The organism is Arthrobacter sp. P4_F11, assembly GCF_056401395.1.
In genome coordinates this window covers 56094-171436 of record NZ_JBFUJK010000014.1, presented here as the reverse complement: position 1 = coordinate 171436, position 115343 = coordinate 56094, and the positions used below count along the sequence as shown (strand labels likewise).

Sequence of the window (115343 nt, the reverse complement as noted above, 5' to 3'; positions counted from 1 at the left end):
GCCAAAAACCCGACGCTCCCTCACGTCTCGCCGCCAAAAACCCGACGCTCCCTCACGTCTCGCCGCCAAAATAAGGGAAGTGAGGGAGCGTGGGAAGGAAACCTGCCAAACGTGAGGGAGCGTGGGAAGGAAACCTGCCAAACGTGAGGGAGCGTGGCGGCAGGAGGCTAGCCGTCGGTGCGGAACACCTGGACCACGGACGGACGCGGGGCGCGCACCTGGCCGGGCTTCGGTGTGGCGCCGGCCGCGACGTAGTCCGGGAAGTACGAGTGCTGATCGGCGAAGGTGCCTTCCTCGCCCGGGTGCTGAACGGCAACGAAGACGGTGCGCTCCTCGTCGTGGATGACCGGGCCGCAGGTCTCGGCGTCGCGCGGGACGGCGAGGAACTGCTCCACCCTGCCGCGTTCGGCACCGTCCAGTGTCACCTTGAAGAGCCCGTCGGCGTAGCCGATGCTGGAGGGCGCGCCGTCGGTGGAGATCCAGAGGTTGCCCACGGAATCGAAGGCCACGTTGTCCGGGCAGGAGATCGGTGAGACCTGGCTGGCGGGGAACCCGGCGAAGTAGGTGGCGGAGTTCTTGGCCGGATCGCCGCAGACCATCAGCAGGTTCCAGCCAAACGTCGTGGAGCCCTGGTCCCCGGTCTCGGTGATTTCGACGATGTGGCCGTCGCGGTTGAGGGTACGGGGGTTGACTTCGGTGGCCCCTTCCTTGCCGGGCTTGCCGCGGTCCGCGTTGTTGGTGCAGACAACGTAGACCCTGCCGGTGTGCGGGCTGGGCTGGACGTCCTCGCAGCGGTCCATCTTGGTGGGGCCCACCTTGTCGGCTGCGAGGCGGGTGTACACCAGCACCTCTTCCACGGACATTCCGGCCACCTTGGACTGTCCGCCCACCACGAGGGGCAGCCAAACACCGGCGCCGTCGAAGGCGCCGTCGGCCGGAAGCTTGCCCGCGCCGTCGAACCCGTCGGCCGGGGAATTGCCGGTGAACTTCGCGACGTACAGGTCGCCTTCCGAGAGCAGCGTGAGGTTGTTCCTGCGGTCCTCCGCCGTTTTTCCTGGCCGGTAGGTGCCGGCCGAGACGAACTTGTACAGGTAATCGAAGCGCTCGTCGTCGCCCATGTAGGCCACCACGTGGCCGGACTTGGCGACGATCACGTTGGCGCCCTCGTGCTTGAAGCGGCCCATCGCGGAGTGCTTGCGGGGCGTGGAGGAGGGATCGAAGGGATCCACTTCCACGATCCAGCCGAAGCGGTTGGCCTCGTTCTGGTATCCGGGGTTGCGGGTGTCGAAGCGCGGGTCATCGAGTTCCCACTGGCGGGCGGTGGGCTTGCTGGTCAGGCCGTAGCGCTTGTCGGCGTCGGAGGTTCCGGGCGCGGCGAAGTAGCCGTTGAAGTTTTCCTCGCCGGAGAGGATCGTGCCCCACGGGGTGGTGCCGCCGGAGCAGTTGCCCAGGGTGCCCTGGACGGCCCGGCCGGAGGGATCGGCGGCGGTCTTCAGCAGCGGGGAGCCGGCGGCGGGGCCGTCGAGCTCGTAGGTGGTGTCGGTCAGGAAGCGGCGGTTCAGCCCGGCGCCCCGGACGTAGCTCCAGGGCTTGTTCTTGTTCGCACGCTCCAACTCGACCACCGTGAGGCCGTGGGCTACACGGCCGATCGCACGCGCCTCGGCGGGGTCGAACCCGGCCGGCACCATGATGGACTCGTTGGTGTATTCATGGTTGGTGAAAAGCACGGCCCTGCGGTCCTTGGATCCTTCAATCGGGAGGATGTCGGTGTAGTCGTTGTTATAGCCGAACTGGCGGGCCTGCGCCGCCGCGCTCTGGTGGTCCAGGTCGAAGGCCGGCGAGTCGTTGAAGAGCGGGTCGCCCCAGCGGATGACCGGCTGCCAGGTGAACCCGGCCGGGACGGTCAGCCTGTCCACGCTGGCGTCCACCGGAGCGATGGCGGTGAACTGCAGCTTGGACTTTCCAAACCCGTCCTTGGCCGCGGCGGCGAGGCCCGGGCCGCCGTCGGCCACTGCCGTATCGGCGGACGTCACGGCGTTGCCGAGGACGACGGCGAGCGCGCCGGCGGCGCCGAAGCCCAGGGCGGCGCGGCGGGACATGGTAGCGGAGGCGATGTCCCGGAAGTAGCTGTTGGTGCTGGTGTTGCAGACCTCGCCCGAGCAGGCGTTGTCGCATTTCAGCGCGCAGGTGACGGGGCTTCGCTTGCCTTTGGTGTGGCCGAGCATGGGGAGCAGGGAAAATTTGCGTCCGGAGGTGACAGACATGGAGAGACCTTCCATGGGGGTGAGTTGCGGTCGCGCCCACCCTTCCAGCCGCCGGCTACGGGGAACCGACCCTCACATGAAGTCCCGGTGAACTCCCGCTACAAACCCGAGGAAGCGTCACCGGCGAACTCTTGGGGACAGAAGCTAGCTGTCGGTCTCTTCCGGGGCGCTGGCGGCAGCCATCAACCGCTGGCCAATGCCCTCGAGAAATTCGGCGATGTTCACAATGCTGCCTTCGGAGGATTCCTGGAGAAGGGCCTCGGCCGCCGCGGCGAAGTGGTTGTTGGCCCACTGCATCGCGTCGGTTCCTTCCGGGCTCAGGTGCAACAGCACACTGCGCCGGTCCGTGGGGTTGGGCTTCCGCGCCATAAAGCCCTTGGATTCCAGGCGGTCCACCATGGCCGTTACCGAGCCGGTGGTGATGTTCAGCGCCTTACCGAGATCCTTGGGAGTGAGGCCGTCCACCTCGCCCACAAAGGCCATCGCGTTGATGTCGATCGTCCCGATCCCCAGATTCTCGGCCAGCCGGATGCGGAGGGCATAGGTCCCCGTGTCGACCCGTCGCAGGCCTTGCACGATCCGGAGCAGCCCGTCCTTCTGGGCCACCATCTGGCCCTCCGCGCGCTTTGCCGTAGCCAGCGCGTCATCTTGCCGGGGTACCGAGGTGGTCATCACGAATCTTCCGCTCCAAAGCTATCTTCGGCGGCTAGTTCGCCGCGTCCGCATCCACTTTACTCTCAAACCACTTGCGTCACTGGCTGGCAGCCAGCACCGCGTGGACCCGGCGCAGGCGGTCGAGCCACCAGTCGCGGCGCTCGGGCGCGGCCGCATATTCCGCCAGCAGCTCCGGATCGGCGGCAACCTCGCGGACCCGGATGGCGCCGTCGTCGGGAACCAGCGGGTCCCGGGTGACATCGGCGGCGAGCAGGGACACGGTACCCAGCCCGCAGGCATACGGCAGTTCCGGCAGCGCCGCGGCGAGCGCCAGTCCGGCGCGGATTCCCACGGAGGTGTCCAGCGCCGAGCTGACGACGGCGGGGAGCCCGGCCTGCGCCACGATGTCCAGGGCCCGGCGCACTCCCCCGAGCGGCGCCACCTTCACGACGATCAGGTCTGCCGCACCGGCGCGGGCCACCTTGAGCGGATCGTCCTCCTTGCGGACGCTTTCGTCCGCGGCGATCAGCACCGGGATACCGGCGGCCCGCAGCCTACGGCGGACCTCGGCGAGCCCGGCGATGTCCGCCACGGGCTGTTCGGCGTATTCCAGCCCGACGCCGGAAAGCCGGGTCAGCGCCTCGACGGCGGCCGGGACGTCCCAGCCGCCGTTCGCGTCCACCCGGATCGCTGCGTCCGGGAGTGCCTCGCGGACCGCGGCAACCCGTGCGGCGTCGTCATCCAGGCTCTGCCCGGGCTCGGCCACCTTAATTTTGACGGCGTCCACCCGGCCGAATCGGGCCAGGATCTCCTGGACCCGGTCCGCGGTGACGGCGGGGACCGTGGCGTTGACGGGGATGCTGGTGCGCAGCGGCTCGGGAAAGCCCTGCCAGCCGGCCTCGATCGCGGCGGCGAGCCAGCGGGACGCTTCCGGGTCGCCGTACTCGGGGAAGGGGCAGAATTCGCCCCAGCCGAGCGGGCCGTTCAGCAGCAGGGCTTCGCGCTGGAGGATTCCGCGGAACTTTACCCGCATCGGCAGGCTCACCACGTGGGCGACGTTGAGGAGTTCCTCCAGCGCGGGGAGCTGATCGCGGAGTTCCTCCGGGCGGCTTCCGGGACGGCCCGGCCGCTGTGGAAACGGGTTCGTGTTCAAGGTTGTGCCGCGCTCAGTTTTGCCCGACGGTGGCGTCGGTCAGATGCGTCACGTCAGCCATCCAAGGAAACACAAATTGGTCCAGGACAACCAGGGCTCCCGCAAGGATCACCAAGGACAGGAGTATTTTTAGCCAAAGAGGCCCGGGAAGTTGCCGAAAAAGCCAAAGGTACACGGCCTAGCCCTTCCCCTGCAGCGCGGCGAGCTGTTTAGCGATGGGCGCCGGAGGCCCCGCGCTGAGCGGCCGCCATGAATCGAAAACGGAGTACGCGATGATGCGCTCTTGGGCGCCGAAGCGCGGATTGCAGCTTGTCATGGTCAAAATCCGTTGCTGCGGCTCTGCGCCGGGATGGGTCGGCACCGGCGCCAGCACATCCGTCCGGTCCGGCAGGACGATCTCCTGGTTCCGGAAAACGTAGGTGTAGAACCCGTCGGCGGTCTGGACATAGATTTTGTCCCCGGGCACCAGTGTGTGGATGTTGTCGAGCACCGCGCCGTGTGTCTGGCGGTGGCCGGCGACCGCAAAGTTCCCCAGGGCCCCTGGCATGGCCGTGCCCGGATAGCGGCCCAGGCCGAGCGTGTCCAGGACGTCCTGACTGGTGCCCTCGATGATCGGCCTGCTGTAGTCGGCGCCGAAGCGGGGTATGTAGATGACCCCGATCGGCTGTCCGTGACCCGGCGCTTTGCCGACCGGCACGGCGGCGGCCCCCGTGGTGACCCCGGGTGCCGTGGCAACAGGGTCATTCGTTGCCGGCGCCTGGTGGTCCTGCACAAACTGCTTCACGGCAGCCCCCTGAGCCGCATCGGCTTCAACGTTGGTCCACCACAATTGCCAAGCGACGAAGAGCACGGCAATCACGCCGAGGGTGATCAGCAGTTCGCCCATCACCTGGACGGCCAGCAGGGAACGACGCCGGCGGGTGCGTTTCGTTTCTTGCGCAACCGTGGCGCGGCGCTTCAGTACGTTCGACATGCCCCTCCTGTTGCCTACCGCTGGACGCTGCCGACGAAGCATCGCCCGCTCGGAAGAACGGGCAATACTGACGATTCCACGGTTCCGGACCGGATCTGCGCCATCACACATTCGGTTCCGCTCAACACGCCAACTTCCACGGCGTCGGCGGCCAGCCCGGTGGGTGTGCGGGAGGCAGAAACCTCCACCGCGGCCGGGGCAAACCCTGCCGAGGAAAGGCTCGCGCGGATTTGCTCTCTGCTCGGCTGCGACGACGACGCAAGCAGGGTCTGCAGGGCCGCTTCCACAGCGCGTGGAACGCCGGAGGCAGCAGCAGTTGCGGAACCGGTCGGCGCTGTCCCGGCCGTTTCCCGGGATGGGGCAGACGATGCTTGCCCAGCCGGTGCCGCTGCCTCGCTCGCTGAGCCGGAGGACAGGGTCGGTGAAGGGGCAGCACACGCAGACATACCCATCACCAATGGCAAGACCGCGACAGCCATCCCCACGCACCAGCCGCTGCGTGGGCGGCGGCACTGGGCGGGGTCGCGGGAAGTCACCGGAACATCCTCCCACACCGGGTCCGGCTCCATGCGACGGACCCGGATGCGGACGCAAGCTGGACGCCGGCAAGGAGTTGTTCATCGAGTCCAGGCGGGGATGCGTCTGCACGTCTCTGGCCCTTGATGGGCCGGCGTCGACTGGGGGTGAGTCCCTGGTCCAGGAAACTCGTCTTCGCCGGCCCCGCTCAAGGAGCGTCGTGCCGGGGACAAGCCACGCCGGCACTGTCGACTCTATGAATCCCTTTCCTGCCCGGCACGAGTAGCGGGTACTCGGCTTTTTGTCCGGGCACTACTCGCCCCGCCGCGCGCCGGGGCGATCAGGTGGCGCGCAGGGTTCTGTGGGAGCCTTAATGGCATGACTTTTCGGCAGGAACGCACCCCATGGGACCCGTCTGCCCGGGTCCCTGAGGCGCAGAGCCCGGAAACGCAGGTCTTAAAGACTCAGGCCCCAGCCACCCGGGCGCCAAAGACGCAGGCCGACAGAACTCGGGATCCGCAGGCGGAGTCGTCCCCTGGCAAGGGCACGACCGCCTTGTTCGTGCTGGCCACGGTTGCGTGCGTCGCCGCACTGGCCGCCACCTATTTCTTCTTTGTCCGCACCACCACGGGACAATTCATTGACGAATCCGCCCTCGTGGAAGCGGTGGAGCTCAGCGGGACCGCGGGCAAGGCGGCCACCAAGCTGTTGGACTGGCTGCCAGCGCTCTCTGTGGTGATCGCATCGATCGTGGTCGTATTCGTCACCATCGTGCGGCGGCGCTGGGCGGCGGCGGGGATTGCGATTGCGGCCTGTGTGGGCGCCAACGTGGCCACCCAGATCCTCAAGGACCTGGTGCCGGTCCGGCCGTACCGCGGGATCGAAACGCTGGAGCTGAACTCGCTGCCGTCCGGCCACACCACGATTGCCGCCTCGGCCGCGGCGGCCGTGTTCCTTATGGTTTCGCCGCGCTGGCGGCCGCTGGCCGGCTTCCTGGGCGGCAGCTTCGCCGTCGCCACCGGGGTGTCCACGCTGATCAACCAGTGGCACCGTCCGGCCGACGTCGTCGCGGCGTTCCTCGTGGTGGGGGCCTTTATGCTCCCGGCCGGCTGGCTGATCATCCGCACCGGCCGGAGCTGGAACGTCTGGGACGGCTACAACGGACACTGGGCATCAGCCAGGTTGTGGGTGGTGCTTCCCGTCCTCACCAGTCTTGCCGCGGCCGGCGTGGCGGCCTATGCCTTACTGAGCATCGGCCCGGGCGGCCAGGAGATCAGCACCACCAGCTACTTCTGGGCCGGGACTTCACTGATCGTCATCACGGGCTACCTCGCCACCGTGGCCGGCGTCTGGCTGTTCGGTCATGCGGTACGACGACGCCCTGGGCGGACAGCGGTCAGTAGTTCCGGCGGTGTTTGAGCCGGGGAATGGTGACGGCGAAGACCGCGGCGGCCGCGAAGCCAATCACGCCGGTGGCGGCCACCCCGGCCCCGAGCGAGGCCACGGCGGTAATGCCGGAGAGGAGCACTGGCCCTCCGGTGGCGCCGGCGTCGGCCATGAACCGCCAGATGCCCAGGAACTGGCCGCGGCCGTTGTCCGGTGAGAAATCGGCCCCCAGCGTCATGTTCAGGCCCGAACTGATGCCGTTGCCGAACCCGATCAGAAGCGCCGCGAGGAGCAGGCCTGCGAAGCCGGTGCTGAGCGGGATCAGCAGCATCGCGGTGCCCATGATGAGGGTCGACGGAATGGCCACCCATTGCCGGCCCTTGCGGTCCATCAGCTTGCCGGCCGGATAAAAGACCAGCATGTCGATGGCCCCGGACAGGCCGTAGATCAGGGATGCCTGGGTGGCGTCCATCCCGAGGTGCTCGGCCCAGAGCGGGATCACCACCTGCCGGGATGCGCGCAGCGCACTGAGCAGCAGCACCCCCATGCCGACGGTCAGGAATACCCCGGCGTGGGACACTGCGACGCTGCGCAGCGTCGCCTGCCGGACGGGGACGCCGTCGTCCGCCGCAGGCGCGGCCACGAGGTCCGGGATGGTGACCGACAAGACGGCGGCCGCGGCCATGGCGACGACGCCCACCCAGTAGGCGCCGGTGATTCCGGCGAACTGCATCACGGCTGCACCGATGAAGGGGCCGATGAAGATCCCGATCCGGTTGACGCCGCCGAGCGTGGACAGGGCCCGTGCCCGAAGGATCACCGGCACCGCCTCGGTCAGGTATTTCTGCCGGGCCAGGCTGAAGACGCTCGCGGCCATGCCGACCACCACCATGGCCGCCGCGAGCAGCCACAGCCCTTCGGGCACTAGCGGTGCCAGTGCCGCGGCGGCGAGGGCGACGGCGCTGGCCGCCGCGGCTCCGACGATGGCCCAGCGTTCGCCGAACTTCAGCGTGATGAGCGAGGCGGGGAGGTTGAAGAACCAGGAGCCCAGGCCGATCAGGGTGACCACCAGGGCGGCGACGGCCACCGAGGCGCCGAGGTCGCGGGCGGACAGTGCCACCACGGGCAGGATGGCGCCCTCGCCGATGCAAAAAAGCAGGGCCGGACCGAAGGCGGGGACGGCGATGCTGCGGAGGCTGAAGGGTGCGGTCTGTGTGGTGGTCATCCCCTTCATCCTAGGGCGGGCGGCGCGCCGGGGAGCTCAGGCGTCGAAGTGCGTGCGGACTTCCCCAGTGGGGAGATTCCGCAGGACGTCTGCCGCGACGTCGCGGAGCTTCTGGTTCCGGTTGCTGGACACCCGGGTGAGAATGCCCATCGCCTCGTCCTGGGAGCAGCGGTTCTGGGCCATAATAACGCCGCAGGCCAGGTCGATGGACGTGCGGTGCTCCATGGCGGCCTGCAGGTCCTCCGCCCGGGACTGCGCGGTGCCGATCCGGACGGCCAAGCGAAGGGCCCGGCCGGCGAGGTCGGCAAAACCGGAGGCCTCGGTAACAATTGCCTCGGTGAAAATCCCCGTGTCAGAGCCGAAGAAGTTCAGCGCGGCGGCCGCGTCCTCGCCGATTTCCAGCGGCACGCCGAGGGTGCTGCGGCAGCCATGGGCCGCGAGCTGCAGCTGGTACTCCGGCCAGCGCGGATCGGTATCGACGTCAGCCAGCACCACCACGGACTTGGTCCGCAGCGCCGCGATGCACGGTCCGTCGCCGAGGGTTTGCTCGATGCGGTCCAGGATGACGGCCCGGGGGCTGCTCCCGGCCACCGTCATGGTCCTCTTCTTGCGCTGCAGCGTCACGCCGCATTCGATCTCCGCGCCGGCGGCCTGGCTGAGTGTGGCGGCCGAGAATTCAGCGAGGCGGCCCAGGAAGTCCTCGACGCTCTCGGTTCCCATCAGGAGGTCCTGCAGTTGCAGGGCGGCTTCGTCCCCGGCGTTGTTGGTCATGCCTAAATCTAAGTCGGTCACCGGCGCGAAACAACTTGGCTGCCGCGCGGTAGCATGAAGCCTTGCGAAGGCCCCGCGTGATGCTTCATGGCCTCTCTAGTGTCGGCGGAGGTCTCATGACGGAACAGGTGTGGCGCGTCAGTGAAGACGCCGCTTTCGTTCACAGCGCCGACGGCGAACGCGTCGCCGTCCTGCACCTTGAGCAACAGGTCCCGGTCATCCTGGTTGGGACGGCTGCCTCTGTGTGGAACGCGCTGGACGGGGTCCGAACCGAGACGGAACTCATCGAGTGCCTTGCCCGCGAATACGCCATAGAGGCCGGCGCGATCGCGGATGACGTAGTCGGGTTGATCCGCAGCTTGAGCAACGCCGGCATGATCAAGCCGACCTCTCGCGGCGAAAGTGCCAGCTAATGGACATCCCGGAACCCCTGCACCAAGAAGAAGCCGTCCTCCTGGCCACGGCCCTCGTGGACCACGTGGCAGCGTCAGCCGGCCTGCAGGTGCTGTTCATCAAGGGTCCCGCGGCCACCATGATGGGACTCCGCGCGCACCATGTGTCTGCGGACGTGGACGTCCTGGTCCGTCCGGAAGACCTGGACAGAATGGTGGACCTCCTCGGCGGACGCGGCTGGCTCGAAAGGCCATCCGGCGTGACAGTCGTTCGCCGGTACTCGCACTCCCGCACTCTCTACCATCCGCAGTGGAACTGCGATATCGACGTCCATGACAGGTTTCCCGGGATGGAGGCCTCCCCCGGCAATGCCTTCGATGCGCTCTGGCGCGACAGGCAATACCTGGTCATGGCGGCCAGGAGTGTGCCCGTTCCTTCCATTCCTGCGGCGGTGATCTTTCAGGCACTGCACAGCCTGCGCGCCATGGATGAACCCCGCCATCAGCGCGAGTACTCGGAGCTGCTCCAGCGGGTTGACGTCGCCATGCACCCGGACGTCGTGGATCTCAGCTCGGAGCTCCAGGCGACGGCGGCGCTGAAACCGCTCTTCGCCGACCTGAAAATAACGGATCTGACGCTCCGGCAGGGATCCGTCAGCGAGGAGTGGCACCACCGTACTGCTGTACACGGCACGGGCACGGCCTATCTGGTCTCGCTCATCGAAAGCCCCTGGCGGGTTAAGCCGCTGGTGCTGGCCCGCGCGGTCTTTCCGTCACGGCAAACATTGCGGGAGCGCGACCTATATCTTAACGACTCCATCTTCGGGCTTTTCAGGGCCCACGTTTCACGCTGGCGCCGGGGACTGGCTGGCCTTCCGGCCGCAGCCCGGAAGGTCAGGGCTACACGCCACGGTTAGCGATCGGCCCCTAGACGTACCCGTCCACAATGGCGGCCGCGATCTCGCGGTACGCGCGCCTCGTTTCCGGGCGCAACACATCCAAGGTGACCAGGTCGCCGTCGGCCACTCCGCGGTCGTGCGGGACTGCGATCAGCTGGCGGCAGATGCCGGACAGGTGTTCCTCGATGGCGTCCTTGTCCACCCGGGTGGAGACCTCGTCCTTGTCCGTGATGACCACGATCGCGTTGCGGGCCAGGTCCTCGTAGCCGTGGCTGGCCAGCCAGTGCAGGGTGCTGCGGGCCCGTTTCGCGCCGCTGACGGCGTAGCCGGCCGCGATGATCAGGTTGTCCGCCGATTGCAGGATGCCGCTCATGGCGTTGTGTGTCACGCCCGTGCCGCAGTCGATCAGTGCCACGGAGTAGTAAGCGGAGATGAGCTTGCGGATCCGCAGGTATTCCGCGGCCGTCAGGGAATCCGACACCTCAGGGTCCTGTTCGCCGGCAATGAGGTGGAGCCGGCCGGCGTGGTGCATGTAGCGGGCAAGTGCGGTTAGGGAATCGACGGACTCGATGTTCTTGAGCAGGTCCGTGATGGTGCGCGGGCTCTGCTGCTGGTAGATGCCCTCGCCGAGGGCGCGCTCCACGAGGTCGCCGGAATCGGGGTTGGCGTCGATCGCGCAGGGGGGATCGCCGCGGAACTCGGCCAGGGTCAGTCCGACGCCCACCGTGGTGGAGGTCTTGCCGATGCCGCCCTTCAGGCTCAGGACGGCCGTGTTGTAGCTTCCCTGGAGCTGGCGCGAGATGCGCTGGGCGAGCTCGTTCTCTTCGCGCTGCCGGGCGTTCGGGCCCAGGTTCAGCCCGCCGCCGGTCAGCTTGTAGAGGGCGCCGCGGAACCCGCCGACGGGCCGGGGCTTCTGCTCGCGGACGAAGAGGCCGGGGGAACTGATGAAGTCGGGCACCGGGCCGTCGGCCAGGGCCGCGGACCGGCTGGCCGACCGCGTGGAGCGGGCCGGCTGCGCGGGCACGGCCGGAGGTGTTCCGGGGGTCTCGGGCAACGCCGCCGGTGTTGCGCCGGAGGGCGCGTGTGTGGGTGCAGCGGGCGCATCCGCTGCGGCGGCCGCTTCTGCCCATGAACTGCTAGGGGCGGTGCGTGCAGATTGGACGTCGGCTTCGTTGGGCGTGATGATCGGCATGGTTCCCGTCCAGGCATCGGAGCCGTCGGCGCGGCGGTCACGCCGGCGCCGGAGATCCGGCTGCTCGGCGTCCATCGTGTCGTTGGCAGTTTTGGTGTCCACCGGTTCGGACATGTCTATTCCCCCCAGGGATCACAGCGCAGGCCGCTGCGTTGCTTGTTTGAATTGGTCCAAACAGCAAGTCTAGGCGCAGGCACGGTGGTCAGCTGACGAGTACCCGCAGACGCGGCCAGAAAGTGCACTTAGTCAGCGACGCAGAGCGAGCACCACAACGGCGATCGTTGCTGCCGTCAAGAGCACCAGGCCCACATAGGCCCACCATTTCGGCCGGTTGCGGTGGGGGTTGATGTCGACGTACGGCACTGTCATGACTCCTGGCGCTGAGGAACGGAGACGGGCGCGTGTCTGCGCCGCCTGAGGCGAAGCAACACGTAGAACACGGCGGAGAGAAACACGAGACTCCCCAGCAAAATGCACAGCGCAAGGACATAGCCGGGCAATGTCACAGGTGAGACCTCCTGAGAGCAGCGACATCATTGACGCGAGCCCCGGGGATCCCCATCCTTGGGCAAGCTGGCCGCTGGCGAGAGCGGGTCCACGGAAAGGGACCCGGAGATGAGGTTACTCACAGGCTACCGGCGTTGTCCATCCGGCGAGCCCCGCGCCCGCCATCCTCAGCGGTGGGCCCGCGTGTCCTGCAGGCGTTTGATGAACCAGCGCGACTGTTCGGGGCCGTACGGCAGAATCGGGATGGCCTTGGTTGCGTCGTCCGGGGTTTCCCGGGTGGCCTGGATCGCCTGCCGGACCGCGGTGGTCATGGTGTTGGCCATGGTCTTGACGAACTGGTCCGAACACGGCTCGCCGTGGCCGGGGACCAGGAATTCGTACCGGTGCCGCAACGCGGACAGGTGCCGGAGAGCGTCGGCCCAGTCTTCCGGGAAGGAGTCCTCGAAGGACGGGTGGGAACCCTGTTCGACGAGGTCGCCGGCGAAGACGGTGCTCGCGGTGCCGACCAGGAGGTCGCCGTCGGTATGGCCGCGGCCCAGATAGAACAAGGTGGCGCTCTGTCCGCCAAGATCCACCAGGACCGGCTGGTCCCTCACGATGGCGTTCGGAACTACCAACTCAGCGTCGGAGCCCTGACCGGCCGCCATTTCAGGTTCCGCCAAGGCCACAAGCCGGCGCTGCTCGTCGCCGTTCTCCTCAATTTCCGCGGCGCAGTTCTCGTGCGCCCAAAATTCCGTGACGCCGTCGTCGGCGAAGACGGCATTGCCGAAGAAGTGGTCGTAGTGGGCGTGCGTGTTGACAACCACCAGTGGCAGCCCGGTCTTTTCCCGCACGGCCGCCAGGATCTCACGGCCCTGGCGGGGCCCGCCGCCGGTGTCGATCACCATGGCGCGCTCGGTGCCGACCACCAGACCCGTGTTGAGCAGGGAACCTTGAGTTGTCAGTACGTAGTTGTCCGGACCGACCTCGAGCCATCGTGACATTGAATCTCCGTATTTCCGACGCTTTTCCGGCGTTGCTTGTGCGGTCTTGTTGGTGCGGTGTTGGTGCGATGCACAGGCCTCGATTCTACCCGTGTCGGCTGGCAATTCCCTTCAGGGCATGCCCGTCCCGCCCTGTGGCGGCCCTGCCCGTAGGCCCTCGTCTTGGCCCTCGCCGCGGAGTAGCCTGTGGCCTACTTCCGTCGATTAGCCAGGTGCTCCACCGAAACGATTGGGGGTGGCTCCCGTTGAATGCCGGTACCTCCCTGGAGCGGATGGTGTTCTTCAGCGATGCCGTCTTCGCCATCGCCCTGACCCTCTTGGCCCTGGACCTGAAACTGCCCGAGGGCATCCCCGCCGAGCAGCTGGACAGCGCCCTGATCGCGGCCTGGCCGCAGTTGCTGGCGTACGCCCTGTCCTTTGCCATCATCGCCAAGACGTGGATGTCCCACCATTCCGATTTTGCCCTCATCCGCCGCTTCAATGCGAATCTGGCCTGGCTGAATCTGGCCCTCTTGTTCTTTATTGCCATGCTGCCCGCCCCGACGTCGATCCTCAGCGATTATGGGGACGACCCCACTCCGTGGCCCAGCGTTTTGTACGCCGCCAACATTGCCGCCGTCTATCTGATGCTGGCGGCCATTTGGGGCTACGCCAAGCACGCCGGGCTGATGGACCGCGAGATGGCCGCCCACGTGCACCGCCGCATCTTTTACGCGCGCCTGGCCGTGGCCTTGGTCTTCATCTTCTCGATTCCGGCGGCGTTCGCCCTCAACGCCTACACGCCGTTTTTGTGGCTATTGCTCCTGCCGGCGTCGTGGCTGGCGCGGCGACTTTCCGCACAGGCGGAGAAGAGCGCGGGAACCGCTCAGCACTGACCGCACAAAGGTGACCGTGCGGTCCCCGCCCCAGCCCCTGGGATCCCCGGACGAGCCTATGTGAGCGTCAGTTCGATAATCTTGCGAACCGCGAGCACCCCGTTGCCGGGTGCACTGAATGCCACACGAAGCCCTTCACGCAGCCGACCATCACGCGGAACGCCCAACGGCGCCGCAACCCTCGTCCCCCAGATTGTGGTGAGCTTGCAGCTACAGGGGGCATCCTCGAGGCCCCCCGACTCAACCCCGGCAAAGCCCGTGTCACCAGTCTGGCAGCACCAACCAGCAACTCGTTCGCAACCGACACCACTGGAGCAACAACCGTGACGGCACACGTGATACCCACCTCTACATAGACAGCGTCCACGTCACTCCCGAAGTTGGGTCCGCGCTGGCTATCCGGCAAGCTAACCTCATCCGGGCCACACTCGCCGCGTTCGGTCTAGGGCCGGCCGGAAAAGTAAACGGCTCTGCGACTCGAACGCTGGCCCCGCTGACCGGGAAGACGTTTATCGCCAACGGCACGAATTGGCGGGCATTCAAGGCCTGGCAAATGATCTCAGCGACGCTGTGAGCCCCACGGCTGTGGGGTAGGTGCAAGGTTGAGACCCGGAGCAATGCTTCGGGCCTCAACCTTGGCATTGAATTTGGTGCGGATGAACAGGTATGCGAGCACCACGACCGTCATGAACGCCACGGACTGCAACAGGGAGCCGCGTAGCACGATGAGCATGTAGAAAGGCAAGATGCAGGCCAGAACCGTAGGCCGGCCTGTTGTAGCTAGCGCCGCCTCGCTGGACCGGTCGAGCTTGGCGACCGCAGCACCCAAGATCAGCATGCCGACAACCAGAATGAGCCACCCGCCATTGATGAACAGCTCGGCCCACAGCGGGGCTGACAGGTTCTTGAACATGTACAGCTTCCATTCCCCCAGCATTGTCCCCGTGTCCACAGCCTTGTCGGGCCACACACTGCGGGGCAACCAGAAAAACAGGACTCCAAGAAGCTGATTTCCCCAGGTAATCCCCTCCGTCGCCACATATTCGGCCGTGTTTGTAATCTGGGCGAAACTGTCGAAGTCGCCGCTCAACATTGACTCAAGCGGGTTCTGTGACTTCGCGGCCGGGTCCAGTGATCGGCGGAACATGTCAGCAATGGGGAACAGGTACACGAGGCCGAATACTGCGCCCAGCGAGACAAGGCGAAACCTGTTCGCCGTGGCATACGCACCACATGCCCCCAGTAGTGCCAACAGGACCGTCCCGAATATGTAGCGCGGACTGCTGATCGGATTGACACAGAGGAGTAGCGAAACAAGGCTCGCCAGCGGGAGCATGAAAGGTCGGCTTCGCCCCTCACCCTTTCGTTGCTGACGCAAATATATCTGTCCAACAGTAGCGACCAGCAACCCCATCGACGTTGCGCCGACGATCAGAACATTGGTAGTCTTGTCGGCCCACACTTCGCTTCGCAGCAGGTCAAACGCCGACCTGCTGATGAACAGGTTACTGAGCCCGAGGCGGCTGACGTAATAAGCAAATAGCCCTAGGCACGCAATGGTCAGTACATTCACACGGGCGGGGCTGACCAGGGAGCCGACCGCGGGAACCTCTGAAGCCGGAGCCCCCTGCTTGGGTTCTTTTCCCAGGAAGGCTCCGAAAAGGAATGCGACACATCCGGCAATAACAATCGCCGTCGCCTGCCCGTCGAAGGAGTGGCTGATGTTCGGCGTCGTATCCGTGTCAATACCGAGGCGCAACTGGATGGTTGGCGCTATACCCAGGAAGACGTATACAAACAACCAGAAGACCATCTCGAACAAGCGCCGCCGCCTAGAACCAACAATTGCTGCGAACCGCAACCCTGCACCGCAGGCAATGACTAGGGGGCCAAGATAGCTATTCTCGCCACCCTGAGTGGCGGTCGCATCCAGGAGGATGATCGGAGCTATTACCGACAGGAGGAGAGCTACCACCGTCCCCAGAAGCGGCGCAGACATCGCTCTTCCATTGGCGTGGGCCTGTTTTAGATCATGCGCCAAGGCGATTCCCCCAAAAGATTCAGATGTGATTGACCTAATGATAATGGGCGGAGAGCCCTGCTGCTGCCTCTTGGTAATCACTTGTGGAGGATGCAATCCGGTCGACGATCTTGCGGGCTGGCGCCCCGGCCCACACCTCGAAGTCACCGGTTGACTGAGTTAGGACCGCATTCGCCCCAATGATGGAACCCTTGCCGACTCGCAGAGTACCGCGCCCGCCCAGTATCTTGGCCCCCGCGCAAAGCGTAGCCCCGTCGTCTATGACTACTCCTTCGAATCCTTGCTCAGAGTCGCTAGTGCCTACCCCACTGCGACCGATAGTCACCTGCTGATATATGACAACATCGTTGCCAATTGTGGTTCTGGGACTGACGATAATGCCTTGACCGCGGTGGTGGACGACTAGCCCGGTTCCAATCTTTACCTGCGGCGGAAACTCAACACCGTAGATTGACAGTATTTCGGTAGCCAGCTTGCCGATGAGGGGTCGCTGCTGCAGATGGATGAGTTTTTCGGTAGTCCCCATGCTGAGAAGTATATGGGCTCCAAAAGGCTGGCACGGCCGCTGGTGCGGTTCCCGCCGCCTATTTAGCCGTGTGCCTAAGCGTCCGCGTGGTACTCCATGCACTCTGGTAAGCAGTAGCCAAAAGTTCCTCGACGCGGCACACCCCACGCAGGCAGGGTACCAGGCGTTCGGTATCGCCGTGGCAACACAGGTAGCGCAGTACGGCCTGATCTAGGGGCTTAGCGGCGCTGCGAGTACGCGCTCCGCTAAGGCGGCGTGGCCTGCATTGTTGACGTAGGCTTTATCCGGCAGGACGTTGGCGGGGTCGATGAAGTCCGGGCCGATGAGGCTGACATAGGTTGCGCTAACGGCCAGCGCCGCATTCTGCACGGCCTTATCGAGGTCAGTGATCGGCGCAACAACCCCCCACGGTGTGGACGGGCCGACCACGACTATCCGCGCTTTAGGAAGCCGCTCACGCAGGGCCCGGTAAGTCGTGTCGATGGCGGCTGTAACCATGGCGGGGGCCCTGACGAACTGCGAGCGATCGTTCTGCCCACCAGTCACAACAACAACGTAAGGCTTGTGAGACACCGCAGAGTCCGTCATCTCTCGGCAGTTTGGGCAGACGACGAGTCCGCAACCGTTCACGTCCGATACTGCTACGTAGGCGGTGCCACCGCGGCCCATGTTGTCTTCGGCCCAACCCATCTCGGCGGACACCAGGCTCGACCATCGCTTATTCGGCGTGTTGGAGCCCGACCCCTGGGTGTAGGAATCGCCAAGGAATACGGCCGTAGGCTTTGGGGCTACCGTCGCCGTTGGCGTCAAGGAGGGCAGTGCAACCGAGAGCGGGACTTTGGCCGGCAGGAGCGCGTGCCCGACCACACCAAAGGCTGCGAGGCCCAGCAGCGCTAAGCCAACCCCCTCGCGTCTCACATGTCCGCGAGCGCCGAGCCCGGGTTCTCGATCGCGTCGGCGACATAGCGCAGGAAGCCGCCGGCCGCTCCGCCGTCGCACGCGCGGTGGTCGAACGTGAGGGTCAGCTCGGTGACCTTGCGGACCGCGAGCGCGCCGTTGACCACCCAGGGCTTGTCGATGATCCGCCCGACGCCGAGGATCCCCACTTCGGGGTGGTTGATGATCGCGGCGGAACCGTCAACCCCGAACACGCCGTAGTTGTTCAGAGTGAACGTGCCGCTGCCCAGCTCTGCCGGGGTCGCTTTGCCCTCGCGCACGACGGCGGTGAGGCGGCGGATCTCGGCGTCCAGTTCGCGGGCGCTGAGCTTGTCCGCGTTCCGCACCGACGGCACCATCAGCCCGCGGTCGGTCTGCGCCGCGAACCCGAGGTTGACGCCGTCGAAGGCCACAATCTCCTGCATCGCCCCGCCCGCGGCATCCTCGGTGGTCACGATCCTGGTGTTCAGCTCCGGGAACTTCTTCAGCCCGGCAGTAACAAACCGTGCGATGAATGCCAGCAGGCCCGGGGTGTTGTGCGGGTCCGCCTTTTTCAGCGCGGCACGCATCTCCACCAGCGCGGTGGCGTCCACGTCCACCCACACCGTGGCTTCCGGGATTTCGGAGCGGCTGCGCGTCATGTTTGCCGCGACGGCCTTCCGTACGCCCCGGACCGCCGTGCGCCCGGAAATGCCCAGACCGGTGCGCGCGTCGGTGCCGGAACCCGCGATAGGTGCGGCCGGCACGGCGGGCGCCGCCGCCGGGCGCTCAACCACCGGCGCCGGCTTGATGACGGCCTCGACATCGCGCCGCATGATGAGCCCGCTGGCTCCCGACCCTTGGAGTTCCCCCAAATCAACCCCATGATCGCGCGCCATCCGGCGAACCAGCGGAGAGATAACGGCGCCCAGCTTCCCGGGAATCCGGGTGCGCATCAGCACCAGGTCATCGGCAGCCTTCTCCGCAGCAGATACCCCGCTGACAGCCTCAGCCATCCCGGCCCGCTTAGGAGCCCGCGTCCGCCGGGCAACCCCATGCCCGCCCGGCGTCCCGTACCCAATCAGGACATTCCCGGACCCGGCCTTCTCCTCCTCGCGGTAAGCCTCAGCCGCAACAGCAGCCGGCGGAGAAACAGGAGCGGCGGCGGGTGAGCCAGCAGCGAAACCAGCCGGCGCGGATGATGCCGCCCCGGGAGTGGCATCGGGCCTTCCGGAGCCGGCGGCATCGTCCGCAGGACGAATGCTGTCCGGCGAAGGGGCGGGGGCGGCATCATTCGTGCCGGCCCCACCGGCCCCAACGACGGAAGCGCCGGAAACGGAAGCACCAACCGGCATCACCGAGATCAGCGGCTTGCCGACGTCGAGCGTCTGGCCTGGCTCGCCGTGCAGCACGGCCACGGTGCCGGCGTACGGCGAGGGCACCTCCACCATGGACTTGGCGGTCTCGACCTCGGCGATCGGCTGGTCCACGCGGATCTCGTCGCCCACGGCCACGAGCCAGTTCACGAGCTCGGCTTCGGTGAGGCCTTCGCCCAGGTCCGGCAGGAGGAATACTTTCGGTTCGCTCATGGTCAGTCTTCCCACTGGAGGTCGTCAACGGCGTCGAGGATGCGGTCCACGCCGGGCAGGTAGTAGTGCTCGAGCTTCGGCGCCGGGTAGGGCACGTCGAAGCCGGTGACGCGGCGGATCGGTGCGGCCAGGTGGTGGAAGCAGCGTTCCTGGACCCGGGCGACGATTTCCGAGGCCACGGACGCGAAGCCGTGGGCCTCGGCGATGACCACGGCGCGGCCGGTCTTGCGGACCGAGGCACAGACGGTCTCGTCGTCGAACGGGACGATCGAGCGGACGTCGATCACTTCCAGCGAGCGGCCTTCTTCGGCGGCGGCGGCCGCGGCGGCGAGCGCCGTCGGGACGGACGGCCCGTAGGCGATCAGCGTGGCGTCGGTGCCGGGGCGGGCGACGGCGGCCCGACCCTCGGAGGACGTGCCGCGCTCGGTGTTCGTGGCGTGCTCGGCACGCAGCGCGTCCAGGTCCACCTGGTCCTTGGACCAGTACAGCTTCTTGGGCTCCATGAACATCACTGGATCGTCGGAGTCGATGGCCTCGCGGAGCATCCGGTAGCCGTCGGCCACGGTGGCGGGGGTGAAGACCTTCAGGCCGGCGGTGTGCGCGTAGTAGGCCTCGGAAGAGTCGCAGTGGTGCTCCACTCCCCCGATCCCGCCGGCGTACGGGACCCGGATGACCATGGGCAGCTTCACGGCGCCCTTGGTGCGGTTGTGCATCTTGGCGACGTGGCTGACGATCTGTTCGAAGGCCGGGTACGCGAACGCGTCGAACTGCATCTCGATGACCGGGCGCATGCCGTTCATCGCCATCCCCACGGCCATGCCCACGATCCCGGATTCGGCCAGCGGGGTGTCGAAGCAGCGGCTCGTGCCGAAGGTCTTGGTGAGACCGTCCGTGATGCGGAAGACGCCGCCAAGCATGCCGACATCCTCGCCGAAGACCAGGACCGACGCATCCGCGTGCATGGCGTCAGCCATCGCGGTGTTGAGCGCCTTGGCCAGCGTGACGGCCTGCGGGCCGGTCAGCTCTGCGGTGGCTGCAGCCTTGGCGGCCGCGCGGGCGGTCGCGGCGCTGACATTGCCGTTCGCCTCGGAGGACGTGGTGATGCTGGGGCTCATTTGCCGGCCTCCCTTGAGTTGGATGCGGCTGCGGTGGATGCGGCGTCGCGGGCCAGTTCGTCGGCGAGCATGGCTGACTGTTCCTTCAGCTGTGGGGTGGGGGTGGAGAAGACGTACTTGAAGAGGTCCTGCGGTTCCACCGGGACTTCTTCGCTGAGGCCTTCGCGCAGCTGCGTGGCGACCGCTTCCGCCTTGTCGGTGATCCTGGCGGCGCGGTCATCGTCCAGCAGGCCGCGGTCCGTCAGATAAGTCTGCATCCGGCTCAGCGGGTCCTTGGCGACCCATTCGGCGACTTCGCTGTCCTGCCGGTAGCGGGTGGCGTCGTCGGCGTTGGTGTGCGCCTGCATCCGGTAGGTGTGCGCCTCCACGAGCAGCGGGCCGGAACCTTCCCGGGCGAGCTTGACGGCCCGGCCGAGGACGGCGAGCAGGGCCACGACGTCGTTGCCGTCCACGCGTTCGCCGGCCATGCCGTAGCCCACGGCCTTGTGGGCCAGCGAGGGCGCAACGGACTGGTGCGCGAGCGGCACGGAGATCGCGTACTGGTTGTTTTGGACGAAGAAGACCACGGGCAGGTGGAAGACGGCGGCGAAGTTCAGGGCCTCGTGGAAGTCGCCTTCGCTGGTGGCGCCGTCGCCGCACATGGCCAGGACCACGGTGTCCTCGCCGCGCAGCTTGGCGGCGTGGGCAACGCCGACGCCGTGCAGCAGCTGGGTGGTCAGCGGGGTGCACTGGATGCCGACCTTGTTCTTGGCGGGGTCGTACCCGCTGTGCCAGTCGCCGCGGAACAGCGTCATGGTCTGCACCGGGTCCACGCCGCGGACCATCACGGCCACGGAGTCGCGGTAGGTAGGGAACAGCCAGTCACCCTCGGCAAGGCACAGGGCGGCGGCAACCTGGCACGCCTCCTGGCCGTGGCTGGAGGGGTAGACGGCCATGCGGCCCTGCCGGACCAGCGCGGAGTTCTGGTCATTGACGCGGCGGCCGACGACGAGCTGCTCGTAGGCGGCCATCAGTTCGGCTTCGCTGGGCAGGCTGTACTCGTGCCCCGGCTGGGTGCCCTGCTCCGTGTGCGGATTCAGGGTGCCGTCGGGCCCGACCATCTGGATCTGGTGGCGGGCCGGGAGCATGTAGTCCTCAACAGTGATGCCGAACTTACTCACGGCATCACTGGCTGAATTTTGCTGCGCGGCCTGCTGCGCGTGTTGCTGCGCAGTGTGGTCTGCGGAGATCGTCATTGGTCCGTCTTTCTGTAGCCACTAATCTGTCCCAGTATGCCGCCAGCTGATGTTTCGTATCCACCTCCACCGAAAATCGTGGAGATGTCCACAAATATGCCCTAATCTTGAAGACAAATCGTAAGTGTGAGCTGGATTACCGGCGGGGGTCGTAGACGAATGGCAGAGCTCGAATCAGAGCAGATGGCGGTGCCGCTGGACGATGTGGACCGGAACATCATCGCGGAGCTGACCCGGGACGGCCGGATGTCGGTGACACAGGTGGCCGAGAACGTCCACATTTCCCGCGCCCACGCCTACACCCGCATCGCCCGGCTCACCGGCGAAGGCGTCCTGACCAAGTTCACCGCCCTGGTGGATCCCATCAAAGCCGGCCTGAAGTCTTCTGCCTACGTCACGCTGAAAGTGCGCCAGCACTCCTGGCGCGAGCTGCGCGAACTCCTGCGCGCGATCCCCGAGGTCCATCACATCGCGCTGGTGGGCGGGGACTTCGATGTCATCCTGCTGGTGCGCGCCGTGGACAACATTGACCTTCGCCGGGTGATTTTCGATCAGCTGCAGTCCATGCCCGGAGTCCTGGACACCCAGACGTTCCTGGTGTTCGAGGATTTGGATACGCGGTAAGACTTGAGGACTGCTCGTGGTCGCGAAGGATTTCCCGCAATACTTGAAAAGGCTAAAGAACCGTGCTCGATGTTTTCCGGAACCGTTGAAAGCGCCGTTCCTTCCGCCGCGAAGGCACCATCAACCAAGTGGACTAGCCCGCTGGCTGGCCGGTTTCAGCAGTCACCTGACGGCGCCCGCCGGTCAGCACGCTGACGGAAATAACGCCGTAGTGCCCAAGTTGCCGAGCTTGTGGCTTCAGCTTCTTTTCCCAACCTTTTCCCAAGATGCGGAATGACATACCACAAGCGATGAAGAGCCGTTTCTGGACGGCGCCAGCGACCGGGATGTCACGGATACTCTGGAATCACTGTTCTGTCCGCCGCGTAGTCAAGACACCACAAAACCACAGGTCGGGAAGCCTGTTGGCTGGTGGGTTCGACAATGACCCGGCGCCGGTCGAGTAGCGGGCCCGACAGAGATGACGCGTTAGTTGGGCAGGTTAAAGAGGAAGCGTACGTCGCCACCCGGTACGTTCAATCGAGACTCGTGGTCCATCCTTGAATCGGATCAATTCCACCTGACCGACAACGGCGAAAGCCTTTAGCCTGGCGGCCCAGAGGCTTGAAGCCGAGCCCGCTCCCCGGCGCCCCCACGCAACCCTAGGCTCTCAGCATTCCGCCTCATAATAGACGTTTCCTTCCTTATTGCGTGTCTATAAGAAAAGGACCAGCCAATAAGGCCAGCTACGGAAGCGAACAAAGTAACAGTGCCGATAGGGTCGCCCCATGGCAACCATGCGCCTGAACTTCCAAGAAAGGACACCAAGAGCGAAAAGATGACAATAACTAGCCTTAACAAAGCCCCGTGACGTTGATATCCAAGCGCCAAAGCAGCAGCCGAAAGAGGGGCAGCAGCAGAACCGATGAGACCAACCACCCCTACTATCACGGCTATCCGCAATAGATCCGTGGATCTCAACCCTGACAATGCGATAATTAGCGTCTCCGCCAGCGCAATATACAAAAGTGCAAATATCGAACTGGATATTACGGCGATTGATACCTGCTTACGCAAAACCCTAAGCTGACTTCGAGACGTGAGCTGCCAAGCATTCAGGCCGAACATCGTGATCAACGACGTACACAATATGTTGATGGGTCCAAGCGAACTCTGCAATACGCGATAAGTCCCGGCATCCGCCGATCCGAGGACGAGGGCCGTCATGAGCATCGGAGAAAGCGTAGCGGCTGCACTCAGTATGGCGTCGAGTCCTGACCACTTTCCTAGGCGCCAGGTCGTCTTGACTAAGGCATTGGGCACTTCGCTCCCGCGTCCCCCTCTGAGCAGAGGTAGTAGAGCAAGAGCCACTGCAAGAGCACCGCTGAGTCCCCAATAGATGGTCAGGTCCAATGCAAGGTGGAAGTTACCAGGAAAGAACAACGTAACGAATATCAGCAATAGCCAACATCCGTCGCTAAATACAGCTCGCGCCGTTAAGCCCCGAGACATAAGACAGTAGCGAAGTGTATCCTGCGCCAAGGCGGCAACGCCGGCCACGAGGCCGGCCAGAAACCACTCAGCGTAGCGGTTGCCGTCGGCACCGAAAGCAACCGAAATCAACCCCGCAATGGCGACAGCCAAAGGAACAGACACTAAAGCTACCCACGAGAGAGGAATAACAGTCTTGCCATTGGCGCGTTGAGTCGAAAGGGCTGGAGCAAGAAACGCGGATCGCTGGAGCATTACCGAGGTCATTATGATGAGCTGCACAAGCGAGAAATCAGAAAGCTGCTGTTGYCCCATGGATCGCGCAGCACCGAGCAACAGCACGACGCTGGATGCGGCTGCGATTGCGGTATTAACGACAACCAACACATTTCGGTGCTTAAGTTTTGCTAATAGTCCCGACCTTAACACTTCCCCATCCTCGCTATAATAAGGCTGCCTTCGAATTGGCACATCAACTTATGGGGCCATTGGATGTTGCACCGATTCTGATAACACTTCGCGAACGGCTCCATTCACCAAGGCAGCCAATTGAATCCGGAGGAGAGCAACAATTCTATTCAGTCTGCTTGACGGGAAACGTTGATGGGGGCCTCAAATTACCACCACTGTTTATGTCATGCAATTCGCTCGGCTCGAGATCCTCCACTAGTACTTGAGTGGCTGGAGGCGACTGTTCCCTCTCGGCCTTCTGCTTGCGTTCCTTTTTTTGCTTCGAAAGGTTAGCGCCATAGTACCCATAAGCGTAAGAGTCCTGACCCTTCGCCGGGAGGAAGTTCAGAACGATACCCAAAATCTCGGATCCCACTAAGGAAAGCGCATTCATTGACTTCTCAAGGTCATTACTTCGCAACTTCTGCGTTCCCACGACCAATACCACGCCGCCCACATGTTGCGAAAGGACTGCTGCATCCGTAACTGGCAGCAGCGGTGGCGCATCGATTATTATCCAGTCAAAAACCTTTTCAAGCCTGACAATAAGCGCTTTCATTTCCAGTGATCCCAACAACTCACTCGGGTTCGGAGGAATTTGTCCAGAAGTTAGTACGAAAAGATTATCGTCACCCCAGGGCTGGAGCAGATCGTCGATGTCCGCGGCTCCAACGAGGGCAGTAGTCAGGCCAGCTCCCTCACCAAGCCCCAAATACTCACTAATCATAGGGCGCCTAAGATCTGCATCTACAAGACATACCGAATGACCGGCTTGAGCTAGCGCGATGGCCAAATTTGTAGCCGTAGTGCTTTTTCCTTCCCCCGGAAGGGAGGAAGTTACTAGTACTGTCTTCGCATGTCCGGTTACGTTCGCGAACTGAAGATTTGTGCGCAGCTGACGGTAGGCTTCCGCCCTAGGGCTGTGCTGTCCTGTCTGAGAAAGGAGGGGACTACGGGCGGCGTCCTGATTGAAGGCAATAGCACCCAATAGCGGTGCATCCGTAACCCGCCTAAGATCGCTCTCCCCGCGTACCCTGTTGTCGAACGAGGACTTCAGAACGGCCACACTCGCTCCCGCCGCCAGTCCCAAGATCAGCCCGACGAGGAGGTCAAGACGGGTATTGGGGGCCGACGGGGCGACTGGCGCCTTGGCAGGCTTGATGATTGAAAGGCTTACGGGAGACGTGCCATTCCCGGTCTTCGGCCTTTCGAGAGTGTCGACTGTCTTCACGAGACTGCTCACAACGGCTTGAGCGATAGCCGCGGCTTGCACTGAGGAACTGTCCGACACCGAGATCGAAATCAACACGGTATTAGCTTCAGTCGTAGCGCTTACGCGGGTTGCCAACTCCTCCGCCGTTGAGTCAAGACCCAGAGAATCGATGGCTGGCTGAAGGACCACCGGGCTATCGATAGTTCTCACGTATGACTGCACGCGGGCTTGACTAAAGCTATTTCCTTGCTGCAGCTCCTGCACGGATCCGGAATTCTGGATAGCTACAAATAGCTCAGTCTCGGCAGTGTACGTAGGCTTGGTAAGTAACGCAACGGCTCCCCCGGCAATCAGCCCAATCAACGTGAAGGCGACGACAACAAGCCAGTTTCGTCGCATAACACGCATGTAGTCGCGCAGATCCAAATTAGGGTCCCCCTATGTCGACCACTATCGGCGGCCTGTAGATGTGTCGCAGACAGCAACCGGATGTGACAGCCAATTTATTCGGCAATGGCAATCCTACCCGAACATGGCTGGCGGACTTTCCTCGACTGAGGGCGTTCTTTTCAAGGCGCGCCGCGCAACTATCCTAAGGATGGTGCACGCTTTCGGCGGCCTGACCGACGACCGGTTTCCTCGGGATCGAATCATAGTGTGCTAGAACCGGATGAAGTTCATGAAGGAAACAGCCCAGGAAGCTGTCCTCCTTCAGCTTCGCCGCGAACCAGGCCTGGCGGCCATCGCAGCTCTGGACTCCAACAACATCGTAATTTCTCCAGCTCACAGTCATATGAGGCAGCGATCACACGAAGGGTGGGTCATCAAGAGCTGGCGAACCGGCCCTTCGCAACCGCCTGAAAAATCGCCACCCGCACCAGCCAAGGTTCCGTCGCCGACAGTGAGGGCTGCCACAGACCTGGAGTTCGACGCTGCCCTATCTGTAGCGTCTGAGGAAGTGTTTCACACCGTCCGGACAACGAGTTCCCAGCCGCTTCGGCTGAGCCGCCCCCCGCTGCCGGCGCATAAAGCTTTGGGGCAGTGATCGGCGATGACCAGTCGAAAGCAGGCGCCGCCTCAGTTCAGAAGTCTCGCACAAGTGCCGCGCAACCGAACTAAGCAATGTATCATCAGGCGAGCTATTGCACCGTCAGACCGTGACATGATCGTGACATGCTTGGCAAAGCTGATCTCGGACAGCATCCGACCTGCTATGCAAATAGGGACGATGGCCTGCCGCCCATTGTTTTTGACATCATGATGCCGCCGAGGAAAATATATTGACTAAAATTGGGGATGATGCAAAGACTCTCCCGCACCGACGTATGCGCGTTCTGTGGCTAACTAACATAGCCGCGCCATACCGGTTGCCTGTCTGGCTGCGCCTGGGGCATGACCACGACTTAAGGATAGGGCTTCTTGAGTCTAATAAGGCACTGATTTCTGATTCGACAGCCAACAGAGGCGAAGACTGGCTGCATCGAGGATCGGATTATATTAGGTATCAAGAGATTCCTACAATAAAGGTAAAGCGCGGTGAATCGCGCTACTACATTTTGCGTAGCCTTTCTTCGATTTTTCAAGTCAAAAATAGAGACGTCATACTATTTGGCGGCTGGGAGTCACCGGCATACTGGGCATTCCTCTTGGCGGCAGTTGTTTTCCGCGTTGGTCGAGTGGGATTCTACGAAAGCCCTATCAGCACGATGCGTCACACCAGAGGCCCGGTCGCATGGGTGCGCACAAAGTTTTTCAAATCGATGCATGTAGTTGTGGCTCCGGGTGCGGCAGCGCGAGAGGCCCTCTCATCCATCGGGGTCAATCCAGAGAACATTGTTGTCGGATTCAACGCAGTTGATGTGGAATCATTTCACCGGGCATCTTCGATGCGGTCGACCGAGATTCCCGCAAACGAGGATTCTGGGCACGTATTTCTATATGTAGGGCAGCTCATTGAACGAAAACGTGTCGCGTCTATCATTCAAGCCTATAATGAAATTGCGAATCCAAACGACCGATTGTGCATTATTGGGTCCGGCGACCAAGAGCCCGTCCTTAGGCGGCTGGCCAGACATTCAGATAGTGGCATCAGCTTTATCCCATATGTCAGCAACAGCTCGTTGCCTGAAATTATGTCTGGCTGCATGACACTGGTTCTGGCTTCATCTCGTGAAGTCTGGGGACTCGTGGTGAACGAGGCCCTAGCCGCAGGTATGCACGCGGTAGTTACATCCAATTGCGGAGTTGCGCCCTCGGTCAAAGCTATGATGGGCGTCTTCGTGGCACAGCCAAGTTTGAGCGACCTTGCCGCCCAGATGCAAGCCTCCCGCGAAGCTTGGAACGGTCCGATCCAAGTTCCGGAGATCCTCACACATACACCGGAAAGATTCGCTGAAGTCTTCGACACTGCTCTTCACCGAGCTGCCGGGTACCGTCCTCGATATACTGATTCTTCCGCGCCCTCGAAGGCCAGTCCTTCACTGCCTGAACGCGGGTAGCGTGCACGTGGTGGATTCTAATTCAGGTACTTCGGGCGCCCGGTGCCCGTCCCATTGAAATCGGTAAATGCATTGAAGATCCTGGAAGTGAGATTTATTACATGGGAACACTGAGGAAGCTAGCTTCATTCTCGGGCGCGGGGTACATCAAAGGAAAACCTATAATTGTCCAAGCACTCTGGCTCGTGACTTCCGCTGCTCTAGTTGAACGCATATGGTGCCCAGCTCCCGCTCGCGTAGCGATTTTGAGGCTTTTTGGCGCAAAAATCGGCACGGGCGTGCTTATTCGGCATGGTGTGCGTGTCCACTGGCCCTGGAAGCTCGAAATCGGTGACAACGTGTGGATCGGAGTCGACGCGTGGTTGCTGAATCTCGAGTTCATCCGTATTGGGTCCGACGTATGCATTTCTCAAGGGGTGATGCTTTGTACCGGAAGTCACGACGCAAGATCCCCAAGTTTTGAATTCGACAATGGTCCCATCCATGTTCAAAATGGAGCCTGGATTGCTGCTAGGGCCACGGTACTCCGAGGCGTAACAATCGGCGAAAACGCAATTGTTGGTGCAACGGGCCTGGTCACGCAGGACGTGCCCGAAGGGGCTCGGACGCTAGCGCCCCGCGCCAGCGTCGTGGGAGAGGGACTGCTCCGATGAGAATAATTCAGGTCGCGACCCTTATTACACCGGACGGGGCATACGGTGGTCCAGTTCGCGTCGCCGTCAATCAGACGCGGGCGTTGCTCAATGCTGGTCACGAAGTCGTCATGGCGGCAGCTGCGCGCGGCTTCAAGGGAGTGCTGCCGAATACCTTTGACGGAGTGCCAGCGAAACTATTCCCGGCAAGAAACATACCGAAACTGGGATTCGCAGGAACATTCTCTCCATCCCTTCTGGAATGGCTACGGCGGGCTGCACAGACCGCAGATGTTTTGCACATCCATATGGGCAGGGATTTCGTCACACTTCCTGCCGCCGCAATAGCGGCCCGGAGAGGTACCCCGTACGTTACTCAGACTCACGGAATGATTGCGCCATCCTCGCACATATTTTCGGGCCCGGTTGACGCATTCTGGACCAAACGAGCGCTGAACGGGGCAAATCGGGTCCTATATCTAACGAACACGGAACGAAGTGGCCTGTTGGATCTGGGGACGAACGAACAGAAACTCCAAGAATTACCCAACGGCGTGCCTGCGCTAACTGCCCCAAGCCCCCTATCGCGCGATGTTGAAGTGCTCTTCCTTGCAAGGCTCCACACTCGCAAACGGCCCCTCATGTTCATTGAGATGGCAAAACGGCTCCAAGCCCGTTTTCCGGCCGCTCGCTTTGTCCTAGTGGGCCCCGATGAAGGTGAGGGGTCTTCAGTGCGTTCGGCAATCGCCGCATCGGGAATGGGAGATCGGCTTAGCTGGGAAGGTCCGGTAGAGCCCCACGACGCTGCGGCGCGGATTGGCAAGAGCTCGATATACGTGTTGCCGTCTATTGACGAACCATTTCCAATGGCGGTTCTGGAGGCCATGTCATTGGGCAAGCCTGTGGTCATCACGGACACCTGCGGGCTTGCTGACGCGGTAACGACGGCGGGGGCCGGTGTCGTTACAGGTCCCGATATTGAATCCCTAACTACGGCCGTCGCCGATCTGCTAGCAAGCCACCCGAAACGCCAGGAAACCGCTACCAATGCACAACGACTGGCACGAGAGAGGTTCGGTATGGACGCCATCGTCCGGAAGCTTTCCGAAATATATAGCGAAGCTGCGAGGGATCGTGGCTTGTAGGTACTTGGAATGAACAAGAAAAGGACTTTAATAATTGTTCAGCCATACGTTCCGGAGTATCGAGTTGGTTTCTTTTCTAATTTGATTGACACCCTGGCTGACCACAATGTTCAATGCTGGATCGCTGCGGCATCCCCCCCGGCCCAGCAGTCAGCGCGTGGAGACGCTGCTGTCGCAGATTGGATCATTCCTTTCCGTTCTCGGAGTCTACGAATCGCAGGAAGAACCCTTGGGCTGGGAGGCGCTCGACCGCTCTGGCATCGTGCAGACGGGGTGATAGTAGGGCACTTGGGTTCCTCGCTAGACACATATTTGGCCATTGGTGATGGTAAGTGCGGCCGAATGAAAGTCGGAGTGTGGGGACATATCAAGTCCTATGTAAATGATGGTCATCCTCTCGATCTTGCCTTGGAAAAATGGCAACTTCGAAATGTTGACCACGTGTTTGCCTATTCGCCCGGAGGTCGGGATTACGGCATCGCTGCTGGAGTCGATAGCACTCAAATTACGACGGTCATGAATTCGACTGATACAACCACTTTGAGCCAGGCTAAGAACTCCCTTGATGTTATTCAGCTCAGAGAGTTCATGAATGCTCATGGTTTGACTCCCGGGAGGACTCTAGGTTTCATTGGAGGACTGGATTATAGCAAAAGAATAGATTTTCTTTCGCAGACTTTGGACCGTCTATGGCTTTCTGATCCTGACGTGAAGATCCTCATTGGAGGCCGTGGCGAACTGGCAGGAATGTTAAAAACATCCGTAGATCGCGGGCAAGCGATAATGCTGGGCTATGCGGACTCAGTTGGCCAAGCCCTCATTGCAAGAGCCTCGTCCGCTCTGCTAATGCCGGGTCGAATCGGCCTCGTAGCGGTAGACGCACTCGTACTCGGCATCCCAATCATAACTACGGACTGGAAATACCATGCCCCCGAAGCGGAGTTTCTTGTGGAGGGTGAGTCTTGCTTCACGGCAATAGACGACGTTGACTCTTACGTCTCGCTTGTACGAACATTCCTGCAGGAACGTTCGTGGGTAGAAGATGGGAACCACCCGTCCTGGCGTTATCCCACTATTGACGGCATGGTTAGAAATTTCAGTTCAGGCGTCCTGAAAATGCTCGACGCCCCTGGCCCGGCCTGAGCTCATCGAAACGGGTTTGAGTAAATCCAACCACTAACAATCTGGAATGAAGTTTCATTGAAGATTACAATTCTTGGCATCAACTACGCTCCTGAACCCACCGGCAATGCTCCATACACAACGAGCCTGGCCGAAGGTCTTCAAGCAGCCGGCCACACCGTTCATGTCGTCACGGGCTATCCTCACTATCCCGAGTGGCAGATGAAGGATGGCTACGGCGGCTGGGTCAGCGACGAGGTCGTCAACGGGGTGGCCACCAAGCGTCTCAGGCACTTCATCCCCCGGATGCCCAACACAATTCATCGCATGCACATGGAAGTGAGCTTTGGTCTGCGTCTGCTGTTCGCCCGATGGGGTCACCCGGATGTTGTCTTGGTCATTAGTCCTGCGTTGTTCTCATCCGCACTCGCGATACTTCGCGTCCGGCTTTCCCCTAGGCGCCCCGCAGTTGGAATTTGGGTGCAGGACATATACAGCCGCGGCGTTGTAGAGACTGGCACGGGTGGCAAAGGATTGGGGCGGGTGATGGGCAAGGTTGAGTCGCTTATTCTGCGCTCCGCCGATGGTGTTGTCGTAATTCATGACCGATTCCGACAATACATCGTCAACTCTCTTAAAGTTCCCAAAGAAGCAACTCGCGTAATACGCAACTGGACGCATCTTCCTACTGCTCCGATTTGTGACCGTGCTCAAACACGCGTGCAGCTGGGATGGGCGTCAGGTGATGTAATTGTCCTTCACGCTGGAAATATGGGTAAGAAGCAGGGTCTAGAAAACGTAGTCGCCGCGGCTCGTTTGGCAGAGGAGCGCAATAGTCCCGTGAAATTTGTTCTAATGGGCGACGGAAACCAGCGCAAGGCTCTCGAAGCAGATGCAACAGGCTTGAGCAGTATCCAGTTCATCGATCCATTGCCCGGAGATGATTTCCAGGGAGCCCTAGCCGCGGCCGACGTTCTCCTCGTAAACGAACTCCCTGGCGTGAAGGATATGGCGGTGCCGAGCAAACTTACCTCGTATTTCAGCACGGGCCGGCCCGTCATCGCGGCAACCGATAATGGGAGCGTCACTTCATCGGAGATGCTCGCGTCCGGCGGTGGCGTTCGCGTCGATGCGGCCGACCCCATCGGATTATTGGAGATCGCCGAGGAGCTTGGGCGAGACTCAGCCATGGCGTCCAGTCTTGGGGCTCAGGGTCTTCGATTCAGGTTTGACACTTTGTCCGAAGCCGCCGCTATTGGCCACTATGATGATTTCATCACCAGTCTGGCATCGTCACGCGGCCGATAGGACGCGTGACTTTCTGTACGCACCATGGGGGCACTATGACAAAACGCGCACTTATCACCGGGATAACCGGACAGGACGGCTCCTACCTCGCCGAGCTCCTGCTATCAAAGGGATACGAGGTTCACGGCCTTATCCGCCGGGCCTCCACGTTCAACACGGCCCGAGTGGATCACCTTTATGTGGACCCGCACGATCCTAGCGCCAAGCTGTTTCTCCACTACGGCGACCTCAGTGACGGCGCCCGCCTCGTCACCTTATTGGCGGAGATCAAGCCGGACGAGGTCTACAACCTGGCAGCCCAGTCCCACGTGCGCGTCTCGTTTGACGAACCGGAACACACGGCCGACACCACAGGAGTAGGGACCATCCGCCTCCTCGAAGCTGTCCGCATGTCGGGCATCGAGACCAAGTTCTACCAGGCCTCCTCCTCCGAAATGTTTGGCGCTACGCCTCCCCCGCAAAACGAGGACACTCCGTTTTATCCCCGATCCCCCTACGGCGCTGCGAAGGTGTACAGCTACTGGATCACCAAGAACTACCGCGAAGCTTACGGAATGTACGCAGTGAACGGCATCCTGTTCAACCACGAATCGCCTCGCCGCGGCGAAACGTTTGTTACACGCAAGATCACTCGCGCGGTGGCCGCTATCAAAGCCGGCAAGCAGGACTTGCTCTACATGGGAAACTTGGACGCCGTCCGCGACTGGGGGTATGCCGCCGAATACGTCGAAGGGATGTGGCGAATGCTGCAGGCCGACGAGCCGGACGATTTTGTTCTAGCCACAGGCGGCAATTACACCGTTCGCGACTTCCTCCAAATCTCCTTCGAACACGCTGGGCTCAATTGGGAAAACCACGTGCGCTTCGATGAACGCTATCTTCGCCCGACAGAAGTTGATGCCTTGGTGGGAGATGCATCAAAGGCTGAGGAGAAGCTCGGCTGGAAGGCTTCGGTTCACACCCCGGAGTTGGCCCGTATCATGGTCGAGGCTGACATCGAGGCACTGAAGCACGCAGGCAATCATTGGATCGACAGCGTCGATCTTGACAGCTGGAAGAACTGATGTCCGCGAACATCGATTTCGTTCCAGGGCAGCTGGACCGGGCTTCAGCTTTCTACATCGCCGGACACCGCGGCCTTGTCGGCTCAGCAATCTGGCGGAAACTTGAATCGGACGGTTTCACGAATCTCATCGGCCGCAATTCGACGGAACTCGATTTAAAGGACAGGGACGCAGTATTCCAGTTCTTTGCCGAGACTAAGCCTCGCTATGTGGTTCTCGCGGCAGCCAAGGTTGGAGGAATTCTGGCCAACAACACGTACCCGGTCGACTTCCTCAGCGACAACCTCCGTATCCAGGTAAATGTCCTGGATGCCGCCGTGAAATACGGGGTGGAACGCCTCCTGTTCCTGGGGTCCTCATGTATCTACCCAAAATTCGCGGACCAGCCCATTCGGGAAGACTCACTCCTTACTGGTCACCTGGAACCGACGAACGACGCGTACGCAGTTGCTAAAATCGCCGGAATCATGCAGATTCAGGCGGTCCGGCGGCAGTATGGCTTGCCGTGGATCTCGGCAATGCCTACGAACCTTTACGGGCCCGGGGACAACTTCTCTCCCGAAGGTTCCCATGTCCTTCCTGCCCTTATCCGCCGCTACGACGAAGCGGCCCGGTCTGGAGCCCAAAGCGTCAGTAACTGGGGAACCGGAACGCCTCGACGCGAGTTCCTGCATGTGAACGATATGGCTGCTGCTTGCCTTCACCTCCTAGAGAATTACGACGGCGCTTCCCAGGTGAATGTAGGGACGGGGACAGATGTCACCATCAAAGAATTGGCGTCCCTCGTTGCTGATGCGGTCGGCTACAAGGGCGTCATTCAGTGGGACAGCTCCAAGCCTGACGGAACCCCACGCAAGTTGCTGGATGTTTCCAAACTGACAGGGGCCGGCTGGTCAGCTTCAATCGGGCTCCAAGAGGGTGTTCGAGAGACTGTAGATTGGTATCGCGCGAACATTGCGTCGATCCGCAGCTAGTTAACGCTGTCAGCGCATAGCTGAATGCGTAATCCAGAACTTCAAAAAATTGGGGGAATCTGATGCCTGCGGGCAGAGATTGGCGTGCTCGATCTTCCCGGCGTTTACGGGTGGTCGATGCCTTCGTCGTTGTTTGGGCTGTGGCCGGAGCCTTTATTATCCGATTTGGAATTGAACCAGACTTCGTTGTTGCCGGGCAGGAATTCAACTATGCGTGGCTCTCAGTTGCACTGGCTGTCGTGTGGTGGTTCATGCTGGGCGCTTGGAACAGCAGGAAGCCGAGGGTTCTGGGGGCCGGGCCCGACGAATACAAGCGCGTCGCAGCGGCTTCACTTTGGCTATTTGGCCTCATCGCCATCGTCTCCTACGTCCTCCGCGTCGATACTGCACGAGGGTATGTTGGAGTTGCGCTTCCGGTTGGGCTAATTGGGTTACTCCTTGGCCGCTGGCTTATCAGACAGCATCTCAATATCAACCGTCTCCGCGGCCAGAGCATGTCGCTATTACTCATCTTGGGTGGTCCCAGCGCTGTCGCGCATCTAGCGGCGTCCCTTGAAGGCGCGAAGTCTTCTGGCTATCTGCCCATTGCGGCTTACACGCCAGGAGCCCACGCGGAATCCGGCATTGAACCGGAGTCCGGGCTGCCAATATTGGGACACAAGCCTGACGCGCGCTCGATCATCGAGGCAATCGATGTCTGCGGCGCAGACGCTGTCGCCGTATCTGCTGGAGTCCAGCTCCATCCACAAATACTCCGGCACCTCGGCTGGGAGCTTGCGTCCAGAAATATCGGGCTGATCATGGCCCCCGCGCTGACCGACGTTGCGGGACCGCGAATTCACACCCAACAAGTGGCAGGGTTACCCCTGATTCACGTGACAACACCTACTCTGGATGGCGGACAAGGTGTGGCTAAGCGACTGTTTGACATCTTTGTTTCATCAGTGCTGATCATCGTCTCCTCACCCGTCATGGTTGTCGTGGGGATACTCGTGAAAATTGAAAGCCAGGGTCCCGCACTCTTCAAGCAAGTGCGGGTTGGGATCGCGGGCGAACACTTCGACATGTTGAAGTTCCGCTCGATGGTTGTTGATGCAGAGCAGCGTCTGACCGAACTTGCACACCACAGTGACGGGAATGGGCTCCTCTTCAAGATGAAGAATGACCCACGGGTAACCCGAGTTGGGAAGTTCATCAGAAAATTCAGCCTGGACGAGCTACCCCAGCTGTTCAACATTTTCATGGGTTCCATGAGTTTGGTCGGACCGCGTCCCCCATTGCCCTCTGAGGTAGCAGCATATGAGCACGATGTTCGTCGCCGGCTCTTGGTTAAACCAGGCCTCACCGGCCTATGGCAGGTCAGCGGGCGTTCAAACCTCTCGTGGCAGGACTCAGTCAGGCTTGACCTCTACTACGTGGAAAACTGGTCACTCGCCGGGGATCTCATGATCCTGCTGAAGACTTTTCGCGCCGTCTTTCGTGGCGCAGGCGCTTACTAACACCTGCTGACGAACGCCCTTTCATAGTCAAGGAACAACAATGCAAATATCTGTAATCGGCTGTGGCTACCTGGGTGCCGTGCATGCAGCCTGTATGGCCAAGCTAGGACACAACGTTGTCGGCATCGACGTAGATGAACACAAAATCGCTGCCCTGGCCTCTGCGCAGGCGCCCTTTTACGAGCCCGGGCTGGACGAACTCCTTAATGACGTGCAGTCGATCGGCAGACTCACGTTCACAACGGACATCACCGCAGCAGCCGGAAGCGACGTCCACTTCATTTGCGTCGGTACGCCGCAAAAGAAGGGTGAGAATGGCGCAGACATGCGGTATGTTGACGCGGCCACCGCTGCGCTTCTCCCCTATCTGCAACCCGGCAATGTGGTCGTCGGTAAGTCCACTGTGCCTGTCGGCACCGCCGCACGGCTGGCAGAGATGGTCCGGGAGGTCCAGCCGACTGCGCAGCTGATGTGGAATCCGGAATTCCTGCGCGAAGGACACGCCGTCTCAGACACCCTCCAACCGGACCGCTTTGTATACGGCGTCGAGGGCGGCTCCGAGGACCATCCCGCCGTCGCAATACTGGACGAGATCTACTCCGTTCCTCTGAACGCGGGCACTCCTCGATTGGTGTCCGACCTGGCAACAGCAGAACTAGTCAAAGCAGCGGCCAATTCTTTCCTCGCGACCAAAATTTCCTTTATCAACGCCATGGCGGAAGTTTGTGAATCAGCCGGGGCCGACGTGAGTCAGTTGGCCGATGCAATCGGCCTCGACGACAGAATCGGCCGGAAATTCCTCAATGCCGGGATCGGCTTCGGCGGAGGATGTCTGCCGAAGGACATCAGGGCCTTCATGGCCCGCGCGGGAGAGTTAGGTGCTGACCAGGCGCTGACGTTCCTACGCGAGGTTGACGCGATCAACATGCGTCGCAGGACCCGAGTGGTGGAGCTAACCCGCGAACTGTGCGGCGGCACGCTGCTAGGAAAACGAATCACCGTTCTCGGCGCCGCTTTCAAGCCGGAGAGCGACGATGTGCGGGACTCTCCGGCTCTAAGTATTGCCGCCCAGCTTCAGCTCCAGGGCGCAGTGGTGACGGTTACGGATCCGAAGGCTCTAGCCAACGCCGCCGGACGTTTTCCTGAGCTGCATTACGAAGCAGACACCGAGAAGGCTGTCCAGCGGGCCGATGCCTTGCTATTGCTCACTGAGTGGCGGCAATACAGGGACCTCGACCCGTACGCCTTGGCCGCGTCGGTAAGCACTCCCCGCATGCTGGACGGTCGCAACGTTTTGGACGCCGCCAAATGGCGCGCGGCCGGTTGGATCTACCGCGGACTTGGGCGTCCGTAGACGATGAGTGGGACGCCCGAATCCTCGGATGCCGGCCTGGCCGGCCTCGCATCGCAGGGCATCGACCGCGCGACACCTCGACCGCTCCGCCGCCGTCGGTTGGTGATCGCTTCATTATGGTTGGCCGTCATTGCGGTCACAGCCATTGCCGCAGCGGCCTGGCTGAGCTCCAGGGCCACCATTATCAATAACGAACTTGAGGCATCCGTCCAGCTCTTCCCCGTTCTAAAAGACAACGTTGCTGCCGACAAGCCACAAGAGGCCAAAACGACTTCGGACAAGCTTCTATCTCACACTGCCGCCGCCCGCGATGCTGCAGAAGATCCGCTCTGGACCTTGGCAAGGTCGATTCCTTGGGTCGGTGCAAATTTCAGCGCCGTCGCAGAAGTGGCTCGATCAGCTGACGACGTTGCCACTTTGGGGGTTGCCCCTCTTGTGAAGGTGTTCGATTCCCTCGACTGGAACAGCCTGATGCCCAGCCCGGCGGGAACGAACCTGGAACCCCTGCGGGCGGCCTCCCCTAGCGTTTCGTCCGCCGCCCACGCTGTGCGGGCCTCGGCCGAGCGGCTGGACGGAATCGACGCCAGCGGTCTGTGGCCCCAAGTGGCAGAGCCTTTGGCGCGGGCCCGAGAGCAACTCCAAACAGTGACGGGTGCGCTGGATGCATCCGCGAATGCGGCCCAAATCGTCCCGGGAATGTTGGGGGCCGATGGGGAGCGGAACTACTTACTCATGATCCAGAACAACTCCGAAGCTCGTGCCTCAGGCGGTATTCCCGGGGCGTTGGCAGTACTCAATCTGAAAAATGGCACGCTGTCGCTTGGTGCACAGAGCAGCGGCAGCGCCGTTGGCGAAATGTCACCTGTTATCCCCTCGGACACGGAACAGCAACAGATCTACTCGACCCGACTCGGCCAATACATGCAGGACGTCAACCTCACTCCTGACTTCCCCACAGCTGCAGCCACTGCGCAGGCTATGTGGGAAAGGAAAACCGGGCAGCATGTGGACGGGATTCTCTCCTTGGACCCCGTGGCACTGGGCTATATCCTCGACGCGACCGGACCAGTCAAGATCAACAGCCCGGAGCTGTTGGCCCTCGCAAAGGACAAATTGCCTGCGGAGCTGAACGGTAAGAACGTGGTCCCAACCCTGCTGTCAGATGTCTATGCCAAAATTGCGTCGCCAACAGATCAGGACGCCTATTTTGCAGGTGTCGCCAAAGAAATCTTCGGAGCCCTCTCAAGCGGAAAGGGTGACGCCAAGGGCTTGATCAAAGGCATCACTCGTGGAACGGCGGAAGGCCGGGTCATCGTGTGGTCCGGCAAAGCTGCGGAACAGACGATCATCGCAAACTATCCGCTCAGCGGATCAATCTCCGGCAAGAGCGTTGCCGCCACTCAGTTCGGCGTCTATTTCAACGATGGAACCGGCGCCAAAATGGACTACTACGTCAAGCGGACGGTTCAACTCGTGAAGGAATGCAGGGGAGACGACTACGGGCAGATCAAGGTCCGCATCACCAGCACCAACGCGGCCCCTGCGGACGCAGCAGCGTCGCTGCCTGCCTATGTCACTGGCGGCGGCACCTATGGCGTGCCAGCCGGAACGGTCCAGACAAATGTGATTGCCTACGGCCCGGTCCAAGCCAACGTGGAAACAGCCTCGGTTGACGGCAAGAAGACGGGCTTCGCCGCCCACCGCCACGCGGATAGGCCCGTGGGAACTGTCACCGTCGCTCTGGCGCCAGGCCAAAGCAGCACGGTTGAGCTGACCTTCGGAAAAATCGTCCAGCACACGGAACCGACCCTGGTTGTCACGCCGACCGTCCAGCCCGTCACGGATGTCATTCTGGCCACCGAGAATTCAGCGTGCGGGGCGGCCAAGTAAAGGCCAAGTTAACGATATGTAAAGCGACTTGATTCACTTTGGTCACACGCGTTTAAGGTGCTATCGTCTGCAGAGGCTTATCAAATGAGATTTCAATCCGCGGCCACTCGGGGGACTGGAAATCTCCACATCGCGTGACACACGAATTTACGGTCTCAGGGGGACACATGAAAAAAACACTTGCAACAATCACACTCGCGGGCTCCATCGCCCTCATCGGAGCGTTTCCCGCAGTAGCAGCGGATCACTACCCGGCACCGCCCGCAAATTCCGCCGTTTCTGACGGCGTTGTTGGCCCGGGCGCGCAGTTCGTCTTCCGCGGCAAGGGCTTTAAGGCCGGCGAGGGCCTCGTCATTAAGGTCACGCCCGGGACCAAGCCCGCATCGACGGGCGCCAGCGTCAACGGCCGCGGCATGAGCGTTCCCGGCAAGATCACGCTGCCGCTGGCACCGCAGCAGTACTCCTCCCGCGCCGATGCCAGTGGCGCCTTCGCCCTCCCGCTCAGCATCGGCGAGGTGGGCGTCTACACGCTCACCGCTACCGGTTTGGAGTCTGGCGTTACCGCCAGCTCGAGCGTCACGGTAGCAGGCGCCGCGGTAGCGGCTGTCTCTACTTCCACCTCCACATCTGCCTCGACGAGCGGACTGGCCAACACCGGCGCTGACTCCAACGGGTTCATCGGGATACCGATGAACCCCACCACCATTCGTGTTAACACGTCATGGGGCCCGTCATGGCCAGTTGTGGTATTTACTAGAGCTATGGGGAGACCGGAATTTGCGGGGAGACATTGGCGCATAAAAAGAAGATGGCAGCCGGACTTTGCCATTCCATTTCCCACCAGACAGGCGCTCCCTTACATCCTCTTGGCGCTCCTGGCCACCGTCGCCTTGGGAATGGCGGCGTTGGCCGTCCTGAAGACCTCCTAGGGCCGCTGTGAGGGCGCTGGGACGGCCCCGGCTCTGGCAAGGGGTCCTTGGCGGCGCCTTTATCCTGCTGGCGATTATCGGCTTCTGGCCCAGTCCCGTGGACCGGCCCGTCCAAGGCGAACTTAGCGCCTTTCTATTTTTGCTCCATGCGCTTGGCTTTCCCGGCTGGTTTAATTACGCGTTCGTGGAGGCCTCCGCCAACGTGGTGCTTTTTATCCCGGTGGGAATCGCGGCCACCTTGGCCTTTCCCGGCCGGAAATGGTGGCAGAACGCGGCCTTGGGGCTCTTGGTTTCCACGTGCATGGAACTCGGACAGTTGTTGTTCCTCAGCAGCCGCTTCGCAAGCCCGTTGGATATTATTACCAACACTGCAGGCTGCGCGGCAGGCACCTTGATGGCAGCTGCCACGCTCAAAGCCGTAAAAGACCAACAGGCCCGGCGCCTTTCTGCGCCGGGCCTGGCAGAGTCTCGCGTTTAGCGTGCCGCCTAATTAACGAATTCCTTCAACCAGGTCTTCAGCTCTTCACCGAATTCAACGCGCTCTGAGGCGATGGAAATGACCGCCTTCAGGTAGCTCAGCTTGTCTCCGGTGTCGTACCGGCGGCCCTTGAAGACCACACCGTAAACGCCGCCGCCCTCGCAGTCGGACACGGCCAGGGTCTGGAGGGCATCCGTCAGCTGGATCTCCCCTCCGCGGCCCGGCTCCGTTTCCTCCAGGACATCGAAGACCTCCGGATGGAGCACGTACCTCCCGATCACGGCAAGGTTGGACGGAGCGTCTTCCACTGCAGGCTTTTCCACGAGGCGGTTCACCCGGACGTAGTCCTCGCCTTCGACGGCGCAGATGTCCGCGCAGCCGTAGGAGCTGATCTGGGACGGATCCACTTCGATCAGGGCGATCACCGAGCCGCCGGTCCTGGCCTGGACGTCGATCATGGTGCTGAGCAGTTCGTCGCGCTCGTCGATCAGGTCATCGCCCAGCAGTACGGCAAACGGCTCGTCTCCCACGTGCTGGCGGGCACACAGGACAGCGTGGCCCAAGCCCTTGGGGTCGCCCTGGCGGACGTAGTGCAGGGGACCCAGGTTGGAGGCGTGCTGGATCGCCTCCAAGCGGTCCAGATCGCCCTTGAGCTCCAGGGTCCGTTCCAGGACCGGGGCGCGGTCAAAGTGGTCCTCCAGCGCCCGCTTCTGGCGGCCGGTGATCATCAGCAGGTCGGTCAGTCCCGCCCTGACGGCCTCCTCCACCACATACTGGATGGCCGGCTGGTCTACCACCGGCAGCATCTCCTTCGGCATTGCCTTGGTGGCAGGCAGGAAGCGTGTGCCCAATCCGGCGGCTGGAATGACGGCTTTTCTGATTGATTTCCCCAAAGTCATAGCTGCACCTTACAAATCAAAGGAGCAAAGTGGTAGTCGGGACCCGCAAGGGAGCCTAAAGTCCCTTGAAAACCGGGCTGCGTTTCTCCTGGAAGGCGCGGAAACCCTCGGCGTAGTCCTCGCTCTTGCACAGCCGTGCCTGCTCTGCGTTTTCCTCTTCCATGGCCTCCCACAGCCCCAGCCGCTGGTCCCGGATGTGGGCGACGAGCTCCTTGCTGGCCCGGAACGCGCCCGTGGCCCCGGTGGCAACGCCCGCCACGATGGAGCGGGTATTCTCCAGCAGTTCCGCTGCGGGCATGGCCCGGCTGAACAGGCCCTGCGCCACGGCGTCGGCGCCGCTCATGAGTTCGGCGGTGTAGATCAGGTCCAGGGTCCGGTGCATGCCAAGGCGTTCGGTGAAATACCAGTGCCCGCCCGAATCGAGGGTGGCGCCGAGCTTGGCGAACGGTGAGCCGACCTTGGCATTCTCTGCCACGTAGACCACATCCGTGGCCAGCAGCAGCCCCAGCCCCACGCCAAGGCAGGCGCCCTGGGCGGCGGCGAACGTGGGCGCGGGGAAGGCGCTCATTTTCTTCAGCAGCGGCTGGACGAGCCCGCCGAGGTAGGCCTGCGCGTCATCGCTCTCCGGTGTAACGCCGGCGATGTCACGGCCGGCGCAAAAGGCCCGGCCCTCGCCGCGGAGCAGCAGCGCCCTGACGTCGCCGCGCGCGGCGGCGTCAGCGGCGCGATCGTACGCCTCGGACAAATCCGCGAGTGCCTGCTCGTCGAGGGAGTTGAGCTTATGCGGGGCGTCGAGTACGACCTCGGCGACGCCGTCGGCGATGGAGAGGGAAATCATGGGGCTCCTTGGATTCGAAAAGGCCTGGACGTCGAAAACCTTAGACGTCGAAGTCGACCGTGACTTCCGGTGTGGTGGGGTGGGACTGGCAGGTCAGGACGTAGCCCTTGTCGAGTTCATCCTGCTCCAGGGCGTAGTTCTCGTCCATGGTGACGTTGCCGCTGACCACCTTGGCCCGGCAGGTGCCGCAGACGCCGCCGGCGCAGGCGAACGGCACATCGGGACGGACCCGGAGGGCGGCGTTGAGGATGGACTCGCGGGCATGGGTGGGGCTGGCCACTTCGCCCTGCAGCCCGTCCAGCTTGAACGTGATCTTGTAGGTTTCCTTGGATTCGTCCGTGACCACGGGCCGGCCAATGTTGCCCTCGGGGCGCTCCGGCTTGCCCGAAGTGAACAGTTCGAAGCGGACATGCTCCGGGGCGACGCCGCGAGCGGCGAGGGTGTCCCGGCAAAGCTGGACGAGTTCGAACGGGCCGCAGAGGAACCATTCGTCGACGTCCTCGGCGTGGATCGCGGTGCCCAGCAGCGCCTGCAGCTTCTCGGCGTCGATCCTGCCGCTGAGCAGCGGCGCGATCCGCTGTTCACGCGAGAGCACGTGGTGCAGCGCCAGCCGGGCCGGGTATCTGTCCTTCAGGTCCGCGAGTTCTTCAAGGAACATCACGTCCATCGCAGCCTTGTTGGCGTAGACGAGGTCGAAGCGGGTCTCCGGGTGGGCCGCCAGCAGGGTGCGGGCAATGGCGATCACGGGAGTGATGCCGGAGCCCGCGGCAATCGCCACGAAGGAGCCGGGCTCGCCCGCCAACTCTTCCGGATGGTTCATGGAGTTCATGACGTTCTGTTCCACGGACTTGCCGTCCCGGCCGTGCTTGGAGACAAAGGCTCCCATGGGGCTCATGACGTCCAGGACGTCGCCGGCCTTGAGCTCGGCATTGGCCCACGTGGAGAACAGGCCTCCGAGGTCTTTCTTGATGGCCACGCGGATTTCGCTGCTGCCGTCCGCGAAACTGCGCGGTTCGGCGCAGATCGAGTAGCTGCGGCGGATCTCGCGCGGCTGGCCGTCGGCGTCGGGCAGGGCGGTGCGCAGGGCGACGTACTGGCCCGGCAGGTAGTCGAACTGTCCGGCGAGCTCGGCCGGGACCCCGAACGTCACCTCGATGGCGTCGTCGGTGAGCCGGCGGACCTCGTCCACCGTCAGGGTGTGGAAGGACGCACGACGGCGGCCGGTAGCTGCGGCCGACTCCGCGGCGGTCTGGCGGACAACCTTCATGGAGGCACCTGTTCCTTACAAAACTTTGAAGTAGTCGAACGGTTCCTTGCAGTCCTGGCAGACGTAGAGGGCCTTGCAGGAGGTGGAACCGAAGCGGGTGAGTTCTTTGGTGTTCAGCGATGAGCACTGGGGACATTTGACGGCGAGCGAGAGCCGGACCGGGCCGGCGTGCCGGGTGGCCGCCGAGTGGCCGGACGGCGGGGCTATCCCGTACTGCTCCAGCTTGGCCTTGCCTTCCTCGGTCATCCAGTCGGTGGTCCAGGCCGGCGAGAGGACAAGTTCGACCCGGACGCTCGGGTACCCCGCGCGGTGGAAAGCCGCGGTGAGGTCATCCCGGATTGCGTCCATGGCGGGGCAGCCGGAGTACGTCGGGGTGATGGTGACCTGGACGGCGGGAACCATCCCGCCGTCGTCAGCGCTTGGTTCCGTCGAGACCTGGACATCGCGCAGGATGCCGAGGTCCGCGATGGTGAGGACCGGGATTTCGGGGTCGCACACGGTGGCAGCGACCGCCCAGGCCTTCTCCCGGGCAGTATTGCCCTTGGCGGCGTTGCGGCGCTCAGCGGTTTCCGGATCGGAGACAAACATTTCCATGGTTTCTACCAGCTGGCTCCGGGGTACTCGCGGGCGAGCACCTGCATCTCGGCGAGGAGGTAGCCGAGGTGTTCGGAGTGCAGGCCACGGCGGCCGCCGCCGGGTGATGGCTGGACCTTCGGGACCTCAAGCTCGGCTTCGGCCAGGATCTCGCCGGTAAGCCGGTCGAAGTCGTCGCGCAGGCTCGATGGCTGGGGCGCGGCGCCGGCTTCGCTGAGGCGTCCGGTGAGTTCGTCGTCGCGGAAGAGCTCATCGACGTAGGGCCAGATGACCTTGAAGCCGTGGATCATCTTCTCGCGGGACTCGTCCGTGCCCTGGGCCAGGCGGAGGACCCACTGGGCGCTGTGGTCGCGGTGGTAGTCCACTTCCTTGACGGCCTTGGCGGCGATGCTGGCGATCGTTTCGTCGGTGGACTGCGTCAGCCGGCTGTACAGCTCGAACTGGTAGTAGCTGACGACGAACTGGCGGGCGATAGTGACGGCAAAGTCGCCATTCGGGAGTTCGAAGATCTCGACGGAACGGAACTCGGGCTCGCGGCGGAAGTAGGCAAGGTCGTCCTCGCTCCGCCCGTCGAGTCCGCCGGCGTAGCTGAGGAAGGAGCGGGCGTGGCCCAGCTGGTCCAAGGCGATATTGCCGAGGGCAATGTCCTCCTCAAGCTCCGGGGCGCGGGAGATCCAGTGGCCCAGGCGCTGGGCGAGGACCAGCGCGTCGTCACCCAGGCGCAGGGCGAACTCGGCAGCGTCCTCGCTCGGCTTCGCGGTGCCGCGGCTCACGGCCAGGGCGATGTCCTCCGGGCGGAGGGCGTTGCCGGGGGTGATGCGGGTGGCGCTGGCCGTAGCCTCACCGCTCCCGCTGGAGCCCTTGACGCCGACGGAGATGTCGCCGTGGCCGACGGTTTCTGTTTCTGCGGGAGCCGCAGCGGCCGCAGTTTCGGGTGAGGTGCTCACAGGTGCTTCACACCCTCGCTCTTGGTGTAGTACGTGGCGTGCCGGTAGTCCTTACCCTGGGGCGACTCGAAGAACGAGCCCTTGGCGTCCGGATCGCTCGAAGCGATGGCCTCGGCCGGGACCACCCAGATGGACACCCCTTCATTGCGGCGGGTGTAGAGGTCCCGGGCGTTGCGCAGGGCCATGGCCGCGTCGGGTGCGTGCAGGGATCCTGCGTGGACGTGGGACAGGCCGCGGCTGGAGCGGACAAACACTTCCCAGATAGGCCAGACGTTTCCTGCTTGGGGTTCGGTGGTCATGCTGCGGATTCCTTCTCTGCTTGCTTACGGCTCTGTTTTTCCGCGTAGGCGGCGGCGGCTTCGCGGACCCAGGCGCCGTTCTGGTGTGCCTCGCGGCGCCGTTCCAGGCGCTGGGCGTTGCAGGGGCCGCGGCCGGCCAGGACTTCATGGAATTCAGCCCAGTCCAGCGGCCCGTGCTCCCACTTCTTGGTTTCCTCGTTGAACCGGATGTGCTTGTCCGGAAGCGTCAGGCCGAGGACCTTGACCTGCTCCATCATCATGCCGACAAACCGGTTGCGGAGCTCGTCATTGCTGAACCGCTTGATGTTCCAGGCCATGGACTGCTTGGAGTTGGGCGAATCGTCATCCGGCGGGCCGAACATCATCAGGGCGGGGGCGTACCAGCGGTTCACCGCGTCCTGGGCCATCTGCTTCTGCTCGGGGGTGCCGTGGGAGAGTTCCAGCAGGATCTCGAAGCCCTGGCGCTGGTGGAAGGATTCTTCCTTGCAGACGCGGACCATGGCCCGGCCGTAGGGGCCGAAGGAGGCGCGGCAGAGCGGCACCTGGTTGGCGATCGCGGCGCCGTCGACCATCCAGCCGATGGCACCCATGTCGGCCCAGGTGCGGGCGGGGTAGTTGAAGATGGAGGAGTACTTAGCCTTGCCGTCCATCAGGTCCTGCATCATCTGATCGCGCGGCTGGCCGAGGGTTTCGGCGGCGGAATACAGATAGAGACCGTGGCCGGCCTCGTCCTGGACCTTGGCCATGAGGATGGCCTTGCGCTTCAGGCTCGGGGCGCGGGAGATCCAGTTGGCCTCGGGCTGCATGCCAATGATCTCCGAGTGCGCGTGCTGCGAGATCTGGCGCAGGAGCGTTTTGCGGTAGGCCGGCGGCATCCAGTCACGCGGCTCGATCCGGGAATCTTCCGCCATGACCTTGTCGAAATAGGCCTGGCCCTCGGCGTCGCGCCGGGCCGCGTCCTCGGGGCTCAGTTCATGCCGTGCCGGCGATGGCTCGGCGGGCACTGACTGCAGGGTCTGCGATGCCATGGTTGCTCCTAATGAATTTCCGATAAATAATTACCGACCGTTCGTTCAGGATATGCGGAAGGCGCGAGATGCGTCAAGGACAGGGTTTGCGGTTAAACCGCCGCGCCTGGACCTCTATACCTAGAGCTGCTAGGTTTGATAGCTTTCAGTTCTACGTATCAGTCCTAGGTATTAGGAGGCGCAGTGCGCATTGATAAAGACCTGGTCGCCGCTTCAGCCACTCCTCTTGTGCTGGGCATCCTGGCCGAGGGCGACCTGTACGGCTACGCCATCCTCAAGCGGGTAAGTGAGCTCTCGGACGGCGGCATGCAGTGGACCGAAGGGATGCTCTACCCGCTGCTGCACCGACTTGAGCGGCTGGGTTACGTGTCCTCGCTGTGGGTTACCTCCGATGCCGGGCGCCGGCGCAAGCACTACACCATCACGCCGGCGGGCCGGGACGCCCTGGCCGACCGCCAGGAGCAGTGGACCGTCGTCGCAGACGCGTTGCGTCAGGTGTGGCAGACCGCTCAAGGGCCGGCGGCCGCGGCTGAGGGGTGGGCATGATGACGCCACACGCTGAGCTCGAGGCGCAGATCGACCGCTGGCGCGGATACGTTCAGCGGAACCGGGCGATCTCCCCCGCCGACGTGGATGAGCTGGAGGACCACCTGCGCGAGCAAATCGCCGACCGGCAGGCCACCGGCCTCGATGACGAGGAGGCCTTCTTGGTCGCCATCAAGCGCCTGGGCAACCTCGACGCCGTTTCACGCGAATTTGCCCGCGAGCACTCCGACCGGCTGTGGAAGCAGCTCGTCCTGGTGCCGGTGGGCTCCGACGATGCCAACGCGTCACCATGGCGCGAGCTGATGGTCGTCCTGGCACTTGCCGTGGGGGCGGGCGTGGCGGTCAAGGCCGGCGCTGCCTGGATCGAGGACGGCGCCGCCCTGATGCGCAATCTAGGCCTGCTCGTCTTCCCCTTCGTGGCCGGATACTTCGCGTGGAAGCGGCGCTTCACCGGGAAGGTGGCGGTGGCGCTGATCGTCCCGTTTGCCGCCCTGGCGGCAGTGCTCAACCTCTATCCCTTCGCTCCAGGCGGCGCCACCGGGATGCTCGCCGCCCTGCACGCCCCGGTCATCCTGTGGCTGCTGACCGGGGTGGCCTACGTCGGCGGTCGATGGCGGTCCGACAAGGGACGCATGGACTTCGTCCGGTTTACCGGCGAGCTCGCGGTCTACTACACGCTGCTGGCGCTGGGCGGCGCAGTCCTGATCGCCCTCACACTCGCGAGCCTCCGGGCTATTGATGTCGATTTCCAGCCGGTCCTGGAAGACTGGGTCCTGCCGTTCGCCGTGCCCGGCGCCCTCGTGGTCGCAGCGTGGCTCGTCGAGGCCAAGCAGCAGGTTGTGGAAAATATCGCCCCCGTCCTCACCCGCGTTTTCACACCGCTGACCGTTGCCATGCTGCTGGCCCTTCTGGCCGTCCTTGCTACCGCGGGCGGCTTCGTCGAAATCGACCGAAACCTGCTCATCCTCATGGACGCCATCCTGGTGCTCGTCCTCTGCCTGCTGCTCTATTCGATTTCCGCCCGCGACCCGCTCGCCCCTCCCGGACTGTTCGATGCACTGCAGTTGGCCCTCGTCATCGCGGCCCTTGCGGTCGATGCCGTGATGCTGACTGCGATGCTGGCCCGAATCGCCGAGTTCGGCTACAGCCCCAACAAGATCGCCGCGCTCGGGCTGAACCTGCTGCTGCTGGTGCACTTGTTGCGCGCGGCCTGGCTCGCCGTCGGATTCCTGCGCGGCCGGCTCCCGTTTGCCGCCGTCGAGCGCTGGCAAACCCGCTACCTGCCAATCTACGGCGCCTGGGCAACAGTCGTGGTGGTGGCCTTCCCGCCCGTCTTCGGCTTCATCTAGGCAGCAGGGCCTCCGCACAACAGAGAATGTCAGCCCTCGCCCATATCGTGCAAGGCTAGTGGCATGGATCTGGAGGTGTCACCCGCGCTCACCATTCCCGCGTCGGAACTCGGCTGGCGGTTCTCGCGTTCGTCCGGGCCCGGCGGTCAACACGTCAACACCTCGGACAGCCGCGTCGAACTCTCGTGGAACGTCGCCGGCTCGGCGGCGCTTTCGGATGGCCAACGGCAGATGCTCCTCACGCGACTCGGACAACGCCTCATCGCCGGGGTGATCACCGTGACCGCCTCCGAGCGGCGCTCCCAGCTGCGCAACCGCGAGATTGCTTTGGCCAAGCTCTCAGCCCTCGTGGCAGAGGGGCTTGCTCCCGAGGCTGCCCGCCGCCGGCCGACCAAACCCACCCGGGGCTCGAACCGGCGGCGCCTCGCCGCAAAGGAACAGCGGGCGGCGACGAAACGGCAACGCCAGCGGCCGTCCGCCGAGTAGCTCCGTCCAGTCACTTATCAGTCGCGGGCAGCCGGAGCGCACAGATGGAAACCTGTTCGATCGGCTAACCCGACGCGGCTGGATTCTAGGCTGCTGCCAGCCTCCGGAGCCGCGGGGCCGGCGCATATTCCGTCGGCGCAACGATGCTGAGCTGGCATTCTGACTGGAGCGGATCAATGGCGGCCGGGAGGTGGTGGGAGGCTGAGCACTCCCGCAACTGCTCGAGGGCCGCCGGTTCCACCACGGCGTGGCTGACATCCAACACAAGGTGGAGTCCTTCTTTCAGGTGGTTTGCCCGCTTGACCACCACGTACAGGGCCTGGAGGCTCCTCGCCGTCACATGTCCCTGCGCTGCTACTTCTGCCTGACCGCAGTCGAGGTCGAGCCTGACAAGAACCCGGAGTTTGTGGTTCAAAACGATTCCCCTGTTCGTGCATTCACCGCTTGGCCGCGACGCTGCGACCGGTTTGGCCGCGACGCTGCGACCGCAACCCAGCCTAGGCAGGGAGTGTGACGTAGGCAACAGTGCGCTTCATATCCGGGAAATCTCGCGTTATGTGCCTTTTCGTTGGCCACAAAGCGTTGATCGGAGGCCCGGGCGTACTGTATTGGGGGCGGCCACGGTGCCCCCTGCCGCCGCGGCGAGGAACTACCTCACCGGATGCAGTACGACCCAGCGCCGGCGCCTTGAGTCCGGACCGCCGGTGATAGCTTGAACTCGTGAACATCGGCGCAGGCAAGAAGCTCCCCCTCTGGGCCTCCGTGGCCCTGAACATGCTGATTGCCCTGGTGGCCGTCGCCCTGGTCCAGGGGTTCCTGGTGAAGGCCTACCGGATACCGTCAGGATCGATGGAGCCGACGCTGCAGGGGTCTGCGGGCGACGGCGACAGAATCCTCGTGAACCGTCTTGCCTACGCTGGCTCAGAAGCACGCACCGGTGACATCGTGGTGTTCACCCGCCCGGACAGCTGGCAGACGGAATCGGCGGTGGCACGCAGCGGCGGGATCGCCGGGTTTGCCCGTTCGTTCGGCGATGTGACAGGGATCGGGCCCTCCAACGAGCAATTCCTGGTGAAGCGGGTGGTTGCGACCGGTGGCCAAACCATCAGCTGCTGCGGAGAGGATGGCAAGCTGCGCATCGATGGCCAGCCCCTCGACGAGCCCTACATTTTCGAGGATTTGCCGTTTGAGGCTGGCAGCAACGACTGCAAGACCAGCCCCGGTTCGCTCAGGTGTTTTCCTGCGTTTACAGTCCCCGAGGGAGAGCTCGTGGTGCTCGGGGACCACCGTTCGGTCTCCGTTGATTCGGCCATCGCCTGCCGGAGCCTGACTGTTGTGGCAGGCGACTGCATGAGGACAATTAAGTCCTCGGCCGTCGTCGGTCAGGTGGCGGCGAGATTTTGGCCCCTTGACCGCGCTGGCGGAGTGGGCTGACTTTTCGGGGTAACGAAAATCCCCTCGGAGCGGTCGCTCCAAGGGGATATCTTCAGTGCTAACGCGCCTCAGTGCTACCGAGCGGCCACCGGCTCGACGGATTGATACGAGGTGTAGTACCTGTACGAGCCCGCGCCTGTGGTGGGCACGCGGTTGAGAATCGTGCCCAAGACGTTGCCGTTCACCCGGCCCAGGTTGCCGAGGGATTTGCCAAGCTCTTCATCGGTGGTCTTTCCGGACCTGACAACAACGATTGCTCCGTCGGCAATGCGCGTAAGGACGGCGGCGTCTGTCACGGGGAGCAACGGCGGGGCGTCAACCAGCACAATAGCGTCCTGTGCGAGGGTCTTGAGCAACGTCTTCATGGCCTGGGAGCCCAACAGCTCACTGGGGTTCGGCGGGATCCGGCCGGACCCGAGCACACGCAGGTTAGGCATCGCGCTCCATTCCTGCAGCACGTCTTCCAGCTCGGCATGGCCGCTCAAGACGTCGGTCACGCCGACTCCGGGGATCAGGTCGAAAACATCCACCAGGGTGGGGCGGCGCAGGTCGCCGTCGACGACTACAACGTTCTCACCGGCGGCGGCCATGGTGACCGCAAGATTGGCTGTCACCGTCGATTTGCCCTCGGCCGGCACGGAACTGGTCACCACGATGATGCGCGGGGGATTGTCGACGTCGACGTATTGAAGATTGGTCCGGAGCTCCCGCAGGGCCTCGGTGATGGCATGCGCACCTTCGCCCGACGCGACCGGGCTGAATCCGTCATCCAGTACCTTGCTTTTCCCGTCCAGACGGTGGTCGACCGGAATCGTGCCAAGGACTGGGACCCCGAACCGGCGTTCGATAGCAGTGGCACTGCGGAGCCTGCGGTCCAGCCGGTGGCGAATGACGGCGTAGAGAAGTCCAAGAGCCAGGCCCACAAGAGCTCCGATTCCCAGAGCCAACTTCACGTTGGGGGATGTCGGGGAGGTGGGCAGGGCGGCTTCGCCCAGTGGAACCACTCGTATAACCGGAACCGGGACAACGTTCGAGCCTTCCACTGCTTGGATGCTTTCCAACTCCTTGACTTGCTCGGCAAGGCCCTTAACCCAGGCATCAGCGACCCGTTGGGCCATGGCAGGATCAGTGGACGTGGCAGTGACGGCGAGCTGGGCGCTTTCCTTCGGCACGGACACGGAGACGGACCCCAGCAGGGCGTCCGGCGAGGTGGTGAGGCCCAGAGACTTGACGACACGCTCGGCCACAAGCCTGGACTTGGCCACAGACTCGTACTTGGCGGCTTTCGTCTGGGCCAAGTTTTCGCTCATCAGCGAAAGGCTGAGGTTATCCGAGCCGCCTGCCACGACGATCCCGGTGGACTGCGCCGCGTAAAGCTTCGGCTGCAGGAGGGTCCAGCAGAAAGCAAGCACGGTCAGAGCCAGGGTGAACGCCAGGATGCCCTTCCACCGCGCGCGGGCGATGCGCATGTAGTCTTCCAGCGCAAGCCCCGCCGGTGTCTGCCCGTTGTTCTCGGCCGTATCAAAACCAGTCACGCCTAGATCCTCTCCCCCGTGCCTGGCCCCAACGACCCACACGAAAATTTACTGTACGGTACGGCGACCGCGTTGGTGTGCTTATTAACCGCGCAGCAGTAGTCCCTTTAACCGCGCAGGAGCAGTCCCTGGCCGACGAGGCCCTCCACGGCCGCATCGAGCAACACTTCATAGCCCTCGGGCAGCCCGTGTATGGCCTCAATTCGGGCCGCCAAAGTCCGCAGCGAGACGGGACGCTGGGCTGTCTGCCAGATGATCGGTCCGATGCCACTGAGCCTGATGACTTCAGTTTCCGTCAGAACCAGAAGGTCTCCGCCGATTTCTACTGCGTCAACGGCGTCGGTCCGTTGCAGCCAGCCTCCGGGGATCGGTTCTTCCTTCTTTTCACGTGACTTTTCACGTGCCTGGCGATCTGCCTGCTCCGCTTCCGGCTCCAGCAGGGCCGGAGTCCATGCGGTGATGACTTCCGGCCGGTCATCGGGCTCCGCCAAAAACAGCGGCGCCAGGCTGTCCGTTAGGTCCGCCGCTTCGGAATAGCTGACGCGGAGCACTCCGCCCACGCTGTCAATCAGCCGGCAGAGCGACTGAAGCGGCTGGAACACGGCAGCCTGGGAGGACGTGTCCGGGATCAGCGCAAGCACTGCATCCACCAGAGGGACCGGCTCGATGACGGGGAGCTGATAGTCGCCGCCGGTAACCCTGTCGAGCAGTGCAATGGCCGTGATGCGGGGATTGTCCGGCGCAATATTCAGGCCCAACTGGTCTGGGCCAACCTGCAGCTTGGCGGAACCGGGCTCGGCCTGTTTCACGGACAGCGGCTTCGGGTAGGGCAGAACCGTCCCATCAGCCCGGATTGCGACGGTCTCGTCGGTGATATAACCGAACGTTCGGGCAAGCTGCGAGGAGGCCGTTGTCTTGCCCGTGCCGGATTTCGCCACCAATGCGATGACAGCGCCTTCGGAATCCGCAACCCCGCACGCGTGGAGCATGGTCAACTCGCCGGCGCGTTCCAGGATGGCGGCGACGGTGACTTCCGACGTCACGGCCTCGGCCAAGCCCTCAAAAGTGTCCGATCCAAGGCTCATCACGCCGCCGTTGGGTACCTTCGAATCAAAATAAAGGGATGCCGTGAAGGGGATGGCTGAGGTGTGGGGCGCTATTCCTGGCGTGACGGAGGATTCCCGCAGATTCGGGTCAAGATCAATAAGACACCGACTCCAGGCCTTAGCCATTTCCTGGCGCTGCGAACGAGTGACGGCTGGACCCCAAATAACGGTGAAGCTTGTGGCCAGCACGTCAAGGTACAAATTACGGGGGGCTTTCAATCAGTCTCACCAATCCGGCCACGCCTTAAAAGTTTGCTGCCCTCGGCCAGTTGACGCCTCCACGGCCCGAACAGTTCCGACATGGCACCCCCACAAGATCCCGGCAGATTGCTTCTGGCCATTAGATCACTAATGGAAGGTCCGGCGAACTGCGGCTCGGAATGCGTTGCCCTGCTACCCCACTTTGGTGTCAACGATCGTCGAGAAGCCCGTCAAGGCGGGTGACAATGACGTAAGGCTTATCGCGACACTGTAGCTGCCGAACTGCGTCTCGTTTACGCTTCGCGCGTAGGAATAGGTCAGGTCGAAGACTTTGCTAAGTGCCACATTTCCCGGCACTGCGACCGTACCGGTGAACGCGTTTTTATTATCGAATGATCCGTTCACCGTTACCCCCGAGACCTTATTGACGCCGATTCTCGCCATCTTATTCGCCATGCCGCCCGCAGCAGGCGTCGGCGTGACTGTGATCGAGAACAACTGCGGACCCACGATCGCAGCCCCGGAATTCTCGATGGTGAAGTTGGCGGGAGCTTTGACATCGCGAGGATTCAGCTCGGCACGGCGAGTCGGCCCGGCAATCGTCAGCGACCGGACTACCACCGACGCCGCAGCGGCCGGCGCTGCAATGGCTGCCGCAATAACGGGGACGCTCCACGCTGCGCCCTTCACAACTGAACGGCGGTCGAAACTCGCCTTCGGTGCGGCCAAGCTCTTGATCTCCGACATCTATTTACCCCAAGTTCTAGTGCGGCGGAGAACCCCAGTCGGGCCAACTCCTGCCGAGCGTTTCGGCATCTTTGGACGACTGTACGCAGAAAAGCATGAATCTTCAATATCAAGATGCTTTATTTTCAAGAACGACAGAATTCGCCACTATCTCCTTGAAGCGATCTGGTCGCGCCCTGCGCGGCTAGACTCGGAAACCACGTCGCTGGCAAGAGTCTCGCTAATGGAAGTTGGATAAACCTTGGATACGCCTCGCCCCGTTCGGATCCTCACGGTCTGCACCGGCAACATCTGCCGCTCGCCGGTGGCCGAGCGCCTGCTGCAGGCGGGCCTGGACCAGGTGCGGCCCGGTGCTTTCGTGGTGCGGAGCGCCGGCACGCGGGCTATGGTGGGCGATCCGATCCAGCCGAGCTCTGCGGACATCATCAGGACGTATGGCGGCACCCCGGACGGCTTTGCGGCCCGCCAACTGACGCCAAGGATCCTCAAGGAGTCCGATCTGGTGTTGGCGATGACCGCTAAACACCGCGGCGAGGTGATGCAGATGGATGCCTCCTTGCTGAAGCGGACCTTTACTCTCCGCGAGTTTGCCCGGATGCTGAAGGTCCTTGAGCATCGCGGCGCGGACACCCCCGCACCCTCTCCCGCCAGCGACACTCCATCCTTTTGGCGGGAACTCCCCGGCCGGGCGGCGTCAGTTCGGCACCTGGCGCTGGCGCCGGACGCCGCCGACAACGACGTTGTGGATCCCTACCGGCGCGGGCAGGAGTTCTACGACCAGATGGAGGATGAGCTCGCCCCGGCCATCCTCGCCATTCTGCGGTTCGCCCGCCTCCACAGCTGACTTCGCCTCCTTCAGCCGCGGTTCACCGGCGCCGAAACCGGTCTTGGACAGTACTCTTGACGGTGACGGCCTGGGAGGACGGCAAATGAATGTGGATCTGACAACAGCCGACGAGAACGAGCGTGTCAGGCTGGTGTCCCTGCACGGCTTATCCCTGTTGGATACGCGGGCGGAGGAACGCTTTGACCGGATCACCCGTGCCGCCCGCGAACTGTTCAATGTCCCCGTAGCCGCAGTGAATCTGTTGGACAGCGACCGGGCGTTCGTGAAGTCACCGCAAGGAACGGGTTTGAGGGAGATCGACCGGAAGGACACCTTCTGTGACGCCGCGATTGCCCAACCGGAAATCCTGATGGTCCCGGACGCGATGGCGGACCGGCGGTTCTTGGACCTGCCTGACGTCGTCGGCGGGCGCGGGGTCCGGTTTTATGCCGGCCGGCCGCTGAGCGTGGATGCGGGCAGCAGGGTCGGCACTCTCTGCCTGTTTGACACCCAGCCGCGTGAGCTTTCCGAGGTTCAGCTCCGGCAGTTGGATGAACTCGGAAGCTGGGCCGAACGTGAGCTCCAAGACTCCGCGGACCGGGACCGTGCCCGAGCCGTGCAGCAGGCCTTACTGCCATCCTCCACGCCGGGCGCACCGCACTATCAGATTTCCGGGATCTGCCTGCCGAAAGGGGACGTGGGCGGGGACTTTTACTCGTGGAGTGAATCGGAAGACGGCGTGGATCTGATGCTTGCCGATGTGATGGGCAAGGGGACGGCTGCGGCGCTCATGGCCGCCACCGTCCGCAGCGCCGTACGCAGTGCCGGAGGCAACGCGCCCGGTGCGGTTCTGGACCGGGCCAGCAGGCTCCTCGCAGTGGATCTGGAGAACACGGCCACCTTTGCGACGGTCTTCCTGGCCAGGCTTGAGCCGGCCAGCGGGCGTCTGGAGTACGCCGACGCCGGTCACGGCCTGAGCATCATCGTCGCCCGTGACGGCTCCTACCGCCGCCTGCCCTGTCGCGGGCTGCCGCTGGGACTCGGTGAACCAGGCTCGTGGGGCACGGCATATGCTGTCCTCGCCCCGGGAGAGACCCTCGCGAGTTTCACCGACGGGCTCCTGGACCTCTACGACGGTACCTTGGCCGCGCTCGATGACCTCGCAGCCCTCGTCCGCGACAATACCCCCGCACAGCTCACCGCCCTCCTGCAGGACCTCCACCGGGAGACCCAGCCGGATGACGACGTCACAGCTATCTTCCTCACCCGCCTTCAGGTGGCCGCATAGCACACCCTCTGGGGAGGCTGGTGGCGGTTCTGGTCGCCGCGGCGCCCGTCAGGTGGGGATGACGCGAAACAGAAAGCGTGTCCGGACCATCACCCAAAGAACGGCCAGCACCACCAGGTACGCGGCCGTGTTCACGAGGACTCGGCCATCCTGCAGGGCGGGGATATTGGATATGACAGCGATCAGCACTACATGCATGATGAAAACGTAGAGTGTGGCCCGTCCGAGGGGAATCAAGAACCACCCCAAAATACGCTCCACGGGCTTCCAATAGGCCGTTAGGAACGCGTAGACCGCTACTACCAACAGCACGACGTTCAGCAACCTTCCCGGCTCCAGATAGGTGCGGCCGAAAAAGGCATCGTACATGGCACGGTAGGTGGCGTCCGGCATGACGGCCAGCCGGGTATCAAACCCGTTGGCAAGATACGGATTACAGAAGGACAGGAAAGCCAGTGCGGCCGCGGCCGCCGTGCAAGCGACCACCACCCAGGTCCGACGGCCCAGCCAGGCGATGATGGCCGCCCGATGGTACCCGGCCACCAGACCGAGCACGAAGAGGACCTGCCATACCATCAGCGGAAAGGAGTCCTCGAACTGCGAGGGCAGCAGCCGGATCCTGAACACAGCACCCGCCGCGTAGAGAGCTGCGGACGACGCCAGCACCCACAGCACCTTTCCCCGGGACAACGCCGCCAATACCAGGGGGCTGACGATGAGCAGCACCACATAGAGGCCCATGACGTTGAACTGCCAGGGCCCGAACTTCAACAGCAGGATCCCGGGGATCACTTCGGGGGGCACCGGGAACTGCAGTAGGGACCTCATTCCCGCGTAGAGGTCATAGGCGCGGCCCGATCCCCCGCGCCCCGCGGCGCCCGTTCCCTGGTCAACGAATGACGTCAGGGCATCCGCATTGACAGCCGGCACAAGCGAAAAGATGAAGACGCCGAGCAGAACCACCAAGGCCGTGCCGTACAGCTTTCCCGCGCGCCTCCCGGCATGGTCCACCACGTCACCGAGATGGTCCGTGACCCGCGGACCGAACACCATGCCCAGGACCAACCCGGAAAACAGGACAAAGAGTTCCGCCCCGGACACGAAGCCCACGGCCTCCTGAGTGAATAACTGAAAAAGCGAAGTCATGCCCAAGTGATTGACCACAACAAACACAATGGCGAGCCCACGCAGGAGGTCCACCCTTGAATCCCGGGAAGAGGGGTCCGTGTACGACCAGCCCGAAACGCGGCGCAAACGCCGGGGAGCGGCCCACAACAGGAACAACACCAACACCACAGCGGCACCAACGCCCCAGACTGCCCCGCCGGAAAGGACCTGACCGGCGTCCGGCACGGAAGCACTCGGGTCTTTGGTGGCGGTGACGGGTCCTGTTACCAGGGTGGAGCTTTCCAAACGGTTTCCGGCTGCTGCGGCGATGTCCGGCCGTCCGGTCAGCCGCCAGTCGATAGCGGCCACACCGTTGTCCCTGGTGCTCATTTTCTCATCCCAGACCACGGCCTCGACACCGCTGAACCGCTCTGATGAGGACTCAGCAAGCACTTGCCCCCACCAGGAAAGCTTGATGGCGGACTCCTCTGCGCCGCCCACTGTGGGGCTGTAGAACGCTGCAGTCTGGAGCATCAGTGGCTTAGCACGTCCTTGGACGTAGGCGCCGTAGAAATTGCCGAAGGAACCACCGGCCTCGTGACCGGTCAGCATGTCTGCCAGCTCCCCGGAGGCCGGCACCGAGTTCACGGCGGCTCCGCCACGGGTGTCGTCATGGTAGGCGCTCAGCCCGACCCACTCAACGACGTCGTCCCCGGGATAGTACGGCGAGTAGCCGTCATCAGCACCATCCCAGACACCGTCCCCGTTGGAGTCCAGGATCCGATACCCGTCAGAGCCGGGCCTGGGCGCGTTGCGGTTCCGCTCAAAGGGGTAATCCTTGGCCAGGAAGGGCTCCCAGACCATGACAGTGCCGGCGTCGTCAATGGAGCCAAACGCGGCTGCCACCGCCCGAAAGGCGGCCACATAGGCAGCTGGCTGCTGGCCCCAGCTCACCCAGCTGGAGTTCATGTCCGGGGCAAACCGGATGAACACTTTCCCGGGAATCCCCTCCGTGAGCCGTCCGATCTCCTGCGCAAAAGCAAGAGCCCTAACAGCATCGATCTGCTCCAACGGAACAGCGGGCTTTACCGTCAGCTGGGCATGGGCGCCCAGGGAGCCTGCCTGCTCGACGAACTTGCGGACATCCGCCTTCTCGGATTCCCGGACCGGCAGGGTGACATCGTGGCTGAAAATGCCCGGCGAGGAACCCAGTCGTTCAGAGAACCCCGCCGCGCTATCCTCGCCCCATTGCAATGCTGCACCGAGGAGAGGACCGTGACCCTTCGCCGGACCCGTTGAACCGGACGAGGCACGTGCCGGTTCGGCCGCCGGACCAGCAACGGAACCACCCATCGGGTCGGCGTCCGCAACCATGGCCGGGCCCACAATAAGCAGGAACAGGAAAGCCGGCAGGAACGCTGCATAAAGGAGTCCGCGGCCCGGCACTCGGGCATCTCCAACCGTGGCCGAACGCCGCGCGCCGGGATGCTTCATCTGCCCCTCCCACGGGGATATCCGGACCCCCCTGTGAGGCCACCGCCCGATACTATCGGGCCGAGGCAGTCCAGATGACCAGGCCACGCACCGCCGGAAGTGTTGATAGAGGGGCCCGGTGTACTGTATTGAGGGCCTCCACGGCGCCCGTGCGGCACCTGGCATTGGTCAAAATGGAATCCGGGCACTGGGCCCGGCCGACTTTGAGGAACACATGACACACCCCTTCGACAGCTCTGACGACGCAGCCAGGGAAGAATTCAGCGAGCGGCGGCGACCCGCGAGGAAACGCCGGGGCCGCAAGTTGCTGATCGCCGTCGCCGTGGTGGTGGCTCTCGTCGCGGTGGTGGCTGGCGGCTATCTCTTCAACCTCGCCCACACCTTCGACTCCGGTAGCAGAAAGATCGACCAGGCGTTCCCGGACGAGTCCACGCGCCCGAAGAAAACGGACACCTCGATGAACATCCTGGTGATGGGCAGTGACAGCCGCGGCGCTGCCGAGCCCGACACCGCCAGCACGCCCACTGACCAGCGCGCGGACACGCTGATGCTCGTGCACATTCCGGCGGACCGCAAGAACATCTACACGATGTCCGTCATGCGCGACCTCTGGGTGGACATCCCCGGGCACGGCGAGGCGAAAATCAACTCGGCGCTGGCCCTGGGCGGAACGCCGCTGATGGTGCAGACCATTGAGTCGATCTTCCAGCAGCGCATCGATCACGTGGCGATGATCGACTTCGAGGGCTTCAAAGGGCTCACCGACGCGCTGGGCGGGGTGACCGTTAACACCAAGCTGCCGTTTACGTCGAACGATCTGAAGGGCCAGTCCTTCGCCCCGGGCCAACACACCTTCAATGGAACCGAAGCCCTGGCCTTCGTGCGCGAACGCCACGCCTACGCCGACGGCGACTACCAGCGGGTGCGCAACCAGCAGGAGTTCCTGCGGGCCATCATCAAGAAGTCCACCGCCGGCCAGACGCTGAGCAACCCAATCACTATCAACAACATGGTGGGCGCCGTCTCGCCGTTCGTCACCGTGGACAAGTCCTTTGATTCTGGAGCCGTGGCGGGGCTGGGGCTCGAGCTCAGGGACATCCGGGCGCAGAACACTGTCATGTTCACGCTGCCGACCAACGGCGTGGGAACGTCTGCGGACGGCCAGTCGATCGTGCTGGCCGACCCGGACGCCATCCAAAAAATCTCCGCGGCGATGGCCTCTGGCACCCTGGGCGAATACGTCGCGGCGAACAAGTTCGAGAACGGCAACTGAGCCCGGCCGGGTGAGGCGCCCAGAGAGGCCCTTGGACCCTTAGTCCGCGGCCGGGCGCAGTGGTAGCGTCCGCTTATGGGGAACGCTCCGGAGCCAACAGCGGCGGCTTCCGCGGCGTCCCCGCCCCCTCCCCCGCATGCCGCGGCAGGCGCTCGCCGCCGGACGCTGCTGTTGCTGGGAGCCCTGCTCGCGGTCGCCGCCGCGGTGGCCGTCGCGGTCGCGGCCTACATACTCCCCGGGCCCCGTCCCGGTGGCACCGGCCCGGCCGGAGCTACGGCACCGGCGGCCGCCCCGGCGGCCGCGACCGCGACGGCGGCCAGCCCCACGCCGTCGCCCACCCCCACGCGCACCCCGGAACCACCCGCCGTCGCCCTCAACATCCTGCTGATCGGGAGCGACAGCCGGGTGAATGAGCGGGCGGCGGCGGCCCGCGGCACCACCTCCGATCAGCGCGGCGACGCCCTCGTGCTGATCCACCTCCCGGCGGACCGGAAGAGCGTCTACGGCATCTCGATCATGCGCGATCTTTGGGTGGACATCCCCGGCCACGGAACCGCGAAGGTGAATGCCGCGCTGGAACTGGGCGGACTGCCGCTGATGACGCGGACGGTGGAGGCGCTGCTGGGTGCGCACATCGACCACACGGTGATGCTGGATTTTCAAGGGTTCGCGGCCATGACGGACGCGCTCGGCGGTGTCGACGTCAACATCAAACAGTCATTCACCGCCACCGCAGATGACAAGGTGCACTTTCCGGCGGGCGTGAACCACCTCAACGGGCTGCAGGCCCTGGCCTTTGTCCGCGAGCGCCATGCCTTTGCCGATGGCGATTACCAGCGGGTCCGGAACCAGCAGACGTTCTTGAAAGCCATGATGGCCAAGTTGGCTTCCGAAGGCGGCCTGGCGGACCGCGGCACCGTCCGCAAACTCATCACCACGGTGCTGCCGCACGTGTCCCTGGACGCAAGCTTCACCCTGGAGTCGCTGGAAAACCTCGCCTTCGGCCTGCGGAGCACGCCGCCGGGACGTGGGGTGTTCTTCACCCTGCCGACCGCCGGCACCGGGTTCAGCCGGGACGGCCAGTCGATTGTCCTGAAGGACCCTGCCGCGACCGCAGCGCTCTCCGCCGCACTGCGCTCGGGAACGCTCGCCGGCTACGTGGCGGCCAACAATTTGCAGAACGGCAATTGAGGCGCCGCTCTTCGGTAGATTGGGTCCATGACCCAGACTCCCGCCCAGCCGTCCCCGCAGCCTCCCGTCGCCCGGAAAGTTCCCGCGGTGCGCACCCATCACGGCGACGCGTTCGAGGACAACTACGAGTGGCTCCGGGACAAGGAGTCCGCAGAGGTCGTGGACCTGCTCAAGGCGGAAAACTCCTACCAGGAGTCCGTGACCGCGCACCAGGAGCCGCTGCGCGAGGCAATCTTCCAGGAAATCAAGGGCCGCACCCAGGAAACTGACCTTTCCGTCCCGAACCGCAAGGACGGCTGGTGGTATTTCACCCGCTCGGTCGAGGGCAAGGAGTACGGCATCCACTGCCGCGTGCGCGGCCAGGACACCGGGGACCGCGTCGCGGACTGGACTCCCCCGGCCGTGGAGGCCGGCGTCGTCATCCCCGGCGAGGAAGTCCTCCTCGATGGCAACCTCGAGGCCGAGGGCAAGCCGTTCTTCGCCGTAGGCGGGGCCGCCACGACCATCGACGGAACCCTCTACGCCTACGCCGTGGACAACGCAGGAGACGAGCGCTTCACCCTGCGCATCAAGGACCTCCGCACCGGCGACTTGCTGCCGGATGTGATCGAGAACGTTTTCTACGGCATCTCCTTCTCCCCCGACGGCAGCCGGATCTTCTATACCGTGGTGGACGATTCGTGGCGGCCGTACCAGGTCAAGTCCCACGTGCTCGGCACACCCGTCGGCGAGGACACGGTCATCTACCAGGAGGACGACGTCGCCATGTGGCTCGGCTTCGAACTCTCTGCCGACCGGCGGCACCTGGTGCTCAGCATCGGCTGCTCCGAGTTCAGCGAGACCCGCCTGCTGCGCTTCGATGACCCCGACGCCGGCCTGCGCACCGTGATCTCCCGCGACGAGCGCATCCTCTACGAGGCCGAGCCGTTCCTGCTGGCGGACGCCTCGGGGCTGGGCCGGGAGCGGATCCTGCTCACGCACAACAAGGACGCCATCAATTCCATGGTCTCGCTGGTGGACCCGGCCGAGCTCGCAAAGCCGCTCGCCGAGCAGCACTGGGATACCGTCGTCGCCCATTCCGACCAGGTCCGGGTCAACGGCGCCGGCGTCACGTCGACCCACGCGGTGGTCTCCGTGCGCAAGGACACCATTGAACGGGTCCAGGTCCTGCCTCTGGCAGGACTGGGCACCCCGGAGCAGGGCGCCGCCGTGGAGCCGGCGTTCACCGAAGAGCTGTATACCGCCGGCGTCGCGGGCTCCGACTACGAGGCGCCCGTGATCCGGATGGGCTACACCTCCTACTTCACCCCGTCGCGGGTCTACGACTTTGTACTGCCCACCCCGGAGCAACCGGGCGGTGAACTCCTGCTGCGCAAGGAGAGCCCGGTGCTGGGCGGCTACACGCCCTCGGACTACGTCGCCACCCGGGAATGGGCGGTGGCGTCCGACGGGACCCGGATTCCGCTCTCGGTCCTCCGCCACGCCTCCGTCCGGCAGGATTCGACGGCGGCCGGCCTGGTGTACGGCTACGGCTCCTACGAAATGAGCATGGATCCGGGCTTCGGGATCCCCCGGTTGTCCCTGCTGGACCGGGGCGTCGTGTTCGTGATCGCCCACATCCGAGGCGGCGGCGAGCTGGGCCGGCACTGGTACGACGACGGCAAGAAGCTGCACAAGAAAAACACATTCACCGACTTCATTGCGGCCACGGACTGGCTCGCCGGTTCCGGCTGGGTGGACCCGGCACGGATCGCGGCGATGGGCGGCTCCGCCGGCGGCCTGCTCATGGGCGCGGTCGCCAACCTGGCGCCGGAAAAGTACGCGGCGATCGTTGCCGCCGTCCCGTTCGTGGACGCATTGACCACCATTCTGGACCCCGACCTGCCGCTCTCGGCGCTGGAGTGGGAGGAATGGGGCAACCCGATCACCGACCCGGACGTGTACGCGTACATGAAGTCGTACACGCCCTATGAGAACGTCCGTGCCGTGGCGTACCCGAAGATCGCCGCGGTCACCAGCTTCAACGACACCCGCGTGCTCTACGTGGAGCCGGCCAAGTGGGTGCAGCGGCTGCGCGAGGTGAACACCGGCAGCGAACCCGTCGTTCTGAAAATCGAGATGGAAGGCGGCCACGGCGGCGCCTCGGGCCGGTACGTGCAGTGGCGCGAACGGGCCTGGGACTACGCGTTCGTCGCCGATTCCCTCGGCGCCACCGAACTGCTGCCCGGAGCCGGACTGAAGTAAGAACCCCATCGGGTGCTCCGTAGCCGCCCTTTTGGACCTCCATGAGGGCAGTTACGGAGCAATCGATGCGTTTTCCGGCCGATCAGCAGGCTTTCCGGTGTTAATCCGGGAGCCCGCTACCGATATGTGGTCATCATGCTTACTATTTACTGGCATGATGGGCACTTCGACGTGGAACCCGTCCGCTGGGGGCGGGGCGTCGTAGGGCTTTGACCGGGCACTGGGTGCCGGAGATGGAGTTTGTTATGAGCGTTGAGCAGGGAATGACCCCGTTGACTGATGATGAGCTGATGGCGGAGGGCGGCACCGCTCTCCCGGACAAGGAAGTCGCCTCCGTCCTGGACCTGAATGCCGACCTGAACCTGGGGATCAGTGCCGCGGCGCCGATCGACCTCGGCGTCGCGGCCAACGCCAACGTGGCCGCCCCGATTGACGCAGGCGCTTCGGCTAACGTCCTCTCCGCCGGATCCGAGTCCCAGGCCCTCGCCGACCAGGGCACCATTATCAACCAGGGCGTCACGGGCGATGCCACGGCAGACTCCACCCAGGACAGTGTCATCGACCAGGGCACCGGTGCGGATGCCGGGACCACAGCAGATTCTGCCGCAGCGCCCGCTGCCACGGATCCGGTCACGCCTGCTGCCACGGCCGATCTCGGCGGCGCTGTACCGGCCGGCACGGTACACGCCGATGCCACCGGCGTATTGCCGGATGGCACGGCCCCGGACCTGGGCGGTGCGCTGCCGACGGATGTCGGGGCCGCCGCCGGCGCTGCGGGTGCCCTCAGCGGCAACCTGCTCAACGTCGACGTAAACCTGGACGCCAACGCCGGCATCGCGGCACCGATCAATGGTGCGGTGGCCGCCAACGCCAACGTGGCCGCGCCGATCGACGCTGCCGTCGGCGCCAACATCGGCTCCATCGACAGCAACGCGTTCGCCGTCGCCCAGCAGGATGCCATCATCAACCAGGACATCCATGGTGACGCTACGGCGTCGGCTGACCAGCAGTCCGACCTGAAGCAGTAGCACCTAGATGAGCACTGAGCACGGAGGGCCGTCCGGTCAGGACGGCCCTCCGGCCCTGCCTGCCACCGGCGGCGCCACACCCGCCGCCACATCGCCCGACTCCGGAGCCGGTGCACGCGGCGACGCTGCCGGGCCGGCGTCGTCCGCGGCGGTCGGCCTGCAGCCGGTTCCGGTGCGGGCCGCCGGCGTCCAGCTGATCGGCGAGGCGAAGGGGTCCGGTTACAAGGAAGCCCCGTCCCTCGTGCGCCGTTCCGACGGCCAGACCATCCAGCTCACCCGACTGCTGTACCTGGTGCTCGAGGCGATCGACGGCGAGCGGGGCCTGGAAGAAATCGCCGGGCACGCCAGTGACAGTTTCGGACGGCTCGTCAGTGCCGAGAACGTCCGCACCCTGATCACTTCCCAGCTGCTCCCCCTCGGCCTCCTGCAATTGGCGGACGGTTCCGAGCCGGCGGTAAAGAAATCGAACCCGCTGCTGGGTATGCGCTTCCGGTACTCGGTGACCGATCCGGACCGCACCCGGAAGATCACCGCGCCGTTCGCCACGCTGTTCAACCCCTTGATCGTGGTGGCCGTGACCGCGGCCTTCCTGGCCACGTGCTGGTGGGTGCTGATGGTCAAGGGTCTGGCATCGGCCACGCATGAGGCCTTTGCCAACCCCGGCCTGGTGCTTCTGATCCTGGTGGTCACGGTGCTCTCGGCCGGTTTTCATGAGTTCGGCCACGCCGCCGCCGCCCGCCGCGGCGGGGCCACCCCCGGCGCCATGGGGACCGGCCTGTATCTGATGTGGCCGGCCTTCTATACCGACGTCACGGATTCCTACCGACTGGGGCGCGGCGGCCGGCTGCGCACGGACCTGGGCGGACTGTACTTCAACGCCATCGTGGCCGTCGCGATCATGGGAATCTGGTGGGCCACCGGATTCGATGCGCTGCTGCTGGTGGTGGTCACCCAGATCCTGCAGATGGTCCGGCAGCTGATGCCGCTGGTCCGCTTCGACGGCTACCATATCCTGGCCGACGCTACCGGTGTCCCGGACCTGTTCCAGCGCATCAAGCCCACGCTGCTGGCCCTGGTGCCGTGTCGAAAGACCGATCCCGAAGCCGGGCTCCTGAAGCCCTGGGCGCGGGCCGTGGTCACCATCTGGGTGCTGGTCACGGTCCCCCTGCTGCTCTTCAGCATGGCCACCATGGTGCTCACTTTGCCGCGCGTCCTGGGCACTGCCTGGGACAACGGCCTGAAGCAGCAGGCGATGCTTTCCCACAGCGTCGCCACCGGGGACCTCGCCGACGCCGCCGTCCGGGTGATCGCGATAGCCTGCCTGGCGCTGCCGGTGCTGGGCATCTTCTACATCCTGTTGCGCCTGGTCCGCCAGCTGGCCACCGGCCTGTGGCGCAAGACCCGCGGAAAGGCCCTCCAGCGTGCCGCCGCCGTCGTTGCGATCGCGGCGGTGGCGGCGGGCCTCGCCTGGGCCTGGTGGCCGGGAGCTGACACCTACCGCCCGGTCCAGCCCTACGAGCGTGGCACCCTGGCCGACGCCACCACCGCCGTCTTCCCGGCCTCCGCCGCGTCCCGGATGGCCGAGGGCCAGCCGGGAACGACCGTTGCCCTGTGGCCGGAGGGCGCCCGGCGGCCCACACGCGAGGACCCGCAGCTGAGCATGGTCCTGGTGCCCCGGCAGTCCGGCACGGCCAGCACGGCCGGCCCCGCGGCGGCGCCGGCTGCCCCTTCCTGGGTCTTCCCCTTCGACAAGCCGGCTGCTCCGGAGGACGACGGCAACCAGTCGCTCGCGGTCAACACCACTGACGGTTCCGTGGTCTACGACGTCGCCTTCGCCCTGGTCTGGGCCGAGGACGGTGACACCGTGGACACACGGAATGAGGCGTACGCCTTTGCCAGCTGCGCGGACTGCGCCGCCGTGGCGGTGGGGTTCCAGGTGGTCCTGATTGTGGGACAGACCGATGTGATCGTTCCGGAAAATCTCTCGGCGTCGGCGAACTATAACTGCGTCCGGTGCCTGACGTACGCCCTGGCCAGCCAACTTGTCCTGACCCTGGATGGGCCCCTGAGCAGCGACGGCACGGCCAGGCTCAACGCGCTGTGGCAGGAGATCGCCGCCTACGGCAAGGACCTGCGAAACCAGCCACTCTCGGAGATCCAGGGCCGGCTCAGCGCCTACAAGGAACAGATCATGGCGGTCATCAAGGCCGATCCGAGCGCCACCCCGGCCGGGTCTGCCGGCGCAGCGCCGACGCCGGGCGCCACTCCCGGCGCCACCTCCGGCGCCACGCCTGGTACGACGTCGGGAGCCACTGCCGAAACCACACCCGGCAGCACGCGGGCCCCGGCCCCGGGACCCACGGGAGCCACGGCGCCGAGTGACGGTACGACGTCGTCCGGTCCCGCCCCGGGATCCGGTGCCACGGAGCCGGCAGGGCAGCAACCGACGCAGCCCGCGGCACCGGCGCCTGCCGGTTCCACGGCGCCCGCAGCGGGGGCGGTCACGCCCGTGCCCGCAGGAACCGCCCCGCCGGCTCCGTAGGCGCGCACCCGTGGAACACGTTCGGCCGGAAGGATCTCTCCTTCCGGCCGAACGTGTCAGACCGTCTGGGTCCCCAGGACCAGGTCAGCGGGCCTTCCCTTCATCCGTGAGGAGGGTGTACACCATTTCCGTGGCCCATTCGCCGACGGAGAGGCAACACCATGAGACTAACGCTGACAGAGTTCCTCACATTGGACGGCGTGGCGCAGGGTCCTGGATCGCCCGATGAGGATACCAGCGACGGCTTCTCACAAGGAGGTTGGTTCGTCCCCTACCTTGACGAAGAATTCATCCAGCAGGCGGCGGACTGGCTGGGTGAGGCGGATGCGTTGCTGTTCGGCCTCCGAACCTACGTCTGGCGAAGGGGCTGATCGACGAACTGAGGCTGGTGATCGCCCCTGTGGTGGTGGGTAACGGCAGGCAACTGTTTCCGGCCGGAGGCGCCCCGGCGGGCCTGCGTCTGGTACGCAATGAGGCGACGCCGGGCGGACTCGCGATTCTTGTCTATGAGTCGGCAGGGCTTCCGACGTACGGGACCTATGAGCCTGGTTCGTCCGGCACCTGAGGCCCGTGGTTGAGCTTGAGGCCGATGGTTGAGCCGGCAGCTGCGCTGCACCAGGCGGAGTTGCGCGAGTTCAAGTGCCGGGCCCGGTCAGCGGGCCTTCCACTCGTCCGCGAGGATGGCGTATACCACCTCCGTGGCCCATTCGCCCTTGTAGTGCCATTTGTCCACCTGCCGTGATTCCAGGCGCATGCCGAGCCGTTCACAGAGCGCCGCCGAGGCCGTATTCAGGGCATCGAGCTTGGCGTCGATGCGGTGGAAGCCCAGGTCCTCAAAGCCGAGCTTGAGCAGTGCCCGGGCGGCCTCGCTGGCGATGCCCCGTCCCCGCGCCTCTGGGGCCAGGCTCCAGCCGATCTCGGCCTGCCCGCACCCCTCCAGCCACTTCAGCACCACCTCGCCGAGGAGTCCGGGCGAATCCTGGGCCTCAATGGCCAGGGCCACCCAGTCGCCCTCCTTCTCGAACTCGAAGTTGGCGTACCGTCCCACCGTTTCCATCGACTGGGTGTAGCTCTTGGCCTCTCGGGGCAGGAACCGGGCGGTTTCCGGGAGCGAGTGGTAGGCATGGAAGGCATCGAGGTCGGCGGCTGCAAAACGCCGCAGCACCAGCCGCTCGGTGCGGATGGGCAGCGGAGGCAGTGGCTTGGGTTCATTCATGTCCCCAACGCTACCCATCCGTTGCTCCGGAAGCGCCGTTTTGCGCGGCCAAAAGGGCGGTTACGGAGCAACGGATGCCTGCGCGACGACGGCGGCTGTTGCCTCCGCGATCGCCCGTTCCTCGTCGGTGGGGACCACAAGGACCGGCAGGGCCGACGTCGGGGTGGAAATGACGCGGGGTTCCCTGGACCGCTCCCGGTTCAGCCCGGCGTCGAGTTCGACGCCGAGGGCACCGAGCCGCTGCGCCACCAGGTTCCGGAACTGGTGCGAGTTCTCGCCGATTCCGGCCGTGAACACAAGGGCCTTCGCGCCGCCCACGGCCACGTGGTAGCCGCCGATGTACTTCGCGAGCCGGTAGGAGGCGACCGCCAGGGCCATGGCCGCCTTGGCATCGCCGGCTTCCGCGGCCTCCACCACGGAGCGCATGTCGTTGTTGCCGGCCAGGCCTTTGAGCCCGGACTGCCGGTTCAGCATCGAATCAAGGTCCTCGGGTGACCAACCGTTCCGGCCGAGGAAGACCAGGATGGACGGGTCGAGGTCGCCGGAGCGGGTGCCCATGACGAGGCCCTCGAGGGGCGTGAATCCCATGGACGTGTCGATTGACTGACCGCCCCGGATCGCGGTGACCGAGGCGCCGTTCCCCAGGTGGGCGATCACGGCGTCGAACTCCTCGACCGGAACGTCCAGCAGCGCCGCGGCCCGGTGCGCGACGTATTCGTGCGAGGTGCCGTGGAAGCCGTAGCGGCGGATCCCGTGGTTCGTGTAGAGCTCGTCCGGTACCGCATAGCGCCAGGCGTGCTCGGGCAGGGTGCGGTGGAAGGCGGTGTCGAACACGGCCACCTGCGGCAGTTCGGGCCACTTCTTCGAGATCGCGCGGATGCCAAGGACGTTCGCGGGGTTGTGCAGCGGGGCGAGCGGGTTCAGCCGCTCAATGGCCCGGGTGATCTCGTTGTTGACCAGCACCGGCTCGGCGAAGCGCTCCCCGCCGTGCACCACGCGGTGGCCGACGGCATCCAATACGCGGTCCCCCAGGGCGTCGTGGATGGCGGCGTCCACCTGCTCCAGCGCCTCGGCGTGGTCGCGCGGGCCCTCGATCTGGCCGTCGCCCTCACCGCCGGCACCCATGCCGATCTTCTCGACCAGGCCTTCGGTGAGCACGCTGCCGGCCTCGACGTCGCGCACCTGGTACTTGAGCGAGGACGAGCCGGAGTTGATGACGAGCACGAGCATGGGGCCTCCTAAGCCTTGGCTTCGACGCTACCCGAGGGTGCGCCGGGACTGGCATCACGCCGGAGCCTGGCCGAGCGCTCCGTGGGATCCACTATAAATTGCCGGACCAAATTGCCGGAACGCCAGTGGCGCCCATCCGTTGCGAAAGCCAGTCCGTTGCGAAAGCCGGGCCGGGCGCCTAGAGTCGGCGGACCAACTGGACAACTCACGAAGGGGATTTCCATGACTGACGACGCGACCCAGCCGGAAGGCACCGAACCAGCGGGCACCGAACCCGCCAGCGGTTCAGGTAAACCTGATCCCACCGGCGTCGTCGGCGCGAACCCGGCCCTGGACGACACAGGAAACCCCAAGGCCGCCGAGGTCGGCGAAGCGCCCGAGGCCCCCGAGCATCTGGAGAACCTGGATCTCACGCCGGCGGGCCTGGCCGATGAGCCCGCCAAGGAGGAAGACCCCGAAAGTCCGGCGAAGCCGGAAAACAGCTGAGCCGGAACAGCTGCGCAGAAGACACCTGACTATGCGCGGGCGGCCGCAGGTTCCGGCTCGGTAACGGGCTCCACGGACTGGGCCTGCACGGCGGTGATGGCCACCGTGTTCACGATGTCCTCCACCGTGCAGCCGCGCGAGAGGTCGTTAACCGGCTTCCGGAGGCCCTGCAGGACCGGCCCGACGGCGACCGCACCGGAGGACTGCTGCACTGCCTTGTAGGTGTTGTTGCCGGTGTTCAGGTCCGGGAAGATGAACACTGTCGCCTGCCCTGCCACGGACGAGCCCGGCATCTTGGACGCGGCGATGGCGGCGTCGACGGCGGCGTCGTACTGGATGGGGCCTTCAACGGCGAGATCCGGGCGGCGGTCCTTCACGACTTCGGTGGCCTGCCGGACTTTGTCCACTGCTTCCCCGGTCCCCGATCCGCCGGTGGAGTAGGACAGCATGGCCACCCGCGGCTCCACGCCGAACTGGGCTGCGGTCTCGGCTGAGGCCAGCGCGATATCCGCCAGCTGCTCCGCGTTCGGGTCAGGGTTGACCGCGCAGTCGCCGTAGACCAGCACCCGGTCCGGCATCAGCATCAGGAACACCGAGGAGACGATCTTGACGCCGTCCCGGGTCTTGACGAACTCCAGCGCGGGACGGATGGTGTGGGCCGTGGTGTGCGCGGCGCCGGACACCATGCCGTCCACCACGCCGAGCTGCACCATCATGGTGCCGAAGTAGCTGCCGTCGAGCATGACTTCCAGCGCCCGGGCCAGGTCCACGCCCTTGTGCGCCCGCAGCTCCGCGTACTTCTGGGCAAACTGCTGGCGCAGCTCTGACGTCGCGGGGTCCACGATGCTCATGCCGGAGAGGTCGATGCCCTGGGTGGACGCCAGCTCCCGGACCGCCGACTCATTGCCCAGGATCGTGAGGTCGCAGACGTCCCGCCGGTGCAGAATTTCGGCGGCCCGCAGGATCCGCACGTCGTTCCCCTCGGGCAGGACGATGTGCCGGCGCTGCAGCCGGGCCCGCTCAATGAGGTCGTGCAGGAACCGCAGCGGCGTCATCCGCTCCAGCCGCGGCAGGTGCAGCCGCTCCACCAGCTCGGCCTCGTCCACGCGCTTAGCCCACAGCCCCACGGCCGAGGCCACCTTGCGGCGGTGCCCCGACCAGATCTCGCTGCGGACCTCGGACACCCGTTTGGCGGTGGTGTAGGTATCGTCCGGGGCCGCGAACACGGGGAATGGCGCCTGCGCCAGCAGCGAGTAGATGTTGGGGTCCGGGGCCAGGCCGCCGGTGAGGATGAGCGCCGACGGCACCGGAAACTCCGGCGAGAACGACGACGCGAGGCACGCGACCATCACGTCCGCACGGTCACCCGGGACGATCACGAGGGCGCCGTCGTCGAGCACGTGCAGGAAGTTGGCCACGTTCATCGCCGCCACCTTGATGGAATGGACGTCGCGTTCCATGTCCTGCCGGCCGGCCACCTGGCGGATCCCAAGGGCCGAGGCCACCTCCCCGGTGGTGGGCCGTGCGATGTCGTCCAGCTCGGGGAAGACGTAGACGGGGCGGCCGGACGCGCCGGGCTTCACGGCGGCGACGATCCCGTCCACGTCCTCCGGGTCGGCGCGGTTCACCATGATGGCCAGGAGGCTGCAGCGTTCCGCCGCCAGTTCCTTGCGGGCAACCTCGACGGCGTCGGCAGCCTCCGCGACGGTCCGCCCCTTCGCGCCCACCACGGCGACGATCGAGGCGGCCAGGTTGTTCGCGAGGCGAGCGTTGAGGTCGAATTCGACGGCGGCATCCTGGCCGGTGAGGTCCGTCCCCTCCACAATCACCACGTCGCAGTGGCGGGACATTTCGGCGAAGATCTCCACGCAGCGGGCGTCGATCTCGGCCCTGTTTCCCTCGGCCAGCAGCCCGCGGACCTCGGCAAACGTCAGGCCGCCGCGGCAGCGCTGGTCATCAAGATCGAACCGGGCCTTCATTAGCGCCACCATCGGGTCCGCCGCGGCGTCGTTGCCGTGAACCACAGGCTTGAAGAAGCCGATCCGGTCCGCGTGCCGGTGGAGGGTGTCCGCCAGCCCCAGCGCTATGAGGGACTTGCCGGAGCCCGGGGTGGTCGCGCTGACGTAAATTCCTTTGGCCATGTGTCCCAGCATACTTACACCCCTTGACAGCGGGCACCCACATGGGATTACCTAATGAACATTCGGTAAATAAAGCTGGAGGCAACGACGCATGGCTGAACTGACGGTTTCCGGGGCCACCCACCCCATCCTGAAAGACGACTACGCCTCGGAATGGATGGGCATCGAAGTCCTGGCGCTGGACGACGGGCATGCCACGATCCGCATGACGCTCCGGCAGGAAATGCTCAACGGCTTCGGCATGGCCCACGGCGGAATGATCTTCGCCTTCGGCGACACCGCCTTCGCCCTCGCCTGCAACCCGGCCAACCCGCTCCCGGGCGAGGACTCCAACATCACGGTTGCTGCCGGCGTCGACATCAACTTCCTGAAGCCCGCCTTCCGCGGACAGGTGCTGACCGCCGTCGCGAACCGCCGCGCCAGCACCGGACGCAGCGGGCTGTACGACATCCAGATCTACGCCGCCGACCCTGGCGCGGGCTCCCCGGCGGCGGCACCGGCCGGCGCGGCCCCCGCAGCAACCCTTCCGGGCCAGCTCCCCTCCGATACCGCTACCGACGCCCCTACGTGGGAACTCATCGCCGAGTTCCGCGGCCGCAGCCGCACCATCTCCAAGAAATAGAAACAGGGAACCACTGATGACCCAAGAAACTGCCGCCGCCACAACCGACGCTGTCCTCGACCGCGAGGAGACCATCTCCCGCGACGAGCTCGAGGCCCTCCAGCTCAGCCGCCTGCAGCACACGGTGGCCTACGCCTATGACCGCGTCCCCCTGTACAAGCGCAAGTTCGATGAGGCCGGCGTCCACCCGACGGACCTGCGTGAACTCTCCGACCTCGGCAAGTTCCCCTTTACCACCAAGGAGGACCTCCGCCTCGAGTACCCCTTCGGCATGTTCGCCGTGCCGCAGCACGAGGTCGCCCGAATCCACGCCAGCTCCGGGACCACGGGCCGCGCCACCGTGGTGGGCTACACGAAGAAGGACCTCGCCGACTGGGCCAAGCTTGTGGCCCGCTCGCTGCGCGCCTCCGGCGTCCGGCCCGGCATGAAGGTGCACAACGCTTACGGCTATGGCCTGTTCACCGGCGGCATGGGCGCCCACGCCGGCGCCGAGGCCCTCGGCTGCACCGTCATCCCGATCTCCGGCGGCCAGACCGAGCGCCAGATCACGCTCATCCAGGACTTCAAGCCCGACGCCATCCTGGCCACCCCCACCTACCTGCTGACCATTGCCGACGCCATGATCAAGCAGGGCATCGACCCGGCCTCCACGTCGCTGAAGTACGCGGTCCTGGGCGCCGAGCCGTGGACCGAAGAAATGCGGCACGAGCTTGAGACCACCATGAACCTCAAGGCCTGCGACATCTACGGCCTCTCCGAGGTCATGGGCCCGGGCGTCGCCGGCGAATGCGTGGAAACGCAGGACGGCAGCCACATCTGGGAGGACCACTTCCGGCCCGAGATCATCGACGCCTTCGACCCCACCGTGGTGCTGGGCGACGGCGAACCGGGCGAGCTGGTGTTCACCTCGCTCACGAAGGAAGCCCTGCCGATCATCCGGTACCGCACCAAGGACCTCACCCGGCTGCTGCCGGGCACCGCACGCCCGGCACACCGCCGCATGGGCCGCATCACCGGCCGCAGCGACGACATGATCATCCTTCGGGGCGTGAATCTGTTCCCGTCGCAGATCGAGGAGATCGCCCTGCGCATCCCGGAGCTCAGCCCGCACTTCCAACTGGAGCTCACCCGGCCCGAGGGCCACCGGATGGACCAGATGACCGTCAAGATTGAGCGCCGCGACGCCGTCACGGTCGAGGGCGGCATGGCCGCGGCCAAAGTCCTGCAGCAGCAGATCAAGATCCACGTCGGCTCCTCCTGCACGGTCGACGTCGTCGAGCCCGGCTCATTGGAGCGGTCCAACGGCAAGCTGCGCCGGATCTACGACATGCGCCCCAAGGGCTGAGTGAGCACCAGATCGTGAGAAACTAGCCACTATGCCCAGCACAGCAACCACCACCAAGCGCGGCCGCCCCGGCTATGACCAGCAGTCGGTGCTGGTCATCGCCGTCGACGTCTTCAACCGCCACGGCTACGATGCCACCTCGATGGGTATCCTTGCTGAGAACCTGGGCATCTCCAAGTCCGCGATCTACCACCACGTCCCGTCCAAGGGCGACCTGCTGAAGCTCGCCCTGGACCACGCCCTGGGCGGGCTCGAGGCGATCCTGGACCAGCCCGGGGCAACCTCCGGTTCGGCCGATGCGCGGCTGGAGTTCGTGGTCCGCCAGACCATCTCGGTGCTGGTGGAGCGGCTGCCCTTCGTGACGCTGCTGCTGCGCCTGCGCGGGAACACGGAGATCGAGCGGGATGCGTTGGAACGGCGCCGCACCTTCGACCACAAGGTCGCCGCACTGATTTCCGAGGCACGGGATGAGGGCTCGCTCCGCCAGGACATTGACCCCCGCACCGTCACCCGGCTGCTGTTCGGCACCATCAACTCGATCGTCGAGTGGTACAAGCCGGGCGGCTCGCTGTCCCCGGAGAAGCTGGCCGACGACGTCATCACCATGGCGTTCCACGGCCTACACGTCCCCCGCTGACCGCCTGCCGGCCGACGGGTGGCCGGGTAAGTCGTTGACGGCAGGATAACGGACGCCCACCCTGTAGTCATGGCCACGAAGATATCTGACGTCCTCTTCAGCACGTTCCCCGATTTGCGTTACCAGCCCACCGCGAAGAGGGTCCGTGCCATGGTGGGCGGGCGTGCCGTCGTCGACACTTTGAGTGCGCTCTTGGTGTGGGAGCCCAAACGCATCACCCCCATCTACGCAGTTTCCGAAGGCGCCCTCCGGGCCGAACTGGCGCCGCCGGGGCAGCAGGCGGGCGATGTCCCGGAACACGGCTTCAGAGTGAGCCGGGAGGGGCCGCGGGCACTGGATCCGCGCACGGGGTTCGGCAGGCACACGGCGGCCGGTGAGGAGCTCGACGTCGTCACTCCCCATGCGAGGCTGCCCCGCGCTGCCTTCCGGCCGGCGGACCCCGACCTCGCCGGCTACGTGGTGCTGGATTTCAACGCCTTCGACTGGCTCGAGGACGACGAGGAGATCATCGGCCACCCACGTGATCCGTTCCACCGTGTGGACATCCGGGCGTCCTCGCTCACCGTTGAGGTAGGGCTCGACGGCGTCACTCTCGCCACGACGAACGGCGCGCAGCTGCTCTACGAAACCATGCTGCCGGTGCGCTACTACATTCCGCCGTCGGATGTGCGGCTGGATCTGATGGAAGAGAGCCCCAAACGGACCATCTGCCCGTACAAGGGCCAGGCGAGCTACTGGAGCTACCCTGCTTCCGGGCAGGGCAGGAACGTCGCGTGGAGCTATGACCGGCGGCTCCTCGACGCCGCCCAGATCCACGGACTTGTCAGTTTCTTCAATGAGAGAGTGGACATCACGGTGGACGGCGTCCGGCAGGAGCGCCCGGTCACGCCGTGGTCACGCCCGGACGGAGCGGGGGCACCCGGGGCACCTGGGGTGTGAACCGCAGCGCTTTGGTTCTCTTTCACCCGCATTGGGTGACGACCGCCCCCCACTGGAAGGGTTAGCTTGGAGAACATCTGAAGGACCACCTCTATCGCTTGTGAGACCTCGCTAAAGGCTCCCGCCGTCTGGCGGAAGGAGGAGGGATGATGTTCTGCTCGTTGATCATCGGTGACCCGCGGTGTTGCCGGACGGGCACGCCGCCCCGAGCTGCAAAAAGGACATTCGGTGTCACCCGAATCGTCACAGTCGCGCCGGGTTGCCGGGAATGAGCGAGCCTGCCGCATCGCCGCCCAGTTTCGATCCGGCCGTCGTCATTCGTTCCAGGGCGTACATCTCTGCGCTCGTGCTGGCTGCGGTCTTGGGCGTTCCCATCTCGGTCATTGCGTACGGCTTTCTCGCTTTGGTCGCGATGGTCCAGCAGTACGTCTTCGTCGGCCTGCCGGAACAAGTCCTCGGGGGTCCCGTTCCTGCCTGGTGGCCGGTTCCGTGGTTGGTGCTGTGTGGGCTGTTGACGGCGTCGACCATCCGGTATCTGCCGGGAACCGCGGGCCACTCACCCGCTTTCGGCTTCAAGACGGGCGGCGGTCCGCCCAGCGGCCGGGAGCTCGTGGGCGTTGTTCTCGCGGCACTGACCACGCTCAGCCTCGGTGCGGTGCTCGGGCCGGAGGGTCCGCTGATCGCGATCGGTGGCGGCCTCGGGGCGTTGGCCGTGCACCTGGCGAAGAAGGACGCTCCGCCGATGGCCCTGACGATCATGGCGTCGGCCGGCAGCTTCGCAGCGATCAGTACCCTGCTCGGATCCCCCGTGCTCGGTGCATTCCTGATCATGGAGGCCGCCGGGATCGGGGGAATGACGCTGAGCCTGATGGCCCTGCCCGGACTGCTCGCTTCCGGCGTCGGGGCGCTGGTGTTCGTCGGCCTGGACGGCTGGACCGGGCTGGGCAGCTTCTCGCTGGCGCTGCCCGTCGTGCCGCCTGCGGTGCCGCCGACCCTGGCGACGCTGGGCTGGGCGGTGATTATGGGCGCCGTCGGCGCGCTGTTGGGATGGTTGATCCGCTGGGTCGGGCTCTCGCTTCGTCCGGTCGTGCACCTGAACCGGATATTGGTGACCTCTGGGCTCGGCCTGCTGATCGGTCTTGCCGCGATGGCCTACCAGCTGATCTCTGGGAACAGCTTCACGCAGGTCTTGTTCTCGGGGCAGGACGCCCTTCCGGATCTGGTCGAACACGCCACGGACTACTCGCTTTCGGCGCTCCTCCTGCTGATCTCTTGTAAGGCCTTTGCCTACGGGCTCTCGCTGAGCGCATTTCGTGGTGGGCCCGTGTTCCCTTCGATGTTCATCGGTGCGGCGCTCGGTATTGTCGCGAGCGGGTTGCCCGGAATGAATCTCGCGGCAGGACTTGGCATGGGCATGGGCGCCATGTGCGCAGCCATGCTGCGGCTGCCGTTGACGTCGACCCTGCTGGCCACGCTGCTGCTGGGAGTGGACGGTGTGGCGGTAACACCGCAGGTGGTGGTGGCTGTGGCGGTGGCCTTCGTGATCTCCAACGTGCTCCCGGTTCCGGGCCCGAAAGGGCCCGTGGCGCCTGACGCTGGCGGGAAGGTCCACCATCGGGCTGCCTCGAAGTCCGGACATGCAAGTGAGATGTCGAGCGCGGGAGGTTCGACCGGACGGGACCGGTGGATCGCGTGGTTGTTCATCATTGGCTCGAGTCTGTTCGCCTTGGGGGCGGTTCCGTCATACGCCGAGGCCGTGGGATTGCGCTTGTGCGCGATCACCTTCTTCGTCGGTTCGCTGTTCTTCACCAGTGCGTCGTTCCTGCAGTACCGCGAAGCCGTTGACGCCCTCCCGTTCCTGGGGGCCAAGCGCCGCCACTCGTTTTGGGTGTGGGCGCCACGGAATCTCGGCTGGCTCGCCTGCGCGGTTCAACTTGCCGGCACGCTGTGGTTCAACTGGAGTACGGGAAACGCATTGCGGGTCAATCTCAGTGTGGCCCTGACCGAGCAGCGGGTGTGGCGACCCGATGCGCTGGGTTCAGTCGCCTTCCTCGTTGCCAGCGGTGTGGCGTTGCGGGATGCCGGTCGCGCCATTGCCGGCAGGCCCAGGCCCCGGGTGTGGAAGATCGGCGTGATCAACCTGGCCGGCTCTGTTGCGTTCGGTGTCTCGGCTCTGGCGGCCTTTGTCATACCGTCGAGCGGCGATGTCTGGAACGCCGACCTGGCCACTCTCGGCACCCTCGTGGGAGCCCTGTGCTTCCTCACCGGCGCGATTCTGATGCTGAGTCCAGAATCCGCCGCCGTCTCGGTTCCCGCGGACCGGGGAGCTCATCCGTAACCCCCTTTCAACAGTCTCTTGAGGAGAAGTGATGTCAATAAATTCCCAGCCGGCGGACGCCGACGTGGCAATGTTCGGCAACCGATTTGTCACCCAGGAGGTTCCGAGCCGCGAGTTCCCGGAGACCGGCATTCCTGCTGAGGACGCTTTGCGGCTGGTGTCGGAGGACCTGGCGCTGGAGGGTGATCCGGCCCGGAACCTGGCCACCTTCGTAACGACATGGATGGAGCCGCAGGCCCAGCAGATCATCGCAGCGAACCTGCACCGCAATTTCATCGACCACGCCGAATATCCCCGCACGGCCGAAATCGAGCAGCGCTGCATTCGGATGCTCGCTGACCTTTTCCACGCGCCCGGCGAGACGACGGGCGCCCGGACCCAGGGATCGTCCGAGGCGATCATGCTCGGCGGCCTGTCCCTGAAGTGGAACTGGCGCAAACGCCGCGAGGCCGCCGGCGCATCGACGTCGAGCCCTAACCTGGTGTTCGGCGGCGACGTGCATGTTGTGTGGGAGAAGTTCTGCCGCTACTTCGACGTCGAGCCGCGGATCGTGCCCCTGCAGCCGGGGAAGTACACGATCGGCCCGGAGGACGTGGAGGCCCATATCGATGAGAACACCATCGGCGTCGCAGCCGTGCTGGGCACGACGTTCACTGGGCACAAAGACGACATCGTCGGCATCAACGACCTGCTGGTCCGGATCAAGGGTGAGCGGGGCCTTGATGTGCCGCTGCACGTGGACGGGGCCAGTGGGGGGTTTGTCTGGCCCTTCCTGTACCCGGACTCCGAGTGGGACTTCCGGCTCGAGCAGGTCCGCTCGATCAATGTCTCCGGGCACAAGTTTGGACTGGTCTATCCCGGCATCGGCTGGCTGATCTTCCGGGAGAAGGCCGATCTGGCCAAGGACCTTGTTTTTGAGGAGAACTACCTCGGCAAGACCGACTCGACGTTCACCCTGAACTTCTCCACCGGCTCGTCGATGGTTCTCGCCCAGTACTACAACTTCGTGCGCTACGGCCGCGCCGGTTACACCTACATCATGCAGAACATGCAGACCAACGCCCGCGCCCTCGCCGAGAAGTTGGAGGCCATGGGCCGGTTCGAGATCATCGGCCCTGACGAGGAGCAGCTTCCCCTGGTTGCGTTCCGGCTCGCCGCCGACCCCGGGTACGACGAGTTCGACATTGCCTGGCAGCTCTCGGCCGAACGCGGCTGGATGGTGCCGGCCTACACCCTGCCGCCGAACGCCCAGAACGTGACGATCATGCGTGCGCTGGTCAAGGAAACGATGAGCCGCGAGCACGTCGACACGCTCGCCCGGGATATCGATGAGGCGTGCTCAACGCTGGCGAAGAAGGGCGGCGCGCACGAATCCGAACGAAAGAAGATTGTCACCGGACCCGGGCATTGACTGGGTGGCGCCAACAATGAGCGCGGTGGAGGAACGGTCGGTCATTTCTTCTCCCTGACTGCGGCCGCTGCCGTTTCGCGCTGGGTGGCGGCCCAGCTGGCGAGGACTTTCAGGGCGTCCTCGGAGGGTGTCCCGGGATCTGCCGTGTAGACGTTGATGCGCAGCCCCGGGTCCGCGGGCAGTTCCAGTGCCTCGAAGCTCAGGTCCAGGTCCCCCACGATCGGGTGGTGGAGCCGTTTGCGGCCGGTGCGGTGGTACTTCACGTCGTGCCTCGCCCACCGGGTGCGGAACTCCTCGCTGCGGGTCGAAAGCTCTCCGACCAGGTCCGTGAGGTCCTTGTCGTAGGGGTTTTTCCCGGCGGTGGACCTCAGGACCGCGACGATGTCGTCCGCGCTGCGTTCCCAATCGGCGAAGAACTCCCGCGCTTTCGGGTTCAGGAAGGTGAACCGTGCACTGTTCGGCGGAGTCACGTGCTCAGCCATCATGTCCAGGTAGAGGGCACGGCCGAGTTCGTTGGCGGCAAGGACATCTCCGCGGTCGTTGCGGACCCAGGCCGGCGCCGTCGTGATCGCATCAATGACGCGTTGCACGCTCGGCCGCACCGTCTGCGGGCTGCGCTTTCGCCGCACCCGGGGAGCGGCCGTGGCCGCGCGGGCCAGGTCAAAAAGGTGGGCCGTCTCGGCGTCGTCAAGCTTCAGTGCACGGCAGAGGGCTTCAAGGACGCTGTCCGAGGCGCCGGAGAGGTTTCCGCGCTCAAGGCGTATGTAGTAATCGATGCTCATCCCGGCGAGCATCGCGACTTCCTCGCGGCGCAGCCCGGTAACGCGGCGGTTTCCGCCGTAGACCGGGAGGCCGGCCTCCTCTGGCGTGATCCTGGCACGGCGGGAGGTCAGGAACTTCCGCACGTCGTCGCTGTGTGTCATGGCCTCCACGCTACCCGCGGCCAATGCGACGAGGGAGGCACTGGCATTACCCGGAACGACCGTGACTCCCCGCCGTTGAGAAATCACGGTTCCATGGAAAACATGAATCCTGCACCCGCAACTACTGCCCACCCGGCGGCGATCCTGGCGATCATCCTCGCCAGCTACTTCATGATCCTGCTGGACAACTCGGTCATCTTCACGGCCCTGCCGAGCCTGCAGGCCGATCTCCAGCTGGGCACCGGGGAGCTTTCCTGGTCCAGGACGCGTACACGCTGGTCTTCGGCGGCCTGCTGCTTCTCGGCGCCCGGGCCGGCGATCGTCGCGCCCGCCGCTTCGACCTGTTCGGCGCGCTCAGCGCGACCCTGGGTGTCGGCGCCCTCGTGTTCGGCATCATCAACACCGCCGACGCGGGCTGGGCCTCCCCCGCCACGGGCACGGCCGTCACCGCCGGCATCGTGCTCCTCGTCGTGTTTGTGCTGATCGAACGCAGGGCCGCCCAGCCGATCATGCCGCTGCGGCTGTTCGCCAGCCGCCGCCGCGCCGGCGCCTATGTTGCACGGTTCCTGTATCTGGGCGCAATGATTGCATTTTTCTTCTTCACCACCCAGTTGCTGCAGGAGGTCCTCGGCTTCGACCCCCTGCAGGCCGGCATGGGATTCCTGCCCATGACTGCCGTCAACTTCGCCGTCGCAATGGGTATCCCGCGGCTCGTAAACCGGATGCCGGGTTCGATTCCCCTCGTGGCCGGCATCCTGATCACCCTTGCCGGGATGTTTTGGCTCAGCCGGGTCGGCGTCGACTCCTCTTACCTGACGGCCGTCGCTTTCCCGATGGTCCTTATCGGAGCCGGACAGGGCTTGGCTTTTGCGCCCCTTACGTCGTTTGGCATCGTTGATGCGCCCGCGGCCGACGCCGGCGCGGCGTCGGGCCTGGTGAACACCTTCCACCAGGTCGGCACCTGCCTCGGGCTGGGCATCGCGGTCGCGGCCGCAGCCACCGTCCCGGCCGCCGGCTCTGCCGCAGCGCACCTGGCCGCGCAGGTCAGCGCTGCCCTCACCACGGGCAGTGTCCTCCTGCTCCTGGCCCTGGCTGTCACCGCGGCCCTCATCCTGCCCGCTGATCTGGCCGCCCGCCGGGTCCTGACACCGCTCGGGGCCGCACCCGCACCCCTGGCCGAGGCCGCCCGCTGACCTGTCTACATCCGAAAAGGGGGTACTCACGTGCCCTCCCACAATCCCGCACACCTGAATACGGTGAAAGGCATGCACATGGAACTTACTCTCAATAACGGCGTCAGGATGCCCGCCCTCGGACTGGGCGTCTTCCAAAGCGCGCCGGAGCAAACGATGGCGGCCGTCGAAGCGGCGCTGGCGGCCGGCTACCGGCACATCGACACTGCCGCGGCGTACGGCAACGAGCGGGAGGTCGGTGAGGGCATCCGCAACTCGGGCCTGGACCGTACCGACGTGTTCATCGAGACCAAAGTCTGGGTCAGCGACTACGGGTACGACCAGACGCTGCACGCCTGGGAGAAGGCTGTTGGCAAGTTGGGCGTCGACTACCTGGACCTGTTCATCCTGCATCAGCCCGCCCCCGACCGCTTCGAGAGAACTGTCGGCGCGTACAAGGCCCTGGAGACCCTGATTGCTGACGGTCGCGTCCGGGCGATCGGTGTCAGCAACTTCATGCCGCACCACCTGGCGCAGTTGCTGGCGGCCACAGACGTCGTCCCGGCGGTGAACCAGATTGAGCTGCACCCGTACTTCGCCCAGCCGGCCGTCCAGGCAACGGACACCGAACACGGCATCCTTACCCAGGCGTGGTCACCGATTGGCGGCATCACTTTTTACCCCGGATGGGGCGAGAAGCGCAGGAACGTGATGGAAGACCCGACTATCACCGGCATCGGACAAACACACGGAAAGAGCCCCGCCCAGGTCATGATCCGCTGGCACCTGCAGCAGGGCCGCTCAGCCATCCCGAAGTCGACCAACCCCGCACGCATCGCGGAGAACTTCGACGTCTTCGACTTCGAACTCGGCGCCGACGAACTCGCCGCCATCGATGCACTCGACACCGGCGTGCGCAACGGACCGGATCCCGACGAGGCCCGCGAAGAACGCTTCGCCATGGTCATCCCCGAAGCCTGAGACAGAGAGAAGCCACCACCATGAAATACCGTCCCCTTGGCCGCACAGGCGTCCAGGTCAGTCCCTTGTGCCTCGGCGCGATGATGTTCGGCCCCTGGGGCAACAATGACACCGCGGCCTCCATTCGAATCATCCACCGCGCCCTCGACGCGGGCATCAACTTCATCGACACCGCCGATGTCTACTCCGGCGGGGCATCCGAGGAAATCGTCGGACAGGCGCTGGAAGGCCGGCGTGAGGACGTATTCCTCGCCACGAAGTTCTTCATGCCCATGAGCGAGGACGATCCCAACCAGCGGGGTGGATCCCGCCGCTGGATCATGCGGGCGGTGGAAGACTCCCTTCGCCGCTTGAAGACGGATTACATCGACCTCTACCAGGTGCACCGGCCCAGCCCGGATACCGACGTCGAGGAGACTCTCGGCGCCCTCAGCGACCTGGTCCGCCAAGGGAGGGTGCGGTACGTCGGCTCCTCGTCGTATTCCGGGTCGCAGATCGTGGAAGCCCAGTGGGCATCCCGGGAACGCAACCTCGAGCGGTTTGTCACCGAGCAGCCGCCGTACTCGATCCTGGTCCGCGGTATCGAGGAGGACATCCTTCCCACGGTGCAGCGCCACGGCATGGGCACCCTGACCTACAGCCCGCTCAGCGGCGGCTGGCTCTCCGGGCGCTGGCGCAAAAACGCAGCCTCCGCGCCCACTTCAACCGCGCGTCCGAACGCCCGGTTCGACATGACGAGCCCGGCCAACCAGCGCAAGCTCGACATCGTCGAAGACCTCGCCCGCCTCGCTGAACAAGCCGGGCTGACGCTCATCGAACTGGCCATCGCCTTCGTGATCAACCACCCCGGCGTCACGGCCGCCATCGTGGGACCGCGCACCATGGAACAGCTCGAGTCTTACCTGCCCGCCGCGGACATCACCTTGGCCAGCGACGTGCTGAACCGCATCGACCAGCTCGTCGCACCCGGCGTTACCGTCAACCCGGACGACAACAGCTACGGCGCCACCGAACTCACGCCCCTGGCACGGCGACGGAAACAACTGTGACCAACGAGGCGGTTGAAGCCCTGCAGCAATTCGAACTTCCACTGAAAGAAGGAAAATCATGACTGACCAACCCCAACAGGTCGGCGGAGGCCGGAACATGTTCGGAGACTTCGCCCCAAAGCTCGCCGAGCTCACCGACGACGTACTGTTCGCGGACGTCTGGAACCGCCCGGAGCTTCCGGCCCGTGACCGCAGCCTAATCACCGTCGCCGTACTCACCGCCGGCGGCAACACCGAGCAGCTCGGCTTCCACCTTGGCCGCGCCATGGAGAACGGCGTCACCCGGGAAGAACTCATCGAAGCCATCACCCATGTCACGCTCTACGCAGGCTGGCCCAAGGGCATGGCCGCCATGGGCGTCGCCAAGCGACTCTTCACCGAAAGCGAGTAAGGATCACCATGAACATCGAACCCACTGTCCCCACTGCGAAGAACCCGCCGGCCCGGTTCGCCGGCGACGTCTGGCTCGATCCGATCGCGCTCCCGCACGAGCCGGATCAGACGATGGTGGTCGCGACCGTCCGTTTCGCGCCCGGAGCCCGCACCGCCTGGCACTCCCACGAACACGGCCAGTACCTCCGCGTCACCCAGGGAGTCGGCCGGTTCGGAACCCGGGACGGCAAGATCGTCGAAGTCCACCCCGGCCAGACGATCTACACGCCGCCCGGCGAGGAGCACTGGCACGCGGCCGCCCCTGGCTGCTTCATGGAACATATCGCCATGCTCCAGAACGGCGAGGACCCAGCGACGACCACCACGTGGGGCGAGCACATCACCGACGACGAGTACAACGGAAGCTGACCAGCCCGCGAAACACTGGCAGGCGGCGAGGCGCCCTGGATGACCGCGGGCAACAGAAAAGGGCGCCCCGCTGAGCCGGAGCGCCCGAAAATCCGCCGTTGCCCGCCGTTTAGAGCTGGTAATCAGCTGCCGTGGTGATGTTCTCGTGCACGCACAGAACATTGTGCTCGGAGTCCATGAACCAGGCGCACTTCTCTGAATCCGTTGTACAAATATGGTTCTCGGTCTTGAGGTCCGGGCGATCGTAGTCCTGGAACATGACGCCCTTGGCTTCCATTTCCTGGACCGTGCGCTCGATCTCGCTGACTTCGAAGCTCAGGGTGGTGTGCTCTGAATGCTTTCCATCCTTGACTGGCATCAGCTGCAGCATTGGGCCGCCTTCTGAGCCGAACATTTCGCTTCCGTCATCTGCCACGCCACGGTGCGGGAGCCCCAAAGTGTCCGCGTAGAAATGCCGGGCACGCGCTGCATCATCAACTGGCAGGACTGTTGTGGCTTTATTGAGTACTAGGGTCATTTCGCCACCTCCTACGAGCAAGATTTTACGCCGGAGCGGGGTCGAAAGCCCCTACAAATTGCGCCTCCGAACAAGCGACGCTCCCCCATTCGCGGCAGAACAACACGGACGCTCCCGCACTAGTGAGGGAGCGTCCGCGCTGGACCCGCAGGACGTGAGGGAGCGTCGGGTGAGGTTACTTCTCGACGAGAGTCAGGACGTCGTAGGTCGCGACGATTTCGTCGTTCTGGTTGGTCAGGACGGCGTCCCAGGCCACCTCGCCGTACTCGTCGGTCTCGCGCGGGGTGATCTTCTTGGCCGTCAGGGTCACGCGGATGGAATCGCCCGCGGCCACGGGGGTGATGAACCGCAGGTTCTCCAGGCCGTAGTTGGCCAGGACCGGACCCGGCGCGGGCTCCACGAACAGGCCGGCGGCCCAGCTGAGCAGGAGGTAGCCGTGCGCCACGATGCCCGGGAAGAAGGGGTTGGCCGCGGCGGCTTCCTGATTGGTGTGGGCGTAGAAGGTGTCGCCGGTGGAGTTCGCGAACTTGGTGATTTCCTCCAGCGAGACCTCCCGCAGCTCCGAGCGGATGGCGTCGCCGATGTGCAGGGTGGCGAGGGATTTCCGGAACGGGTGCTGGCCCTCGGTCTCGAGCGTGAAGTTACGGTCCGCTCCGGTGTGCCAGACGCCGGTGACGGCGGTGAGCATGTTCGGCGAGCCCTGGATGGCGGTGCGCTGCATGTGGTGCATCACCGAGCGGATGCCGCCGAGCTCCTCGCCGCCGCCGGCACGGCCGGGACCGCCGTGGACCAGGTGCGGGACCGGGGAGCCGTGGCCGGTGGAGCTGCGGGCGTCCTCGCGGTTGAGCATGAGCACGCGGCCGTGGTGGGCCGCGATGCCGGTGACCAGCTGCTGGGCCACGGCGGGATCGTTCGTGCAGACCGAGGCGACCAGCGAGCCACCGCCGCGGGCGGCGAGGCGGACGGCGTCGGCCAGGTCCGTGTAGCCGATCACCGAGGACACCGGGCCGAATGCCTCGAGCGAGTGGACCTCCTCGGCCTCCGGGTTGGCCCAGCTCAGCAGGACCGGGGACATGAAGGCGCCGCCGTCGACGACGCCGATGCTGCCGTCCGCGCTGGTGACCTTGGGCGCGTCGAGCGTGCCGTAGGCGAGCTCCCCGCCGGCGTCAAGCATGGACTGTACGGCGGCGCGCACGTCGGCGAGCTGCTCGCGGGAGGCCAGGGCGCCCATGGTGACGCCCTCGGCGCGGGGATCACCGAGCACGACGCGTTCGCGGATGCGGTCCCCCACGGCCGCGGTGACGTCGGCGACGAGTTCCTGCGGCACGATCGCACGGCGGATCGAGGTGCATTTCTGGCCGGCCTTGGCGGTCATCTCGGTGACGAGGGACTTGATGAAGGCGTCGAATTCCGGTGTGCCCTTGACCGCATCCGGGCCCAGGATCGCGGCATTCAGGGAGTCGGTCTCGGAGGTGAAGCGGACCCCGCCCTTGACCACATTGGGGTGCGACTTGAGCGTGTTGGCGGTCGACGCGGAGCCGGTGAAGGCCACGAGGTCGCGGTAGTCCAGGTGGTCCAGCAGCGTGCGGACCGAGCCGGAAATCAGCTGCAGCGAGCCGGTGGGCAGGATGCCGGATTCGTCGATCGCCTTGACCACGGCGGCGGCCACGTACCCGGTGGGGGTGGCGGGCTTGACGATGGTGGGGACGCCGGCGAGGAAGGCCGGGGCAAGCTTCTCCAGCATGCCCCAGACCGGGAAGTTGAAGGCGTTGATCTGCACGGCGACGCCGGGGATGCGGGTGTATATGTGCTCACCGGCGAACGAGCCGTCGCGGGACAGCACCTCCATGGGGCCATCCACCACCACCTGGGAGTTGGGCAGCTCCCGGCGGCCCTTGGACCCAAAGGTGAACAGGACGCCGATGCCGCCGTCGATGTCGATCATAGAGTCGATCTTGGTGGCGCCGGTCTGCGCCGAGAGCGCGTAGAACTCCTCGCGGCGGCCATTGAGGTACTGCGCCAGTTCCTTGAGCTTGAGCGCGCGCTGGTGGAAGGTCAGCGTGCCAAGTTCCGTCTGGCCGGTGGTGCGGCCGTAATCCACGACGGCGGCGAGGTCGAGCCCCTCGGTGCTCACCTTCGCCAGGAGTTCGCCGGTGCTGGCGTCCAGTACCGGCGCCGCGCCGGCGGCGGCGGCGTCGTCGGGAGTCCACCAGGAACCCCGGATGAAACTGGGAACGATCTCGACAGTGTCTACTGCGGGTGCGGCTGTGGTGGTCATCGTTGACGGGTCCTTCCAACGGGGGAGCAAGATCAACACGGCCGGAACATTACTGACCGTCCGTTCGGTAATATGATCTACAGTACATGAAGGAGGCCTGCCGCACACTAGCCGCGGCGGCACCGACCGTCCGGGACCCGGCCGGCCGGCAACAAAGGAGACGCTATGACGCCCGAGACCGGCAGCACCGAGTTGTGGAAAATCACCCTGGGGGAACTCGACGAGAAGATGGGCGTGAAGATCGTCGAGGAGTCCGTGGACCGCGTGGTCGCGACCATGCCGGTGGAGGGCAACCGGCAGTCGTTCGGGCTCCTGCACGGCGGCGCCTCACTGGCCGTGGGCGAGGCCGTGGGGTCCTGGGCCGCCGTCATCCACGCCAGCACCCTGGGCAAGACGGCGGTGGGCGTCGACGTCTCGGCCACGCACCACAAGTCGGCCCGCGAGGGACTGATCACGATCACGGCCACCCCTATCCATCTGGGCGGCACCCTGACCACCCACGAGGTGCTGATCACGAACGAGACCGGCCAGCGAATCTGCACGCTGCGGATCACCAACCTGCTGCTGGACCGCAAGGCCTGAGCACCCCCGCCCGTCGAGGTCGCCGGAACGCTGCGGGTTCGCCGTATCTTTCCGGCGACCCTGCCACTTTCCGGCGAGCCGGGGCCTGAGCGGGTGAGCACCCGGGCCTGAGCACGCGCCTACACCGGCCCCCGCCCCCGATGTAGGGCCGATCGGCCCGGAAGGCACGGTGCCGCGGCTGTTAGCTTTGAAGTGCTGAGTCGCCCGGCACCGCCGGGTATCACCGGTCTCACCGGAAGGGATCCACCATGCTCTCAGACACCTCACTTCCCGTCATTCAGGCAACGCTGCCCGTAGTCGGCGAGCATATCGAGGAGATCGCCAAGCGCTTCTACAAACATATGTTCGAGGCGCAGCCGGATCTCCTGGACGGCCTCTTCAACCGGGGAAACCAGGCGGATGGCCGCCAGCAGCAGGCGCTCGCCGGATCCATCGCGGCATTCGCCGGCATGCTCGTGGAGAAACCGGACCAGGTGCCGGACCATCTGCTCTCCCGGGTGGCCCACAAACACGTCTCGCTGGGACTAAGCCCGGACCAGTACCAGATTGTCCACGACCACCTCATGTGGGCGATCGTGGATGTTCTGGGCGATGCCGTCACTCCCGAGGTCGCCGCCGCCTGGGATGAGGTCTACTGGCTGATGGCGAACCTGCTTATCAACAAGGAGCGCGGGCTGTACAACGCAGTGCACCTCTCCCCCGAGACCATTTGGCGGACGTGGCGGGTGGTGCAGCGGATCCAGGAGACCGCCGACGTCATCTCGTTCGTCGTCGAGCGGACCGACGAGCGGGACGTCAAGCCGTCCCTGCCCGGGCAGTACGTGACCCTCAAGATGACCATGCCCGACGGCGTACAGCAGCCCCGGCAATACAGCCTGACCAAGGCCGACGACGGGCAGCACCGGCAGTTCGCCGTCAAGAGGGTCCACGGGCTTCCGACTCCCGACGGCGAGATGTCCAGTCTGCTCCACAATGACGTGCAGGTAGGCGACGAGGTGGTGCTCTCAGCTCCGTTCGGCGACGTTGTGCTGGAGTACACGGACAGGCCCCTGGTCATGGCCAGCGCGGGAATCGGCATCACGCCCATGGCCGGGATGCTCTCGCACCTGGTGCAGTCCGGTTCACGACGCCAGGTGATGCTGCTGCATGCAGATGACAGCGAGGCATCCTTCCCGCTCCGTGCGCAGGTCAGGGAAGATCTCGCGAAACTCGCGGACGGGACCCTGAAGACGTGGTTCCTGACTCCCGCGGAGACAGCGGGGACCGGCGAGGCGGGCGGGACCGGCGAGGCGGGCGGTTCCGTGTTCTCCGGTTTCATGGACGTCAGCGACGTCGAACTCCCGGACGACGCCGAGTACTACCTCTGCGGTCCCCTGCCGTTCCTGAAGTCGGTTCGGAGCGCCTTGATTGCCGGTGGCGTCCCCGCAAAGGACATTCAGTACGAGGTTTTCGGCCCGGATCTCTGGCTGGCTGACTTCCAGTAACCCGCGGCTCGCTGATTTGTCCCGAATTTGTCCCGAACGCCCGGATTCGCCCAAAACTTGCGGGGTCGCCGTAGCCGTACGGCGACCCCGCGGCCTTCCGGCGAGCCCGGGCTTGGAGCCCCGGCTAACGCACCGCCCGGCGCCGGCCGAACGCCACGAAGGCCGCGCCGAGCAGCAGGGCTCCGGCGCCTATACCGGCCACGGGCAGGAGCCCGCCGGCGCCCGTGTTCGCCAACTGGCCTGAGGTGCCCGGCATGTTGCCTGGTGCCGTGTTGCCGACAACGACGGAGTTGTCCGACGGCGGGGCGGGAGCCTGCGAGGGTTTGAGTGGTCCGGCGGGGTTGACCGGCTGTTGGGCGGCCGGTCGATGCGGTGTCGGCTTCCCGTCCACGGCACCCGCGGAGACGGGCGCGGCGTCGACCGTGAATGCCACGGTGGCAGGAAGCGAAGCGACCCCGTCAACGGTTTGCGTCACTGTCAGCGTGTGGGCTCCGGTGGCCAGTCCCGCAGGGAACGGGACGCTCCACCGGGGGCCTCCGGCCAGGTTCTGCGGAATCCCTGGCCGAAGGGCCGCCCGCGCCCCGGAACTGCCGGAAGCTCCCGCACTGCCAGAACCGGCAAGTACTGAGCCGATGGCCGCTCCGTCCATCGTTACTCGCACGTCGGCCCCATCAATGGCGGTGCCGGAAATGTCGATGGGAAGGCGGTCCATACGGAGATGTTTGCCCTCACGGATGCTCGAGACCGCCGGCACCGGCGGAACGACGGTGTACGTGCTGGTCGCGAAGGGGCTGTCCGCCTCTCCGGGAGCCGTGAGCACTGCCTTGACCGAGACTTTCCCGAAGAGCGGCTGATCTGCCACCTTGATGCTCCAGCGACCGTCCAGACCGATGGTCCCCGAACCGGCGACATCGCCCGACAATATAACGGTGGCGCCGGGCATACCGGTGCCGGCGATGCTGTCCAGTGCAGGAAGCGGGGTACCTGTCGGGGTCGTCACTACGGGCGCCGGAAGTGGGGCTGGTGCGATGCTGGCCGTAAAGGATGCCGGTCCAGAACGGCTGAAGCCGTTCACGGTCTCCGCTAAGAAAGCCATCCGCCCACTCGGTAGCGGAGCTCGGAAAGCCCAGTTCCCGGCAGCATCCACCGGCACTTCGAGCCTTTGCGCCCCAACGGTGATGCGGACCTTGGACTTCGGAGCCACGACGGAGGCCGGACCGGGTCCAACGTGTCCCGTAATCAGCTCACCGGCTGTGACGGTTCCGTTTGGGGCCGCGAGCGTTGGCTTGGTCAGGAACAGCTGCAGCTGCACGCCGCCGGGCACCTTGCCTGCTGCGTCCTCGAGCGTAGTCGCGATGGCCCGCGTCTGTACGCCACCCTCGTTTTCCGCCCCAGTGTGCATGCCGACGGCGAAGTTCCCGCTGATCCAAGGGCCGCCGGAGTCTCCGGGGCGGGACTTGACGGTACTGGAGTCGAAACCGTTCAGCGCCCGGAGATCGTTGTCATAGTTCGGCGGCAGGGAGTTCGGTCCGGCGATGACCCACGTGCCCACCGAATCCACGGTCCCGCACGACCAGCCCAGGCTCCGGCCGGAGCGGCACACGGGCTGACCCTGGAACGGGGCCACGGTTCCCACGATCTTCACCGACGTCGGCCCCGGAGCGGCGGGGTTGTCCCACCGCGTGACGGCGGGCTGGAGGGCCAAGCTGCTCCGGATGCCCCGGAGCACGGCGATGTCCGTGCCGACGTTCGTGCCATCCGGCGCCACTGTGGAATTGCCCGGCCCGCCGAACTGGCTGAACCCGAATGTCCCCAGTGTTCCGGCGAACGCTCCTGAACCGGCCCCGCCTGCCGCCGGCGCCGCCGCGGGATCTTCAATCTGGGTCTCCTTCGCGGTACCGTCAGCGGCGCAGTGCCCGGCGGTCAGGACCAGTGGCTCACCCGCCGGGCTGAAGGCACTGAATCCTGCCGAACACACGGTGCGGCCGTCAATGATGTACCCTTGGCCGCCAAAGAGGTCCTCTTCCGTAGCGATCCGCGATCCTTGTTCAAGCGCCACATTGGAGTAGCGGGCCACGAAATCCGCAGCGGACATCTTGGGCTTCGTGCCGGGCGCTGTCGCCGCCTGCTCGTTCAAATCGGAGGCGGGAACGGCGTCGGACGCCGGAACGGCCTGCGCCGTGTTCTGGCCGCCGGTGCGGATGACAAAGTGGCCGTCTGTGTAGGTGACGGCCTGCAGCCCGGCGGCCCCGACCTCGCGGACATAGGCCTCGAACAGTTGCTGGGTGCTGGAGGCCAGCAGCTCCGCGGCTGACGGGACAGCGGCGGCGGCCGCGGGGGCCGCAAGCAGGAAGTCGGCCGGCCCGGACCCGTTCAGTTCGGCCACGCGGGCCCGGAGCTCGGCGCCGCTGCCTTCAACCGCGATCTTGCCGCCTGAGAGGCTGATCCCCACATAACCCGGGAGGGCCCGAAGGGAGGGTGCGGCGTCGGCGGCCCGGCGGGCAAGCGCACCGGCGGCGTCGAATTCGGCGAGGGTCATGCCAAGGTCCCGCCGCACGGCCTCGGCGAGGCCGGCATCACTGATCGGCGTCGCGGACGGCACCGGAGAAGAACCGGCCAAAGGCGCGTCAGCCGGCGGCACTGGGACCGCCGTCGAAACCGGCGTCGCCATCGCCGACGCAGCCGGCGCCGGGTCGGCAGGGACTGGGGCGGGGGCGTTGGCTTCGGCCATCGCCGGGACCGCGGTCAGCGCAAAGGCAGGCACGGTACCGGCAAGCGCAATCGCGAGGGCCGCGGCGGCCCGCACCATCGGCTGGAACTTCGGAGTCTTCACTGGCCTACCCTAACTGCGCCCACCCTATCTGCCGAGCTTTCCGAGGATGGCCGCGAGTTCCGGGGTGGTCACGCCGTGGCGGAAGAGGTAGTCCGCAGTGTTCAGGGACCGGACAAATTGCAACAGGCTCTGGCCCCGGGATTCCAGCAGGGGCACCAACACGTTCTCGGGGAGGAAGCGCTCGTGGGGATGCGGGACGGCGGCGTGCCGGAGGTGCCCGTTGATGCCCCGCATGGAGCGCTGGTAGCCGTTCACAATGGCTTCGTCGCTGTCACCGGCGAGGTCCTGGAGCATGGCGGCGATCATGCCGCTCCGGTCCCGCCCCGCGGAGCAATGGATGACCACACCGCCCTCCGCGGCGGCCACCGCCTTGAAGACCCGGGCCAGCAGGTGCGGGAACAGCCTGGCGTTGTCCGCATAACAGGCGGGGTCGTTGAGGTACGGCACGCAGAGCTCGCGGAATTCGCGGTTGTCCGGGTCTTCGGTGGGGGCCAGCACGACGTCGAAACCGGCCAGGGCCTCAGCCCGCACCGGCGGATCGGTCTCCCGACGCCGGATTTCGGCTTCGTTGCGGAGGTCGATGACGGTCCGGATGCCCCGGCGGTGCACCTGCCGCCAGCCGGCCTCGGTGAGCCACTCCCGCCGTCCCATGCGGAACACGTCCCCGGCCACGTGCCACGCGTTGACGGCCCCATCCCACTCCACGGTTCCGGGCACCGCCTGCCCCTTGGCTTGGCCCAGGGGCGCTGCAGGAATCATCATCCAGAAAGCTAAGCACACGCACCGACGCCATCCGCGGCAGGATTCACAAACGTTATACACAATGGGACCATTGGCATGGTGCGGGGTTAACGCTTCGCAGCACGTTTTTCACGGCACGGGCGCTGAACCCGGGGTGCCACTGAGGAGAACACCATGGGACCTCTGAAACTTCGACGCCGGCGGACGGCGCTGGCGGCCGGTCTCGCCGCCCTGGCCATGGCGGCCGGTGTGGCGGCGGTACCGGCGGAGGCGGCGAACAGGACACGGTACGTCGCGCTCGGAGACTCCTATGCCGCCGGGCTGGGGGCGGGGCCGTACCTGGATGATTGCTACCGCAGCGAGAACAGCTATTCCGAACTCGCCGCCCACACGAAGACCATCAAACTCGTCGCCAACGCGGCCTGCAGCGGCAAGACGACCCAGGACGTCGTCAACACCCAGCTCAGGCGGTTGACCAGGAGCACCGGGCTCGTCACCATCACCGCCGGCGGCAACAACCTCCGGTTTGCGGAAATCCTCGCCTCCTGCGGCGCCGCCATGGTCAATCCCGCTGCGGGTCCGCTGTGCGATGCCGCCAGTGCCTACGCCGAGGGCCAGATCTCCAGCCATCGACTGTCCGGCGACGTGACAGCGATGATCCAGCGCGTGAAGGTTGCCGCCCCCAACGCCAAGGTTGTAGTGACGGGCTACCCCTACCTCTACGATCCGGTCGCGCCCGGCCAGGCTGATCCGATGTCCCGGTTCATCTACAAGGCCACGGTTCTGGCGGACGGCCTGAACGGCTCCATCGCCGCCGCCGCCCGGGCTACCGGAGCGGAGTACGTCGACGTCCGGGCCGCTTTCGCCGGTCACGGCGTGAACTCTGCGGCCCCGTGGATCAATTTCAGCCGTACGGCCCTCGCCAGTCCCGAAAACTTCCACCCGAACGCCCGGGGCTACGAGGCGTACTTCGCATCGCTTAACGGGGCCAAGGCCTACTCGGCACGCTAGCGCCGCTTGGCCAGCCGGGATTCGAGGGAGTTCCGGACCATCGGCCACTCATGTTCCAGGATGGAATACACAACGGTGTCCCGCAGCGCCCCGTCGGCGCTGCGCGTGTGGCTGCGGAGCACGCCGTCCTGTTTGGCCCCCAGCCGCGTGATCGCCTCGCGGGACTGGTGGTTGAGCCAGTGCGTCCGGAACTCGACGGCGGGGCAGCCCAGCGTCTCGAAGGCGTGCCGCAGCAGCAGCAACTTGGAGTCCGGGTTGCTGCCGCTGCCATGCGCGGACGCCGCGTTCCAGGTGGAGCCGATCTCCACCCGCGGCGTGGCGGCGTCGATGTTCATGTAGGTGGTCATGCCGATCACCCGGCCCGGTCCGCCCGTGGCGGGGTCGAGCAGCCGCGTGGTGAAGGGCAGCATGGCGCCGCTGTCCTGCAGGGCCAGGCGACGCTCAATCTCGGCGGCCATGTGCTGCGGGGCGGGCACGCTGGTGTACCAGAGGTGCCACAGCTCGCCGTCGCGTGCCGCCTCGACAAGGCCGTCATGGTGGTCCGGGCTCAGCGGCTCAAGGACGACGTACTTGCCGGTCAGGGTGATGGGCGCGATCGCGGGGCGGTCCAGGGAAGTCACCGCACCATCCTAGGGGCAGGCACGAATGCCCGTCACTTGGTCCAGTCGAAGAAGCCCTTGCCGGACTTGCGGCCCAGTTCGCCGCGGGCGACCTTGTCGCGGAGGATCTGCGGCGGAGCGAAACGGTCACCCAGCGTGGACTGCAGGTACTCCGCGATGCCAAGGCGCACGTCCAGGCCCACTATGTCGGTGGTCCGCAGCGGTCCCGTGGGGTGCTTGTAACCCAGCACCATGGCGTTGTCGATGTCTTCGGCGGTGGCCACGCCCTCTTCCACCATGCGCATCGCTTCGAGGGCGATCGCGACGCCCAGCCTGGAGGAGGCGAAGCCGGGCGCGTCGTTGACCACGACGGCGGTCTTGCCGAGCGCTTCGACCCACCCGCGGGCGGCCCGGGCCAGGGCGTCGGAAGTCTGCTCGCCGAGGACCACCTCGATGAGCGTCGACGCCGGCACCGGGTTGAAGAAGTGCAGGCCCAGGAAGTTCTGCGGCCGCTTCAGTTCGCGGGCCAGACCGTTGACGGAGAGCGAGGACGTGTTGGAGGCGAGGTAGGCGCCGTCGGCGAGCCGTTCCTCGATGCCGCGCAGTGCGGTGATCTTCAGGTCCCAGTCCTCCGGAACGGCCTCGACCACCAGCTGCCGGCCGGCGAAGTCGTCGTAGTCCACGGTGACCGCGAGCCGGGAAACGATCTCGTCCAGGTTGCCGTCTACGGCGCCGCGCTCAATGCTCTTGGCGGCGGCGGACTCGACCCGCTCCCGGGCGGCCTCGGCCGACGCCTCGTCGCGCTCGACGACCACGACGTTGGCTCCGTTGATCAGGAAGGCGTGGGCGATGCCTGCGCCCATGCGGCCGCCGCCGAGAACTCCCACGGAGTGGGGAAGGTTGCTGTTGGGAAGGTTGGCGGGGAGTACGGAGTTGCCCATGTCTATTTCTGCTTCCCTGGTTCTTTGGCTGACTTCTTTTCTGATTTCTTCGCTGATTTCCTATCCAGGAATGTCTGCATACGGTCGAACTTGGCCTGGGATTCGAAGAGGATCCCCTGTGCCAGCTGGTCAATGAGGGGATGCGCCTCGGCCGGGGCATGGAACACGGATTTGGTGATCCGGACGGCGAGCGGATCCTGCGTGGCAATCCGGTCGGCGACGCTGTGGGCCGCGGCCATCAGATCGGACGGTTCATGGATTTCGGTGATGAGATTGACCGCGAGGGCACGTTCTGCGCGCAGCACGGAACCGGCGAGCAGCATTTCCTTGGCGACGGGCTCCCCCACGAGTTCCTTGAGGCGCCAGCTGGCGCCGGCGGCGGCCAGGATGCCGAGTCCGGTTTCGGGATTGCCGATCCGGACGGACGGGGTGCCGATCCGGAAGTCGGCGGCGTACGCCAGTTCGGCGCCGCCGCCCAGGCAGAAGCCGTCCAGTGCCGCGATGACGGGCATCGGCAGCTTGGTGATCCGGACGAAAATGGTGGAATTGATGCCCTGCAGGGCATCGTCGCGGCGGCGTTCGCGCAGCTGGCCGATGTCGGCGCCTGAGGCGAACACCCCGTCAGTGCCGGCGATGATGAGGACTTTGGGATGCCGCTCGAGATGGGCGCAGACAGTGTGGAGTTCATCGACCATCTGCTGGTCGATCGCGTTGCGGACCTCGGGGCGGTTGAGCACCACCACCACGCGGTCCTCGCGTTCTTCGACCAGGAGCGTGCCGAAGCCCGCCGGGTCGAGGGCCGGGGCCGCCACTAGACCCGCTCCAGCAGCATGGCCGTGCCCTGGCCGACGCCGATGCACATGGTGGCGAGGCCGATCTTGGCGTTTTCGCGTTCCATCCGGCCCAGCAGTGTGATGGCGATCCGGGAACCGGAGGACCCCAGCGGGTGGCCCAGGGAGATCGCGCCGCCGTCGCGGTTCACGATCTCCGGGTCGAGGCCGAGCCGGCGCATGCTGGCCAGGGACTGGGTCGCGAACGCCTCGTTGAGCTCGACGGCGCCGAGGTCATCGACGCTGAGCCCGGAACGGGCGAGCACCTTCTGGGTGGCCGGAACCGGACCGATGCCCATGATTTCGGGCTCGCAGCCGGCTGAGGCGCCGTCGATGATGCGGGCGCGGGCCGTGAGGCCAAGCTTCTGGATCGCGGCCTCCGAGGCAACGATGATGGCGGAGGCGCCGTCGTTGAGGGTGGAGGAGTTGCCGGCGGTGACGATCGAGCCGCCCTTGACTACCGGCCGGAGCCCGGCGAGGACGTCCATGGTGGTGCCGGCGCGGGGGCCCTCATCGGTGTCCACCACGGTCTCGCCCTTGCGGGTCTTGACGGTCACGGGGACGATTTCCTCGGCGAAGCGGCCGGCGGCGATGGCGGCCAGGGCGCGTTCGTGGGAGCGGACGGCGAAGGCGTCGGCGTCCTCCCGCGAGATGCCGTCAACCCGCCCCACTTCTTCTGCCGTCTCCGGCATGGAGTAAGTCATTTTGCCGTCCCGGGACAGCTCCCCCTTGGTGAACTGGGGGTTGACGAAACGCCAGCCGATGGAGGTGTCGAAGATTTCGCCCGGTTTGGCGAAGGCGGTCCGGGGTTTTTCCTGGACCCATGGGGCGCGGCTCATGGATTCGACGCCGCCGGCGATCACGATGTCCGCGGCGCCGGACTTGATCATGTGACTGGCCATGATGATGGCGCTGAGCCCGGAGGCGCAGAGCCGGTTCACGGTGATGCCGGAGATGTGGAGGGGCAGCCCGGCAAGGAGGGTGGCCATGCGGGCCACGTTGCGGTTCTCTTCGCCGGCGCCGTTGGCGTTGCCGAGGATGACCTCGTCGATGGTGTCCGGATCGATGCCGGCGCGGGCCACAGCCTCGCGGACTACCAGTGCGGCCAGGTCATCGGGGCGGACTGCGGAGAGGGCGCCGCCGTAGCGGCCCACGGGAGTGCGGGCGCCGCCAACAAGAAAAGCCTCGACCATGAGAACATCCTTCACCAAGAAAGCGGGGCCGGCACCAGAGTAATTTACCGACCGTTCGTTCTATAAAGATTACACGGCGGGGCAAGGGGGTCAACCGGATGCCGCCGGATTACGCGACGACGACGCCCAGATGAGCCGCAAGCAATGGCGCGAGCAGGGTGAGCTGGTGATCGTCGACGACGAGGCCGGACAGACTGCCCAGACCGCTGATGGTGCGGAAGTCGGTGCCCCGGAGGTCGAAGTCCTTGAGCCGGGCTCCGGTGAAATCGAGGGTGCCGATCGTGCAGTTCTTCAAGGCGACCCGCGTGGCGGTGCAGGAGCCCAGATCCAGCTCGTTAATGATGCAGTCGCTGATCTGCACGTCCGTGAGCTTGGATCCGCGCAGGTTCACGTAGTCGAGTTTGCCGCCGTCGATCCGCACGGACTGCCAGCCGCTTTCATAGAGCTCCGCCGATCCCCAGCGGGGGTTGCCGATCTCGACATCCCGCAGGCTGGTCCGGGCCGCCATCAGCACCGGGGCGTACGTCTCGGCCAGGATGCAGTCACGGAAAGTCGCGCCCCGCAGCTGCGTCTCATTGAAGGACACCCCGGTGAATTCGCACTCGGCAAAGTCCGTACCGCCCAGGTCCAGACCGTCTGCCGACGCGCGGCTGTAGCGGACGCCGTCGTACCGAACACCCCTCCGGAACTCCGGGGCAGGGTCGTCCTGCAGATCCCCGGGCCGGACCGGCGCGAGCCGGGGGGCGGTGACCTTGGGAGTTTTCTCCGCCGCGGTGCGCCGGACCATCACTGGCACTCGGCCTTGGCCGCGATGTCCGCCAGGTCTTTTGCAAGCGCCTTGCGGGTGATGCGCATCCCGAGCGGACCGAACACGGTGAGCATGATCCTGCTGAACCGGGTCGGCTTGATGACTTCGGCGCCAAAGGTCAGCGTGAGGTCGGTTCCGCCGCCGCGCTCCGCGAGCGCGAACCTGGTGGTGTAGTCGGCGCCGCCCTGGAGGGCCTTCACGGTGGTGCTGCCGCCCCGGCCGTTCGACGGCGCCTCGGACTGGGAAACCCACATCTCCACCGTTTCCGCGCGCCCCATCATGGTTCGGGTTTCCTTCCAGCGGGTGCCCACGGCATAGGGTCCGTCGGTGAGCATCTGGATCGATTCGACGCCGGACAGGGTCGCGGCAGATCCGGGAATGTCCGACACCACCGCCCAGACCGCGTCCGCCGGAGCCTTGATGTGCTGCGTGAGAGTGGTCTTGTGGTCCATGACCTCGAGCCTAGCCCGCGGGCCGGGGGGATTTCATCCTTTCGCGAACCGCCCCGCCGCTGCCGCGGACGACGCTCCGGACAATTACCCCGCGAGACCCCTTGAATTAGTAAGCATGCTTTGTGTTAGGCTGATCGGACAGTATTTTCAACCGGAACGAAAGGTGGCCTACACCATGGGTGTCGGAGACAAGATTCAGAACGAAGCAGAGCACCTCGGCGGCAAGGCCAAGGAAACTGCCGGAAACGCCACTGGCAACGACCAGCTGCGCGCCGAGGGCCAGAAGGACCAGGTTGTAGCCGACGCGAAGAAGGTCGGCGAAAACGTCAAGGACGCCTTCAAGAAGGACTAGTCCTTAGAACGTTGGCGGCGCCGGATCTTCCTTTGGGGGATTTCCGGCGCCGCTTTTTTGTGCCCGTGCAAGAATGGCCCCACAGCCGACGGAGGGGTCAGCATGGTACGGACACACGCAGGACGCGGCAAGCCCGCCACCCGCGATCTCAGCAATACTGACCTCGGCAGGTCCGGCGTCGCCGCCGGCGGTTCGCCGGCGCTGCGCGGCTACCTGGCGACGCCGCAGGGCGAAGGGCCGTTCCCCGCGGTCCTGATGGTCCATGAGGCGTTTGGCCTGGACGACATCACCGTCCGCCACGCCGACCGGATGGCGGCGGCCGGCTACCTGACACTGGCCGTAGACCTGTACAGCGACGGCGGGGCGCGCCGCTGCCTCGTCGCCACCATGCGCGCGCTGTCCGCGGGCGAGGGCCGGGCCTTCACCGATCTGGCCGCCGCCCGGGACTGGCTGCGAGAAACCGGCCGGACCACCGGCAAGATCGGTGTCATCGGCTTCTGCATGGGCGGCGGCTTCGCCCTGCTGCTGGCCAATGACGGCTTCGACGCCGCCGCCGTCAACTACGGACGGCGCCCGAAAGACCCCGGGGAGGCCCTCGCCGGCGCCTGCCCGATCGTGGCCAACTTCGGCGGCCGGGACCGCACCCTGCCCGGCGAAGCGGCAAAACTCGCGGCCGTGCTCGACGGGCTGGGCGTGGAGAACGACGTGAAGGAGTTCCCGCACGCCGGGCACGCCTTCCTCAACGACGTGGAGACCGGGCCGAAGGTGCTGCGGCCGCTCATGCGGGTCATGGGCATCGGCCCGGATCCGGAATCGGCCCCGGAAGCCTGGCAGCGGATCGAGGACCACTTCGCCAAGTATCTGAACCCCAGCTGAGTCGCAGCAGGGGCCGTTTTTGGTCCTCAAACGGCCCTGCCGCGACTTACTTGGGTGAGCGGGCGCCTGGCGTGAAACCATACGGAGCATGGCCCAGAAGATTGCGTACCAGGGTGAACCGGGCGCCAACTCCAATATTGCGTGCATGCAGATGTTCCCCGACCTCGAGAGCGTTCCCTGCGCGAGTTTCGAAGACGCCTTTGAACTGGTGGCCGTCGGCACCGCCGACCTGGCCATGATCCCGATCGAAAACTCCATTGCCGGCAGGGTGGCCGATATCCATGTGCTGCTGCCCCAGTCCGGGCTGCAGATCGTCGGCGAGTATTTTCTGCCCATCCACTTCGACCTGCTGGGCATCCCGGGCAGCACCATCGAGGCAGCCACCGAGGTCCACAGCCACCTCCACGCGTTAGGGCAGTGCCGGCGGCTGATCCGCTCCGCCAGCCTGCGCCCCGTGATCGCCGGCGATACCGCCGGGTCCGCCCGCGAAGTGCGCGACTGGAACGATCCCACAAAACTGTCGCTCGCTCCTCCACTCGCGGCCCAGCTCTATGGCCTGGAAGTGCTCGCCTCCGCCGTCGAGGATGACCCTTCCAACACCACGCGGTTCGTGGTTCTGGCACGGGAAAAACCGCTGCCGGCCCGGGACATCCTGTCCGGACCGGCGGTCACCAGCTTTGTATTCCGTGTCCGGAATGTCCCCTCAGCCCTCTACAAGGCGCTGGGAGGATTCGCCACGAACGGGGTAAACATGACGCGGCTGGAAAGCTACATGGTGGGCAACGAATTTGCGGCCACAATGTTCATGGCCGACGTCGAGGGGCACCCCGAAGATTTGCCGCTCAGCCTGGCGCTGGAGGAACTGGAGTTCTTCACCACGGAGGTTCGCATCCTTGGCGTCTACCCCGCCGCGGAATACAGGTCCAGGCAGGCAGCCGGCCTCTGACCGCCAGCCTGGACAAACCTTGCGAACAAGGCCACCCCACGCGGTCACACCGCCGCGGCGCGCCCTGCCCGCAGCAGGGGTGCGAAGAACGCGGCAAACTCCGCCGTCGCAGTCAGCGGCAGGACGTTGGCCACGTACTGGTCCGGGCGCACCACCACGACGACGCCGCCGCGGTCGATGCCGCGCAACTCAAAGATGTCCGCCGCCGGGTCGGTGCCGTAGACCTTTTCGAGGTAGGGGAGCTGGAACGGCCCCACCTCCGGTTTGAACACCGCGGGGACGTTGCCGATGTCGATGCCCGTGTGATCCTGCTGGTAGATGACCTTCACGTCGAACCAGGCGTCACGGTCGGCCCCCGCGGGGGTGGCGGCGAGCGGCGAGTCCGGCGCGGTGGCCAGCCACGCGGCGAGGTCCGCGGCGGGCGACGGGGCCCCCGCCTGTTGTCCTGGCGCCGCCTGGTCCGCGAAGACGTAGATGCGCCAGCGGCCGTCCGCCGTGGCCTGGTGGCCGAGCTGGACCGGGTTGGTGTCGCAGACCCGCACAACCGGCGCGGACTTGAAGCGCTTGCCGACGGGAAAGCCGGTGGCCAGCTGCTGGTGCGTCGCCTCGGCGACGACCATCGACGGCGAGTACTCGGTCATGAAGCCGGCAGGGAACTCGGCGGTGCGCACGTAGAAGTCCTCGAGCTCGGAGGGGTTTTCAAATTCCTCGGGCTTCTTCGCCATGAGCGTCGACCACACCTTGTCGAAGTCGATCAGATTCTTCGCGACCACCTGCCGCTCGGCCGAGTACGTGGACAGCAGGCTCTCCGGGCTGCGTCCCTCCAGCACGTGGCCGAGCTTCCAGCCGATGTTGAAGCCGTCCTGCATGGAGACGTTCATGCCCTGGCCGGCCTTGGCGCTGTGCGTGTGGCATGCGTCGCCGGTGATGAACACCCGCGGCGTGCGGGTGCCCAGCTCCTCCGGGAGGACGTCGTCGAACCTGTCGGTAAGGCGGTGGCCCACCTCGTACACGCTGTGCCAGGCCACGTTGCGCACGTCGAGCGTGTAGGGGTGGATGATCGCGTTGGCCTTGGCGATGATCTGCTCGATGGTGGTCTTGCGGACCGCACCGCGGTCGTCCGCGGCGACCTCGCCGAGATCGACATACATGCGGAAGAGATGCCCGCCCTCGCGCGGGATCAGCAGGATGCTGCCGCCGTCGTGGGACTGGATGGCGCATTTGAGCCGGATGTCGGGGAAGTCCGTGGCGGCGAGCACGTCCATGACGCCCCACGCGTGGTTGGCCTGGTCGCCCGCCATGGTGCAGCCGATCGAGTCGCGCACCTTGCTGCGGGCGCCGTCCGCGCCCACCACGTACTTGGCCCGCACGATACGCTCCCGGCCCTCGTCAGGACCGGCGGTGTGCGCCAGCGTCACGGCGACCGGGTACTCGCCCTCGCCGGTGACCTCCAGGCCGCGGAACTCCAGCCCGTAGTCCGGGCTCATGCGGCTCGGGGACATGGCCATGAACTCGGCGAAGTAGTCGAGCACGCGGGCCTGGTTGACGATGAGATGCGGGAACTCGCTGATCCCGCCCGGGTCATCGAGGGTGCGGGCGCTGCGGACGATGTTCGAGGGGTCCGCGGGATCCGGCTTCCAGAACGCCATCTCCGTGATGCGGTACGCCTCGGCGATGATCCGCTCGGCGAAACCGAAGGCCTGGAAGGTCTCGACGCTGCGGGCCTGGATGCCGTCGGCCTGGCCGATCGCGAGCCGGCCCGGCCGGCGTTCCACGATCCGGGTGGTGATGCCCGGGAACTGGGACAGCTGGGCCGCGGCGAGCATGCCGGCGGGGCCGGAGCCCACGATCAGCACATCAACCTCGTCGGGAAGCTGCGTGGGCCGGTCGATGCCGGCGCCGGCGGCCGGCTGGACCCGCGGGTCACCGGATACGTAGCCGTGGTGGTGGAAATGCACGGGCTTTCCTCACTTCGTTGTGCGGCGGCCTGTCGCCGACCTAGCGTGTTCGATATTAGAACGTGACGTTCGATAATAGAATTTCGGTCCCTGATTCAAAACTGTACGTCAGATATGACGCAGGTTACAAGTGCGCCAGACGGTCCGGGCAAATGCCCCGCAAACATCCCCGCGCAAGGGGTTGACGCTCCCCGATTCCCGGGTCATAGTGTTTCGTATACGATTTCGTACTCGATGAGGAGTAACACTTGGAACAGGTCACCGACCACATCCTGGCCGCGGCCCGCAAGGTCATCGCGGTGCATATCAACTACCCCAGCCGGGCAGCCCAGCGCGGCCGCACACCCGAGCAGCCCTCCTACTTCCTGAAGCCGTCGTCGTCGCTGGCCCTCGGTTCGGCAGCAGCGCCTTCAACCGTGGAGCGCCCGGCCGGCTGCGAACTCCTCGGCTACGAAGGCGAGATCGCCCTGATCATCGGCAAGACCGCCCGCCGCGTGGGCCTCGAGGATGCGTGGAGCCATGTCGAGTGGGTCACCGCCAGCAACGACCTCGGCGTCTACGACCTCCGCTACGCGGACAAGGGCTCCAACCTCCGCTCCAAGGGCGGCGACGGCTTCACGCCCGTGGGCCCGGGCCTGATCGCGGCAGACGCCGTCGATCCCGCCAAACTGCGGATCCGCACGTGGCACAACGGTGAACTGGTCCAGGACGACACCACCGGGGACCTGCTGTTCCCGTTCGCCCGGCTCGTGGCCGACCTGTCCCAGCTGCTCACCCTCGAAGAGGGCGACATCATCCTCACCGGCACCCCCGCCGGGGCGTCGGTGGCCACGCCGGGCGACGTCGTCGAGGTGGAAGTAGACAATGCCGGCGGCGGGCTCACCGGTGCTGCATTGACCACGGGCCGGCTGGTCACCCGGGTGGCGGAAGGCACGACGCCGTTCGCGGACTTCGGCGCCCGGCCCAAGACCGACGATCTCCAGCGGGAGGAAGCGTACGGTTCCCGTGAAGCGGCCGGCCTCGCCGCCGCCCAGCCGTCAGGGCCGCCGGGCCTGTCCCCGGAGCTGAAGGCCAAACTGGAGTCCGTCTGCACCGCCACCCTGTCCTCCCAGCTGCGCAAACGCGGCCTGAACAACGTCAGCATCGACGGCCTGACCTCCACCCGCCCGGACAAGCGGATCGTGGGCCTGGCCCGGACCCTGCGCTACGTGCCCAACCGCGAGGACCTGTTCAAGACCCACGGTGGCGGCTTCAACGCCCAGAAGAAGGCCATCGATTCCGTCAACGAGGGCGAGATCCTGGTGATGGAGGCCCGCGGCGAAAAGGGCACCGGCACGATCGGGGACATCCTGGCCCTGCGCGCCCAGGTCCGCGGCGCCGCCGCCATCATCACCGACGGCGGCGTCCGCGACTTCACCGCCGTGGCCGCCATGGACATGCCGACCTACTATGCCAACCCGCACCCGGCCGTCCTGGGCCGCCGGCATATCCCCTGGGACACGGACATCACCATCGCCTGCGGCGGCACCACGGTGCAGCCCGGGGACATCATCGTCGCGGACGCCGACGGGATCCTGGTGATCCCACCGGCCCTCGCCGACGAGCTCGCGGACGACTCCATCGCGCAGGAACGCGAGGAAACCTTCATCGCCGAGATGGTGCAGCAGGGCCACAGCGTGGACGGCCTCTACCCGCTCAATGCGGCCTGGCGGACCCGGTACCAGGAATGGGAAGCAGGCAAGGCCAATGACTGAGACAGCCAGGGCCGCAGCCACGCCAGCCGCGACCTCCGGCAGCAAATCCGAGCAGGCCTATGCGGCCGTCAAGTCCCGGATCGTGGACGGGACCTACTCCCCCGGTTACCGGCTGGTGCTGGCCAAGATCGCCGAGGACCTGGGCGTCAGCGTGGTCCCGGTCCGCGAAGCGATCCGCCGGCTCGAGGCCGAGGGCCTGGTCAAGTTCGAGCGGAATGTCGGCGCCACCGTGTCCGGGATCGACCCCACCGAATACCTCTACACGATGCAGACCCTCAGCATCGTCGAGGGCGCCGCAACGGCACTCTCGGCCCCGCTGATCGGTGCGGCGGACGTGGCCCGCGCCCGGGCCGTCAACGCCGAGATGCGCGAGTGCCTGCAGCACTTCGACCCCGTCCGGTTCACCCGGCTGAACCAGGACTTCCACTCCGTCCTATTCGAGCACTGCCCCAACCCGCACATCCTGGACCTCGTCCACCGGGGCTGGAACCGGCTCGCGTCGCTGCGCTCCTCCACCTTCCGCTTCGTCCCGGGCCGAGCCCACGAGTCGGTGGACGAGCACGAGGCCCTGCTGCAGCTCATCGAGACCGGCGCCAGCCCGGATGACATCGAAAAGGCCGCCCGCCGCCACCGCAGCGCCACCCTGGACGCGTACCTCGCCCAAACCAACGCGGGGTCACTTAGCGCCCATTGAGGCGCCCGGCAAGGGCCGCAAGTGACCCCGCGTTGCACTATCAGTAAGGAAAAACAATGACGTTTACTGCCGCAGAAACCACCACCCACTACGTTCCGCAGGACCTTCCCAGCCACATCCAGCACTACATCAACGGTGAATTCGTTGATTCGGTGGGCGGGGCAACCTTCGATGTCCTGGACCCGGTGTCCAACACCAACTACGCCACCGCCGCCGCCGGCCAGAAGGAAGACATCGACCTCGCCGTCGCCGCGGCCCGCGAGGCCTTCACCAACGGCCCGTGGCCGAAGATGAAGCCGCGCGAGCGGGCCCGCGTCCTGAACAGGATCGCCGACGCCGTCGAGGCCCAGGAGGCCCGGCTGGCCGAGCTCGAAACCTTCGACACTGGCCTGCCCATCACCCAGGCCAAGGGCCAGGCGCTGCGCGCGGCCGAGAACTTCCGCTTCTTCGCAGACCTGATCGTGGCCCAGTTCGACGACGCCATGAAGGTCCCCGGCGCCCAGATCAACTACGTCAACCGCAAGCCGATCGGCGTCGCCGGGCTCATCACGCCGTGGAACACCCCGTTCATGCTCGAGTCCTGGAAGCTCGCCCCGGCGCTGGCCACCGGTAACACCGTGGTGCTCAAGCCGGCCGAGTTCACCCCGCTCTCGGCCTCGCTCTGGGCGACGATCTTCAAGGACGCCGGCCTTCCCGACGGCGTGTTCAACCTCGTCAACGGCCTCGGCGAGGAAGCCGGCGACGCCCTCGTGAAGCACCCGGACGTGCCGCTGATCTCCTTCACCGGCGAAACCACCACCGGCCAGACGATCTTCCGCAACGCCGCGGCCAACCTCAAGGGCCTCTCCATGGAGCTCGGCGGCAAGTCACCGTGCGTCGTGTTCGCCGACGCCGACCTCGACGCCGCGATCGACTCCGCCCTGTTCGGCGTCTTCTCCCTCAACGGCGAACGCTGCACCGCCGGCTCCCGGATCCTGGTGGAGCGCGCCGTGTACGAGGAATTCTGCGACAAGTACGCCGCCCGGGCAAAAAACATCGTGGTCGGGGACCCGCACGACCCCAAGACCGAGGTCGGCGCCCTGGTCCACCCTGAGCACTACGCCAAGGTGGCCTCCTACGTGGAAATCGGCAAGACCGAAGGCCGGCTCCTGGCCGGCGGCGGCCGCCCCGACCACCTGCCCGAAGGCAACTACATCGCCCCCACCGTGTTCGCCGACGTCGCCCCGGACGCGCGGATCTTCCAGGAGGAAATCTTCGGCCCCGTCGTCGCCATCACACCGTTTGATACCGACGACGAAGCCCTCGCCCTGGCGAACAACACCAGGTACGGGCTCGCGGCGTACATCTGGACCCAGAACCTGACCCGCGCGCACAACTTCTCCCAAAACGTCGAGGCCGGCATGGTCTGGCTCAACAGCCACAACGTCCGCGACCTCCGCACCCCGTTCGGCGGCGTCAAGGCCTCCGGCCTGGGCCACGAGGGCGGCTACCGCTCGATCGACTTCTACACCGACCAGCAGGCCGTCCACATCACCCTCGGCACCGTTCACACGCCCAAATTCGGCGCCTAAGTTTCCCGCCGGCGCCACCCAGACCCCTTTCAAAGAAGAGAGAGCACCATGACCAACTTCGTCCCCACCCCTACTGTCCCGGCCCCGGACATCGTCCGCTGCGCCTACCTGGAACTCGTGGTCACGGACCTCGCCAAGTCCCGCCAGTTCTATGTGGACCTGCTGGGCCTGCACGTCACCGAGGAAGACGAAAATGCCATCTACCTGCGGTCCCTGGAAGAGTTCATCCACCACAACCTGGTGCTGCGCAAGGGGCCCGTGGCCGCCGCGGCCGCCTTCGCCTACCGGGTGAAGTCGCCGGCAGAGGTGGACGCGGCCGAGGCCTATTACAAGGAACTGGGCTGCCGCACCGAGCGCCGCAAGGAAGGCTTCACCAAGGGCGTTGGCGACGCCGTCCGCGTCGAGGATCCGCTGGGCTTCCCCTACGAATTCTTCTACGAGACCGAACACGTCGAGCGTCTCACCCAGCGCTACGACCTCTACTCTGCCGGCGAACTGGTCCGGCTGGACCACTTCAACCAGGTCACCCCGGACGTCCCGCGCGGCCGGGCGTACCTCGAGGACCTGGGCTTCCGCGTCTCCGAGGACATCAAGGACTCCGACGGCGTCACGTACGCCGCGTGGATGCACCGCAAGCAGACTGTGCACGACACCGCCCTGACCGGCGGCAACGGCCCGCGGCTGCACCACATTGCCTTCGCCACGCACGAGAAGCACAACATCATCCAGATCTGCGACAAGATGGGCGCCCTGCGCATCTCGGACCGGATCGAACGCGGCCCCGGCCGGCACGGCGTCTCCAACGCCTTCTACCTCTACATCCTGGACCCGGACGGCCACCGCATCGAGATCTACACCCAGGACTACTACACCGGCGACCCGGACAACCCCACCATCACCTGGGACGTCCACGACAACCAGCGCCGCGACTGGTGGGGCAATCCCGTGGTCCCCTCCTGGTACACGGAAGCCTCCCTGGTCCTGGACCTCGACGGCAACCCCCAGCCTGTGATCGTCCGTGAGGAAAAGAGCGAGATGGCCGTGACCGTGGGCGCCGACGGGTTCTCCTACACCCGCAAGGAAGAGGACGGCTCCGCCGGAGAAGCGACGGGCTTCAAGCTCGGGGCGCAGGTTTAGCGTGCTGGATCCCGCGACGATCGAGGCCATCGCAGACGAACTGCTGGAAGCCGGCCGGAACCGCAAACCGGTCCCCCGCCTGACCACCCGCTACCCGGGGATGACGGTGGAGGACTCCTACGCAGTCCAACGGCTGTGGCGGCGGCGCAACGAGGACGCCGGACGCCGGCTCGTGGGCCGCAAGATCGGCCTCACGTCCAAGGCGATGCAGGCCGCCACCGGCATCACCGAGCCGGACTACGGCGCGATCTTCGATGACATGGTGCTGGAAACCGGCTGCTCCGTGGACTGGGACCGGTACACCCATCCCCGGGTGGAGGTGGAGCTCGCGTTCGTGTTGAAGACCGACCTCGCCGGTCCCGGCTGCACCATCTTCGACGTCCTGACCGCCACGGACTACGTGGTCCCGGCCCTGGAGATCCTGGACTCCCGGATCGAAATGGAGGGCCGGACCATCGTGGACACCATCGCGGACAACGCGGCGATGGGCGCCATGGTGATCGGCGGCAACCCCGTCCGCCCGGACGCCGTGGACCTGCGCTGGGTCTCCGCCATCCTCTACAAGAACCAGACCGTGGAGGAAACCGGCGTCGCGGCAGGAGTCCTGGACCACCCGGCCAACGGCGTGCACTGGCTGGCCAACAAGATCGCCGCCCACGGCGACGGCATGAAAGCCGGCGACATCATCCTCGCCGGCTCCTTCACCCGGCCCCTCTGGGTCTACAAGGGTGACACCGTGCACGCCGACTACGGACCCCTGGGGAGCATCACATGCCGCTTCGAGTAGAACCCGACGCCACCTTCAAGCACGCCCTGCGCAACCAAACCGGCGCTGCCGGCCGGCCGCTGGCCGGGATGTGGGTGTGCTCGGGCAGTCCCCTGGTGGCTGAGCTTTGCGCCGGGTCCGGCCTGGACTGGCTCCTGATCGACGCCGAGCACAGCCCGAACGGCCTGGAATCCATCCTGGCCCAACTGCAGGCAGTGCACGGCTACCCGGTCCATCCGGTGGTCCGGCCGCCGGTGAATGACACGGTGCTCATCAAGCAGTACCTGGACCTGGGCGTCCAGAACCTGCTGATCCCCATGGTGAACTCGGCAGCAGAGGCGGAGGCCGCCGTGGCCGCCACTCGCTACCCACCCCACGGCGTCCGCGGGGTGGGATCGGCCCTGGCCCGGGCCGCGCGCTGGAACCGGATCCCGGACTACCTCACCCGCGCCGCCGACACCGTCAGCGTCACCGTCCAGATTGAATCCGTTGACGCAGTGGCCGCCGTCGAGGAGATCCTCGAAGTGGAGGGCGTGGACGCGATCTTCCTCGGCCCCTCCGACCTCGCCGCCTCCATGGGGCTGCTGGGCCAGCAGGAACACCCCCGGGTGCGCGCCGCCGTCGAACGCTGCCTCGCCGCCGCCACAGCGGCGGCCAAACCTGCCGGCGTGAACGCCTTCAACCCGGCCACGGCCCGCGCGTACCTGGCCGCCGGCGCCGCGTTCGTGCTGGTCGGGGCCGATGTGTCCATCCTGGCCCGCGGCTCCGAGGCCCTTGCCGCCGACTACATCCCACCGGATGCGGTGGCTGAGCCCGGCGGCACCCCCGCCAGCTACTGAGGGCCCTCCGCATTAAGCGCGGTTAAACGCGACGGCGGCAGCCACCTTTTCCAGGTGACTGCCGCCGTCGCCGCGCTACGCGCCGGGACCGGTGGGTATCAGCTGTAGAGCTCGCTCTTGGGCGCGTTGTTCTTGACCTTCTGCCAGCCCAGCCACAGCACCAGGGCGAAGAACGGAACGGTCGCCAGGGTCCACAGGCCCAGGTGGAAGACCTCGCCGGTCTTGCTGGTCATGGTGTCGAAGCCGATCAGCACGGTGATGGCCAGCAGCGCGACCAGCCCGGCCCAGCTGGTCCACGGCGAGCCCGGCATGGGCAGGCTGGAGACGCGGCCCTTCTGGTGGCGCAGCGCGATCTGGCTGGCGAAGATGGCGCCCCACGTGAAGATCACGCCGATCGAGGCGGTGTTCAGCGCGAGGTCGAAGGCGTGCGAGCCGCCCAGCCAAATGTTCAGCATGATGCCCACGAGGTAGAAAGCGGCGATCGCCAGGATGGCTGCGTACGGCACGTGGCGCTTGGACATCCTGGTGAGCCACTGCGGGGCATGCCCGTTGTTGGCCATGGTGCGGAAGACACGGCCGATCGAGTAGAGGCCCGAGTTGCAGGAGGACAGCGCGGCGGTGATGACGATCATGTTCATCACGTCGCCCACCCAGCCGAGGCCCATCTGGCCAAACACGGTGACGAACGGGGACACGCCGGCCTTGTACTGGTCCGAGGGCAGCAGCATGGCCAGCAGCAGGACGGAACCGACGTAGAACACCACAATGCGAAGCACGACGGCGCGGATTGCCTTGGGCACTTCGCGCTTGGCGTTTTCCATCTCACCGGCGGTGATGCCGACGAGTTCGATGCCGTTGTAGGCGAAGATCACGGCGTTGAGCACGAGGACCATCACCAGGGCGCCCTTGGGGAACATCCCGCCGTCGTCGGCGAAGAGGTTGGCGACGGAGGCGTGGCCCGTGCCGACCTTGGCGTTGGTGACCACCATGAAGGTGCCGACGGCCAGGAAGATCAGGATGGCGCCGACCTTGAGGCAGGACGCCCAGAATTCAAATTCGCCGAACGCCTTGACGCTGAGCAGGTTGACGGCCACGAGCAGCGCGAGGGCCGCTATCGCGGAGGCTTCCACCGGTACGTTGGGGAAGAAGAACTGGAAGTACAGGCCGATCGCGATCAGTTCGGCGATCCCGGTCATGCCCCAGTTGATGAAGTACATCCAGCCGGAGAGGAAGGCGCCCTTCTTGCCGAACATTTCGCCGGCGTAGCTGACGAAGGAGCCCGAGGTCTGGCGGTACATGATGAGCTCGCCCAGCGCCCGCATGAGCAGGTAGGCGATCACGCCGGCGATGGCGTAGGAGAAGATCAGCGCCGGGCCCGTGGAGGCCAGGCGTCCGCCGGCGCCCATGAACAGGCCGACGCCGATTGCGCCGCCCATCGAGATCATCGTCACGTGGCGCCCGCTCAGGGTCTTCTTATAGCCCTCGGCGCTGAGGGTCGAGTCGACGGCGGATTCCGCGGGCGCGCTCTTGAGTTCTGTGGGGGTAATTGATGGCACAGCTGATTCCTTGCAGGTCGAGGTATGGCCGGGACAAGACCGTGGATTCAGGTACACAAAATTCGGTCCTAAGCCCTATGCAGGGGCCAAGACATGTACCGAACCTCACAAGTGTCGAAGCTCGCGCGGCTCATCTATCGTACTAGCATCCAGGACCCCGGCGTGACGCGGGCGACACCCAGAACCGGTACGAAACCGCCGCAACACCGTTTAATTCATGCAAAAGCGCAGGTCAGGCCGCTTTTTCCATTACTCTGAGCAACACCGGCGGGACTTTCCGGCCGGTGCGCCTGCAACATCATTGCAGGCCATGGCAGGAACGCCGTGAGTCAGGGGGGACTATGAAACCGAGAGCGCTACTGCCTGCAGTGCTCCTTCTTGTGCTAGCGGGGTGTTCGAGCGGCGGTTCCGGTCCGGCCGGACCCAGCGACAGCCGCACGGCTTCAGCGCCGGCACCGTCAACATCACCAACAGCAGATTCTCCGGCGCCGGGTACCTCCGAGCCTGCCGATGTTTCCACTTCGCTGAACGCGCCCGCCGCATTGCGGCAGCCCGTCTGCACTGCAACAAGCGACGGGTCGTGGTCTTTCAAGGGCACCCTCGTTAACGACACGGATAGGAACAGAGTGTTCACTGTGGCCATCGCGGTGACCGTTGGCCCCACGGTGGCAGGGCACACACTCATCACCCAAGTCGTTCCAGCCGGCCAGTCAGCCGCCATTGCTGCCGCGAACTTCGCCAAAACCAAGGACAGCGACGGGACCTGCACGCCGGTCGTTTCCGTAGAGGATGCCCCATGAAAAAGCAGCTTTTTCTCTTCACGGCGGTGATCTTCGGACTTATTGCCGGGCCGCTGGCAGTCGGTCCGGCCTTCGCTGAGGACGCGCCGGTTGCAGCGCTGGAAACGGGCCCGACCGCCACGCCGACCGGAACGCCGTCGCCGACCGGGTCCGCCTCGGCAGCCACCGCTCCGGCTCTAAATGGAACTGCGACTCCCACTGCGACGGCGAAACCCACCGCGGAGCAGACGCTTCCCCTTGTCGAACCGACGCCGACCCCAACCTCGACCCCGACAAAAGAGCCGACGTCTCCGTCCGTCGTCGTCAAGCAACCCATCGAGACGAAGTGGACTGCGCTAAAGGGCGCCGCCGGCACCCTCGGCGCGCCGACCGGCAACCAGGTGTGCTCACTCGGCGTCTGCAGCCAGACGTTCGACGGCGGATCCATTTTCTGGACTTCTGCGACGGGGGCGCACCCCGTCCTGCGGACCGAGGGACACACCGGCCCCCGCTGGCATGCGAAGGGCGGCCTGGCGTTGTTCGGCTATCCCGTTACGGATGAGACTCCGGCTTCTGGCCGAACCATCCAGAAGTTTTCCACTGGCCGCGTACTGGCCTGGACAGGCACGCGGATGCTGGAGCTCTCGGCCTCAAGCGGCATCGGTAGCCGTTGGGTCGCCGCCGGCGGCGAGGCCGTACTGGGCCTTCCCATAACCGCCGAGGCCTGCGGGCTGAGGGCATCAGGGTGCTTTCAACAGTTCGACAAAGGCTACATCTACTGGGCGCCGGGAATCGGCGGCCATGTCGTCTGGGGTGGCATCCTGGGTCGTTGGAAGGCGGGCGGGGCACAGAACAGCCTGCTGGGCTACCCGCTCACCGAGGAAACCTGTGGTTTGACGGCGGGGGGCTGTGTGCAGCACTTCCAAGGTGGCAGCATCTTCTGGTCGCCCACGACAGGCGCACACGAGACCCTCGGCGCTATCGGCAACCGCTATTCAGCCGCCGGAACGTCACGAAGCATGCTGGGGTACCCGCTCACAGGCGAGATCTGCGGACAACCCGGCCGTGGCTGCGTGCAGCGATTCCAAGGCGGAAGTATTTACTGGTCGCCCACCACGGGTGCGTGGATTTCCGGCAGGGGAATCGACAGCAAGTTCGTCTCAGCCGGCGGCCCAGGCGGCTCGCTGGGGTATCCCATCGCGAGCGAGCGCTGTGTTGCCGACGCCTGTGCGCAGTCCTACCAGCGCGGGGATATCACTTGGGCCAAGTCCGGTGCCCGGCTTTACGGGATGTCCGAATGCCATAAGCTCAACAACGGCCAGGCCAAGTACCCCACTTACGGAGCGAACCGCGTCCTCCTCACTTGGACACAGGACTACGGCATGTCCCATGCGACCAACCTGTATTGCAAGAACGTCGCCGGAGCCTATGTGCCGGACTGGCGGACTGACGGTTACGTCGGCAAATCGGGGTTCAAGCGGCCGGGCGTGCCATCCGGCCCCACCCGGAACCTGTACTCCCCCACGGGGTCGTTTTCCGTCACGGAAGCCTTCGGTCTGGGCAACCCGGGAACGAAGCTTTCCTACCGCACGCTGAACCCCCGTTCGCGATGGGGCGGCAACCCTTGGACGCCCACGTACAACAAGTATCACGAGTCGTCCTCCTGGGTCGGCTGGGACGAGAACATGTGGTGGTTCGCCAGCGGGGGCTACTACCGCCAGGGCGCGGTCATCAACTACAACCGGCCCAACATCGTCCAGGACGCGGGCTTCGCCATTTTCCTGCACATGAACAAGGTGCCGACAGCCGGTTGCATCTCACTAGATGACTGGGCAGTGGTTGACTACCTCCGCAAGTCCACCCCGGGCGACCGGATCCTCATGGGGACCTACGGGGCACTGTTCCGTTAGCTCCAGAACACTGGAGCTTGAAGCTAACGCCCGGCGCCCTCGGCCCGGGCGTTAGCCATTTCCAGGGCTCGCCGCGACATGGACGGGGACACTATGCCTCATTAGTCACGCCAAACTTCTGAAGGGCCGAACAATGTTTCATTTGGCTCGCGCCAATCCCGGCGTATCGCTCTACTCTGTCAGGGCGCCGTCCCGCATCGCGTACCGGAGCCAGTTCCCGGCGCCGTTTCCGTGCCCGGTTTCCTGCCTGGCTCCATGGCCCGTTCCTCGCCGGGCGCAGGTGCTGAACCACTCACCCAGCGCGCGGTCGTGGCTGACCATGACCAGTGTCCCTGAGAACTCGGACAGGGCCGCTTCAAGCTGTTCCACGAGCACGGGCGCCAGGTGGTTGGTGGGCTCGTCCACCAGCATCGTCCCGAAACCGCCCAGCAGCAGCCGGGCCAGCGCCAGCCTGCGTTGCTGCCCCGCGGAAAGACTGCCCACCGGCACGTGGAATTCGCTGGTCCGGAAGAGCCCCAGGCGCAGCAGCGCCTCGGCGTGCTCATCGATATTGCCGCCCAGGCCCGCGGCAAAGGCCGGCAGGAGCCGCAGTCCCGGGCGCTGCGGGAGTTCCAACTCCTGCTGCAGGTAGCCGATCCGGCCGTGCCTCACCACTTTGCCCTGGGCCGGTTCCAGTGTGCCGGCGAGGACGGACAGCAGCGTGGACTTCCCGGCACCGTTGGGGCCCGTAATGAGGATTTTCCGGCCGGCTTCCACCCGGAAGTCCGTGGGTTCCAGCCGGCCGGGCACCGCGACCCCCTTCGCCTCGAGCGCCGGGCCATCTTCCACGTCCGCCCGCAGGTCCGTTGCCAGTTTCAGGGGCACCGGGGGACGGTCAATGGGGTTTGCCTCCAGCCGGCGCAGACGCTCCTGGGCGTTGCGGACCTTGCTGGTGGCCGCCTTCTGCCACGTGCCGGCCTTGAAGTCGAACCCCATCTTGTCGCCGTCGCGCTGGCGGGCGTAGCCCATCTTGCCGGCAACCGTGTCCGCCTGGAGCCGTTCGGCCGCCATCGCGTCCAGCCACCCGCGGTACTGCTGTGCCCAGCGCTGGCGCTCGGCAGCCTTCTCCCGCAGGTAGCCTTCATAGCCGTTGCCATACCGGTTGACCGACCGGCGCTCGGCATCGACCTCAATCACGGTTGAGGCCACTTTGCGCAGCAGCACGCGGTCGTGGGAGACCACCACGACCGTGCCGCGGTGCGCGGCCAGCCGCGCCTCCAGCCAGGCCGTGCCGGACGCGTCCAGGTGGTTGGTGGGTTCGTCCAAGAGCAAAATGTCCGCGGGATCGGCGAGAACGCAGGCCAGCGCCACCCGTTCCTGTTCCCCGCCGGAGAGCGAGCCCAGCGTCCGCATCCGGTCCAGCCCGCCCAGGCCGAGCCTGTCCAGCGCCGCTTCCACGCGGGATTCCGCGGCGTAGCCTTCCCGGAGCTGGTACTGCGTCTGCAGGTTTCCGTAGCGCTCCAGTTCGTCCGCTTCCGCGCCGGCCAGCCCGTCCTCCAGGCGGTCCAGCTCGGCCTCCAACGCGCGGAGCGATTCCAGTGCGGCGTCGATCGCGTCGCTGACAGTGAACTGCTCCGGCATGCCATGGGTCTGGGCGAGGTAGCCCACGCGGCCGTGGCTGACGGACGTGCCCTCGTCCGGGGCCTCGAAACCGGCCAGAATCCGCAGCAGTGTGGATTTGCCCGCGCCGTTTTCGCCGACGATCGCCACATGTTCACCGGCCGTGATGGCAACGTCGACGCCGGCAAAGAGCTGGCGGTCCCCATAGCGGTGGGATACGCCCGAAAGGCGGAGATGTTCGCTCAAGGAGTCCTCGCAGTCGGTGCCAGCCTGCCCGACGGCGGCTTGCGTCCTCAGTATGGCACCGCCGGCCGTCACTCGGGCACTGAGGCCCTGGGCACTGAGGCGGGTGCCGCCGTCGGGCGTCAGGTCTGCGATGGCGCCGGGGATCAGCTGGACCGCGTCCTCCTGCCTCGACGCTAGGCTGGGGGCATGGGCACAGCTCTCCGTACACCACCCGCGCCGCAGCCGGAGCTTTACCGGTTCTCCCGGCTGGATTTCATCACTGTTGGACTCTATGTTGCCGTGGCCGGTCTATTCGCCGTGGCGGGCAGCCTGCTGGAGCCGCTGCTGCTGCAAATATCGCCCAATCCTGCGGTGGCGTCCTACGCGGTGAACCTGATCTTCTACGCAACGGTCGGCGCCCTTGCCCTGACCGCGGCGCGGCATGTTGCGGTCCGCGATCTCCGCGTCCTTGCCACAAGGCCCTGGTTCACGGCCCTCATGGTGCCGCTGACCGTCGTGGCGATGCTCATCCTCACCGCGGTTCTCGTGGCCCTCAGCGGACCGGTGCAGACCTCCGCCAACCAGGCCGGCCTCCAGGCGCTCATGCAGCAGGTCCCGGTCTGGCTCATGGTCCCCCTCCTGGTGTTGGTCGGCCCGTTCGTCGAGGAGTACATTTTCCGCCATTTGCTGA

Annotated in this window: 103 protein-coding genes (1 of these 103 only partly in view); 56 read left to right on the top strand and 47 right to left on the bottom strand. The window is 65.2% G+C overall.

Annotated elements, in window-relative coordinates; genetic code table 11:
• Window positions 1-167 precede the first annotated feature (167 nt).
• The 5 genes from AC1DRO_RS15895 to AC1DRO_RS15875 all read right to left on the bottom strand — a co-directional run bounded on the left by AC1DRO_RS15895 (window position 168) and on the right by AC1DRO_RS15875 (window position 5490).
• A complete protein-coding gene (locus tag AC1DRO_RS15895; protein ID WP_476951564.1) occupies window positions 168-2264 on the bottom strand; it encodes a PhoX family protein in 2097 nt (698 codons plus the stop codon).
• 144 nt (window positions 2265-2408) lie between these two features.
• Window positions 2409-2936, bottom strand: coding sequence for a MarR family winged helix-turn-helix transcriptional regulator (locus tag AC1DRO_RS15890; RefSeq protein WP_476951563.1), 528 nt, complete (start codon window positions 2934-2936; stop codon window positions 2409-2411).
• A 79-nt stretch (window positions 2937-3015) separates the two neighbouring features.
• Complete coding sequence (locus tag AC1DRO_RS15885; protein WP_476951599.1) at window positions 3016-3951, bottom strand: o-succinylbenzoate synthase; 936 nt, start codon at window positions 3949-3951, stop codon at window positions 3016-3018.
• Between the two features lie 298 nt (window positions 3952-4249).
• On the bottom strand, window positions 4250-5044 hold the full coding sequence (locus tag AC1DRO_RS15880; RefSeq protein WP_476951562.1) for a class E sortase: 795 nt from the start codon (window positions 5042-5044) through the stop codon (window positions 4250-4252).
• A 14-nt stretch (window positions 5045-5058) separates the two neighbouring features.
• A complete protein-coding gene (locus tag AC1DRO_RS15875; RefSeq protein WP_476951561.1) occupies window positions 5059-5490 on the bottom strand; it encodes a DUF6993 domain-containing protein in 432 nt (143 codons plus the stop codon).
• 448 nt (window positions 5491-5938) lie between these two features.
• On the opposite strand from AC1DRO_RS15875, the gene AC1DRO_RS15870 reads away from it, so the two are divergent.
• Window positions 5939-6979, top strand: a complete 1041-nt coding sequence (locus tag AC1DRO_RS15870; RefSeq protein WP_476951560.1) for a phosphatase PAP2 family protein — start codon at window positions 5939-5941, stop codon at window positions 6977-6979.
• Here the strand turns inward: AC1DRO_RS15870 and AC1DRO_RS15865 are convergent.
• Entirely contained in the window at window positions 6957-8171 is a 1215-nt protein-coding gene (locus AC1DRO_RS15865) for an MFS transporter (protein WP_476951559.1), read from the bottom strand. The genes AC1DRO_RS15870 and AC1DRO_RS15865 overlap by 23 nt on opposite strands.
• A gap of 36 nt (window positions 8172-8207) precedes the next feature.
• The gene (locus tag AC1DRO_RS15860; protein ID WP_476951558.1) at window positions 8208-8942 is read right to left on the bottom strand and encodes a GAF and ANTAR domain-containing protein; all 735 of its coding nucleotides are present in this window, start codon (window positions 8940-8942) and stop codon (window positions 8208-8210) included.
• A gap of 116 nt (window positions 8943-9058) precedes the next feature.
• Between AC1DRO_RS15860 and AC1DRO_RS15855 the strand changes: the two genes are divergently transcribed.
• Together AC1DRO_RS15855 and AC1DRO_RS15850 are read left to right on the top strand one after the other, a co-directional pair.
• Window positions 9059-9355 carry a PqqD family protein gene (locus AC1DRO_RS15855; protein ID WP_476951557.1) on the top strand — a complete coding sequence of 99 codons (297 nt, stop codon included), beginning with the start codon at window positions 9059-9061 and terminating at the stop codon, window positions 9353-9355.
• Window positions 9355-10251, top strand: coding sequence for a nucleotidyltransferase family protein (locus tag AC1DRO_RS15850; protein WP_476951556.1), 897 nt, complete (start codon window positions 9355-9357; stop codon window positions 10249-10251). Before AC1DRO_RS15855 ends, AC1DRO_RS15850 begins: the two co-directional genes overlap by 1 nt.
• Window positions 10252-10261: 10 nt before the next feature.
• Here AC1DRO_RS15850 and AC1DRO_RS15845 read toward each other — a convergent pair whose 3' ends face one another.
• From AC1DRO_RS15845 to AC1DRO_RS15835, 3 genes are all read right to left on the bottom strand, one after another.
• Window positions 10262-11539, bottom strand: coding sequence for a MinD/ParA family ATP-binding protein (locus tag AC1DRO_RS15845; protein WP_476951555.1), 1278 nt, complete (start codon window positions 11537-11539; stop codon window positions 10262-10264).
• Between the two features lie 132 nt (window positions 11540-11671).
• A complete protein-coding gene (locus tag AC1DRO_RS15840; protein WP_476951554.1) occupies window positions 11672-11794 on the bottom strand; it encodes a hypothetical protein in 123 nt (40 codons plus the stop codon).
• A 305-nt stretch (window positions 11795-12099) separates the two neighbouring features.
• Complete coding sequence (locus AC1DRO_RS15835) at window positions 12100-12915, bottom strand: MBL fold metallo-hydrolase (protein ID WP_476951553.1); 816 nt, start codon at window positions 12913-12915, stop codon at window positions 12100-12102.
• Between the two features lie 245 nt (window positions 12916-13160).
• Here AC1DRO_RS15835 and AC1DRO_RS15830 point away from each other — a divergent pair, with 245 nt between their 5' ends.
• Window positions 13161-13790 carry a TMEM175 family protein gene (locus tag AC1DRO_RS15830; RefSeq protein ID WP_476951552.1) on the top strand — a complete coding sequence of 210 codons (630 nt, stop codon included), beginning with the start codon at window positions 13161-13163 and terminating at the stop codon, window positions 13788-13790.
• 559 nt (window positions 13791-14349) lie between these two features.
• Here the strand turns inward: AC1DRO_RS15830 and AC1DRO_RS15825 are convergent.
• From AC1DRO_RS15825 to pdhA, 6 genes are all read right to left on the bottom strand, one after another.
• Entirely contained in the window at window positions 14350-15912 is a 1563-nt protein-coding gene (locus tag AC1DRO_RS15825; RefSeq protein WP_476951551.1) for a hypothetical protein, read from the bottom strand.
• Window positions 15866-16357: a serine O-acetyltransferase gene (locus AC1DRO_RS15820; protein ID WP_476951550.1), complete on the bottom strand. Its 492-nt coding sequence runs from the start codon at window positions 16355-16357 to the stop codon at window positions 15866-15868. The genes AC1DRO_RS15825 and AC1DRO_RS15820 overlap by 47 nt, the downstream gene beginning before the upstream one ends.
• A 210-nt stretch (window positions 16358-16567) precedes the next feature.
• Complete coding sequence (locus AC1DRO_RS15815) at window positions 16568-17224, bottom strand: SGNH/GDSL hydrolase family protein (protein WP_476951598.1); 657 nt, start codon at window positions 17222-17224, stop codon at window positions 16568-16570.
• A gap of 47 nt (window positions 17225-17271) precedes the next feature.
• Window positions 17272-18861, bottom strand: a complete 1590-nt coding sequence (locus tag AC1DRO_RS15810) for a dihydrolipoamide acetyltransferase family protein (protein WP_476951549.1) — start codon at window positions 18859-18861, stop codon at window positions 17272-17274.
• A 2-nt stretch (window positions 18862-18863) separates the two neighbouring features.
• On the bottom strand, window positions 18864-19976 hold the full coding sequence (locus tag AC1DRO_RS15805) for an alpha-ketoacid dehydrogenase subunit beta (protein WP_476951548.1): 1113 nt from the start codon (window positions 19974-19976) through the stop codon (window positions 18864-18866).
• Complete coding sequence (gene pdhA, locus AC1DRO_RS15800) at window positions 19973-21211, bottom strand: pyruvate dehydrogenase (acetyl-transferring) E1 component subunit alpha (protein WP_476951547.1); 1239 nt, start codon at window positions 21209-21211, stop codon at window positions 19973-19975. The genes AC1DRO_RS15805 and pdhA overlap by 4 nt, the downstream gene beginning before the upstream one ends.
• 159 nt (window positions 21212-21370) lie before the next feature.
• Here pdhA and AC1DRO_RS15795 point away from each other — a divergent pair, with 159 nt between their 5' ends.
• Complete coding sequence (locus AC1DRO_RS15795) at window positions 21371-21835, top strand: Lrp/AsnC family transcriptional regulator (RefSeq protein WP_476951546.1); 465 nt, start codon at window positions 21371-21373, stop codon at window positions 21833-21835.
• Between the two features lie 582 nt (window positions 21836-22417).
• Here the strand turns inward: AC1DRO_RS15795 and AC1DRO_RS15790 are convergent.
• Entirely contained in the window at window positions 22418-23734 is a 1317-nt protein-coding gene (locus AC1DRO_RS15790; protein ID WP_476951545.1) for a hypothetical protein, read from the bottom strand.
• Between the two features lie 145 nt (window positions 23735-23879).
• Window positions 23880-25394 carry a tyrosine-protein kinase domain-containing protein gene (locus tag AC1DRO_RS15785; RefSeq protein ID WP_476951544.1) on the bottom strand — a complete coding sequence of 505 codons (1515 nt, stop codon included), beginning with the start codon at window positions 25392-25394 and terminating at the stop codon, window positions 23880-23882.
• A gap of 854 nt (window positions 25395-26248) precedes the next feature.
• Here AC1DRO_RS15785 and AC1DRO_RS15780 point away from each other — a divergent pair.
• The 11 genes from AC1DRO_RS15780 (at window position 26249) to AC1DRO_RS15730 (ending at window position 39861) form a co-directional block, all read left to right on the top strand.
• Window positions 26249-27466 carry a glycosyltransferase family 4 protein gene (locus tag AC1DRO_RS15780; protein WP_476951543.1) on the top strand — a complete coding sequence of 406 codons (1218 nt, stop codon included), beginning with the start codon at window positions 26249-26251 and terminating at the stop codon, window positions 27464-27466.
• Window positions 27467-28115: 649 nt separating this feature from the next.
• The gene (locus AC1DRO_RS15775) at window positions 28116-29243 is read left to right on the top strand and encodes a glycosyltransferase (protein WP_476951542.1); all 1128 of its coding nucleotides are present in this window, start codon (window positions 28116-28118) and stop codon (window positions 29241-29243) included.
• 342 nt (window positions 29244-29585) lie between these two features.
• Window positions 29586-30386, top strand: coding sequence for a glycosyltransferase (locus tag AC1DRO_RS15770; protein ID WP_476951541.1), 801 nt, complete (start codon window positions 29586-29588; stop codon window positions 30384-30386).
• Window positions 30387-30443: 57 nt separating this feature from the next.
• Window positions 30444-31673, top strand: coding sequence for a glycosyltransferase (locus AC1DRO_RS15765; RefSeq protein ID WP_476951540.1), 1230 nt, complete (start codon window positions 30444-30446; stop codon window positions 31671-31673).
• A 35-nt stretch (window positions 31674-31708) separates the two neighbouring features.
• A complete protein-coding gene (gene gmd, locus AC1DRO_RS15760) occupies window positions 31709-32737 on the top strand; it encodes a GDP-mannose 4,6-dehydratase (RefSeq protein WP_476951539.1) in 1029 nt (342 codons plus the stop codon).
• Window positions 32737-33711 carry a GDP-L-fucose synthase family protein gene (locus AC1DRO_RS15755; protein WP_476951538.1) on the top strand — a complete coding sequence of 325 codons (975 nt, stop codon included), beginning with the start codon at window positions 32737-32739 and terminating at the stop codon, window positions 33709-33711. The genes gmd and AC1DRO_RS15755 overlap by 1 nt, the downstream gene beginning before the upstream one ends.
• A 110-nt stretch (window positions 33712-33821) precedes the next feature.
• Window positions 33822-35210: a sugar transferase gene (locus tag AC1DRO_RS15750; RefSeq protein ID WP_476951537.1), complete on the top strand. Its 1389-nt coding sequence runs from the start codon at window positions 33822-33824 to the stop codon at window positions 35208-35210.
• A 40-nt stretch (window positions 35211-35250) separates the two neighbouring features.
• Window positions 35251-36564 carry a UDP-glucose dehydrogenase family protein gene (locus AC1DRO_RS15745; RefSeq protein WP_476951536.1) on the top strand — a complete coding sequence of 438 codons (1314 nt, stop codon included), beginning with the start codon at window positions 35251-35253 and terminating at the stop codon, window positions 36562-36564.
• Window positions 36565-36666: 102 nt separating this feature from the next.
• A complete protein-coding gene (locus tag AC1DRO_RS15740) occupies window positions 36667-38454 on the top strand; it encodes a DUF4012 domain-containing protein (RefSeq protein ID WP_476951535.1) in 1788 nt (595 codons plus the stop codon).
• A 167-nt stretch (window positions 38455-38621) separates the two neighbouring features.
• On the top strand, window positions 38622-39383 hold the full coding sequence (locus AC1DRO_RS15735; RefSeq protein WP_476951534.1) for a hypothetical protein: 762 nt from the start codon (window positions 38622-38624) through the stop codon (window positions 39381-39383).
• A gap of 7 nt (window positions 39384-39390) precedes the next feature.
• Entirely contained in the window at window positions 39391-39861 is a 471-nt protein-coding gene (locus AC1DRO_RS15730; RefSeq protein WP_476951533.1) for a VanZ family protein, read from the top strand.
• A gap of 8 nt (window positions 39862-39869) precedes the next feature.
• Here the strand turns inward: AC1DRO_RS15730 and galU are convergent, their stop codons facing one another.
• Genes galU through paaA form a run of 7 tightly spaced genes read right to left on the bottom strand, consistent with a single transcriptional unit; the run spans window position 39870 to window position 45733 of the window.
• A complete protein-coding gene (gene galU, locus AC1DRO_RS15725) occupies window positions 39870-40760 on the bottom strand; it encodes a UTP--glucose-1-phosphate uridylyltransferase GalU (RefSeq protein ID WP_476951532.1) in 891 nt (296 codons plus the stop codon).
• Between the two features lie 55 nt (window positions 40761-40815).
• Window positions 40816-41598 (bottom strand): enoyl-CoA hydratase/isomerase family protein, encoded by a 783-nt coding sequence (locus tag AC1DRO_RS15720; protein WP_476951531.1) that lies wholly within the window; start codon window positions 41596-41598, stop codon window positions 40816-40818.
• 40 nt (window positions 41599-41638) lie between these two features.
• Complete coding sequence (paaE, locus tag AC1DRO_RS15715) at window positions 41639-42865, bottom strand: 1,2-phenylacetyl-CoA epoxidase subunit PaaE (RefSeq protein WP_476951530.1); 1227 nt, start codon at window positions 42863-42865, stop codon at window positions 41639-41641.
• 15 nt (window positions 42866-42880) lie between these two features.
• Window positions 42881-43453, bottom strand: coding sequence for a 1,2-phenylacetyl-CoA epoxidase subunit PaaD (paaD, locus tag AC1DRO_RS15710; RefSeq protein ID WP_476951597.1), 573 nt, complete (start codon window positions 43451-43453; stop codon window positions 42881-42883).
• An 11-nt stretch (window positions 43454-43464) separates the two neighbouring features.
• Window positions 43465-44406, bottom strand: a complete 942-nt coding sequence (gene paaC, locus AC1DRO_RS15705; protein WP_476951529.1) for a 1,2-phenylacetyl-CoA epoxidase subunit PaaC — start codon at window positions 44404-44406, stop codon at window positions 43465-43467.
• Complete coding sequence (gene paaB / locus AC1DRO_RS15700; protein ID WP_229995222.1) at window positions 44403-44705, bottom strand: 1,2-phenylacetyl-CoA epoxidase subunit PaaB; 303 nt, start codon at window positions 44703-44705, stop codon at window positions 44403-44405. The genes paaC and paaB overlap by 4 nt, the downstream gene beginning before the upstream one ends.
• The gene (gene paaA / locus AC1DRO_RS15695) at window positions 44702-45733 is read right to left on the bottom strand and encodes a 1,2-phenylacetyl-CoA epoxidase subunit PaaA (protein ID WP_476951528.1); all 1032 of its coding nucleotides are present in this window, start codon (window positions 45731-45733) and stop codon (window positions 44702-44704) included. The genes paaB and paaA overlap by 4 nt, the downstream gene beginning before the upstream one ends.
• A 183-nt stretch (window positions 45734-45916) precedes the next feature.
• On the opposite strand from paaA, the gene AC1DRO_RS15690 reads away from it, so the two are divergent.
• From AC1DRO_RS15690 to arfB, 3 genes are all read left to right on the top strand, one after another.
• Complete coding sequence (locus AC1DRO_RS15690; protein ID WP_476951527.1) at window positions 45917-46279, top strand: PadR family transcriptional regulator; 363 nt, start codon at window positions 45917-45919, stop codon at window positions 46277-46279.
• A complete protein-coding gene (locus AC1DRO_RS15685; protein ID WP_476951526.1) occupies window positions 46276-47628 on the top strand; it encodes a permease prefix domain 1-containing protein in 1353 nt (450 codons plus the stop codon). Before AC1DRO_RS15690 ends, AC1DRO_RS15685 begins: the two co-directional genes overlap by 4 nt.
• 63 nt (window positions 47629-47691) lie before the next feature.
• The gene (gene arfB, locus AC1DRO_RS15680) at window positions 47692-48114 is read left to right on the top strand and encodes an alternative ribosome rescue aminoacyl-tRNA hydrolase ArfB (protein WP_476951525.1); all 423 of its coding nucleotides are present in this window, start codon (window positions 47692-47694) and stop codon (window positions 48112-48114) included.
• A gap of 85 nt (window positions 48115-48199) precedes the next feature.
• Here arfB and AC1DRO_RS15675 read toward each other — a convergent pair whose 3' ends face one another.
• Complete coding sequence (locus tag AC1DRO_RS15675; protein ID WP_243181894.1) at window positions 48200-48529, bottom strand: hypothetical protein; 330 nt, start codon at window positions 48527-48529, stop codon at window positions 48200-48202.
• 305 nt (window positions 48530-48834) lie between these two features.
• Between AC1DRO_RS15675 and lepB the strand changes: the two genes are divergently transcribed.
• Entirely contained in the window at window positions 48835-49548 is a 714-nt protein-coding gene (gene lepB / locus AC1DRO_RS15670) for a signal peptidase I (RefSeq protein ID WP_476951524.1), read from the top strand.
• Window positions 49549-49622: 74 nt separating this feature from the next.
• Here lepB and AC1DRO_RS15665 read toward each other — a convergent pair whose 3' ends face one another.
• The 3 genes from AC1DRO_RS15665 to AC1DRO_RS15655 form a co-directional block, all read right to left on the bottom strand.
• A complete protein-coding gene (locus AC1DRO_RS15665) occupies window positions 49623-51083 on the bottom strand; it encodes a tyrosine-protein kinase domain-containing protein (protein WP_476951523.1) in 1461 nt (486 codons plus the stop codon).
• 107 nt (window positions 51084-51190) lie between these two features.
• Window positions 51191-52168, bottom strand: coding sequence for a hypothetical protein (locus AC1DRO_RS15660; protein ID WP_476951522.1), 978 nt, complete (start codon window positions 52166-52168; stop codon window positions 51191-51193).
• Window positions 52169-52582: 414 nt separating this feature from the next.
• Window positions 52583-53137, bottom strand: coding sequence for a hypothetical protein (locus tag AC1DRO_RS15655; protein WP_476951521.1), 555 nt, complete (start codon window positions 53135-53137; stop codon window positions 52583-52585).
• A gap of 241 nt (window positions 53138-53378) precedes the next feature.
• Here AC1DRO_RS15655 and AC1DRO_RS15650 point away from each other — a divergent pair, with 241 nt between their 5' ends.
• Complete coding sequence (locus AC1DRO_RS15650) at window positions 53379-53981, top strand: arsenate reductase/protein-tyrosine-phosphatase family protein (RefSeq protein WP_476951520.1); 603 nt, start codon at window positions 53379-53381, stop codon at window positions 53979-53981.
• An 85-nt stretch (window positions 53982-54066) separates the two neighbouring features.
• A complete protein-coding gene (locus AC1DRO_RS15645) occupies window positions 54067-55251 on the top strand; it encodes a PP2C family protein-serine/threonine phosphatase (protein WP_476951519.1) in 1185 nt (394 codons plus the stop codon).
• Window positions 55252-55299: 48 nt separating this feature from the next.
• Here the strand turns inward: AC1DRO_RS15645 and opgC are convergent, their stop codons facing one another.
• Window positions 55300-57852 carry an OpgC domain-containing protein gene (gene opgC, locus AC1DRO_RS15640; protein WP_476951518.1) on the bottom strand — a complete coding sequence of 851 codons (2553 nt, stop codon included), beginning with the start codon at window positions 57850-57852 and terminating at the stop codon, window positions 55300-55302.
• Between the two features lie 214 nt (window positions 57853-58066).
• Here opgC and AC1DRO_RS15635 point away from each other — a divergent pair, with 214 nt between their 5' ends.
• From AC1DRO_RS15635 to AC1DRO_RS15605, 7 genes are all read left to right on the top strand, one after another.
• The gene (locus tag AC1DRO_RS15635; RefSeq protein WP_476951517.1) at window positions 58067-59125 is read left to right on the top strand and encodes an LCP family protein; all 1059 of its coding nucleotides are present in this window, start codon (window positions 58067-58069) and stop codon (window positions 59123-59125) included.
• A 75-nt stretch (window positions 59126-59200) separates the two neighbouring features.
• Entirely contained in the window at window positions 59201-60316 is a 1116-nt protein-coding gene (locus AC1DRO_RS15630; RefSeq protein ID WP_476951516.1) for an LCP family protein, read from the top strand.
• Between the two features lie 27 nt (window positions 60317-60343).
• Window positions 60344-62560 (top strand): S9 family peptidase, encoded by a 2217-nt coding sequence (locus tag AC1DRO_RS15625; RefSeq protein ID WP_476951515.1) that lies wholly within the window; start codon window positions 60344-60346, stop codon window positions 62558-62560.
• 245 nt (window positions 62561-62805) lie between these two features.
• Window positions 62806-63588, top strand: a complete 783-nt coding sequence (locus tag AC1DRO_RS15620) for a peptidoglycan-binding protein (protein WP_476951514.1) — start codon at window positions 62806-62808, stop codon at window positions 63586-63588.
• Window positions 63589-63595: 7 nt separating this feature from the next.
• Window positions 63596-66130 carry a hypothetical protein gene (locus tag AC1DRO_RS15615; protein ID WP_476951513.1) on the top strand — a complete coding sequence of 845 codons (2535 nt, stop codon included), beginning with the start codon at window positions 63596-63598 and terminating at the stop codon, window positions 66128-66130.
• Between the two features lie 161 nt (window positions 66131-66291).
• Entirely contained in the window at window positions 66292-66501 is a 210-nt protein-coding gene (locus AC1DRO_RS15610; protein ID WP_476951512.1) for a hypothetical protein, read from the top strand.
• Between the two features lie 17 nt (window positions 66502-66518).
• Window positions 66519-66695, top strand: coding sequence for a hypothetical protein (locus AC1DRO_RS15605; RefSeq protein ID WP_476951511.1), 177 nt, complete (start codon window positions 66519-66521; stop codon window positions 66693-66695).
• An 87-nt stretch (window positions 66696-66782) separates the two neighbouring features.
• Here AC1DRO_RS15605 and AC1DRO_RS15600 read toward each other — a convergent pair whose 3' ends face one another.
• Window positions 66783-67346: a GNAT family N-acetyltransferase gene (locus tag AC1DRO_RS15600; protein ID WP_079554917.1), complete on the bottom strand. Its 564-nt coding sequence runs from the start codon at window positions 67344-67346 to the stop codon at window positions 66783-66785.
• A 60-nt stretch (window positions 67347-67406) separates the two neighbouring features.
• Complete coding sequence (locus tag AC1DRO_RS15595) at window positions 67407-68576, bottom strand: acetate kinase (RefSeq protein WP_459385510.1); 1170 nt, start codon at window positions 68574-68576, stop codon at window positions 67407-67409.
• Between the two features lie 222 nt (window positions 68577-68798).
• Between AC1DRO_RS15595 and AC1DRO_RS15590 the strand changes: the two genes are divergently transcribed.
• Window positions 68799-69062: a hypothetical protein gene (locus AC1DRO_RS15590; RefSeq protein WP_476951510.1), complete on the top strand. Its 264-nt coding sequence runs from the start codon at window positions 68799-68801 to the stop codon at window positions 69060-69062.
• Window positions 69063-69091: 29 nt separating this feature from the next.
• Here the strand turns inward: AC1DRO_RS15590 and pta are convergent, their stop codons facing one another.
• A complete protein-coding gene (pta, locus tag AC1DRO_RS15585) occupies window positions 69092-71203 on the bottom strand; it encodes a phosphate acetyltransferase (RefSeq protein WP_476951509.1) in 2112 nt (703 codons plus the stop codon).
• Window positions 71204-71294: 91 nt separating this feature from the next.
• Here pta and AC1DRO_RS15580 point away from each other — a divergent pair, with 91 nt between their 5' ends.
• The 6 genes from AC1DRO_RS15580 (at window position 71295) to gad (ending at window position 78495) form a co-directional block, all read left to right on the top strand.
• Window positions 71295-71825 (top strand): hotdog fold thioesterase, encoded by a 531-nt coding sequence (locus tag AC1DRO_RS15580; protein ID WP_476951508.1) that lies wholly within the window; start codon window positions 71295-71297, stop codon window positions 71823-71825.
• 16 nt (window positions 71826-71841) lie between these two features.
• On the top strand, window positions 71842-73170 hold the full coding sequence (gene paaK / locus AC1DRO_RS15575) for a phenylacetate--CoA ligase PaaK (RefSeq protein WP_476951507.1): 1329 nt from the start codon (window positions 71842-71844) through the stop codon (window positions 73168-73170).
• A 31-nt stretch (window positions 73171-73201) separates the two neighbouring features.
• Window positions 73202-73807 carry a TetR/AcrR family transcriptional regulator gene (locus tag AC1DRO_RS15570; RefSeq protein ID WP_028276376.1) on the top strand — a complete coding sequence of 202 codons (606 nt, stop codon included), beginning with the start codon at window positions 73202-73204 and terminating at the stop codon, window positions 73805-73807.
• Window positions 73808-73876: 69 nt separating this feature from the next.
• Window positions 73877-74746: a DUF427 domain-containing protein gene (locus AC1DRO_RS15565; protein ID WP_476951506.1), complete on the top strand. Its 870-nt coding sequence runs from the start codon at window positions 73877-73879 to the stop codon at window positions 74744-74746.
• Window positions 74747-75014: 268 nt separating this feature from the next.
• Window positions 75015-77084 carry a chloride channel protein gene (locus AC1DRO_RS15560; protein ID WP_476951505.1) on the top strand — a complete coding sequence of 690 codons (2070 nt, stop codon included), beginning with the start codon at window positions 75015-75017 and terminating at the stop codon, window positions 77082-77084.
• 31 nt (window positions 77085-77115) lie between these two features.
• On the top strand, window positions 77116-78495 hold the full coding sequence (gene gad / locus AC1DRO_RS15555) for a glutamate decarboxylase (RefSeq protein WP_476951504.1): 1380 nt from the start codon (window positions 77116-77118) through the stop codon (window positions 78493-78495).
• A gap of 41 nt (window positions 78496-78536) precedes the next feature.
• On the opposite strand, the gene AC1DRO_RS15550 is transcribed toward gad, so the two are convergent.
• Window positions 78537-79418, bottom strand: a complete 882-nt coding sequence (locus tag AC1DRO_RS15550) for a helix-turn-helix transcriptional regulator (RefSeq protein ID WP_476951503.1) — start codon at window positions 79416-79418, stop codon at window positions 78537-78539.
• Between the two features lie 383 nt (window positions 79419-79801).
• On the opposite strand from AC1DRO_RS15550, the gene AC1DRO_RS15545 reads away from it, so the two are divergent.
• The 5 genes from AC1DRO_RS15545 (at window position 79802) to AC1DRO_RS15525 (ending at window position 83421) form a co-directional block, all read left to right on the top strand.
• Entirely contained in the window at window positions 79802-80611 is an 810-nt protein-coding gene (locus tag AC1DRO_RS15545) for an MFS transporter (protein ID WP_476951502.1), read from the top strand.
• Between the two features lie 78 nt (window positions 80612-80689).
• Window positions 80690-81571 (top strand): aldo/keto reductase, encoded by an 882-nt coding sequence (locus AC1DRO_RS15540; protein WP_476951501.1) that lies wholly within the window; start codon window positions 80690-80692, stop codon window positions 81569-81571.
• A 20-nt stretch (window positions 81572-81591) separates the two neighbouring features.
• Window positions 81592-82620, top strand: coding sequence for an aldo/keto reductase (locus tag AC1DRO_RS15535; protein ID WP_476951500.1), 1029 nt, complete (start codon window positions 81592-81594; stop codon window positions 82618-82620).
• A gap of 58 nt (window positions 82621-82678) precedes the next feature.
• Complete coding sequence (locus AC1DRO_RS15530; protein WP_476951499.1) at window positions 82679-83011, top strand: carboxymuconolactone decarboxylase family protein; 333 nt, start codon at window positions 82679-82681, stop codon at window positions 83009-83011.
• A gap of 8 nt (window positions 83012-83019) precedes the next feature.
• Complete coding sequence (locus AC1DRO_RS15525) at window positions 83020-83421, top strand: (R)-mandelonitrile lyase (protein ID WP_476951498.1); 402 nt, start codon at window positions 83020-83022, stop codon at window positions 83419-83421.
• A gap of 109 nt (window positions 83422-83530) precedes the next feature.
• Here the strand turns inward: AC1DRO_RS15525 and AC1DRO_RS15520 are convergent, their stop codons facing one another.
• Together AC1DRO_RS15520 and paaZ are read right to left on the bottom strand one after the other, a co-directional pair.
• A complete protein-coding gene (locus AC1DRO_RS15520; RefSeq protein WP_476951497.1) occupies window positions 83531-83938 on the bottom strand; it encodes a VOC family protein in 408 nt (135 codons plus the stop codon).
• Between the two features lie 175 nt (window positions 83939-84113).
• On the bottom strand, window positions 84114-86216 hold the full coding sequence (paaZ, locus tag AC1DRO_RS15515; RefSeq protein ID WP_476951496.1) for a phenylacetic acid degradation bifunctional protein PaaZ: 2103 nt from the start codon (window positions 86214-86216) through the stop codon (window positions 84114-84116).
• Window positions 86217-86381: 165 nt separating this feature from the next.
• Here paaZ and AC1DRO_RS15510 point away from each other — a divergent pair, with 165 nt between their 5' ends.
• Together AC1DRO_RS15510 and AC1DRO_RS15505 are read left to right on the top strand one after the other, a co-directional pair.
• Entirely contained in the window at window positions 86382-86798 is a 417-nt protein-coding gene (locus tag AC1DRO_RS15510; protein WP_223913660.1) for a PaaI family thioesterase, read from the top strand.
• A gap of 248 nt (window positions 86799-87046) precedes the next feature.
• On the top strand, window positions 87047-88282 hold the full coding sequence (locus tag AC1DRO_RS15505) for a globin domain-containing protein (RefSeq protein WP_476951495.1): 1236 nt from the start codon (window positions 87047-87049) through the stop codon (window positions 88280-88282).
• A 124-nt stretch (window positions 88283-88406) separates the two neighbouring features.
• On the opposite strand, the gene AC1DRO_RS15500 is transcribed toward AC1DRO_RS15505, so the two are convergent.
• A complete protein-coding gene (locus AC1DRO_RS15500; RefSeq protein ID WP_476951494.1) occupies window positions 88407-91115 on the bottom strand; it encodes a S1 family peptidase in 2709 nt (902 codons plus the stop codon).
• 24 nt (window positions 91116-91139) lie between these two features.
• Window positions 91140-91877 (bottom strand): tyrosine-protein phosphatase, encoded by a 738-nt coding sequence (locus AC1DRO_RS15495; protein WP_476951493.1) that lies wholly within the window; start codon window positions 91875-91877, stop codon window positions 91140-91142.
• 153 nt (window positions 91878-92030) lie between these two features.
• Between AC1DRO_RS15495 and AC1DRO_RS15490 the strand changes: the two genes are divergently transcribed.
• Window positions 92031-92867 (top strand): SGNH/GDSL hydrolase family protein, encoded by an 837-nt coding sequence (locus AC1DRO_RS15490; RefSeq protein ID WP_476951492.1) that lies wholly within the window; start codon window positions 92031-92033, stop codon window positions 92865-92867.
• Here AC1DRO_RS15490 and AC1DRO_RS15485 read toward each other — a convergent pair.
• The 6 genes from AC1DRO_RS15485 to AC1DRO_RS15460 form a co-directional block, all read right to left on the bottom strand.
• Window positions 92864-93487, bottom strand: a complete 624-nt coding sequence (locus AC1DRO_RS15485) for a GNAT family N-acetyltransferase (RefSeq protein ID WP_476951491.1) — start codon at window positions 93485-93487, stop codon at window positions 92864-92866. The genes AC1DRO_RS15490 and AC1DRO_RS15485 overlap by 4 nt on opposite strands.
• A gap of 32 nt (window positions 93488-93519) precedes the next feature.
• Window positions 93520-94407: a 3-hydroxyacyl-CoA dehydrogenase family protein gene (locus AC1DRO_RS15480; protein WP_476951490.1), complete on the bottom strand. Its 888-nt coding sequence runs from the start codon at window positions 94405-94407 to the stop codon at window positions 93520-93522.
• A gap of 2 nt (window positions 94408-94409) precedes the next feature.
• Window positions 94410-95219 carry an enoyl-CoA hydratase/isomerase family protein gene (locus AC1DRO_RS15475; protein ID WP_476951489.1) on the bottom strand — a complete coding sequence of 270 codons (810 nt, stop codon included), beginning with the start codon at window positions 95217-95219 and terminating at the stop codon, window positions 94410-94412.
• Complete coding sequence (locus AC1DRO_RS15470; protein WP_476951488.1) at window positions 95219-96430, bottom strand: thiolase family protein; 1212 nt, start codon at window positions 96428-96430, stop codon at window positions 95219-95221. Before AC1DRO_RS15470 ends, AC1DRO_RS15475 begins: the two co-directional genes overlap by 1 nt.
• A gap of 109 nt (window positions 96431-96539) precedes the next feature.
• Window positions 96540-97217 (bottom strand): pentapeptide repeat-containing protein, encoded by a 678-nt coding sequence (locus AC1DRO_RS15465; protein ID WP_028276392.1) that lies wholly within the window; start codon window positions 97215-97217, stop codon window positions 96540-96542.
• Window positions 97217-97690 carry an SRPBCC family protein gene (locus tag AC1DRO_RS15460; RefSeq protein ID WP_028276393.1) on the bottom strand — a complete coding sequence of 158 codons (474 nt, stop codon included), beginning with the start codon at window positions 97688-97690 and terminating at the stop codon, window positions 97217-97219. The genes AC1DRO_RS15465 and AC1DRO_RS15460 overlap by 1 nt, the downstream gene beginning before the upstream one ends.
• A gap of 175 nt (window positions 97691-97865) precedes the next feature.
• Between AC1DRO_RS15460 and AC1DRO_RS15455 the strand changes: the two genes are divergently transcribed.
• The 3 genes from AC1DRO_RS15455 (at window position 97866) to AC1DRO_RS15445 (ending at window position 99864) form a co-directional block, all read left to right on the top strand.
• On the top strand, window positions 97866-98042 hold the full coding sequence (locus AC1DRO_RS15455; RefSeq protein WP_043435744.1) for a CsbD family protein: 177 nt from the start codon (window positions 97866-97868) through the stop codon (window positions 98040-98042).
• 102 nt (window positions 98043-98144) lie between these two features.
• A complete protein-coding gene (locus AC1DRO_RS15450) occupies window positions 98145-98918 on the top strand; it encodes a dienelactone hydrolase family protein (RefSeq protein ID WP_476951487.1) in 774 nt (257 codons plus the stop codon).
• Between the two features lie 88 nt (window positions 98919-99006).
• Window positions 99007-99864, top strand: coding sequence for a prephenate dehydratase (locus AC1DRO_RS15445; protein WP_476951486.1), 858 nt, complete (start codon window positions 99007-99009; stop codon window positions 99862-99864).
• A 44-nt stretch (window positions 99865-99908) separates the two neighbouring features.
• Here the strand turns inward: AC1DRO_RS15445 and AC1DRO_RS15440 are convergent, their stop codons facing one another.
• Window positions 99909-101822: an FAD-binding monooxygenase gene (locus tag AC1DRO_RS15440; RefSeq protein WP_476951485.1), complete on the bottom strand. Its 1914-nt coding sequence runs from the start codon at window positions 101820-101822 to the stop codon at window positions 99909-99911.
• Window positions 101823-102070: 248 nt separating this feature from the next.
• Here AC1DRO_RS15440 and AC1DRO_RS15435 point away from each other — a divergent pair, with 248 nt between their 5' ends.
• The 6 genes from AC1DRO_RS15435 to AC1DRO_RS15410 are packed head-to-tail and all read left to right on the top strand — an operon-like array spanning window position 102071 to window position 108583.
• Entirely contained in the window at window positions 102071-103576 is a 1506-nt protein-coding gene (locus tag AC1DRO_RS15435) for a fumarylacetoacetate hydrolase family protein (protein ID WP_476951484.1), read from the top strand.
• Window positions 103569-104270: a GntR family transcriptional regulator gene (locus tag AC1DRO_RS15430; RefSeq protein WP_476951483.1), complete on the top strand. Its 702-nt coding sequence runs from the start codon at window positions 103569-103571 to the stop codon at window positions 104268-104270. Before AC1DRO_RS15435 ends, AC1DRO_RS15430 begins: the two co-directional genes overlap by 8 nt.
• A gap of 56 nt (window positions 104271-104326) precedes the next feature.
• Window positions 104327-105841: a 5-carboxymethyl-2-hydroxymuconate semialdehyde dehydrogenase gene (gene hpaE / locus AC1DRO_RS15425; protein ID WP_476951482.1), complete on the top strand. Its 1515-nt coding sequence runs from the start codon at window positions 104327-104329 to the stop codon at window positions 105839-105841.
• 48 nt (window positions 105842-105889) lie between these two features.
• On the top strand, window positions 105890-106978 hold the full coding sequence (hpaD, locus tag AC1DRO_RS15420; protein WP_476951481.1) for a 3,4-dihydroxyphenylacetate 2,3-dioxygenase: 1089 nt from the start codon (window positions 105890-105892) through the stop codon (window positions 106976-106978).
• A 1-nt stretch (window position 106979) separates the two neighbouring features.
• Window positions 106980-107765: a 2-oxo-hept-4-ene-1,7-dioate hydratase gene (gene hpaH, locus AC1DRO_RS15415; RefSeq protein ID WP_476951480.1), complete on the top strand. Its 786-nt coding sequence runs from the start codon at window positions 106980-106982 to the stop codon at window positions 107763-107765.
• Entirely contained in the window at window positions 107750-108583 is an 834-nt protein-coding gene (locus AC1DRO_RS15410; RefSeq protein WP_476951479.1) for an aldolase/citrate lyase family protein, read from the top strand. The genes hpaH and AC1DRO_RS15410 overlap by 16 nt, the downstream gene beginning before the upstream one ends.
• Window positions 108584-108681: 98 nt before the next feature.
• Here the strand turns inward: AC1DRO_RS15410 and AC1DRO_RS15405 are convergent, their stop codons facing one another.
• Entirely contained in the window at window positions 108682-110139 is a 1458-nt protein-coding gene (locus tag AC1DRO_RS15405) for an amino acid permease (RefSeq protein ID WP_476951478.1), read from the bottom strand.
• Window positions 110140-110765: 626 nt separating this feature from the next.
• Between AC1DRO_RS15405 and AC1DRO_RS15400 the strand changes: the two genes are divergently transcribed.
• The gene (locus AC1DRO_RS15400; RefSeq protein ID WP_476951477.1) at window positions 110766-110939 is read left to right on the top strand and encodes a hypothetical protein; all 174 of its coding nucleotides are present in this window, start codon (window positions 110766-110768) and stop codon (window positions 110937-110939) included.
• Window positions 110936-112828, top strand: a complete 1893-nt coding sequence (locus AC1DRO_RS15395) for a hypothetical protein (protein WP_476951476.1) — start codon at window positions 110936-110938, stop codon at window positions 112826-112828. The genes AC1DRO_RS15400 and AC1DRO_RS15395 overlap by 4 nt, the downstream gene beginning before the upstream one ends.
• A 171-nt stretch (window positions 112829-112999) precedes the next feature.
• On the opposite strand, the gene AC1DRO_RS15390 is transcribed toward AC1DRO_RS15395, so the two are convergent.
• The gene (locus AC1DRO_RS15390) at window positions 113000-114673 is read right to left on the bottom strand and encodes an ABC-F family ATP-binding cassette domain-containing protein (RefSeq protein WP_476951475.1); all 1674 of its coding nucleotides are present in this window, start codon (window positions 114671-114673) and stop codon (window positions 113000-113002) included.
• Window positions 114674-114859: 186 nt separating this feature from the next.
• Between AC1DRO_RS15390 and AC1DRO_RS15385 the strand changes: the two genes are divergently transcribed.
• Window positions 114860-115343: the 5' portion of a CPBP family intramembrane glutamic endopeptidase gene (locus tag AC1DRO_RS15385; protein ID WP_459385540.1), read on the top strand. 278 nt of this gene lie beyond the right edge of the window; the window shows 484 of its 762 coding nt (coding positions 1-484); the start codon lies at window positions 114860-114862; the stop codon falls past the right edge of the window.

Coding starts and splice junctions, on each gene's coding strand:
- hpaE (WP_476951482.1), top strand. CDS start 104,327: ATGACGTTTACTGCCGCAGAAACCACCACCCACTACGTTCCGCAGGAC.
- AC1DRO_RS15495 (WP_476951493.1), bottom strand. CDS start 91,877: ATGATGATTCCTGCAGCGCCCCTGGGCCAAGCCAAGGGGCAGGCGGTG.
- AC1DRO_RS15885 (WP_476951599.1), bottom strand. CDS start 3,951: ATGCGGGTAAAGTTCCGCGGAATCCTCCAGCGCGAAGCCCTGCTGCTG.
- opgC (WP_476951518.1), bottom strand. CDS start 57,852: ATGAAGCATCCCGGCGCGCGGCGTTCGGCCACGGTTGGAGATGCCCGA.
- AC1DRO_RS15480 (WP_476951490.1), bottom strand. CDS start 94,407: ATGGGCAACTCCGTACTCCCCGCCAACCTTCCCAACAGCAACCTTCCC.
- AC1DRO_RS15630 (WP_476951516.1), top strand. CDS start 59,201: ATGGGGAACGCTCCGGAGCCAACAGCGGCGGCTTCCGCGGCGTCCCCG.
- AC1DRO_RS15860 (WP_476951558.1), bottom strand. CDS start 8,942: ATGACCAACAACGCCGGGGACGAAGCCGCCCTGCAACTGCAGGACCTC.
- AC1DRO_RS15625 (WP_476951515.1), top strand. CDS start 60,344: ATGACCCAGACTCCCGCCCAGCCGTCCCCGCAGCCTCCCGTCGCCCGG.
- AC1DRO_RS15615 (WP_476951513.1), top strand. CDS start 63,596: ATGAGCACTGAGCACGGAGGGCCGTCCGGTCAGGACGGCCCTCCGGCC.
- AC1DRO_RS15805 (WP_476951548.1), bottom strand. CDS start 19,976: ATGAGCCCCAGCATCACCACGTCCTCCGAGGCGAACGGCAATGTCAGC.
- AC1DRO_RS15720 (WP_476951531.1), bottom strand. CDS start 41,598: ATGATTTCCCTCTCCATCGCCGACGGCGTCGCCGAGGTCGTACTCGAC.
- AC1DRO_RS15465 (WP_028276392.1), bottom strand. CDS start 97,217: ATGGTCCGGCGCACCGCGGCGGAGAAAACTCCCAAGGTCACCGCCCCC.
- AC1DRO_RS15850 (WP_476951556.1), top strand. CDS start 9,355: ATGGACATCCCGGAACCCCTGCACCAAGAAGAAGCCGTCCTCCTGGCC.
- pdhA (WP_476951547.1), bottom strand. CDS start 21,211: ATGACGATCTCCGCAGACCACACTGCGCAGCAACACGCGCAGCAGGCC.
- AC1DRO_RS15880 (WP_476951562.1), bottom strand. CDS start 5,044: ATGTCGAACGTACTGAAGCGCCGCGCCACGGTTGCGCAAGAAACGAAA.
- AC1DRO_RS15460 (WP_028276393.1), bottom strand. CDS start 97,690: ATGGACCACAAGACCACTCTCACGCAGCACATCAAGGCTCCGGCGGAC.
- AC1DRO_RS15770 (WP_476951541.1), top strand. CDS start 29,586: ATGAAAGTCGGAGTGTGGGGACATATCAAGTCCTATGTAAATGATGGT.
- arfB (WP_476951525.1), top strand. CDS start 47,692: ATGGATCTGGAGGTGTCACCCGCGCTCACCATTCCCGCGTCGGAACTC.
- paaZ (WP_476951496.1), bottom strand. CDS start 86,216: ATGACCACCACAGCCGCACCCGCAGTAGACACTGTCGAGATCGTTCCC.
- AC1DRO_RS15735 (WP_476951534.1), top strand. CDS start 38,622: ATGAAAAAAACACTTGCAACAATCACACTCGCGGGCTCCATCGCCCTC.
- AC1DRO_RS15505 (WP_476951495.1), top strand. CDS start 87,047: ATGCTCTCAGACACCTCACTTCCCGTCATTCAGGCAACGCTGCCCGTA.
- AC1DRO_RS15745 (WP_476951536.1), top strand. CDS start 35,251: ATGCAAATATCTGTAATCGGCTGTGGCTACCTGGGTGCCGTGCATGCA.
- AC1DRO_RS15875 (WP_476951561.1), bottom strand. CDS start 5,490: ATGTCTGCGTGTGCTGCCCCTTCACCGACCCTGTCCTCCGGCTCAGCG.
- AC1DRO_RS15610 (WP_476951512.1), top strand. CDS start 66,292: ATGAGACTAACGCTGACAGAGTTCCTCACATTGGACGGCGTGGCGCAG.
- paaD (WP_476951597.1), bottom strand. CDS start 43,453: ATGTTTGTCTCCGATCCGGAAACCGCTGAGCGCCGCAACGCCGCCAAG.
- AC1DRO_RS15430 (WP_476951483.1), top strand. CDS start 103,569: ATGACTGAGACAGCCAGGGCCGCAGCCACGCCAGCCGCGACCTCCGGC.
- AC1DRO_RS15595 (WP_459385510.1), bottom strand. CDS start 68,576: ATGCTCGTGCTCGTCATCAACTCCGGCTCGTCCTCGCTCAAGTACCAG.
- AC1DRO_RS15635 (WP_476951517.1), top strand. CDS start 58,067: ATGACACACCCCTTCGACAGCTCTGACGACGCAGCCAGGGAAGAATTC.
- AC1DRO_RS15520 (WP_476951497.1), bottom strand. CDS start 83,938: ATGACCCTAGTACTCAATAAAGCCACAACAGTCCTGCCAGTTGATGAT.
- AC1DRO_RS15395 (WP_476951476.1), top strand. CDS start 110,936: ATGAAAAAGCAGCTTTTTCTCTTCACGGCGGTGATCTTCGGACTTATT.
- paaB (WP_229995222.1), bottom strand. CDS start 44,705: ATGACCACCGAACCCCAAGCAGGAAACGTCTGGCCTATCTGGGAAGTG.
- paaE (WP_476951530.1), bottom strand. CDS start 42,865: ATGAAGGTTGTCCGCCAGACCGCCGCGGAGTCGGCCGCAGCTACCGGC.
- AC1DRO_RS15550 (WP_476951503.1), bottom strand. CDS start 79,418: ATGACACACAGCGACGACGTGCGGAAGTTCCTGACCTCCCGCCGTGCC.
- AC1DRO_RS15845 (WP_476951555.1), bottom strand. CDS start 11,539: ATGTCCGAACCGGTGGACACCAAAACTGCCAACGACACGATGGACGCC.
- AC1DRO_RS15660 (WP_476951522.1), bottom strand. CDS start 52,168: ATGAGCCTTGGATCGGACACTTTTGAGGGCTTGGCCGAGGCCGTGACG.
- AC1DRO_RS15450 (WP_476951487.1), top strand. CDS start 98,145: ATGGTACGGACACACGCAGGACGCGGCAAGCCCGCCACCCGCGATCTC.
- AC1DRO_RS15565 (WP_476951506.1), top strand. CDS start 73,877: ATGGCCACGAAGATATCTGACGTCCTCTTCAGCACGTTCCCCGATTTG.
- AC1DRO_RS15410 (WP_476951479.1), top strand. CDS start 107,750: ATGCCGCTTCGAGTAGAACCCGACGCCACCTTCAAGCACGCCCTGCGC.
- AC1DRO_RS15795 (WP_476951546.1), top strand. CDS start 21,371: ATGGCAGAGCTCGAATCAGAGCAGATGGCGGTGCCGCTGGACGATGTG.
- AC1DRO_RS15620 (WP_476951514.1), top strand. CDS start 62,806: ATGAGCGTTGAGCAGGGAATGACCCCGTTGACTGATGATGAGCTGATG.
- AC1DRO_RS15510 (WP_223913660.1), top strand. CDS start 86,382: ATGACGCCCGAGACCGGCAGCACCGAGTTGTGGAAAATCACCCTGGGG.
- AC1DRO_RS15890 (WP_476951563.1), bottom strand. CDS start 2,936: ATGACCACCTCGGTACCCCGGCAAGATGACGCGCTGGCTACGGCAAAG.
- AC1DRO_RS15820 (WP_476951550.1), bottom strand. CDS start 16,357: ATGGGGACTACCGAAAAACTCATCCATCTGCAGCAGCGACCCCTCATC.
- AC1DRO_RS15590 (WP_476951510.1), top strand. CDS start 68,799: ATGACTGACGACGCGACCCAGCCGGAAGGCACCGAACCAGCGGGCACC.
- AC1DRO_RS15490 (WP_476951492.1), top strand. CDS start 92,031: ATGGGACCTCTGAAACTTCGACGCCGGCGGACGGCGCTGGCGGCCGGT.
- AC1DRO_RS15535 (WP_476951500.1), top strand. CDS start 81,592: ATGAAATACCGTCCCCTTGGCCGCACAGGCGTCCAGGTCAGTCCCTTG.
- AC1DRO_RS15470 (WP_476951488.1), bottom strand. CDS start 96,430: ATGGTCGAGGCTTTTCTTGTTGGCGGCGCCCGCACTCCCGTGGGCCGC.
- paaK (WP_476951507.1), top strand. CDS start 71,842: ATGACCCAAGAAACTGCCGCCGCCACAACCGACGCTGTCCTCGACCGC.
- AC1DRO_RS15810 (WP_476951549.1), bottom strand. CDS start 18,861: ATGAGCGAACCGAAAGTATTCCTCCTGCCGGACCTGGGCGAAGGCCTC.
- AC1DRO_RS15865 (WP_476951559.1), bottom strand. CDS start 8,171: ATGACCACCACACAGACCGCACCCTTCAGCCTCCGCAGCATCGCCGTC.
- AC1DRO_RS15775 (WP_476951542.1), top strand. CDS start 28,116: ATGAGAATAATTCAGGTCGCGACCCTTATTACACCGGACGGGGCATAC.
- AC1DRO_RS15540 (WP_476951501.1), top strand. CDS start 80,690: ATGGAACTTACTCTCAATAACGGCGTCAGGATGCCCGCCCTCGGACTG.
- AC1DRO_RS15600 (WP_079554917.1), bottom strand. CDS start 67,346: ATGAATGAACCCAAGCCACTGCCTCCGCTGCCCATCCGCACCGAGCGG.
- AC1DRO_RS15530 (WP_476951499.1), top strand. CDS start 82,679: ATGACTGACCAACCCCAACAGGTCGGCGGAGGCCGGAACATGTTCGGA.
- galU (WP_476951532.1), bottom strand. CDS start 40,760: ATGACTTTGGGGAAATCAATCAGAAAAGCCGTCATTCCAGCCGCCGGA.
- AC1DRO_RS15445 (WP_476951486.1), top strand. CDS start 99,007: ATGGCCCAGAAGATTGCGTACCAGGGTGAACCGGGCGCCAACTCCAAT.
- AC1DRO_RS15685 (WP_476951526.1), top strand. CDS start 46,276: ATGATGACGCCACACGCTGAGCTCGAGGCGCAGATCGACCGCTGGCGC.
- gad (WP_476951504.1), top strand. CDS start 77,116: ATGTCAATAAATTCCCAGCCGGCGGACGCCGACGTGGCAATGTTCGGC.
- pta (WP_476951509.1), bottom strand. CDS start 71,203: ATGGCCAAAGGAATTTACGTCAGCGCGACCACCCCGGGCTCCGGCAAG.
- AC1DRO_RS15525 (WP_476951498.1), top strand. CDS start 83,020: ATGAACATCGAACCCACTGTCCCCACTGCGAAGAACCCGCCGGCCCGG.
- AC1DRO_RS15840 (WP_476951554.1), bottom strand. CDS start 11,794: ATGACAGTGCCGTACGTCGACATCAACCCCCACCGCAACCGGCCGAAA.
- paaA (WP_476951528.1), bottom strand. CDS start 45,733: ATGGCATCGCAGACCCTGCAGTCAGTGCCCGCCGAGCCATCGCCGGCA.
- AC1DRO_RS15655 (WP_476951521.1), bottom strand. CDS start 53,137: ATGTCGGAGATCAAGAGCTTGGCCGCACCGAAGGCGAGTTTCGACCGC.
- hpaD (WP_476951481.1), top strand. CDS start 105,890: ATGACCAACTTCGTCCCCACCCCTACTGTCCCGGCCCCGGACATCGTC.
- AC1DRO_RS15895 (WP_476951564.1), bottom strand. CDS start 2,264: ATGTCTGTCACCTCCGGACGCAAATTTTCCCTGCTCCCCATGCTCGGC.
- AC1DRO_RS15580 (WP_476951508.1), top strand. CDS start 71,295: ATGGCTGAACTGACGGTTTCCGGGGCCACCCACCCCATCCTGAAAGAC.
- AC1DRO_RS15455 (WP_043435744.1), top strand. CDS start 97,866: ATGGGTGTCGGAGACAAGATTCAGAACGAAGCAGAGCACCTCGGCGGC.
- AC1DRO_RS15870 (WP_476951560.1), top strand. CDS start 5,939: ATGACTTTTCGGCAGGAACGCACCCCATGGGACCCGTCTGCCCGGGTC.
- AC1DRO_RS15570 (WP_028276376.1), top strand. CDS start 73,202: ATGCCCAGCACAGCAACCACCACCAAGCGCGGCCGCCCCGGCTATGAC.
- AC1DRO_RS15645 (WP_476951519.1), top strand. CDS start 54,067: ATGAATGTGGATCTGACAACAGCCGACGAGAACGAGCGTGTCAGGCTG.
- AC1DRO_RS15755 (WP_476951538.1), top strand. CDS start 32,737: ATGTCCGCGAACATCGATTTCGTTCCAGGGCAGCTGGACCGGGCTTCA.
- AC1DRO_RS15855 (WP_476951557.1), top strand. CDS start 9,059: ATGACGGAACAGGTGTGGCGCGTCAGTGAAGACGCCGCTTTCGTTCAC.
- AC1DRO_RS15835 (WP_476951553.1), bottom strand. CDS start 12,915: ATGTCACGATGGCTCGAGGTCGGTCCGGACAACTACGTACTGACAACT.
- gmd (WP_476951539.1), top strand. CDS start 31,709: ATGACAAAACGCGCACTTATCACCGGGATAACCGGACAGGACGGCTCC.
- AC1DRO_RS15560 (WP_476951505.1), top strand. CDS start 75,015: ATGAGCGAGCCTGCCGCATCGCCGCCCAGTTTCGATCCGGCCGTCGTC.